116 protein-coding genes, 1 tRNA gene and 2 pseudogenes (2 of these 119 only partly in view) are annotated in these 110,334 nt (G+C 63.3%); 62 read left to right on the forward strand and 57 right to left on the reverse strand.

Annotated elements, in window-relative coordinates; genetic code table 11:
- From arcS to AC6I6L_RS01400, 4 genes are all read right to left on the reverse strand, one after another.
- Positions 1 to 1,163 carry the 5' portion of an archaeosine synthase subunit alpha gene (gene arcS, locus AC6I6L_RS01385; RefSeq protein ID WP_497915925.1) on the reverse strand. It extends 619 nt beyond the left edge of the window, so only the first 1,163 of its 1,782 coding nucleotides appear in the window; it begins with the start codon at positions 1,161 to 1,163; its stop codon lies beyond the left edge, outside the window.
- A gap of 128 nt (positions 1,164 to 1,291) precedes the next feature.
- Positions 1,292 to 1,696 (reverse strand): hypothetical protein, encoded by a 405-nt coding sequence (locus tag AC6I6L_RS01390; protein WP_497915926.1) that lies wholly within the window; start codon positions 1,694 to 1,696, stop codon positions 1,292 to 1,294.
- A 73-nt stretch (positions 1,697 to 1,769) separates the two neighbouring features.
- Complete coding sequence (locus AC6I6L_RS01395; protein WP_497915927.1) at positions 1,770 to 2,129, reverse strand: TRAM domain-containing protein; 360 nt, start codon at positions 2,127 to 2,129, stop codon at positions 1,770 to 1,772.
- 51 nt (positions 2,130 to 2,180) lie between these two features.
- Positions 2,181 to 2,600 (reverse strand): ArsR/SmtB family transcription factor, encoded by a 420-nt coding sequence (locus tag AC6I6L_RS01400; RefSeq protein ID WP_497915928.1) that lies wholly within the window; start codon positions 2,598 to 2,600, stop codon positions 2,181 to 2,183.
- Positions 2,601 to 2,698: 98 nt separating this feature from the next.
- Here AC6I6L_RS01400 and AC6I6L_RS01405 point away from each other — a divergent pair, with 98 nt between their 5' ends.
- Entirely contained in the window at positions 2,699 to 3,322 is a 624-nt protein-coding gene (locus AC6I6L_RS01405) for a DUF7509 family protein (protein ID WP_497915929.1), read from the forward strand.
- 62 nt (positions 3,323 to 3,384) lie between these two features.
- Here AC6I6L_RS01405 and tgtA read toward each other — a convergent pair whose 3' ends face one another.
- From tgtA to AC6I6L_RS01420, 3 genes are all read right to left on the reverse strand, one after another.
- A complete protein-coding gene (gene tgtA, locus AC6I6L_RS01410) occupies positions 3,385 to 4,851 on the reverse strand; it encodes a tRNA guanosine(15) transglycosylase TgtA (RefSeq protein WP_497915930.1) in 1,467 nt (488 codons plus the stop codon).
- An 88-nt stretch (positions 4,852 to 4,939) separates the two neighbouring features.
- Positions 4,940 to 5,710: an SDR family NAD(P)-dependent oxidoreductase gene (locus AC6I6L_RS01415; protein ID WP_497915931.1), complete on the reverse strand. Its 771-nt coding sequence runs from the start codon at positions 5,708 to 5,710 to the stop codon at positions 4,940 to 4,942.
- A 252-nt stretch (positions 5,711 to 5,962) separates the two neighbouring features.
- Positions 5,963 to 6,517, reverse strand: coding sequence for an NUDIX hydrolase (locus AC6I6L_RS01420; RefSeq protein WP_497915932.1), 555 nt, complete (start codon positions 6,515 to 6,517; stop codon positions 5,963 to 5,965).
- 177 nt (positions 6,518 to 6,694) lie between these two features.
- On the opposite strand from AC6I6L_RS01420, the gene AC6I6L_RS01425 reads away from it, so the two are divergent.
- A complete protein-coding gene (locus tag AC6I6L_RS01425; protein ID WP_497915933.1) occupies positions 6,695 to 6,970 on the forward strand; it encodes a PadR family transcriptional regulator in 276 nt (91 codons plus the stop codon).
- 74 nt (positions 6,971 to 7,044) lie between these two features.
- Here the strand turns inward: AC6I6L_RS01425 and AC6I6L_RS01430 are convergent.
- A pseudogene (locus tag AC6I6L_RS01430) lies at positions 7,045 to 7,773 on the reverse strand (profilin-fold protein).
- A gap of 234 nt (positions 7,774 to 8,007) precedes the next feature.
- On the opposite strand from AC6I6L_RS01430, the gene AC6I6L_RS01435 reads away from it, so the two are divergent.
- From AC6I6L_RS01435 to AC6I6L_RS01445, 3 genes are all read left to right on the forward strand, one after another.
- Positions 8,008 to 8,151: a hypothetical protein gene (locus AC6I6L_RS01435; protein WP_497915934.1), complete on the forward strand. Its 144-nt coding sequence runs from the start codon at positions 8,008 to 8,010 to the stop codon at positions 8,149 to 8,151.
- A 155-nt stretch (positions 8,152 to 8,306) separates the two neighbouring features.
- A complete protein-coding gene (locus AC6I6L_RS01440) occupies positions 8,307 to 8,618 on the forward strand; it encodes a hypothetical protein (RefSeq protein ID WP_497915935.1) in 312 nt (103 codons plus the stop codon).
- Positions 8,619 to 9,244: 626 nt separating this feature from the next.
- A complete protein-coding gene (locus AC6I6L_RS01445; RefSeq protein ID WP_497915936.1) occupies positions 9,245 to 10,276 on the forward strand; it encodes a tyrosine-type recombinase/integrase in 1,032 nt (343 codons plus the stop codon).
- A 3-nt stretch (positions 10,277 to 10,279) separates the two neighbouring features.
- On the opposite strand, the gene AC6I6L_RS01450 is transcribed toward AC6I6L_RS01445, so the two are convergent.
- Positions 10,280 to 11,065, reverse strand: a complete 786-nt coding sequence (locus AC6I6L_RS01450; RefSeq protein ID WP_497915937.1) for a hypothetical protein — start codon at positions 11,063 to 11,065, stop codon at positions 10,280 to 10,282.
- Between the two features lie 399 nt (positions 11,066 to 11,464).
- Here AC6I6L_RS01450 and AC6I6L_RS01455 point away from each other — a divergent pair, with 399 nt between their 5' ends.
- Complete coding sequence (locus AC6I6L_RS01455) at positions 11,465 to 12,076, forward strand: transcription initiation factor IIB family protein (protein WP_497915938.1); 612 nt, start codon at positions 11,465 to 11,467, stop codon at positions 12,074 to 12,076.
- Here AC6I6L_RS01455 and AC6I6L_RS01460 read toward each other — a convergent pair.
- On the reverse strand, positions 12,062 to 13,033 hold the full coding sequence (locus tag AC6I6L_RS01460; protein WP_497915939.1) for a hypothetical protein: 972 nt from the start codon (positions 13,031 to 13,033) through the stop codon (positions 12,062 to 12,064). The two genes, AC6I6L_RS01455 and AC6I6L_RS01460, sit on opposite strands and share 15 nt — an antisense overlap.
- A gap of 164 nt (positions 13,034 to 13,197) precedes the next feature.
- On the opposite strand from AC6I6L_RS01460, the gene AC6I6L_RS01465 reads away from it, so the two are divergent.
- From AC6I6L_RS01465 to AC6I6L_RS01475, 3 genes are read left to right on the forward strand one after another with little or no spacing between them, the layout of a single operon-like run.
- Positions 13,198 to 14,478 carry a hypothetical protein gene (locus AC6I6L_RS01465; RefSeq protein WP_497915940.1) on the forward strand — a complete coding sequence of 427 codons (1,281 nt, stop codon included), beginning with the start codon at positions 13,198 to 13,200 and terminating at the stop codon, positions 14,476 to 14,478.
- Positions 14,475 to 16,553 carry a hypothetical protein gene (locus AC6I6L_RS01470; RefSeq protein WP_497915941.1) on the forward strand — a complete coding sequence of 693 codons (2,079 nt, stop codon included), beginning with the start codon at positions 14,475 to 14,477 and terminating at the stop codon, positions 16,551 to 16,553. The genes AC6I6L_RS01465 and AC6I6L_RS01470 overlap by 4 nt, the downstream gene beginning before the upstream one ends.
- Entirely contained in the window at positions 16,546 to 16,995 is a 450-nt protein-coding gene (locus tag AC6I6L_RS01475) for a hypothetical protein (protein WP_497915942.1), read from the forward strand. Before AC6I6L_RS01470 ends, AC6I6L_RS01475 begins: the two co-directional genes overlap by 8 nt.
- Positions 16,996 to 17,187: 192 nt before the next feature.
- Here AC6I6L_RS01475 and AC6I6L_RS01480 read toward each other — a convergent pair.
- The 3 genes from AC6I6L_RS01480 to AC6I6L_RS01490 all read right to left on the reverse strand — a co-directional run bounded on the left by AC6I6L_RS01480 (position 17,188) and on the right by AC6I6L_RS01490 (position 18,764).
- Positions 17,188 to 17,260 (reverse strand) — tRNA-Pro (locus AC6I6L_RS01480).
- 81 nt (positions 17,261 to 17,341) lie between these two features.
- Positions 17,342 to 17,944, reverse strand: a complete 603-nt coding sequence (trmY, locus tag AC6I6L_RS01485) for a tRNA (pseudouridine(54)-N(1))-methyltransferase TrmY (RefSeq protein WP_497915943.1) — start codon at positions 17,942 to 17,944, stop codon at positions 17,342 to 17,344.
- Positions 17,945 to 18,074: 130 nt separating this feature from the next.
- Positions 18,075 to 18,764, reverse strand: a complete 690-nt coding sequence (locus tag AC6I6L_RS01490; RefSeq protein ID WP_497915944.1) for an SHOCT domain-containing protein — start codon at positions 18,762 to 18,764, stop codon at positions 18,075 to 18,077.
- A gap of 191 nt (positions 18,765 to 18,955) precedes the next feature.
- Between AC6I6L_RS01490 and AC6I6L_RS01495 the strand changes: the two genes are divergently transcribed.
- Complete coding sequence (locus AC6I6L_RS01495) at positions 18,956 to 19,138, forward strand: HVO_A0556 family zinc finger protein (protein WP_497915945.1); 183 nt, start codon at positions 18,956 to 18,958, stop codon at positions 19,136 to 19,138.
- Positions 19,139 to 19,181: 43 nt separating this feature from the next.
- Here AC6I6L_RS01495 and AC6I6L_RS01500 read toward each other — a convergent pair.
- From AC6I6L_RS01500 to AC6I6L_RS01510, 3 genes and pseudogenes are all read right to left on the reverse strand, one after another.
- Positions 19,182 to 19,466, reverse strand: a pseudogene (locus AC6I6L_RS01500) (DUF8028 family protein); the annotation flags it as partial.
- Between the two features lie 400 nt (positions 19,467 to 19,866).
- On the reverse strand, positions 19,867 to 20,982 hold the full coding sequence (locus AC6I6L_RS01505) for a S1C family serine protease (RefSeq protein WP_497915946.1): 1,116 nt from the start codon (positions 20,980 to 20,982) through the stop codon (positions 19,867 to 19,869).
- Positions 20,983 to 21,152: 170 nt separating this feature from the next.
- Positions 21,153 to 22,367: a DUF418 domain-containing protein gene (locus AC6I6L_RS01510; protein WP_497915947.1), complete on the reverse strand. Its 1,215-nt coding sequence runs from the start codon at positions 22,365 to 22,367 to the stop codon at positions 21,153 to 21,155.
- Between the two features lie 221 nt (positions 22,368 to 22,588).
- Between AC6I6L_RS01510 and AC6I6L_RS01515 the strand changes: the two genes are divergently transcribed.
- The 4 genes from AC6I6L_RS01515 (at position 22,589) to AC6I6L_RS01530 (ending at position 26,047) form a co-directional block, all read left to right on the forward strand.
- The gene (locus tag AC6I6L_RS01515) at positions 22,589 to 23,965 is read left to right on the forward strand and encodes a tRNA pseudouridine(54/55) synthase Pus10 (protein WP_497916825.1); all 1,377 of its coding nucleotides are present in this window, start codon (positions 22,589 to 22,591) and stop codon (positions 23,963 to 23,965) included.
- Positions 23,966 to 24,100: 135 nt separating this feature from the next.
- Entirely contained in the window at positions 24,101 to 24,769 is a 669-nt protein-coding gene (gene rnhB, locus AC6I6L_RS01520) for a ribonuclease HII (protein WP_497915948.1), read from the forward strand.
- 44 nt (positions 24,770 to 24,813) lie between these two features.
- A complete protein-coding gene (locus AC6I6L_RS01525; protein WP_497915949.1) occupies positions 24,814 to 25,851 on the forward strand; it encodes a sodium:calcium antiporter in 1,038 nt (345 codons plus the stop codon).
- Between the two features lie 88 nt (positions 25,852 to 25,939).
- Entirely contained in the window at positions 25,940 to 26,047 is a 108-nt protein-coding gene (locus tag AC6I6L_RS01530) for a DUF7563 family protein (RefSeq protein WP_497915950.1), read from the forward strand.
- Positions 26,048 to 26,076: 29 nt separating this feature from the next.
- Here the strand turns inward: AC6I6L_RS01530 and AC6I6L_RS01535 are convergent, their stop codons facing one another.
- Positions 26,077 to 27,705: a preprotein translocase subunit SecD gene (locus tag AC6I6L_RS01535; RefSeq protein WP_497915951.1), complete on the reverse strand. Its 1,629-nt coding sequence runs from the start codon at positions 27,703 to 27,705 to the stop codon at positions 26,077 to 26,079.
- A complete protein-coding gene (gene secF / locus AC6I6L_RS01540; RefSeq protein ID WP_497915952.1) occupies positions 27,702 to 28,595 on the reverse strand; it encodes a protein translocase subunit SecF in 894 nt (297 codons plus the stop codon). The genes AC6I6L_RS01535 and secF overlap by 4 nt, the downstream gene beginning before the upstream one ends.
- A gap of 118 nt (positions 28,596 to 28,713) precedes the next feature.
- Here secF and AC6I6L_RS01545 point away from each other — a divergent pair, with 118 nt between their 5' ends.
- On the forward strand, positions 28,714 to 29,160 hold the full coding sequence (locus AC6I6L_RS01545) for a DUF7968 family protein (RefSeq protein WP_497915953.1): 447 nt from the start codon (positions 28,714 to 28,716) through the stop codon (positions 29,158 to 29,160).
- Positions 29,161 to 29,259: 99 nt separating this feature from the next.
- Here the strand turns inward: AC6I6L_RS01545 and AC6I6L_RS01550 are convergent, their stop codons facing one another.
- Positions 29,260 to 29,733: a DUF5812 family protein gene (locus AC6I6L_RS01550; RefSeq protein ID WP_497915954.1), complete on the reverse strand. Its 474-nt coding sequence runs from the start codon at positions 29,731 to 29,733 to the stop codon at positions 29,260 to 29,262.
- 174 nt (positions 29,734 to 29,907) lie between these two features.
- Here AC6I6L_RS01550 and AC6I6L_RS01555 point away from each other — a divergent pair, with 174 nt between their 5' ends.
- From AC6I6L_RS01555 to AC6I6L_RS01570, 4 genes are all read left to right on the forward strand, one after another.
- Positions 29,908 to 30,342, forward strand: coding sequence for a hypothetical protein (locus AC6I6L_RS01555; RefSeq protein WP_497915955.1), 435 nt, complete (start codon positions 29,908 to 29,910; stop codon positions 30,340 to 30,342).
- A gap of 76 nt (positions 30,343 to 30,418) precedes the next feature.
- On the forward strand, positions 30,419 to 31,714 hold the full coding sequence (locus tag AC6I6L_RS01560; protein ID WP_497915956.1) for a phosphoglucose isomerase-related protein: 1,296 nt from the start codon (positions 30,419 to 30,421) through the stop codon (positions 31,712 to 31,714).
- Positions 31,715 to 31,802: 88 nt separating this feature from the next.
- Positions 31,803 to 32,030, forward strand: a complete 228-nt coding sequence (locus AC6I6L_RS01565; protein WP_497915957.1) for a DUF7860 family protein — start codon at positions 31,803 to 31,805, stop codon at positions 32,028 to 32,030.
- Between the two features lie 76 nt (positions 32,031 to 32,106).
- On the forward strand, positions 32,107 to 33,228 hold the full coding sequence (locus AC6I6L_RS01570) for a CPBP family intramembrane glutamic endopeptidase (protein WP_497915958.1): 1,122 nt from the start codon (positions 32,107 to 32,109) through the stop codon (positions 33,226 to 33,228).
- A gap of 126 nt (positions 33,229 to 33,354) precedes the next feature.
- Here AC6I6L_RS01570 and AC6I6L_RS01575 read toward each other — a convergent pair whose 3' ends face one another.
- Positions 33,355 to 33,813: an NOB1 family endonuclease gene (locus AC6I6L_RS01575; protein WP_497915959.1), complete on the reverse strand. Its 459-nt coding sequence runs from the start codon at positions 33,811 to 33,813 to the stop codon at positions 33,355 to 33,357.
- A 4-nt stretch (positions 33,814 to 33,817) separates the two neighbouring features.
- A complete protein-coding gene (locus tag AC6I6L_RS01580) occupies positions 33,818 to 34,063 on the reverse strand; it encodes a PRC-barrel domain-containing protein (protein ID WP_497915960.1) in 246 nt (81 codons plus the stop codon).
- A gap of 316 nt (positions 34,064 to 34,379) precedes the next feature.
- On the opposite strand from AC6I6L_RS01580, the gene infB reads away from it, so the two are divergent.
- Both infB and AC6I6L_RS01590 read left to right on the forward strand, forming a co-directional pair.
- Positions 34,380 to 36,179, forward strand: coding sequence for a translation initiation factor IF-2 (gene infB / locus AC6I6L_RS01585; RefSeq protein WP_497915961.1), 1,800 nt, complete (start codon positions 34,380 to 34,382; stop codon positions 36,177 to 36,179).
- 102 nt (positions 36,180 to 36,281) lie between these two features.
- On the forward strand, positions 36,282 to 36,494 hold the full coding sequence (locus tag AC6I6L_RS01590; RefSeq protein WP_497915962.1) for a hypothetical protein: 213 nt from the start codon (positions 36,282 to 36,284) through the stop codon (positions 36,492 to 36,494).
- 31 nt (positions 36,495 to 36,525) lie between these two features.
- On the opposite strand, the gene AC6I6L_RS01595 is transcribed toward AC6I6L_RS01590, so the two are convergent.
- Both AC6I6L_RS01595 and AC6I6L_RS01600 read right to left on the reverse strand, forming a co-directional pair.
- Complete coding sequence (locus tag AC6I6L_RS01595; RefSeq protein ID WP_497915963.1) at positions 36,526 to 36,906, reverse strand: cyclophilin-like family protein; 381 nt, start codon at positions 36,904 to 36,906, stop codon at positions 36,526 to 36,528.
- A gap of 72 nt (positions 36,907 to 36,978) precedes the next feature.
- Positions 36,979 to 37,893, reverse strand: coding sequence for a PH domain-containing protein (locus tag AC6I6L_RS01600; RefSeq protein ID WP_497915964.1), 915 nt, complete (start codon positions 37,891 to 37,893; stop codon positions 36,979 to 36,981).
- A 166-nt stretch (positions 37,894 to 38,059) separates the two neighbouring features.
- On the opposite strand from AC6I6L_RS01600, the gene AC6I6L_RS01605 reads away from it, so the two are divergent.
- The 4 genes from AC6I6L_RS01605 (at position 38,060) to AC6I6L_RS01620 (ending at position 41,459) form a co-directional block, all read left to right on the forward strand.
- On the forward strand, positions 38,060 to 38,410 hold the full coding sequence (locus AC6I6L_RS01605) for a hypothetical protein (protein ID WP_497916826.1): 351 nt from the start codon (positions 38,060 to 38,062) through the stop codon (positions 38,408 to 38,410).
- Positions 38,411 to 38,539: 129 nt separating this feature from the next.
- Positions 38,540 to 40,219: a glutamine hydrolyzing CTP synthase gene (gene pyrG / locus AC6I6L_RS01610; protein ID WP_497915965.1), complete on the forward strand. Its 1,680-nt coding sequence runs from the start codon at positions 38,540 to 38,542 to the stop codon at positions 40,217 to 40,219.
- Positions 40,219 to 41,136: a glutamine-hydrolyzing GMP synthase gene (gene guaA / locus AC6I6L_RS01615; RefSeq protein WP_497915966.1), complete on the forward strand. Its 918-nt coding sequence runs from the start codon at positions 40,219 to 40,221 to the stop codon at positions 41,134 to 41,136. The genes pyrG and guaA overlap by 1 nt, the downstream gene beginning before the upstream one ends.
- On the forward strand, positions 41,133 to 41,459 hold the full coding sequence (locus tag AC6I6L_RS01620) for a DUF7126 family protein (protein WP_497915967.1): 327 nt from the start codon (positions 41,133 to 41,135) through the stop codon (positions 41,457 to 41,459). Before guaA ends, AC6I6L_RS01620 begins: the two co-directional genes overlap by 4 nt.
- Positions 41,460 to 41,961: 502 nt before the next feature.
- Here the strand turns inward: AC6I6L_RS01620 and AC6I6L_RS01625 are convergent.
- Both AC6I6L_RS01625 and AC6I6L_RS01630 read right to left on the reverse strand, forming a co-directional pair.
- Positions 41,962 to 42,783, reverse strand: coding sequence for a 5-formyltetrahydrofolate cyclo-ligase (locus AC6I6L_RS01625; protein WP_497915968.1), 822 nt, complete (start codon positions 42,781 to 42,783; stop codon positions 41,962 to 41,964).
- Positions 42,783 to 43,403, reverse strand: a complete 621-nt coding sequence (locus tag AC6I6L_RS01630; protein ID WP_497915969.1) for a MogA/MoaB family molybdenum cofactor biosynthesis protein — start codon at positions 43,401 to 43,403, stop codon at positions 42,783 to 42,785. The genes AC6I6L_RS01625 and AC6I6L_RS01630 overlap by 1 nt, the downstream gene beginning before the upstream one ends.
- Positions 43,404 to 43,596: 193 nt before the next feature.
- Here AC6I6L_RS01630 and AC6I6L_RS01635 point away from each other — a divergent pair, with 193 nt between their 5' ends.
- A complete protein-coding gene (locus AC6I6L_RS01635) occupies positions 43,597 to 44,637 on the forward strand; it encodes a zinc-binding dehydrogenase (RefSeq protein WP_497915970.1) in 1,041 nt (346 codons plus the stop codon).
- 97 nt (positions 44,638 to 44,734) lie between these two features.
- Positions 44,735 to 45,070: a DUF7977 family protein gene (locus AC6I6L_RS01640; protein WP_497915971.1), complete on the forward strand. Its 336-nt coding sequence runs from the start codon at positions 44,735 to 44,737 to the stop codon at positions 45,068 to 45,070.
- A 49-nt stretch (positions 45,071 to 45,119) separates the two neighbouring features.
- Here AC6I6L_RS01640 and AC6I6L_RS01645 read toward each other — a convergent pair whose 3' ends face one another.
- The 3 genes from AC6I6L_RS01645 to AC6I6L_RS01655 form a co-directional block, all read right to left on the reverse strand.
- Positions 45,120 to 45,431: a DUF7853 family protein gene (locus AC6I6L_RS01645; RefSeq protein ID WP_497915972.1), complete on the reverse strand. Its 312-nt coding sequence runs from the start codon at positions 45,429 to 45,431 to the stop codon at positions 45,120 to 45,122.
- Between the two features lie 125 nt (positions 45,432 to 45,556).
- A complete protein-coding gene (locus AC6I6L_RS01650; protein ID WP_497915973.1) occupies positions 45,557 to 46,123 on the reverse strand; it encodes an NUDIX hydrolase in 567 nt (188 codons plus the stop codon).
- A 105-nt stretch (positions 46,124 to 46,228) separates the two neighbouring features.
- Positions 46,229 to 47,266 (reverse strand): diacylglycerol/lipid kinase family protein, encoded by a 1,038-nt coding sequence (locus AC6I6L_RS01655; RefSeq protein WP_497915974.1) that lies wholly within the window; start codon positions 47,264 to 47,266, stop codon positions 46,229 to 46,231.
- Positions 47,267 to 47,326: 60 nt separating this feature from the next.
- Here AC6I6L_RS01655 and AC6I6L_RS01660 point away from each other — a divergent pair, with 60 nt between their 5' ends.
- Positions 47,327 to 48,037 carry a CehA/McbA family metallohydrolase gene (locus tag AC6I6L_RS01660; RefSeq protein WP_497915975.1) on the forward strand — a complete coding sequence of 237 codons (711 nt, stop codon included), beginning with the start codon at positions 47,327 to 47,329 and terminating at the stop codon, positions 48,035 to 48,037.
- 36 nt (positions 48,038 to 48,073) lie between these two features.
- Here the strand turns inward: AC6I6L_RS01660 and AC6I6L_RS01665 are convergent, their stop codons facing one another.
- A complete protein-coding gene (locus AC6I6L_RS01665) occupies positions 48,074 to 48,487 on the reverse strand; it encodes an Lrp/AsnC family transcriptional regulator (RefSeq protein ID WP_497915976.1) in 414 nt (137 codons plus the stop codon).
- A gap of 102 nt (positions 48,488 to 48,589) precedes the next feature.
- Between AC6I6L_RS01665 and carA the strand changes: the two genes are divergently transcribed.
- A complete protein-coding gene (gene carA, locus AC6I6L_RS01670) occupies positions 48,590 to 49,666 on the forward strand; it encodes a glutamine-hydrolyzing carbamoyl-phosphate synthase small subunit (protein ID WP_497915977.1) in 1,077 nt (358 codons plus the stop codon).
- 947 nt (positions 49,667 to 50,613) lie between these two features.
- Here the strand turns inward: carA and AC6I6L_RS01675 are convergent.
- Entirely contained in the window at positions 50,614 to 51,378 is a 765-nt protein-coding gene (locus AC6I6L_RS01675; RefSeq protein ID WP_497915978.1) for an IclR family transcriptional regulator, read from the reverse strand.
- A 352-nt stretch (positions 51,379 to 51,730) separates the two neighbouring features.
- On the opposite strand from AC6I6L_RS01675, the gene AC6I6L_RS01680 reads away from it, so the two are divergent.
- The 7 genes from AC6I6L_RS01680 to AC6I6L_RS01710 all read left to right on the forward strand — a co-directional run bounded on the left by AC6I6L_RS01680 (position 51,731) and on the right by AC6I6L_RS01710 (position 59,493).
- The gene (locus tag AC6I6L_RS01680) at positions 51,731 to 53,173 is read left to right on the forward strand and encodes an FAD-dependent oxidoreductase (protein ID WP_497915979.1); all 1,443 of its coding nucleotides are present in this window, start codon (positions 51,731 to 51,733) and stop codon (positions 53,171 to 53,173) included.
- Positions 53,174 to 53,304: 131 nt separating this feature from the next.
- The gene (locus tag AC6I6L_RS01685) at positions 53,305 to 53,976 is read left to right on the forward strand and encodes an isochorismatase family protein (protein WP_497915980.1); all 672 of its coding nucleotides are present in this window, start codon (positions 53,305 to 53,307) and stop codon (positions 53,974 to 53,976) included.
- A complete protein-coding gene (locus AC6I6L_RS01690; protein WP_497915981.1) occupies positions 53,973 to 55,364 on the forward strand; it encodes a dihydroorotase in 1,392 nt (463 codons plus the stop codon). The genes AC6I6L_RS01685 and AC6I6L_RS01690 overlap by 4 nt, the downstream gene beginning before the upstream one ends.
- Before the next feature lie 76 nt (positions 55,365 to 55,440).
- The gene (locus AC6I6L_RS01695) at positions 55,441 to 56,646 is read left to right on the forward strand and encodes a CaiB/BaiF CoA transferase family protein (RefSeq protein WP_497915982.1); all 1,206 of its coding nucleotides are present in this window, start codon (positions 55,441 to 55,443) and stop codon (positions 56,644 to 56,646) included.
- Complete coding sequence (locus AC6I6L_RS01700) at positions 56,646 to 57,641, forward strand: hydroxymethylglutaryl-CoA lyase (RefSeq protein WP_497915983.1); 996 nt, start codon at positions 56,646 to 56,648, stop codon at positions 57,639 to 57,641. The genes AC6I6L_RS01695 and AC6I6L_RS01700 overlap by 1 nt, the downstream gene beginning before the upstream one ends.
- Positions 57,642 to 57,667: 26 nt before the next feature.
- On the forward strand, positions 57,668 to 58,987 hold the full coding sequence (locus AC6I6L_RS01705) for a 3-isopropylmalate dehydratase large subunit (protein WP_497915984.1): 1,320 nt from the start codon (positions 57,668 to 57,670) through the stop codon (positions 58,985 to 58,987).
- Entirely contained in the window at positions 58,984 to 59,493 is a 510-nt protein-coding gene (locus tag AC6I6L_RS01710; protein WP_497915985.1) for a 3-isopropylmalate dehydratase small subunit, read from the forward strand. Before AC6I6L_RS01705 ends, AC6I6L_RS01710 begins: the two co-directional genes overlap by 4 nt.
- A 50-nt stretch (positions 59,494 to 59,543) precedes the next feature.
- Here the strand turns inward: AC6I6L_RS01710 and AC6I6L_RS01715 are convergent, their stop codons facing one another.
- Complete coding sequence (locus AC6I6L_RS01715) at positions 59,544 to 60,422, reverse strand: isocitrate lyase/PEP mutase family protein (protein ID WP_497915986.1); 879 nt, start codon at positions 60,420 to 60,422, stop codon at positions 59,544 to 59,546.
- Between the two features lie 99 nt (positions 60,423 to 60,521).
- Positions 60,522 to 61,892, reverse strand: coding sequence for an MmgE/PrpD family protein (locus tag AC6I6L_RS01720; RefSeq protein ID WP_497915987.1), 1,371 nt, complete (start codon positions 61,890 to 61,892; stop codon positions 60,522 to 60,524).
- Between the two features lie 242 nt (positions 61,893 to 62,134).
- Here AC6I6L_RS01720 and ddfA point away from each other — a divergent pair, with 242 nt between their 5' ends.
- Genes ddfA through AC6I6L_RS01735 form a run of 3 tightly spaced genes read left to right on the forward strand, consistent with a single transcriptional unit; the run spans position 62,135 to position 63,875 of the window.
- A complete protein-coding gene (gene ddfA, locus AC6I6L_RS01725) occupies positions 62,135 to 62,488 on the forward strand; it encodes a DdfA family disk-determining factor (protein WP_497915988.1) in 354 nt (117 codons plus the stop codon).
- A 35-nt stretch (positions 62,489 to 62,523) separates the two neighbouring features.
- A complete protein-coding gene (locus AC6I6L_RS01730; protein WP_497915989.1) occupies positions 62,524 to 62,898 on the forward strand; it encodes a nuclear transport factor 2 family protein in 375 nt (124 codons plus the stop codon).
- Entirely contained in the window at positions 62,895 to 63,875 is a 981-nt protein-coding gene (locus tag AC6I6L_RS01735; protein ID WP_497915990.1) for an LLM class flavin-dependent oxidoreductase, read from the forward strand. Before AC6I6L_RS01730 ends, AC6I6L_RS01735 begins: the two co-directional genes overlap by 4 nt.
- 52 nt (positions 63,876 to 63,927) lie before the next feature.
- Here AC6I6L_RS01735 and AC6I6L_RS01740 read toward each other — a convergent pair whose 3' ends face one another.
- Positions 63,928 to 64,734 (reverse strand): SDR family NAD(P)-dependent oxidoreductase, encoded by an 807-nt coding sequence (locus AC6I6L_RS01740; RefSeq protein WP_497915991.1) that lies wholly within the window; start codon positions 64,732 to 64,734, stop codon positions 63,928 to 63,930.
- A 136-nt stretch (positions 64,735 to 64,870) separates the two neighbouring features.
- On the opposite strand from AC6I6L_RS01740, the gene AC6I6L_RS01745 reads away from it, so the two are divergent.
- The 5 genes from AC6I6L_RS01745 (at position 64,871) to AC6I6L_RS01765 (ending at position 71,322) form a co-directional block, all read left to right on the forward strand.
- The gene (locus AC6I6L_RS01745; RefSeq protein ID WP_497915992.1) at positions 64,871 to 66,490 is read left to right on the forward strand and encodes an ATP-binding cassette domain-containing protein; all 1,620 of its coding nucleotides are present in this window, start codon (positions 64,871 to 64,873) and stop codon (positions 66,488 to 66,490) included.
- Positions 66,491 to 66,616: 126 nt separating this feature from the next.
- Positions 66,617 to 67,885 carry an ABC transporter substrate-binding protein gene (locus AC6I6L_RS01750; protein ID WP_497915993.1) on the forward strand — a complete coding sequence of 423 codons (1,269 nt, stop codon included), beginning with the start codon at positions 66,617 to 66,619 and terminating at the stop codon, positions 67,883 to 67,885.
- 10 nt (positions 67,886 to 67,895) lie between these two features.
- Positions 67,896 to 68,843 (forward strand): branched-chain amino acid ABC transporter permease, encoded by a 948-nt coding sequence (locus tag AC6I6L_RS01755; protein ID WP_497915994.1) that lies wholly within the window; start codon positions 67,896 to 67,898, stop codon positions 68,841 to 68,843.
- Entirely contained in the window at positions 68,840 to 69,985 is a 1,146-nt protein-coding gene (locus AC6I6L_RS01760) for a branched-chain amino acid ABC transporter permease (protein WP_497915995.1), read from the forward strand. The genes AC6I6L_RS01755 and AC6I6L_RS01760 overlap by 4 nt, the downstream gene beginning before the upstream one ends.
- A complete protein-coding gene (locus tag AC6I6L_RS01765; RefSeq protein ID WP_497915996.1) occupies positions 69,982 to 71,322 on the forward strand; it encodes an MmgE/PrpD family protein in 1,341 nt (446 codons plus the stop codon). The genes AC6I6L_RS01760 and AC6I6L_RS01765 overlap by 4 nt, the downstream gene beginning before the upstream one ends.
- A gap of 417 nt (positions 71,323 to 71,739) precedes the next feature.
- Here the strand turns inward: AC6I6L_RS01765 and AC6I6L_RS01770 are convergent, their stop codons facing one another.
- Both AC6I6L_RS01770 and AC6I6L_RS01775 read right to left on the reverse strand, forming a co-directional pair.
- Entirely contained in the window at positions 71,740 to 72,489 is a 750-nt protein-coding gene (locus AC6I6L_RS01770; protein WP_497915997.1) for an SIMPL domain-containing protein, read from the reverse strand.
- 233 nt (positions 72,490 to 72,722) lie between these two features.
- The gene (locus tag AC6I6L_RS01775) at positions 72,723 to 73,535 is read right to left on the reverse strand and encodes a glycerophosphodiester phosphodiesterase (RefSeq protein WP_497915998.1); all 813 of its coding nucleotides are present in this window, start codon (positions 73,533 to 73,535) and stop codon (positions 72,723 to 72,725) included.
- A 166-nt stretch (positions 73,536 to 73,701) separates the two neighbouring features.
- Between AC6I6L_RS01775 and AC6I6L_RS01780 the strand changes: the two genes are divergently transcribed.
- The gene (locus AC6I6L_RS01780) at positions 73,702 to 74,058 is read left to right on the forward strand and encodes a hypothetical protein (RefSeq protein ID WP_497915999.1); all 357 of its coding nucleotides are present in this window, start codon (positions 73,702 to 73,704) and stop codon (positions 74,056 to 74,058) included.
- Positions 74,059 to 74,112: 54 nt separating this feature from the next.
- Here AC6I6L_RS01780 and purH read toward each other — a convergent pair whose 3' ends face one another.
- Entirely contained in the window at positions 74,113 to 75,750 is a 1,638-nt protein-coding gene (gene purH, locus AC6I6L_RS01785) for a bifunctional phosphoribosylaminoimidazolecarboxamide formyltransferase/IMP cyclohydrolase (RefSeq protein ID WP_497916000.1), read from the reverse strand.
- A gap of 167 nt (positions 75,751 to 75,917) precedes the next feature.
- On the opposite strand from purH, the gene purB reads away from it, so the two are divergent.
- Positions 75,918 to 77,306 (forward strand): adenylosuccinate lyase, encoded by a 1,389-nt coding sequence (gene purB, locus AC6I6L_RS01790; protein WP_497916001.1) that lies wholly within the window; start codon positions 75,918 to 75,920, stop codon positions 77,304 to 77,306.
- A gap of 118 nt (positions 77,307 to 77,424) precedes the next feature.
- A complete protein-coding gene (locus AC6I6L_RS01795) occupies positions 77,425 to 78,330 on the forward strand; it encodes a DMT family transporter (protein WP_497916002.1) in 906 nt (301 codons plus the stop codon).
- 44 nt (positions 78,331 to 78,374) lie between these two features.
- Here AC6I6L_RS01795 and AC6I6L_RS01800 read toward each other — a convergent pair whose 3' ends face one another.
- Entirely contained in the window at positions 78,375 to 78,734 is a 360-nt protein-coding gene (locus tag AC6I6L_RS01800; protein WP_497916003.1) for an ATP-binding protein, read from the reverse strand.
- A gap of 154 nt (positions 78,735 to 78,888) precedes the next feature.
- Positions 78,889 to 79,290, reverse strand: coding sequence for a PPOX class F420-dependent oxidoreductase (locus AC6I6L_RS01805; protein ID WP_497916004.1), 402 nt, complete (start codon positions 79,288 to 79,290; stop codon positions 78,889 to 78,891).
- Between the two features lie 281 nt (positions 79,291 to 79,571).
- On the opposite strand from AC6I6L_RS01805, the gene AC6I6L_RS01810 reads away from it, so the two are divergent.
- Together AC6I6L_RS01810 and AC6I6L_RS01815 are read left to right on the forward strand one after the other, a co-directional pair.
- On the forward strand, positions 79,572 to 79,994 hold the full coding sequence (locus tag AC6I6L_RS01810) for an EamA family transporter (protein WP_497916005.1): 423 nt from the start codon (positions 79,572 to 79,574) through the stop codon (positions 79,992 to 79,994).
- The gene (locus AC6I6L_RS01815; RefSeq protein WP_497916827.1) at positions 79,994 to 80,410 is read left to right on the forward strand and encodes an EamA family transporter; all 417 of its coding nucleotides are present in this window, start codon (positions 79,994 to 79,996) and stop codon (positions 80,408 to 80,410) included. Before AC6I6L_RS01810 ends, AC6I6L_RS01815 begins: the two co-directional genes overlap by 1 nt.
- Positions 80,411 to 80,474: 64 nt before the next feature.
- Here AC6I6L_RS01815 and AC6I6L_RS01820 read toward each other — a convergent pair whose 3' ends face one another.
- From AC6I6L_RS01820 to dapA, 8 genes are all read right to left on the reverse strand, one after another.
- A complete protein-coding gene (locus tag AC6I6L_RS01820; RefSeq protein WP_497916006.1) occupies positions 80,475 to 81,278 on the reverse strand; it encodes an alpha/beta fold hydrolase in 804 nt (267 codons plus the stop codon).
- Between the two features lie 208 nt (positions 81,279 to 81,486).
- On the reverse strand, positions 81,487 to 82,725 hold the full coding sequence (locus AC6I6L_RS01825; RefSeq protein WP_497916007.1) for a M20 family metallopeptidase: 1,239 nt from the start codon (positions 82,723 to 82,725) through the stop codon (positions 81,487 to 81,489).
- Positions 82,722 to 83,555: a diaminopimelate epimerase gene (gene dapF, locus AC6I6L_RS01830; protein WP_497916828.1), complete on the reverse strand. Its 834-nt coding sequence runs from the start codon at positions 83,553 to 83,555 to the stop codon at positions 82,722 to 82,724. The genes AC6I6L_RS01825 and dapF overlap by 4 nt, the downstream gene beginning before the upstream one ends.
- Positions 83,556 to 83,562: 7 nt before the next feature.
- Entirely contained in the window at positions 83,563 to 84,927 is a 1,365-nt protein-coding gene (lysA, locus tag AC6I6L_RS01835; protein WP_497916008.1) for a diaminopimelate decarboxylase, read from the reverse strand.
- A gap of 56 nt (positions 84,928 to 84,983) precedes the next feature.
- Positions 84,984 to 86,339 carry a metallophosphoesterase gene (locus AC6I6L_RS01840; protein WP_497916009.1) on the reverse strand — a complete coding sequence of 452 codons (1,356 nt, stop codon included), beginning with the start codon at positions 86,337 to 86,339 and terminating at the stop codon, positions 84,984 to 84,986.
- Between the two features lie 148 nt (positions 86,340 to 86,487).
- Positions 86,488 to 87,324, reverse strand: coding sequence for a 2,3,4,5-tetrahydropyridine-2,6-dicarboxylate N-succinyltransferase (locus AC6I6L_RS01845; protein ID WP_497916010.1), 837 nt, complete (start codon positions 87,322 to 87,324; stop codon positions 86,488 to 86,490).
- Entirely contained in the window at positions 87,321 to 88,088 is a 768-nt protein-coding gene (gene dapB, locus AC6I6L_RS01850) for a 4-hydroxy-tetrahydrodipicolinate reductase (RefSeq protein WP_497916011.1), read from the reverse strand. Before dapB ends, AC6I6L_RS01845 begins: the two co-directional genes overlap by 4 nt.
- Positions 88,085 to 89,008 carry a 4-hydroxy-tetrahydrodipicolinate synthase gene (dapA, locus tag AC6I6L_RS01855; RefSeq protein WP_497916012.1) on the reverse strand — a complete coding sequence of 308 codons (924 nt, stop codon included), beginning with the start codon at positions 89,006 to 89,008 and terminating at the stop codon, positions 88,085 to 88,087. The genes dapB and dapA overlap by 4 nt, the downstream gene beginning before the upstream one ends.
- 370 nt (positions 89,009 to 89,378) lie before the next feature.
- Between dapA and AC6I6L_RS01860 the strand changes: the two genes are divergently transcribed.
- Complete coding sequence (locus tag AC6I6L_RS01860) at positions 89,379 to 90,203, forward strand: M48 family metallopeptidase (protein ID WP_497916013.1); 825 nt, start codon at positions 89,379 to 89,381, stop codon at positions 90,201 to 90,203.
- Positions 90,204 to 90,396: 193 nt separating this feature from the next.
- Entirely contained in the window at positions 90,397 to 90,894 is a 498-nt protein-coding gene (locus AC6I6L_RS01865) for a LabA-like NYN domain-containing protein (RefSeq protein WP_497916014.1), read from the forward strand.
- Positions 90,895 to 90,948: 54 nt separating this feature from the next.
- Here the strand turns inward: AC6I6L_RS01865 and AC6I6L_RS01870 are convergent, their stop codons facing one another.
- On the reverse strand, positions 90,949 to 91,173 hold the full coding sequence (locus AC6I6L_RS01870) for a hypothetical protein (protein ID WP_497916015.1): 225 nt from the start codon (positions 91,171 to 91,173) through the stop codon (positions 90,949 to 90,951).
- A 126-nt stretch (positions 91,174 to 91,299) separates the two neighbouring features.
- Here AC6I6L_RS01870 and AC6I6L_RS01875 point away from each other — a divergent pair, with 126 nt between their 5' ends.
- The 3 genes from AC6I6L_RS01875 to AC6I6L_RS01885 all read left to right on the forward strand — a co-directional run bounded on the left by AC6I6L_RS01875 (position 91,300) and on the right by AC6I6L_RS01885 (position 93,052).
- Positions 91,300 to 91,788 carry a PUA domain-containing protein gene (locus AC6I6L_RS01875; RefSeq protein WP_497916016.1) on the forward strand — a complete coding sequence of 163 codons (489 nt, stop codon included), beginning with the start codon at positions 91,300 to 91,302 and terminating at the stop codon, positions 91,786 to 91,788.
- A 131-nt stretch (positions 91,789 to 91,919) separates the two neighbouring features.
- Entirely contained in the window at positions 91,920 to 92,303 is a 384-nt protein-coding gene (locus AC6I6L_RS01880; RefSeq protein ID WP_497916017.1) for a nascent polypeptide-associated complex protein, read from the forward strand.
- Positions 92,300 to 93,052, forward strand: a complete 753-nt coding sequence (locus AC6I6L_RS01885) for a methyltransferase domain-containing protein (RefSeq protein WP_497916018.1) — start codon at positions 92,300 to 92,302, stop codon at positions 93,050 to 93,052. Before AC6I6L_RS01880 ends, AC6I6L_RS01885 begins: the two co-directional genes overlap by 4 nt.
- 337 nt (positions 93,053 to 93,389) lie before the next feature.
- On the opposite strand, the gene AC6I6L_RS01890 is transcribed toward AC6I6L_RS01885, so the two are convergent.
- The gene (locus tag AC6I6L_RS01890) at positions 93,390 to 93,698 is read right to left on the reverse strand and encodes a transcription factor S (protein ID WP_497916019.1); all 309 of its coding nucleotides are present in this window, start codon (positions 93,696 to 93,698) and stop codon (positions 93,390 to 93,392) included.
- Positions 93,699 to 93,824: 126 nt separating this feature from the next.
- The gene (locus tag AC6I6L_RS01895) at positions 93,825 to 94,082 is read right to left on the reverse strand and encodes a DUF5789 family protein (protein WP_497916020.1); all 258 of its coding nucleotides are present in this window, start codon (positions 94,080 to 94,082) and stop codon (positions 93,825 to 93,827) included.
- Between the two features lie 116 nt (positions 94,083 to 94,198).
- Between AC6I6L_RS01895 and AC6I6L_RS01900 the strand changes: the two genes are divergently transcribed.
- Together AC6I6L_RS01900 and AC6I6L_RS01905 are read left to right on the forward strand one after the other, a co-directional pair.
- Positions 94,199 to 95,488, forward strand: a complete 1,290-nt coding sequence (locus tag AC6I6L_RS01900) for an MFS transporter (RefSeq protein ID WP_497916021.1) — start codon at positions 94,199 to 94,201, stop codon at positions 95,486 to 95,488.
- Between the two features lie 99 nt (positions 95,489 to 95,587).
- Positions 95,588 to 96,091, forward strand: a complete 504-nt coding sequence (locus AC6I6L_RS01905) for a DUF5797 family protein (protein ID WP_497916022.1) — start codon at positions 95,588 to 95,590, stop codon at positions 96,089 to 96,091.
- 121 nt (positions 96,092 to 96,212) lie between these two features.
- Here the strand turns inward: AC6I6L_RS01905 and AC6I6L_RS01910 are convergent, their stop codons facing one another.
- Positions 96,213 to 97,289, reverse strand: a complete 1,077-nt coding sequence (locus tag AC6I6L_RS01910) for a DUF5787 family protein (RefSeq protein ID WP_497916023.1) — start codon at positions 97,287 to 97,289, stop codon at positions 96,213 to 96,215.
- 169 nt (positions 97,290 to 97,458) lie between these two features.
- Between AC6I6L_RS01910 and AC6I6L_RS01915 the strand changes: the two genes are divergently transcribed.
- Positions 97,459 to 97,887 (forward strand): RDD family protein, encoded by a 429-nt coding sequence (locus AC6I6L_RS01915; RefSeq protein ID WP_497916024.1) that lies wholly within the window; start codon positions 97,459 to 97,461, stop codon positions 97,885 to 97,887.
- A gap of 204 nt (positions 97,888 to 98,091) precedes the next feature.
- Here the strand turns inward: AC6I6L_RS01915 and AC6I6L_RS01920 are convergent, their stop codons facing one another.
- Positions 98,092 to 98,535 (reverse strand): bis(5'-nucleosyl)-tetraphosphatase, encoded by a 444-nt coding sequence (locus tag AC6I6L_RS01920; protein WP_497916025.1) that lies wholly within the window; start codon positions 98,533 to 98,535, stop codon positions 98,092 to 98,094.
- Between the two features lie 158 nt (positions 98,536 to 98,693).
- Between AC6I6L_RS01920 and AC6I6L_RS01925 the strand changes: the two genes are divergently transcribed.
- Positions 98,694 to 99,029, forward strand: a complete 336-nt coding sequence (locus AC6I6L_RS01925) for a 30S ribosomal protein S10 (protein WP_497916026.1) — start codon at positions 98,694 to 98,696, stop codon at positions 99,027 to 99,029.
- A gap of 73 nt (positions 99,030 to 99,102) precedes the next feature.
- Entirely contained in the window at positions 99,103 to 100,377 is a 1,275-nt protein-coding gene (locus tag AC6I6L_RS01930) for an amidohydrolase (RefSeq protein ID WP_497916027.1), read from the forward strand.
- A 41-nt stretch (positions 100,378 to 100,418) separates the two neighbouring features.
- On the opposite strand, the gene AC6I6L_RS01935 is transcribed toward AC6I6L_RS01930, so the two are convergent.
- Both AC6I6L_RS01935 and AC6I6L_RS01940 read right to left on the reverse strand, forming a co-directional pair.
- Complete coding sequence (locus AC6I6L_RS01935) at positions 100,419 to 101,306, reverse strand: DUF4397 domain-containing protein (protein ID WP_497916028.1); 888 nt, start codon at positions 101,304 to 101,306, stop codon at positions 100,419 to 100,421.
- Between the two features lie 255 nt (positions 101,307 to 101,561).
- Positions 101,562 to 102,965: a geranylgeranyl reductase family protein gene (locus AC6I6L_RS01940; RefSeq protein ID WP_497916029.1), complete on the reverse strand. Its 1,404-nt coding sequence runs from the start codon at positions 102,963 to 102,965 to the stop codon at positions 101,562 to 101,564.
- Positions 102,966 to 103,142: 177 nt separating this feature from the next.
- On the opposite strand from AC6I6L_RS01940, the gene AC6I6L_RS01945 reads away from it, so the two are divergent.
- Complete coding sequence (locus tag AC6I6L_RS01945) at positions 103,143 to 103,475, forward strand: 2Fe-2S iron-sulfur cluster-binding protein (RefSeq protein ID WP_497916030.1); 333 nt, start codon at positions 103,143 to 103,145, stop codon at positions 103,473 to 103,475.
- A gap of 151 nt (positions 103,476 to 103,626) precedes the next feature.
- Here AC6I6L_RS01945 and AC6I6L_RS01950 read toward each other — a convergent pair whose 3' ends face one another.
- Complete coding sequence (locus AC6I6L_RS01950; protein WP_497916031.1) at positions 103,627 to 104,382, reverse strand: DUF7345 domain-containing protein; 756 nt, start codon at positions 104,380 to 104,382, stop codon at positions 103,627 to 103,629.
- The gene (locus tag AC6I6L_RS01955; RefSeq protein WP_497916032.1) at positions 104,382 to 106,466 is read right to left on the reverse strand and encodes a DUF7096 domain-containing protein; all 2,085 of its coding nucleotides are present in this window, start codon (positions 106,464 to 106,466) and stop codon (positions 104,382 to 104,384) included. Before AC6I6L_RS01955 ends, AC6I6L_RS01950 begins: the two co-directional genes overlap by 1 nt.
- Positions 106,467 to 106,768: 302 nt before the next feature.
- Here AC6I6L_RS01955 and AC6I6L_RS01960 point away from each other — a divergent pair, with 302 nt between their 5' ends.
- Together AC6I6L_RS01960 and AC6I6L_RS01965 are read left to right on the forward strand one after the other, a co-directional pair.
- Positions 106,769 to 107,899, forward strand: coding sequence for a DUF7345 domain-containing protein (locus tag AC6I6L_RS01960; RefSeq protein ID WP_497916033.1), 1,131 nt, complete (start codon positions 106,769 to 106,771; stop codon positions 107,897 to 107,899).
- A gap of 156 nt (positions 107,900 to 108,055) precedes the next feature.
- On the forward strand, positions 108,056 to 108,928 hold the full coding sequence (locus tag AC6I6L_RS01965; protein WP_497916034.1) for an SAM hydrolase/SAM-dependent halogenase family protein: 873 nt from the start codon (positions 108,056 to 108,058) through the stop codon (positions 108,926 to 108,928).
- Between the two features lie 71 nt (positions 108,929 to 108,999).
- Here the strand turns inward: AC6I6L_RS01965 and AC6I6L_RS01970 are convergent, their stop codons facing one another.
- Together AC6I6L_RS01970 and thsA are read right to left on the reverse strand one after the other, a co-directional pair.
- A complete protein-coding gene (locus AC6I6L_RS01970) occupies positions 109,000 to 109,380 on the reverse strand; it encodes a HalOD1 output domain-containing protein (RefSeq protein WP_497916035.1) in 381 nt (126 codons plus the stop codon).
- A 109-nt stretch (positions 109,381 to 109,489) separates the two neighbouring features.
- A protein-coding gene (thsA, locus tag AC6I6L_RS01975) for a thermosome subunit alpha (RefSeq protein WP_497916829.1) crosses the window boundary here: on the reverse strand, positions 109,490 to 110,334 show its 3' portion. The gene runs 700 nt beyond the window's last position; 845 of the gene's 1,545 nt are visible here — the last part of the coding sequence; its start codon lies off the right edge, out of view; its stop codon occupies positions 109,490 to 109,492.

Raw genomic sequence — 110,334 nt, forward strand, 5'->3', positions numbered from 1 at the left:
ATGATTTCGGGGTACTCGTTGCGTTCGAGATAGCGCTGGAGAACCTCGCTGACGAACCCTTTCTCGTCTTCGGACCACCGGCCCGTGACGACGGTGTCGTAGTGCTGGGCCGGGTAGGTCGTCTCGAGTTCCTGCGGGACGACGCCGATCGGACTGGTCATCGAGACGAGGTGGGCGCGCCACTGGACGGCGTCGTGGAACTGGCGGTGGCTCTGGGACTCGCTGTAGGGTTTGGCCGCCGAACACGGCACCAGCACGAGCGGGTTCTTGAACCGGTTCCGGTAGCGCGTCGTGACGCGATCGGCAAAGCGCTGAATCTCGACCCGTCGGAGGGTGTCTTCGGTTGCGGCGTTGATCTGGGCGTCCCGGAGGATGGGCGTTCGTTCTTCGAGGTAGCTCCACTGGGAATCGAGTTCACGTATGGCGGCGGTGAGCCACTGGTCGTGGCGGGCCTGGCCCTCGAGATAGTCCCGGAGGCGGCCGTCCCGAATCCGTCGGCGGACGATGCCGAGTTCGGCGCGAAGGGCGTTGACGTTGTGCTCGGCGCAGTCTTCGCGGGTGAACTCCTCGCGGGGCTGTTGGCAGGCCGGACAGGCACACGGGAGTTCCTCGAGATCTTCGAGAAAGTAGGCCTCGTCGGTCGTCAGATACCGGCCTTCGGTCCCCTTCACGACGGCTGCGGTCTCGTCGAACAGGTCGACGCCGGCGTAGGCGAGCAGAGCGACGTTCCGGGGTGTGGCGACGCCGGAGAACAGGAGAGCGGTGTCGGTCGGAACCGCCTCGCGAACGGATACGACGGTCTCGACGAGCGCTGCGCCGTGGCCCATCACCGACTGGATGTTCGAGAGCGCGTAGGCGTCGGTTCCCTCCTCGCTGGCCCTCTGGCTCGAGACGACGGCGACGCTCGGGTAGTCGACATCCGGATAGTCGACGGCAAACGATTCCTGTACTTCCGGGGCGGTGCCGCCGGGAAACGATCGGTGCGGGAGAACGGTGAGGCTCGACTCGTCGCCGTCGGGAACCTCCCGGTCGGCCGCCCAGAGCGAGCCCGCGTCCTCGAGCAGGTCGTCGACGAGCGCGGGCGTCGTCCGGGGCGACTCGAGGCGGAGTTCACCGACGCGCGCGGCCCCGTCGCGTGCGTGTACCTCGAAGTACTCGGTCATACCGGATATGACTGGGGCGTGCGAAAGAGGCTGTCGATAGTCACTGCGATCGATCTCACGCCGTCGATCGCTGCCGCGACCGCCAACCACGTGACCCGCGCTTGCGAGTCGAGCCGGATGAACGCGGGCTACTCGATACTATCGTCTCCAGACCGCGCCGTTCGCGGCCAGACCGCGACGAGGACGTACAGGAGGCCGAGCAACCGGGTCGCGGGACGGACCCACGGCTTCAGCGCGATCGAGTCGGAGTTTTCGTAGGCGACACCGAGCGCAGCGTCGAGAACCGCGTCCGGACGGAGTAGCGCTGGCAGTCCGACCGTTGCAAAGAGGGGGCGCAGGCCCGGCCAGGCGGTCTCCCAGTTCCAGGCGAGCCAGAGGCCGACCACCCCTTCGGCTCGGGCCATCGGGAGCGTCCAGCGGCGCAGCCGTGCCGTTTCGGGGTTCTCGAACGCGAGTCGCTCGCCGGCGGCGACGATGCGATCGGGAACGGCGATTTCGACGGCGGCGATGAGTACGAGGAACAGTCGTTGCATACCGTCCAGTCCGGCACGCGAACGCAAAATACCGCCGTGTACCTCGAGGATGGCGTCGCCGGTAATCACGCGGTCAGGCTCGATCGAGAAACGTCGCGGTCGCGGAGGTGTGGCCGCGGTTGAACGAGAGTACCTTGACCCGAATTACGTCGGTCTCTGTGAGTCCACCGGGAAGATCCTCGACGAAGAGGACGAATCCCTCGACCTTGCAGACGGCCTGGCGCTCGCCGGAATGGTGGGTGGTGAACTCCTCGATCGCGACCGTTTCGACGTCACCGATCTCGACGGGCGGCACTCGGTTCTGGGCCTCCTTGTGTCGCTCCCAGGATTCCCGTTGGTCTCCGTCGGTATCTCCGAGTGCCCGCTTGAGGACCCACGACGCAAATAAGACGATCGTGAGCGTTCCGAGGACGAGCGACCCTGTTCCGATCATACAGGGAGTGGGTAGCCCTCCCCTCTTTGTTGTTCTGGGTTCGATCGGTGTCTACTCGCTTTCCGAGACCGAACTGTCGTATAGCGCACTGAATTCGCGCTCACCGCGGATCAGTTCGTCGACGCCGCTGGTAAGTGTGACCTCGCCGAAGACGGTTGCCCGGTAATACGTGTACAGCCCGTCTTGCCCTCGCTCCGTACGTTGGCGCTTTTCGATGAGTCCAACGTCGAGAAGCTTGTTGAGATGGTAGTGGAGGGTGCTGTCATCGATATCGATCGCCTCCTCGAGCTCCTTCGGACTCATCGCCTCGCCGTGGACGAGCCGGTAGAGGATTTCGTACCGGGTACGGTGGCCGATAGTGGCGTGCATCTCGAGATACTCGTCGAGACTCAGGACGCTGTCTTCCGGAAGCAAGTCTTCCGGGTCGTCCGGGCTTTTCCCGCCGGTTGCACGCGTTGGGTTCGTGGCCATCGTGTGGTAACAGACGCGTGGAAAACTCTTAGTCGTTGTTGAGCCGAACTTTCTCGAAAACTCCAGTCTTTATAAAACCTTGCTCGAAAAGGGAACCCGTGTCAACGCAGATCACACGAGACCTGATCGCCCACCGACTGGGAAGCGTGACGTACGACCGCTTCCTGCTCTATTTGATGGGACCGTACAAGTCGTTCAATCTCAACTACGTGCTCAGCGAAGAGGAGCGCCGATCGATCGATGTCGACGATCTCCCCGGACCCTTGCGTAGACTCTTCCAGAACGAAGACGATATCAACGCGGCACAGGCGCTCTTGCGACGTATTCAAGGAGAACTCCGGACCGATCCAGGGGTGAACGCATTTTTAGCTCTCGATGTCGACGTGGACACAGATGATGTCGATGCGGTAACCCAGAGCATCGATTATACACGATGCAGTAACGCGACCGCATTCATCGTCCCATTTCTCGGACACAATTTCGGCGTCGGCGAAGAAGCCGGAAGCATCCTCGAAACCCTCGGAGAAACGCACGACGATCGGTTGGTTTTCGTTCACGAAAACGACGTGACGAGTGCGATGATTCGATCAGCGAGAATGCGGTGGGATCTGCGAGTCGAGACGTACGAAACGGAGGCGGAACTCGTTGATACGCTCCGACGATTCGCTGGCGAGATCATGCAGCGTGAACGCCGCGGTGATCTCGACCATCTCGACCGATAGCGGGAGTGACGTTGCTCCCGTATCCATCCGAGAAGGAGATGGTTCGATCCGCATCAACTCTCTCACAACTCACTCAACGCGACGTCATCCGGAACCAGATCGAGCACGCCCGCCGGCCAGCCGCGATGGGCGAGCGTGATCTCGGTGCTGGGATTCGATTCGGCCAGTCGCGCGACGCCGTCGGCTGCGGCTTCGAGCGCCGATCGATCGGCCTTGTCGGGTACTTCGCCCGTGAGCGGGTAGCTCTTCGAGAGCGCGCGGGGGAACGGGCCGAATGGCGGTTTGACGCGCCAGGCGTCGTCGAAGTCGCCGTCTCCGGGGGCGTTCCCCTCCGTGAGCAACAGCGAGTCGGGGACGGAAAGTCGCTCGAGGCGCTGGTGGTGACGGAGCACTTCGGGGCGGCGAGCGCTCTCGTGAGAGGTGTAGAAGAACGATCCTTTCGAGACGGGATCGGTGCGTTCGAGCTGGTCGGCGTGGTCGAGCAGCGTCCGGTACCCCTCCAGCATAGTCGGATGGCTGCGAGCGCGCTCGTCGACCAGTTCGAGGAGGTTGCCGGCACGGATGGCCTGTTTGATCCGGCGGATTTCCGCGAAGGTGACGTGGAGGTTGTGTGCGGCCAGTTCCGACTCGCGCTCGTCGTCGGGAAGCGCTCGAAGCTCGTCGGGGGTGTGTTCGAGACAGACCGGACAGGAGCAGGGGAGATACTCGATGTCCGCGAGGTGGCGCGTGCCGCGGACGGTGAGATACCGATCGTCGCGGGCGTAGAGGGCGTAGGCGGCGGAGTCGAAGAGATCACAGCCCATCGCGACGGCGAGGGCGAACATCATCGGGTGGCCAGCGCCGAAGAGGTGAACCGGCGCGTCCGCGCCGAGGCCGCGCTTGGCCCCGGCGACGACGTCGACCATGTCGTCGTAGCGATACTCGTTCATCAGCGGGACGACCGCACCGACAGGGAAGACGTCGAGGTCGGTTTCGTCGGCGTGGCGGCCGGCCGCTTCCCGAAGGTCTGGGTAGGTCGACCCCTGAACGGGTGCGTTGACCAGCATGTCGCCCGTCTCGACCGTCTCCGCGAGTTCGAGGCGTTCCTGCGTGGTCGCGAGTTCCCGTTCGGCCTGCTCGCGGGAGACGTCCGGCGGCGTCGGAATGTCGACCGGCGTTCCGATGTCCGAGCCGATCGCGTGCTGGAACTCGAGGATTTCCTCCGTAGTGACGTCGATCTCGCCGTATTCCGAGAGCTGGAACGAGCCGGAGTCAGTCATGATCGCGCCGGGAAAATCGAGCAGGTCGTGGAGTCCGTTCTCGAGGGCTTGCTCGCGGACGTCGTCGGTTCCATAGATGATATACGAGTTCGTAATGAGAATCTCGGCGCCGAACTCCGCGGCGAGTCGCCGGGGACTGATCGTATCCAAGTTGGGGTTGATCACCGGCAGGAGAGCGGGTGTTTCGACGGTGAGGCCGGCGCGGGGGACGGTGAGGTGTCCGATCCGCCCGCCGGCATCGGTGTCTTGAACTTCGAAACAGTCGCGCATAGACCGTCAGTTGGCAGGTCTGACGTAAGTCTTGACGGTTTTGATACCGTCGGTGGATTCGGTCGAGTGTGATCGACGAGTCGGTCGCCTACTGCGTCGTCCAGCCGCCGTCGACGGCGAGACACGCCCCCGTGACGAACGAGGCCGCCTCGCTCGCGAGGAAGACGACGGGCGCGGCGATCTCTTCGGGCGTCGCGAACCGGTCGAGGGGGGTTCGCTCCTCGATCGATCGTCGCAGTTCGTCGGACGATCGAACCTCCTCGGTGAGTTCCGTCGCGACGTAACCGGGGGCGATCGCGTTTACCCGAACGTCGGGTGCCCAGTCGATGGCCATGCTTCGCGTGATGCCGACAAGGCCGTGTTTCGCGCCGACGTAGGGGTGCTGGCGCGGCAGCCCGACGACGCCGCCGACGCTCGCGACGTTGACGACGGCTCCGTTGTCGGCGGCTTCGAGGGACGGCGCGGCCAGTTGGGTACACCGGAACGCGCCCCTGAGATTGACGTCGAATACGGTATCGAAGGCGTCGGGTGAGACCGACTCGGGCTTGCCGAGTGCCGATTGCGGGTTGATACCGGCGTTGTTGACGACGATAGTCGGCCCGCCGAGTTCGTCGTGTGTGCGCTCGATCAGTCGCCTGAGATCGTCGTCTTCGGTGACGTCAGTCGGGACGGCGATCGACTCGCCGCCGCGGTCTTCGACGGCTGTGACGGCCGCTTCGACGTCGTCGTCCGTCCGAGAGGCCGGAACCACGTCGGCCCCGGCGGCCGCGAGTTCGGTCGAAATAGCCAATCCGATCCCCCTGGTTCCGCCGGTGACGATCGCGACCTCGCCCGACAGATCGGGGTCCGTCGGGTTCACCTGGACCACCGGTTGACATCGGGTTCGATCGTCCACGCAGCGTATTCGCTCATGGGTTCGTCCGTCTATTTTCCGGTTCCGGCTTGAATGCACTGGTCGCCCTCGCGGCGAGGTTCCATCGGTGAGGGGAGGAATGCGGGGTGTCCGGGGGCCGGGACGCTTTTTTGCTATCCGAATTCTCGTGTCGAGAGGCGATCGCGGACGTCATATCCCAACGCTCGGGAATCCTCGCGCTTCAGCGCGGGGAGGATGTCAACTCTCGTCTTCGAACAGTCGATAGTAGGAGACGGCCAGTACCGCTCGACCGTCGCGAACCTCGTCCGCTCTGACAGCCTCGAGAAGGTCCTCGAACGGCGTCGGTGACACTCGAATACTCTCGTTGTGATCGAGTCGCTGTTCGGCGGTCGGTCGACAGCCGCGAGCGACAAAAAAGTGTAAGACGGCGTTGGCGATCCCGTTTGCCGGCTCGACCGTAACGAGTGACTCGAGTCGATCGGCCTCGTAGCCGGTCTCCTCTAGAAGTTCGCGGCGGGCGGCGGTCTCGAGATCGTCGTCGTCGGGTTCCGTCCCGCCGACGGGAAGGCCGTAATTGATGCGATCGACCGCCTGTCGCCACTCCTCGATACAGACGACGTCGCCGTCGGGCGTGAACGGCAGGATGCAGACGCTCGCCGGTTCCGAGAGGTAATCGAAGTCGGTTTCGGTGCCGCCGGGCAAGCGAACGGACTCGTTAACCACGTCGAAGCCGGGACAGGTGTAGGCTACCCGCCGATCGAGCGTTTCCCAAGCGAGTGAATCGTTCGACATACCGGCCGGTACGGCGGTCGTTGCAAAAAGCGTCGCGTCACGACACCGCCGCCACCGACGCGGAGCGCGGGTGGGACCGAACCCCTTCTACGTGGTGCGTTCTCGCTGCACCGGGATCTGTACCATCTCTATAACAAAGCCACAGATCGGTGAACGTTCGTTTTCAGAGGGTGATCCATGGATCAGTTAACTGGATTCCAGCGAGACTTGCTATACGTGATTGCAGGGAAAGATCGACCGTCCGGCCAGAAGATTCTGGACGATATCAACCACTATATCGACCAGCCGGTCACACACGGCCGGCTGTATCCGAATCTCGACACGCTGGTCGACAAAGAACTCGTCGAAAAAGGCCAACTCGATCGTCGGACGAACTACTACGCGCTGACGCCGAAAGGCCGACGTGAATTACAACAGCGCCAGGAGTGGGTCGACCAGTACGTCGACGTCTAACTTCTGGCGACCACTTCTCTCGCCGCTCGCCTCACCGGTTCCGGAAGTCACGACGCCCGGAGCGAACGCCGCTGTCAGCACTCGTCGAACGAGACCGTCGACAGATCGGCCTCGAGACCGTCGACGTGATCGTTGAACGCGTCGACGAACCCCGGCACGTCAACCGCGAGCCGCCGGATTTCCGAGGCCGAGGCCGGCCCGTACTGTGAGAGCAAATAGGTGCCATCACTCCCCCCGACCCGCAGATAGGAGGCCGCGTCCCCGTCCCATTTTAGCTCCCAGCGCTGACCCGACACCGTCGTCGCGTAGGTCCCGTACTAACCCTCGTAGCGGTGTAACTCGCAGGCCATCGCGTTTGCAACGTCGCGAATCCGCTCGACGGTCCGATCGCGCTCGGCGACCAGTTCCGCCGTCGACTCGATCGCGGGAAACTCCTCCGGTGCCGACTCGAGCACTCCGTCGAACGACCTGATGTGTTCGTTGAACGCGGCGACGAACGCGTCGTAGTCGGCCATCGCGGTTTCGAGGGCCTCGGGTTCGGGCGGCTGTTTGCCCGAGACGACGTAGGTTTCGGCCCCCGATTTCGGGTCGAATCGGAGGTACTGAACGTCGCCCGCCTCGTACTTGAGCGTCCACGTGCCGCCGTCGGTGTCGAACGTCTCCTGTCCGTAATCGCCGCCCTGCAAGACGGCTAACTCCCGTGCCATCTGCCCCGCGTGAGTCCGGACCCGCGCCGCCAGGTCGTCTCGTCGCTGTGCGACGGCCGCCGCGTCTTCGACGTCCGCCTCGAGTCCGTCTGTCATTACTCGAGGGAAGGCCTCGGCGGCAGTAACGGTTTTGGATCACCCGCGACGGCTTCGACGGGACTGGTCGGGGGGACGATCGCGGCTCCTGATGATTCCGGTGACGTGTACGCGTCGGACGATCGTCTGACTGACTTTCATATCCGTCCCCGTTGGCGTCGTTGCTATGCACCGAACCAAGCGATACCGACACACAACTCGTCGCCGGACGCGACGCGAGGTGAGCTTCGACCGATGAGCGTACTGCGACACCCAGGCGAGACCGCCCGCCCCCGGGTCCGGACCGTCGTCCCGTTCGTCGTCGCGATCGCCGTTACGATTGCAGCGCTGTTCGTCTACCTCGGACTCGTCGCCGTCCTGGCCCCAGCACTTCCGTAACGCTCGCCGCCATCGCGGGGTGATACGGATTCGTGTCCATAGGTAGCGCCGATCGGCCAAGACGGGTCGCCGTTCGGCGGTGACTGCTGACACTGATCCGTCTGACGTCGGGCATAAAAGTTGATACTCGATGCCTCGAAAGCGATCGATCGTCAATGCCCGATCGCCCGCCCGCTCCGCCGTCACCGTCCGTGCTCCCCTCCGCCCGCTGTTCTGATGAGGAGTCCCGACTCGTCGCAACGACGCCGCAGCTCGTCGACGCGATCGAGTCCGCACTCGACTGCCGACTCGACGAGAGCGTCTGCGAGGACCTCCTCGTCGAACTCGATCGCCAGGGAATCGTCGAATGGGTGACGGTCACCCGATCGGGGACCGTCGTCTGGGACCTTACGGCGACGCCCGACCTGGTTGCGGAGGCTGTTGGGTCGGCAGTTGCCGATTGGGTCAGTGCGTGGCTGGGTGCGTGAGTCGATTGCGCCGGACTTCCTCCCTTCTCGACACCACCGCAAAGCGGTTCGACAGATCACCCACATCCACCGGGAACGGCCGGATTGGTACCCGAATTCGCCCATTCCTCGAGCGCCTTGGTGGCGATCGCCACGCCGAAACACTCCGGAACCGATCGCTCAGTTCCGGGTACTGCGGGAGGACAGGCTGCTATCTGGTGGGCCGGCGCAGATATCGAACACGGGAAGACGATCGCCCTCGCTTCGCTCGGACGCTGCGACTTCCCTGCTCGAATCTGCTTGGTTCCATTTTCCACGCACCGCAGACTCGTCACTCCGTTCCTCGTATTGCGGTGCGGGAAAAGTGGGCCGGCGCAGGACCCACGCTCCGGACGGTTGCCACGTTCCGGGCTCCTCGCGCCTCACTGCGTTCGGCGCTGCGGTGCCGGGCTTCCGAGCACTGCGGATCCAACGCTCCAATCGGTTTCCCGGTTCCGGGGTGCTCGGGGCGGCAAGCCGCCCCTGCGCTCCCGGGCTTCCAGGGAATGCGAAGGCAATCCTTCGATTCTAATTGCCTCACCGGCAGGCCCACTCCCGAAACGCCCGATCGCTCCGTCCACACAGGATGTAGAGCCGGAGCAATCACTATGCCCGAATCACCGACAGACGACAATCTTGAACCACTGACCCCACAAGAAGCGCTGCAACTCTACGAACAATCACGTCATCAGGAACTCGCAGAACAAACCCTGCAATCCCACCGATACAGAATCACGCGTTTCATCGAATGGTGCGATGAAGAAGCAGGAATCGACGATATGAACGACATTGGCGGGAGAGACATCCAGCGATTCAAAATCTGGCGATCAGAACAAGTCAACACGACAACCCTGAAAAGCAACCTGGATACCCTTAGAGTCTGGATACGTTTCTGTGAAGGGGTGCAGGCAGTCCGAGATGGCGTCTCGGAAAGCATCAACTCCCCATCGCTGAACGGGTCCAAAACAACACAGGACATCGTCAAAGAATCAACAGCCAGTGAAATCCTTGCATACCTGTCGAAATACGAGTACGCATCGGTTGAACACGTCGTGATACGTCTTCTCTGGGAAACTGGATGTCGCGCCGGCACACTCCGAGGCGTCGATCTCGACACCGACGTGCATCTGAGTGCGGAGTACATCGAAGTGAAGCACAGGCCAGAGACCGGGACACCGTTGAAGAACCAGGCCAAAGGAGAGCGAGCGATCGCAATCAGCACCCGGACATGCAACATCCTGCGGGACTACATCGACCAGCACCGGTTTGACCGTATCGATGAGCACAGCCGAGAGGCCCTCATCACAACACGACACGGGCGAATCACAGTGAACACTATCAGGTGCTACGCTTACAGGGTCACTCGGCCGTGCATGTATGGGCGTGATTGCCCGCACGACCGAGATCCGGAATCGTGCGAAGCCGTTGAATCCCGGATGACAGCCAGTAAGTGCCCGGATTCGAGCGGGACACACGCGTTCCGTAGGGGTGCGATTACGCATTATCTCGATAGCGACATCCCAGCGGAAATCGTATCGGATAGGCTAGACGTGCAGAAGCGAACACTGTCCGATGTCTACGATTACCGGTCGGAGCGAGACAAAATGGAACTGCGACGAGAATACTTCGATGATCTGTAGGGCTTAGGCCTGTAACCCGTACCTTTCCGGTCGTTCCTCGATGCAGCGAGAAATCGTCCGGCTTGACGTATTGAGGGCCTTCGCGGCCTGCCTCTTGCTCATCTCTCCCTTGGCAACCAGTTCGAGGCACGCGCAAACCTCTTCGTATCGCGGCCCGGGGACGATGTCGCCGTCACACGCTTCGAAGCCCAGTCCAGGCCGTCCGCCATTGTATTCCAGCCCAGCCCACCGGGCCACATCGGCTATCGTTGCTTCGCGCTGCCTAACAATAGCATCCCGATCCGAGATTGAGAGAGTCCGGACGATTGCATTGAACTCATCACTGCCTGGACTTACACGCCAAATCTCGCTGCCGGTCGGATCTGCCTCGATAAGTCCTATGTCGATCTCATGTGGTACGAGGACCTCTCGGAGTTGGGTGAGTCGGGCCCGGATCTCTCGATCTGTGTTACCGATCGCACGGAATCCGTCGATCATCATAATCTCGCAGTCAGTTTCCGGGTCAGTGATAACTGACTGTAAGTCGTCAATGATGGCGTCGAAATCCGTGCCGAACACGTGGACAACTTGCCGCCCGCTCGTGTCGAAATAAGCGGGTGAGCCTTTGTCCTTGATAGCTGTTGTTACTTCGGGGGATTCTTCGAGACTGATGTGGTGCATGCTCAGATGCGGTGATTCGGGAGCCACGCCGAACTCTGATTCTCCCCATGACAGAACTATCTGAGTGTTTTCCGCGGTCGATGACCCCCCGCGATCGATGTCTGTGAGAGACGCTTGTGTTGTTGCCATGATCTTACGTTATATTGCCTCTGGAGCACTAAATAAGCCCGCTCCAGCGTTAAAGATCGGCTCGACAAAACTCTAAACCGGTGCGTAGATCGGTTCGACAGAACCCGTAGAACACCCGTTCACATCACAACGGGTGGATGAGTGTATCTAAGCGCTTTAGAGCCCCGCGAATCTAACCTAATCGATTCGATACGGTTCCGCGTCCCCCTGAAATCCGGTGATACTACCCACAGCTACTATGAGGTATATATCCTGTAAGGGGCATTCAGCCCCCGCAGAAAGTGCCGCTCACACGCCACTCCGGCTTTTTCTACCAGGCGCAGTATGACCCGGGTCGTTCGGTGGAGATGAGATTAGACCGGGAGTCCGATTTTAAGACCATACATCGGACCATCATGTATGAGCACAGACAACGCCCCAGCCCAGCACCCCACCCCTGAACCCGGACTCCCGGTCACCGAACCGGCGAAAGTGTACGCGATCCTTGATGACCACGCTGACGAACTGGACATTCCAGAAAGTGTGATTCGGATGGCTACCGACCTATTCCGGCGAACATACAATCAAACCAGCTTGGTGGGCCGCGGAACAAAGATCGCCGTCGCCGCGGCAATCAGAGTCGCGTGTCAATGGAATGGGGTTGCCCGGTCACTCTCCGAGATCGCTTCAGTAACAGATGCGGATGAAACACTGATCGCTCGGGAAGCCCGGAAAATCCAACGCATTACCGGTCATCACACCACATCAGTCGAGCCTGCGGCCTACGTCTTTCACTGGGTAGACAAACTCGGACTCGACTATGATACCCGTCGAGATGCCTTTGCGCTTCTTGCGGACATCAATCCTGGAAGAGCGCCGTCAGCGGCCGCAGCCGGTGCGCTATGGGCCGTACTTGCTCCACGGGATGATCGGGACGTAACACAAGAAGAAATCGTCCAGGCGACGTACACGTCCGCCTACACGCTTCGAGAAGTACGGTGTGATATAACAGGAGAGTCAGGTATCGAATAACGACGTTTGCCGGGGCTTCATCTCTTCCAATGCCTGGATACACAGCTCAGATAACTCATCACGCAACTCTTTCATCCGCTCACGCTGCCGGCGGCGAATCCACCCGACTGAATCACCATACTGGTCAACGAGTTCCGGGAGCATCTCTTCAGCTTGTTCCTCACCTTCTTTCGCCTTATCACGGATTTTTCGATGCACTGGGTCATCCTCATCGTACTCTGGGATGGCAATCGCCCACACGCTTTTATGCACGTCTCTCCCACCGAAAAGCCCGCGACTCATCATCTCCGCAATCAACTCCAGCACCATCGGGGAGTTCAAGAACCCAGAGAGGTAGTACGCCTCATCCTCGTCATCAGTTTCGTAACTGTAGCACTTGTGATCGATCGTGAGCGGGATTCGACCAGCGTTATTCCGTTGCAACTCGATTTCTGACCCGTTCACCTTGATGTCATCCAGCTCGTCTGTATCAACAACACACCCGCACACGTACGATCCGCTCGTATTCTGCAGCACACGGTATCGCGGGTTCGGAGACTGTTGTGTAAGTTTTCCTCGGTAATTGAGCCACTCTAATAGAGACTCGTTAGTCGTGTCTTCCTTGTTCGCTTCCCACTGGTCTGACGCAGTACTGATCCACTCAGCGAGAAGTTGATCACCGTTCTGCCTCGCATCCTGCTCGTCAAGCAAGTGGTAGTCATTCCCAGAGATAGACAATGGGAGCACTGATATAGGGAATTCGACGTGGGCGAAGTGTGTTAGTTCACTCCCTGTAACACAGTGAAAGAGATAATCGCGTTCGATTTGCTGGTTCATTTCGACCGAATCCCACGGTTCTTTCGCCCGGTCAGCCGCTCGCTCGGACGTTTTCACGAGCGGTTTCTCTGTGTTGATCCCGAACGTTGGGTGTTTTTCGAAATCAACGAACCACAGCGATCGCAGAAGACGTTCGTGCATGGCGGTTACTGGATGAGTTCCGACAACAGTGGGGCGGTGGGATCGACCTATTCCACGAGGTAGCGAGCACCTGGGAAGCTTGGAAGGCGAAGCAGCCCTGCGCTGACTACTGGGAGCAGCTACAAGCCGGAATCCTCGGGCCACTCCCGCCGATGAAGCATGTTGTGATCGACGAGCTCCACGATGCGTACCCGTTGATGGCCTTGTATTTCGACCGGCTCGTCGAGAACGCAGAGACCGTGATTATCGCGGGCGATCCGGATCAGGTGTGTAATTCCTTTTCCGGGGCTGACCGAGCGATATTCCAGGAACTCCCAGGCCGTGTTGACCGCGACATCCCGACAGTGAAGCTCCCGGAGAGCTACCGGTGCCCGGACGAGCACTTCAGCGCTGCAGCGCGAGTTCTCTCCCGCGAACACCAACCACCGGACTTGACTACAGCTGGATCTGGGAAGATCTACCGGGATAAACCGGATACGACGATGCGATACAACGAGGGCGATGGGTGGCGGCTCCCACCAGCTGCTGAGGAGTCGTCCCCATATCAGTTGTGGCAAGAGTTCGGGACCGATGTGTTGTTCCTCGCCCGCGCCGGGTTCTTCATCGACGCGATCGGTGCACACCTTGACCGCGAAGGCGTCGTATACGAGTCACAACCGGGGAACGCAGGTAACTGGCCAGCACGACTCACCCTGCTCCGATGCCTCAACCTCTGTGCAGGGTACCGGCCACCGCGGCAATCCTCGATCATCAATGACGATTACGACGCCAGTGACACGCGGAACGTCGAAGCAGCGACAAAGACGAAGATCACGTACCTGGACGCGCGCCGGTTCATCGAGCACATCGATGAGTCGTATCTTCAGGGCGATCGTGACGATGCGAAGGAGACACTGGTTGAATACCGGCGGGACAAAGCGACGGTAACACTCGCTGAGTTCCATGCCGACATCGTAACTCGTGAGTTCTGGAGTGTATACGGGCGCGGAAAGGATAGTATCGATGAGCTAGTCCGGCTCACCCCGCGGAAAGGATTCACCGCGAACAGGACGCGGGACATGGTTGCTATGAAGCGTGCCTGGGACCGGTACGATTCGATTGACGATACGACTACTGTGCGTGATCTCGCAGACGGGACACGTCTCCTGACGATCCACGCTGCGAAGGGATCCCAAGCCGTGACAGTCATATTGTACGACGGACTGACGCGACGGAACGCTGACGCTGTCCGTCGTCACAAGGACACTGCGAGGAACGAAGCACGGACGTGGTATGTCGGGCTGACGCGGTCTTCAGACACGTTATTCGTCGTGCGAGATGCTTTCACTCACATTTGGGGCTCTTATCTACCACCGGATCTGGAACCGGTTGCTGCGGTTGAAGCCGCGGAGAACCGGTCTGTGGCTACTGACGGCGGCACAAATAATCGAGGTGATTCCCGATGATAACAAACACCGATAACGCTGACAGTAACAGCAATAGCAACACGAACACTAACGAGGAATCCCTGCCAGACTGGATGGCAGACCGAACCACAGCGCACCGCGCATCCCCGGATGTCGTCGTTGAGACCGCTAACACCAACACATCAGTCGCAGCACACTACGAACAGTGCCGCGACGTGTACGAAGAGTTAGCGGCGATCGGCGACGAGTACGAGACGCTCGCAGTTCCGGATAACACGTCGTGGTACGTGTCGGAGCAGACGGATCCAGGCGCGGAGTACCCGTGGGAAGCACGGCCGCTCTCGCTCCGTGAGACGCCGCGTGCACTCGCCGACACCGAACGTGTGTTGTATGCCGTGACGAGCTACAAACCGCGTGACGCGGTACGTCAGACCGCTGCGCACCGCTACGGTGACGACGGGATCGAATGGGCTTCAGGGAACCCGCTCCCTGGCTACAAGGATTTGGCCGGATTCGGTGCGTTCGTCGACCTGGACTTAGCAGATGACCTGAAAGCCCAGCGTGGTGAGCTCGACGGCGATACCGTTGCCACGATGGAAACAGTGATTGAAGCGTACTGCGACGCCTTCGCTGACCTGTACGGGGGGCACGAGTACGTGTACGCGCTGGATTCGGTCGGTGGATGCTACGTGCTTGGTGCCCCGGCGGCTACCATCCCGATCGCCGAGCACTTCAACGGCGACGAACGCGCGACTGTGATGAAGGCACTGCGGGAGCGGGCGAATGAGTACCTGCAGATCAAGCAGGATGAGATCGAAGCCTCGATCCATGCAGCTGGAGAGATTACGGATCCTGATTGGTGCCAGAACGTAAATCGGCAGTACAAAGCCCCGCTTGCACTGCATAAGGAACACGACGCCGTCGTCACACCCATCGACACGCAGGACGTGAAGTACGAGTACACGCCGCTCACCGATGTTGACGACACCCTGATTGATCGAGCGGAAGACTGGGCAGCCGGATTCACAAGCCTCGACCATGCCGATGAGTCAGTCACCGACCGGCTTGTCCAGCAGTTGTGGCCAGACTACAACGATGAGCACGGTGACTGGCGCACAGCACTCGAAGCGTTTGTCGATGATGAGCAGACCGGTGATGATGTGGACGCTTGTAACAGTAAGGACGCCAATAGTGAGCGCAGTATCCGGGACGATGTACGCATCACACCGGATTTCGACGATGTGAAGCGCGCTGTGGGCGATTTAGATATTGACCGAGTTGCTGAGAAGACGATTGTCCATGCGTGGACGGACAACAAGAACGGGTTCACTGACCGATCTGGATCGGGGAAACGGGCGTTCATCCCAGTGTGGGGAACGACCGCGAGCAGCGGGAACGCGAACTTCATCGTCGAAAGTGAAGGGACGTGGGTTGACTCGTCTGAATCACATCAAGCCGGTCCGGTTGAAATGGCTTTGATAGCAGCCAAAGAAGGGAATTGGCGAGGGAACCGGTACCGGCACGCACGCGGCCGAGACTGGCGGCGCGGCGTCGAAATCCTACGGAACAAAGGCTTCGAGATCCCTGTATACTGTCCGGATGCGGAGACGGCTGATGGCGATCAAATGCCTCTGTGGTCGCTCATCAACGCAGCACGGTCTCTCAGTGTAATCAATGAGGATGACTTGATAGAACGAGAGAGTAATGGCGGTGGAACGTATACCGGTTTCCGCGACGCTAAGACGTACAATCGGGCGCTTGCGGCTGTTGAGGCCGCTGGACTCGTCACGGGCCGGGAGCCTGTCGAGGACGGCGGAGAGTCGGCGTACGAGGCGGTGTTAAACGAGTACGCGGATGACGAGTGGGATCCGTGGACGGAGCCGACAGAGTGCCTCGTTGCATGCTTACGAGCCCGCGGCGACGGTGCAGTCCCAGAGAACGCGGAGCCGCCGCGGATCGCACTGCGTCCGATTCTCAAGATCATTACTGATGATGCCCAGGATGTGAGTGAGTCTGCACTGGAATTAGCCATAGAAACGTACCGTGATTTGGATATTGACGAAGCAATCAATGAGTTCGGTGTCACGGGGATTGGGGGTGATACCGATGAGTGAATCTGTCGGGAAACTCGGAATCGGCAACGGGCGCTGGATGACCGCACATGCGCAGCAGCTTAAAGATGTGATCCCGCTGCCGGGCTGCACGTGGTCGTTCTCGGAGACGGACCTGACGCGATCGCAGTTCAGCCAGCTCCGCCGCCGGAACCTAATTGAGATGGAAGGCGAGCAGGAATGGCGGACTACGGAACGATGCATCCAAGCGATCGGCGACTACGGCCGGATCCCTATGGAAGAGATCGGTGTGGACATCAAGTGCAACCGCCCGAGATGTGTCGCGTGCGTGATGCGGCGAGCAGAACAGCAATCCACCGAGACGACAGGATTCGATGTCGATATTGATGAGACGGAGCAATCGAATCTCGATGCGTGGGGTCCAGCCGAGGATTTGGGGAACTTGTCGATCCCGTCCGGTGACGTGTACGGTGCTGAGTGTTGAGGGTATAGGGCCCGGGACAGGTTTTATCACGAGTGAGACGCATTATGCGTTCGGCTCTAACCAATGTGTGTGACGGCGACGGGGCGCTTTGCGGGTGCAAGTCGAATCACCGGCCGCGAAGGCGTGTTTCCACCCGGAGACCCCACGCTGTCTGGCGTTTTTATTCGACCGGAAAGAGGGGGTAGATTATCATGGGCCGGCGCAGATTCGAACTGCGGTTACGGCCACCCGAAGGCCGAAGGATACCAAGCTACCCCACCGGCCCGCATTCGGAGTGAGCACACGGGATCGTTTAACGCTTGCGAAAGCCGGGATCGGATGCGAGTTACGATCGCCTTTCCGCCCCTCAAAAATCCTCGTAGCCCGCCGTATCCAGGTAGTGGTGGACGATCGTCACTGCCTGATCCGCGTGTACCAGTTCGGCTCCGAGGCGAAGCCGCTGATCGACGCGCGCATCCAACACGTCCGACTCGTCCGCGGTGAAATCCCGGTGATCCGAGAGGACGAACACGGCGTTCGCGAGGTCGTCCGCGTCGACACCGACGATCGGCTCGCCGTCTTCGTGGAGTTGAACGACCGGGGCGTCGGCGGCGACTTCGTCGAGCGTGGCCGCGAACCCGCGGCGGTAGAGTTCGATTCCGGGGCTGGGTTCGGCCGGGAGCGCGCCGATCGCTTCGTCGCGGTGCTCGAGTGCCGTTCGGACCAGTGCGGCCGTACTGCGTTCGTCGGGGTTGAGCCGGCGGAGTTCGCTGCCGTCGAAACTGATGGTCAGCTCGTCCTGGACGACGAGGTGGGTGCGGACATCCTCGCGGATGCCGTGAGAGGTGACGAAGGACGCGGTGATCGATCGACAAAGGGCATCGAGGCGTCCGGCACCGCCGGCGAGGTCGTCGAGAGAGAAGTCGGGCGTCGTGGGGACGTCGTGGGCGATGAGTACGAACTGGCGCATACGGGGACGTTGCCACCGAGTCGGATAGGCGATCCGATTCGGGACCGATCGGCGTTTCGTGGGAGCTTGACCGCCGTCTCGTGAGGACAGTCTGGGCGCACGGAAACGACCGATTACGACGGACGGACGATCACGTGTCTCGGCGTGGGTCGCCGTGAGCCGTCGAGCCGCTGGCTGCGCTCTGTTGGCGTTCTACGGCTTCGATGAGATCGTTCATCCCTCGCTCGAATTCCCGAGTCGACACCGGATCCGACTCGGCTCCGGCGGCGGTCGTGTCGCTGCCGGCGAAGTTCGAACCGGGTTCGGTACCGCTCCGGTCCCGTTCGACAGCCTCGACCACCGCCGCCACCGGATCGTCGATCGACGAGCCGCTGTGTCTCTGTCGGTCGAGGTGCCGGTCGATCCGTCGACGACTCGTTTCGAGCGTTTCCGTCTCGAGGAGGGTTGCCAACTGACTTTCGAAGGCGTCGACGGTAAGCTCGCCGCGGGCGTATCGCTCGCGGAGAATCGCGAGTGCGCGTTCCTTGTCCACGTGCTGGCTCGACCCGACCGACGCAGCCCCGACGGTCGACGTCGAGTCAGCCGTCGACCCGTACCGGAACAGGAATGCGATGAAGACGAGAATCAGCACCGGGACGAGAATCGGAAGGAGCACCGGGACGAGAATCGGAAGAAACACCGAATTCGAGACGAGTGACGAACCCCAGAGCGGCAAGAACACCGACGCGAACGCGATCAGAACGATGACGGTAGTGCCGACAGCGATCCACAGTCCGACGGCCGGTAACGCGGCCGTCTGACCGCTCCCCCTCGAAGCCATGATCCCTCTTGTTCACGAACCTAATCATATTCTTCCCCACATAAACCCCGTTCATCGTATCGACCGCTCGGCTGAGGGCCGAATCGCCGGTTGTGCGATCGCGACCGGGGGACCGTCGCGCCGTCGATCGATTCACGACGCTGCATAGGCAGGGCCAACGATTTCGACGCTGTCGAGTATGCACCGCTTACATGGCGAAATCTCAGCCGTCGCGGTTCGACGGCGACGGAAAACGACTCCTGTCGCTGCTCGCGGGCCGGTCGTGTGCGCACTGCTCGGACGGGACGCTCGAACGCGGCCGCTACAAGGATAATGTCGCGGCGCTCTGTGACGCCTGTGGAACGCCCTGCGTTCAACTCTGGCCCGTTTCGTAGCGGTCTGGGTCGGTCCTCGATCCGGCCCGGCGTCGACACGCCCTCATTCGCGCGTCTGCGACCGCGTTCGAGAGCCGTCGTATTCGTGACCGACGACGAGTGCGAGGACGTGCACGACGAGTAATCCCACGAACAACGAAAATCGGCTCATCGAATCGATTCCGGCGAGGATGACGGGGAGATACGCGATCGGTAGGAGTGTCCCCAGCCAGAAGCCGACCGTGGTGAGAGGGGGATCAGAATTCATGGGACTTCTGTCCCTCGAGGAGTGCGACGGCCGAATCGTCGCGTGCCGGTAGTCAGTTGGGCGAGGCGTTCGGGCTGTTCGACTGCTGCGGGACGATCACGCGCTCGTTCGGTCTCCGCGGTCGCGACGAGTGCGTGATCACCTTCGAATGGCGGTCTGGCGGGGCGGGGGAGGGTGGTGTCGGAATCGGTCGTCATGGCTGGGCAGGTGGCGAGTCAGGGTCTCGATCGCTGGTATTCGATGTCGATGTATTGTTATCGACGTGCTACCCGCCACCGCCGTACTCCCTGTGGTCGGTTCCGGGCAGGTTCGATCCGATCGAGTCGATTACACAGACCGTAACGAGACCTAACCTGTACGCGTCCGCTACGGTTCCCGTGGGACGATCGTACTCGATTCACACGAGGTACGGAGTGCCTTCGGCGGGTCGATCGAGAACGAGATGCGGTCGGAGCCCGCCGCTTTCCCCTCGGACCGGGGACTACTCGACTGACGGGCGCGTACCGAGTCGGAGCGTCGTCGATCGCTCGCTCCCCTCACGCCAGTAGTCGACGGTGATCGTCTCGCCGGGGCTGGTTTCGAGTGCGAGAAACGTCGAGAGGGCGTGACGATCTGGTATCGGTTCGTCGTTCAACGCGAGGACGACATCGCCGCCGACGGGGATGGGCTCGCCGCGACGCCGTCTGACCCCCCGGCTTCCTCGAAGTCCGGCGGCTGCGGCGGCTTCGCCGGGGAACGCGTCGGTGATCATGACGCCCGTCGCTTCGGGCAGGCCGTTTTCTTCGGCCACGAGTCGATCGACCGTCCGAAGCCCGATACCCATATACGAGTGGTCGTAATTGCCGTCGTCGATGAGCGACGGGACGACGCGATCGGTCAAGGCGGCCGAAATGGCGAAGCCGATGTTTTCGCCGCCGGCGGCGTTGACGACGCCGACGACCTCGCCGTCGATACCGACGAGCGGGCCGCCGCTGTTACCCGGATTGACGGCGGCGTCGGTTTGGATGACGTCCGAGAAGGAAAACTCCCGGCCGGGCGGGTTCAGCGTTCGCTGGACCCCGCTGACGACGCCCGTCGACATCGATCCCTCGAGGCCGAGCGGATTTCCGATCGCGGCGACCTGCTGGCCGACGACGGGGCGGGTTCCGGTCAGCGAGAGCGGCGTCGCTGACTCGGGGACGTGATCCGCCTCGAGCACCGCGAGGTCGCTGTAGAAGTCCGTGCCGACGAGTCGCGTCCCCGCCCAGTCGCCGTTGATGTACTGGAGATCGATGTCTTCGGCCCCGGCGACGACGTGTTCGTTGGTGACCACGTAGCCGTCCTCGAAGACGAAGCCGGATCCCTGTCCGCGCCCCTCTTCGCCGGTGATCGGATCGCTGACGCCGAAGGCGCGGATCTGAGTGACCGAGTCGATGGTCGCATCGTACACCTCGGTGTACGTCGAGCCGTCGGCGAGATTCTCCCGATCGATCGCGTTCGAGGAACTGCCCTCGATCGACCTGTCGGCGCGGGGCTCGGTACAGCCGGCGACGGCTCCGGCAAGTCCGGCAGCCGTCGCGGAGAGTACGCCCCGCCGACTCAGTCGCGTCTCGTCCATGTTCGTCGCGTCGGACGCCACCCATATGAACCTCGTGGCGAGTGTCCGGTCAGCCGATTCGAAACCGTAACGCGTCGGGCACCCGTCGACGCACGGTCGATCGTCTCCATTCCGGCACGATCGATCGACTACATCTCGGTTACACCGGCGAGTCGGTACTGCGGTCGGTCTCAGTCGGCGTTTCGATCGATCCGGAGCGGCTGACGCGTCTCGTAGGTGAGGACGCGCCACAGCCACTCCAGCGGGCCGAATCGGAAGTACCGCAGCCAGAGCACCGACAGCGGGATCTGTACCGCCCAGATCGCCACGACGATCCCGAGGGCCTCGAGCCGAGACACCTGCCCGAACAGCCCGAGTCCGTGGCCGTAGAAAATCGACGTGGCGATGACCGTCTGGAGGATGTAGTTGCTGAAGGCGGTTCGACCGACGGCGGCCAGCGCACGGGTCGCGACGCCCTCGGGACGCCACCGACTGTAGAGCATCACCGCACCGAGGTAGGCCCCGGCGAGCGGAAAACTCCCCCAGTAGTTGAACTGCCGCCAGAACAGCGCCGCCCCGACTCCCCACTCGTTCGCCTGGATGTACCAGACGCCGGCGAGAATCACGGCGAGCCCGCTGGTCGCCCCGATCCCGATCAGCCAGCCGTAGAACCGCGGCGATCGATCGTTCGTCAGGACGCCCCACTTGAACAGGGCCATCCCGAGTAGCATGGTCCCGCCCACGCGCCAGGCGGTGTATCCGAACAGCCCGGAGGTCTGTCGCTGAAACGACGCTGGGACTCGGTGTTCGAGCTGTTCTCTCCACCCGCTCCGGTACGTTTCGACTTCGGACTGAAGCGCCGACTCGGCCGGTTGCCACGTGCTCGCGATCGTCGCCGGGTCCACGGTCAATCCCGCCAGAATCTCGACGGTGGAGGGGATCGCCACGAGACACAGCCCGACGAACGTCAGCATCCGCGCGCTGAGGTCGCGAACGAGCACGACGCCGAACGCGCAGATGCCGTAGGCGACGAGAATGTCGCCGTACCACAGCAGATAGGCGTGTGCGAGGCCGAACGCGACGAGCCATCCGGAGCGTCGAACGAACAGCGTCAGCGCGGACCGACCGCCCTGGTCTTTGCGCTCCATGAACAGGACGACGCCGCCGCCGAACAGGATCGTAAACAGCGTGATGAACTTCTGTTGAGCGAAGACGTGTCCGACGAACCACGCCCAGTAGTTTTCGCCGGTAAAATCGCCGTACACCGTCGGATTCGACAGGACCGCCTCGGGCATCGAAAACACCCAGATGTTGATGATCAAGATTCCGAGAAGCGCAAACCCCCGGAGCGCGTCGAGGCCGACGATCCGATCGGACGGCGGCGTTGGCGCGCGCTCGGAGGTCATCGGCTCATTTCGGCCTCGACCGATCCGGTCCTGGCTGCCGGGACGCGGTCTGGGTTCGGGGTCGACGCCTGCGGTTCGATCCTGTTCACAACTCGTTCGTTCGGATGACGATCCGATAACGGTTGTGGAAGGGGTATGTTCGCGCGAGTTTCCCGCTATCGTGGGGACCGTCGGTGGGCCGAAGGGAAAACGTGTTACCCGCGGCCGCCCGAGTGATGGCCATGATTACGGACGACGCCCGCGCGCTGTTGGCGACGGGACCGGTCTGTGACTCCTGTTTCGGCCGCCCGTTTGCCGAGCGGAGTTTCGGGCTGACCAACGCCGAACGCGGTCGATCGCTGCGCACGACGATCGCGCTGGCCGACGACGAGGACTTCGAGCCGACCGACCCCATCGACTGCTGGGTCTGTGAGGGTTACTGCGGGACCTTCGACGCGATTGCCGAGACGATCGTCGACGCCCTCGAGGGGACCGAGTTCCAGACCTATCAGGTCGGGACGCAGGTCCCCCCACTCGTCGAGGAGAACGAGCGACTGCTGCGGGAGGACGCCGGTCTCGATCCCGAAGCGGGCGAGTCGCTCAAACGCGAGATGAACCGCGAGGTAGGTCGCCGCGTCGGCGCGAAAACGGGGGCCGAAGTCAGCTTCGAGCGGCCGGACGTACTCGCCGTCGTCGATCTCGCCGGCTTCGACTCCTTCGAGGTGCTCGACGATGGGGCCGTCACGAGCCACGCGATCGATCTGCAGGTCAACCCGGCGTTCGTCTACGGCCGGTATCGGAAACTCGAGCGAGATATCCCGCAGACGGAGTGGCCCTGCCGGGAGTGTGGCGGCAGCGGCGTCCAGCTGGGCGACGACGGCGAAGAGTCCTGTGACTACTGCGGCGGCTCGGGCTATATGTACGACACGAGCGTCGAGCAGGTCGTTCGCCCGCACGTGGTCGCGGCGATGGACGGCGGCGAGGGCACCTTCCACGGGGCCGGCCGCGAGGACGTCGACGCCCGGATGCTCGAGGGAGGACGGCCGTTCGTCCTCGAAGTCAAACGCCCGCGCAAGCGCGACCCCGATCCGGCCACCCTCGAAGCACAGATCAACGAGGCAGCGGACGGGTCGGTCGAGGTCGAGGGGCTGCGGCTGGCGACCTACGAGATGGTCGAACGCGTCAAGGAACACGACGCGAGCAAACGCTACCGCGCGGACGTCGCGTTCGCGGATCCGATCGACGAAGCGGCCTTCGCGGACGCGCTCGCGGAACTCGACGGTGCGATGCTCCAGCAGGACACCCCACAGCGGGTCGACCACCGCCGGGCGAGTCTCACGCGCGAGCGAACGGTCTACAGTATCGAGGGGGAGCTTCTGGAGCCGACGCGGGCCGAGGTCAGACTCCACGGTGAGGGCGGCCTCTACGTCAAAGAGCTCGTCAGCAGCGACGACGGCCGAACGGTGCCGAGTCTCGCCGGCCTGCTCGAAACCGACGCCGAGGTAACGGCACTCGACGTAACTGGCGTGGAAGGCGAAGACGAGCCCTTCGAGCGGGAGGCGTACTTCCGGGACGACCCGCGCGAGGAGATCGAGGACGCCGTCGAAGCGATCGACTGAGGCGTCACGATACTGAACTGACTGGAAAGTCGCAACTGAGACGCGATCGACGGGGACGCCACCACGTGCAGACGGGCCGACTGGAGTCGACGCCGAGTCACAACGATTTTCGTGTCACCCGTCGACGATCGAGGTATGCCATTCGGCGTCGACGAGGCCGGGAAAGGTCCCGCGATCGGGTCGATGTTCGCCGCGGCGATCTGGGTCGCGGACACGGACGTACTGCCGGACGGGATCGCGGACTCGAAGCGACTGTCGCCGGATCGTCGCGAGGAACTGGCCGAAACCCTCTGGAACGACGATCGTATCAGCGTCGGAGTGGGCGAGATCACGGTAGAGCGGATCGACGACCCGACGACGGACATGAACTCGCTGACGGTAGCCGCCCACGCCGCGGCGATCGAGGGGGCAGTCCCCTCGCTCTCCGGACCCGACGTGGCGGGCGGCGATCCCGCGGGTCTGTGTGACGCCTGCGACACCGACGCCGATCGCTTCGCCCGGCGCGTGACGGAGGCCTGTTCGCGCTCGGTCGAGATCGACGCGAGACACGGGGCCGACGACGACTCGTCGATCGTCGGGGCGGCGAGCATCGTCGCCAAAGTCGAGCGGGACGCTCACGTCGCCCGGCTGTCAGAGGAGTACGGCTCGATCGGGAGCGGCTATCCGAGCGACCCGACGACCCGCGAATTTCTCGAATGCTACGTCGCTGACAACGGGACGTTGCCGCCCGCCGCCCGCAGGTCGTGGTCGACCTGCGAAGACGTTCTCGCGGCGGCCCAGCAGACGGGTCTCGAGCAGTTTTGAGACGCTGACCCGGCCGACATCAGAACGGTACAGGCGGTGGATTGATGCGCCGCTGGACGCGAACGAGAGTCGTGATTGACATCTTCGCGCTTCTGGGGCTAGCGACGATCGCGACCGGGGTCGTCTGGGCGGGGAGTACGTGGCTCGAGGAGAGCGCCAATCAGCTCGCGACCGGGTACGGCGTGCCGGCGGTCGTCCAGGGTGCGATCATCGCCGCCGTCGGCTCGAGTATGCCCGAACTCGTGAGCGTCCTCGTCGCGACGCTGCTCCACGGCGAGTTCGAACTCGGGGTCGGCGCGATCGTCGGCTCCGCGGTGTTCAACCTCCTCGTGATCCCCGGCGTCGCCGTCCTCGCCGCAGATGGAGAGATGCGAACGGGGCGAGCGCTGGCATACAAGGAAGCGCTGTTCTACATGCTGGCGGTCGCCACCCTGTTGCTCACCTTCTCGCTGGCCGTGATCTACAATCCGGTCGAGGGGGCGGGGCTTCAGGGCAACGTTACCCGAACGCTCGCGGCGTTTCCGCTGATCATCTACGGACTCTACGTCTTCACCCAGTTTCTCGACACCGCCGACGACACGACCGCGGCGGACCCGGGAGTCGATCGCCTCCGGGCCTGGATTCGGTTCGGCGTCGGACTGGTGGTCATCGTGATCGGCGTCGAGGGGCTCGTCCGGGCGGCGATCGGTCTCGGTGACGCGTTCGGGAGCCCCGCGTTCCTGTGGGGGATGATCGTCGTCGCTGCCGGTTCGAGCGTTCCGGACGCGTTCGTCAGCGTCTCGGCTGCGCGGGCGGGTCGCTCGTCGGTCAGCCTCGCGAACGTCCTCGGGAGCAACGTGTTCGATCTGCTGGTCGCAGTCCCGGCGGGAATCCTCGTCGCCGGCACCCTGACGATCACGTTCGCTCACGTCGTCCCGATGATGGGGTTCCTGCTGGTCGCGACGATCGTCTTTTTCGCGATCGTGCGCACTGACATGCTTCTCTCCGAACGGGAGGCCTACGTACTGCTCGGCATCTACGGGGTGTTCGTCGTCTGGATCCTCCTCGAGAGCATCGGCGTAACGAGCGTCGTTCCGACCTGACTCCGGTACTCTCGTCACGGTCGGCCGGACGGTGCAAGAGCAGGCTGGCGGCTCTTGATCGCTGGTCGCGTCGCTTGCGGTGATTCCGATGCCGATCTGTACGCGGTGTAAGAGCCAGGTTTCGATCGATTTCGCCCGCGCCCACGGCGACGGCGACGGAACGGTCGACTGGTGTCCGCGGTGTCGAGACGAGTAAATAGAAACCGACCGCAGAACGCGACCGCGCTATTTGTCCGTCAGCAAGTACTCGAGGATGTCGCCGTATGCGGGACGGGTGATGAGTACGCCGACGAGAACGCCGAGGATCGTGATGATGGCGAACCCGCGGAGGTCCCCGAGGCTCAAGACGGCGAGCGGCGACATGGCGATGATCGTCGTCGCCGCGGCGGCACCGATCACCCAGAACGCCTTCCGGAAGCGCGACTCGAAGACCCGACTCGAACTCACGTCACCTTCGTCCATCACCTCGTCAGCGATGATCACGAGGTCGTCGACGCCGGTCCCGACGACGGCGATGAAGCCGGCGACGTGAGAGAGATCCAGCGGCATGCGTATCAGCGCCGCGAAGCCGAGCAAGATCACCACCTCGCTCATCGCCGTGACGATCATCGGGAGCGCGACGCGCCGGTCCCTGTACCGTAGGTAGACCATCCCGCTGACGGTCAACACCGCGAGGACCCCGATGAACAGCGAGTACAGCTTGAACTGGTCGGCCTGTGACGGTGACAGCGAATAGGTTTGCTCGCGATCGAAGTCGAGTGGGGCGCGCAGCGCACCGGCCTGCAGGTTGACCGACAGCGAGTGAGCGTCCTGCTGGGTGGGCACGATCATTCGGAAGGTCGGATCGTTCGCCCAGGTTCCCTGGGCCATGCTCCCCCCGAGGTCCGGGCTCATACTGTGGGCGTCGACGGGTTCGCCGTCGACCTCCGTGACCAGACACCACTGATCCTGCTCCTGGTCGTAGTCGAACTCGCCGGTCTGACGATCGTGCAGGGAACACTGGCCCGCACCTTCCTGCGTAAAGCCGAACTCGTTCATCTGGCGCTGATAGCGATCGGCCGGACTCTCGCCGTCCGTCTCGGCGTCCGACACCGTGACGGGGACGTAATGCTGGCCGCGCTGGTCGTCGAACGAGGCCGATCCAACGTCCGAGAAGTCATCGCGTTCGAGGACGGTATCGTTGACCTGCTGACCGTCCTCCCCGCCGGGGTGGTAGGCGACGACCTCAACGACCCCACGCTCCTGGAGCAGCGCGCGAAGTTCGTCGGGGTCCATGTCGGGGACCTCGGTGACGATGTAGTACTCGCCACCGACGGTCGACTCCTGGAAGACGTTACCGCCCGAGAGCCCGGCTTCGTTGATCTTCAACTCGATCGTCTGGATGATCTCGTCGCGAGTCTGCTGGGTGACGCCGCTTCGGATGTCGCTGGTCTCGTACTCGACACCCGCCTCGTTCAGTGCCGCGGCGAACTCCTCTTCGTCCACCTCGTCGGTGAACACCTCCGCGTGGAACGCGTTGTCGTCCTCGTCGAACACGACGCGGGCATCGGCGGAGTCGATTTCGAGTTCGGTTATCAGCGTACGTTCGACGTCGTTCTGTTCGCCCGGTTCGATATCGATATCCTCGGCGGTCATGCCGATCGGCGGTGCGCTGATCCGCGTCCCGCCGTCGAGTCCGAGACCGTACTCGATATTCGTCAGGGTCTGGTCGACGCTGTCGTCGTCGACGAGCCGATCGTCGTCGGCGATGATCCCGCCGGGAACGAACAGCGCGAGGACCGCCCCTGCGATGAAGGCGACGAGCAAGACGACCCGCCAGTGGGACTTGATCGTCCCGATCGGTCCGGCGCTCATGACCGAATCCCCTCGAATTTGTACCAGCGAAGCAGGCTCAGATTCAGCAGGTACGTGTTCATCAGGTCGGCCGCCAGCCCGACGAAGAGGATGATTCCGATCGACGCCAGCAGTTCGACACCGAACAGCCACGCGGCGACGCCCATGACGAGCATCGCCATCATCGACGTGACGGTCATGGTGATCCCGGTCCGCGTCGCACGGAGGGTCGCCTCGTAGAAGTCACCCCCGCGCCGGAGGATGTGATTGTTCAACAGGATGTCCGAGTCGACCGAGTAGCCGATCAGCATCAATAGTGCGGCGACGGTGCCAAGCGAGAGCTGAATGCCGACGATCGTCATGAATGCCAGCGGAATCACGATATCGGAAAACGCGGAGACGACGATCGCGATCGACGGAACGAACGTTCGGAACAGCAAGAACGCCAGCACGCTCATGCCGAGGAACGCGACGGCGATCCCGAGCAGCGCCGTTTGCTGGGCCTGCTGGCCGAAACTCGCGGAGGTGATCGATTCGGACTGGACGATGGCCGCGTCACCGTCCTGTTGTAAGTTGGTCTCGGCCTGGCTGGACAGGTCCTGCATGGTCTCCTGATCGACGTTCGCGAACTGGACGATATACTGGTTGTCGACGCCCGGTGCCTGCACCGGGCGGACGGTTTCGGGTTGGACGTCGAACGCCGCGGCGATGTCGCCTTCGGATGTGGTCGTCTGAACGGTCAGTTCTGCACCGCCAGCGAAATCCATCCCCAGCGGGACCGGCGTGCCGGTGAGCACGAACGACGCGCTGAGCACGAGCAGTGCAACCGCGAGAACCGCGAGCGGCACCGCCGCGAGCTGGCGGTCGGTGTACCGGGTGTAATTGACCTCCGGTACGTCGAAATACCCCATATACCCGACCACTGGCAGCCATCCGGTGTAAGCCTTCTCAATTTCTGTAGCATCGTCCTGTGAGAATAATATCGGAAGAGACGGCGGTTTGAAACCATTCGAGGCCGTATTCGAGAGTATGGAACCGGAATCAGGACGACACCCCGATCGATTCGCGACGCCGTCCGGGACGACCCGTGACGAGAGCGTCGATCCGCCCTCCGAGACGGCAGCGGCAGCCACCGGCGCAACCGATAGCCAACCTGAAGCCGTTTCGAGTGCCGATCGAGTCGTCGTTTCCTACCCCGCCGATCTCTCCGAATGGGGTCGGTTCCAGGTCGAGAAACCGTCGTTTCGCGCGTTCTTGCGAAAGACCCGCGAGGTGGCCCGAGAGGGTGACGTCTGGGAGGAGTTCGTCGGCGTCGGCTGCTGTGGAAACACGCTGGACGTACCCCTGCGCGTCGAACGGGTTCGCGGCGGGACTCGCATCGACGAGAATACCGAGATCAGCTACGATGTCCGCGAGGCCTGTGGTATCGAGGGAAGTTGGCGGGTCCAGAGCCGTGGCGGCCCGAGTCACGGCTGAGAACCCGTCGGAACTGCAGATCTGGCCCGAAGCCGCGTCTGAGAACCCGTCGGAACTGCAGACCTGACCCGAAGCCGCGTCCGTCGTCCCGGACGAGAATCAATCCGGCAGATAGCGGACGCTTACCACGCCGTCGTCGGCCGATCGACGAATTTCGACACGAACGGCGTCGAGTCGCGCCGCACGCGCGAGCGTCTCCTCGTCCTCCAGTACGTTCCGGGCGGTCGGTTCGACCTCACCGTCCGGGACGCGGAGGACGTGAATCTCGCCGGTGCCCGCCCGCTCTCTCGTGACCAGCTCACCGACGGCGGCGTCGGCTCCGAGTTCTTTTTCCTGGGTCGTCGGCTCCAGGTCGCTGTCGACGAGGTCGATCGACCGACGGTCCTCGATCTCGACGACCTCCCACGTGACCTCCAGTGGCGGTTCGGGAGCGACGGTTCCCTCGAAGACGTCGTGGACGGCGAGGTCGGGGTTCGAGGCGAGAGTGTGTACCTGTGCCGTGTCGACGTCGCGGACGACCGCCGACTCTGCTTCGGCGTGTGTCACGACGAACGTGCCCGTGGTTTCGCTCATGGCCCCGCGTAGACGCCCGGTCGGTTTCGGGGTTTCGGCTTCGAGTCGATCGACGATCGAAGCCCGATCGGTCCGCTGCCGAGATCGAGCCGATCGCCCGTCGGATCGAGAGGTCGACGGGCACGGGTTTGACGAACGTGGGCGATTAATAGGCTAATCTCCCGTTTTCAGCGTATGCACCACGATCGACGCACGCGGTTGCTCGAGTTCTTCGTCATCGGCATCGCGTTCGGTGTCACCGAGGACGTTCTCGCGGTGGTGATCGCGACGGACGCGGAACTCTCGCTCGAAATCGTCGGCGTGGTCGTCGTGATCGCGATTCCGTTCGCCGTTCTCTCGGAGTTGATCGTCGATCATCCGAAATTTCTGCACTTCGATCGACTCTCGTTGCTGATCGGATCGGTAATCGGGAACGGCGATCGATCGCGAACCGAGCGCGTGCCCGGTGAGATTCGGACCGAAACGACGCCGTGGCCCAACCAGGAGTATCACTGTGACATGTGTGGCGCTGCATTCGAAACGGGAGCAGTGCTCACCGAACACCTCGATCGCCGGCACCCCGGCGTCCGAATCGAGTGGTCCGTTCACGCCGACGCGTCGGAACGGTAAGCGCTCACAGCGGTCGACCCACCACCGGCTGTACCATGACGGAATCCCTTTACACTCGGCGGTCGCCTCACCGAATATGAACGTCGATATCGGTAACGCCCTCGATACCGTCGCCTCGCCCGGCATCTCTCGGGACGCCCTCGATCGGCTGGACGAACAGGTCGCCGTCGCACACGATCGCATCGACGACGGGCGCGAGAACGCCGAGCACGGGTACGAAGCGCTCAACCTCCCCTCTCGAACCGACCCCGACGCGATTCGATCGGCCGTCGAACCGGTCGTCGACGCCGACGCGCTGGTGACGATCGGCATCGGCGGGAGTTCCCTCGGCGCGGCGACGATCGTCGACGCGCTGGCGTCCGAGACGGAGACCGTCTTCCTCGACAACGTCGATCCCGAGTGGGTGACGGCCCACCTCGATCGACTCCCGCTCGAGAACACGGCGATCAACGTGGTCTCCCGATCGGGGACGACGGCGGAGACGCTCGCAAACTTCCTCGTCGCTCGCGAGGCCTTCGAGTCCGCGGGCGTCGACTGGACCGAGCGAACGATCGTGACGACGGGCGAGTCCGGCCCGCTTCGCGATCTCTCCGATCGACACGACCTTCCGTCGCTGAAAGTCCCCGACGGCGTTCCCGGTCGATTTTCCGCACTGTCCGCCGTGGGGATGGTCGCCGCCGCGGTCTGTGGACACGACCTCGAGGCGTTGCTCGACGGAGCCGCCGCCGAGGCCGAAACGCTCTCGGGATCGCTCTATGAGTGTCCGGCCTACGCCTACGGCGCGACGACCTACGCCCTCGACGCTCGTGGGGCAGGGATGAACGCGATGATGCCGTACGCGGAATCGCTCGACACCTACTCGGAGTGGTTCGCCCAGCTGTGGGCCGAGAGCCTCGGGAAGGACGACCTCGGCCAGACGCCGCTTCGCGCACTCGGCGTCACGGACCAGCACTCCCAGCTCCAGCTCTATCGGGCCGGACCGCAGGACAAGGTCGTCACGTTCGTCGTACCCACCGATCGCGGCGATCGATCGATCCCGTCCACCGACGTCGACGATCTCGCCTACCTCGGTGACGCGACGCTTTCCGATCTGCTCCAGGCCGAGTTCGAGGCGACCGAGGCGAGCCTTGCCGCGGCGGGCCGACCGAACGTCCGGATCGAGATCGATCGAGTCGACGAGTACGAACTCGGCGGCCTCCTGTACGGCATGGAAGCGGCCTGCGTCCTCGCCGGCGAACTGTACGGCGTCAACACGTTCGAGCAGCCGGCCGTCGAGTGGGCAAAGAAGGCGACCCGCGGACTGCTCGGCGGCGGCGACTTTGCCGAGGCCGAGGCGGTCGCCGAGAAGACGGAACTACGGGTCGAACGGTAGCTCGAGCGCGCCGGACGCACGTCCGGGTCCGCTGGCGATCGATCGAGGCGATCAAAAAGCCCATAACGCACCCGAACGACCCGCCGCTATGGGCCACGGAATGGGGCTCGACTACGGACGGTACGTAAAGGGCGGCCTCGTCCTCGGGTTCGCGATGGTTCTTCTCGGGGCTGCGATCGCGGCGATCGGGCCGATGCTTTTCGGTCCGCTCCCCGAGTGGGAACTGGAACTCGCCGTCGACGTGATGGCGATCGGGGTCGGAACTGGCTTCGTCTCCGTCTTCGGCTTCGGAGTTGCACTCCCGCTGACCGAATGACCGCGGGTCGGTCGATCGTCTGGCCACCACCGACCGGTTGCGGAGGCCCTATGTGGGTCCACGCGAAAGTCGGGGTATGAACGAGACAGCGCGAGTCGACGACGCAGGCACGTACGCCTCCAGGGCGGTGCCTGCCGTCGGGACCGGGCTCGCCGCCGTCACGGTCGCCGCGATGGCGATTCCCGTTCGTCGGGGCGTCGACGATCCGATCGTCTGGGCCGGCACAGCGTTTGCACTGCTCGCTATCGCTGCGTTTCTGGGCAGCCGATACGGACTGTTCGACCGCAGAATCACGGCGGCGGTCGCCGGACTCTCGAGTCTCGCCGTCGTCTTGCTGTCGGGCTACGCCCTGAACCAGGGCGTCTCGGTTCCGACGACAGTTCCGGTGACCGGCTGGTCGGTTTCGCTCCTGTTTACGGCGTTTCTCACGGCGGGTATCGCCACCGGCATCGCCGTGGCCGATTACTTCGGGATCGGCGGGCGGGGACTCAAAGACCGGAGTCTCCGGACGACGTTCCTGCTGATCGTCGGGATCGTTGGGCTGCTCGGCGCACAGATCGCGACACTGGTGATCGCGCTGCCGGCTATGGCGATCACCGGCTCACTGTCACAGCTCCAGCTGGTCGCGCTCAGCCAGTTCGGGATGGCGGTCGGCACGGCGGCCGTCGCGGTGATCTACCTCGGCGTGCGCGAGTACGACTTCTCGTACATCGATCTCAGGGTTCCGTCGCTGCAGGACGCCGCCTGGACCGTCGGCGGAATCGTCATCCTCTTTGGCGCACTCATCGCAATTTCACTGCTGTTCCAGGCGACCGGCGTCGAGAGCGCCGACCACGGTACCACCCAGCAAGCCCAGGAAAACCCCGAAATCATGCTTGTACTGGTGCCGGCGGCAATCTTGATTATCGGTCCGTTCGAGGAACTGCTTTACAGAAACGTCATCCAGAAATCGCTGTACGAAACGTTCTCGCGCTACGGTGCCGTCATCGTCGGCAGCGTAATCTTCGCCGTCGTCCACGTCCTCGCCTACGGTACCGCCGGACCCGGACAGGTAATCGCGAGTCTAGCGGTCATCTTCGGCCTGTCGCTGGTGCTCGGAACGATTTACGAGCGCACCGAAAACCTCCTGGTCCCGTCGCTCGTCCACGGCGTCTACAACGCGATCCTCTTTGCGAACATGTACGTCACGTACGTGTGAAGTACGTCACGTGCGTGTGGACCCGGTCGGACACCCGCCGGCGATCGAGTGCCTGTCGACTGTCGATTCGGACGATCGCTCTCGAAACGAAACAGCTGACTGGAAACGGAGTCTCGTCGAACCCGGTCAGGGCGGGTTTTTTCGAGCGAGCGACGAACCACAGATCGGACAGCGGTCTTTCTGTTCGTCGAACTCTCGACCGCAGCCCTGACACTGGTAGTGCCACTGTCGCTGTTCGTCGATTCCGTCGCGGGCGATCACTTTTACGCTGACGTGTAGCCTCTCGGAGACGTTTTGCATCGCGTAATCGTCGGTCACGAGCGTGGCGTCGAGTTCGAAACTGGCCGCGACGAGGCGAATGTCGGTATCAGAAAGCACATCGAGATCGCCCGACTCTTTTGCGGCGCGTCGAACTTTTTCGGTCGTATCCTCGTTCGGAATGTGAATGTGCATTCCGGAACCCTCCATCGCGTCGTAGCGATAGGCGCTCTCGTCTTCGAGTTCCTCGCGGACGAGTGGGATCGTTGCAGTCTGTTCTGTCGTGTGAAAGTCGTGAATAAAAGCCGAGGAGTCGAGAACGTACATACCGTTAGCGCTGGACGACGATGTAATCTTTGACGGCCTGGACGCGACTGACGGGGACCAGGAAGCGACCGGTGTCGTTACGGTCGAAATCGACGCTTCGAGTCGAGAGCTCTTCGTCCGGCTCGATAACGAGGTCGTGGAGTGCGCCGGACTTTACGTCCATCGTGATATTATAGAGCAATCCGAGTTCGGTTCCGTCGGATCCCATGACCGACTTTCCCGAGAGGTTCTCAGCGAGTATTTCGCTCATGCCCGCCACTACTTACTGGTCGATATTAAAGACCATGGGGTCGTCTGACGGATGGCAACCGATCGTCAGACGGTCAGCAGCGAGTCGGAGCGACCACACTCGTCGGGACCAACCACCCGACACACTGGCGACCGATCGCCGCAGTCGCTCGTAACGCTCGTCGGGTCCGCTCGTTGGGCCCCACCTCCCACGATCGATCGGATAGCCGGCGGCACGCGTCGACGTAACACGGTGCAGCGACCCCGGTTCGGTCGTGACGATGGGTTTAACTACTGCGAAACGGACGATACGACAACGACCTTCTCGGGTGGTCATCATGTCTAATTCGGATACACACGACCCCACATCTCTGCGAACCCCGATCGTCGCCGTCCTCGGGCACGTCGATCACGGGAAGACGAGTCTCCTCGACAAGATCCGCGGTTCGGCGGTTATCGAGGGCGAAGCAGGCGCGATTACCCAGCACATCGGTGCGACGGCTGTCCCGCTGGACATCATCTCCTCGATCGCGGGCGAACTCGTCAATCCCGACGACTTCGACCTGCCGGGACTGCTGTTCATCGACACGCCGGGCCACCACTCGTTTACGACGCTGCGCTCTCGCGGCGGCGCGCTGGCCGACATCGCGATCCTCGTCGTCGACGTCAACGACGGCTTCCAGCCACAGACGCTCGAAGCGCTCGACATCCTCCGCCGATCGCAGACACCGTTTATTGTCGCGGCGAACAAGATCGATACCGTCCCCGGCTGGAACGCAAACGAGGATACGCCGATCAACGCGACCTACGACGCCCAGTCCGATCGCGTCACCTCGCGCCTCGACGAGAGCCTCTACGAGATCATCGGAAACCTCTCGGACGAGGGATTCTCCGCTGACCTCTACTGGCGCGTGCAGAACTTCCAGCGAAACGTCGGCGTCGTTCCCGTCAGCGCGATGACCGGCGAGGGCGTCCCCGACCTGCTCGCGGTCATGATGGGTCTCTCCCAGCGGTACATGAAAGAGGAAATGGAGATCGACGTCGCCGGCCCCGGCGTCGGGACCGTCCTCGAAGTCAAAGAGGAGAAAGGATTCGGAAAGACGATCGATATCGTCCTCTACGACGGGACGATCCGGGCCGACGATACGATCGTCGTCGGCGGCCAGAACGAACCGATCGTCACCGAGGTTCGGGCGCTGTTACAGCCCCGCCCGCTCGCGGAGATTCGGACCGAGAGTCGATTCGAGAAAGTCGACGAGGTCTCTGCCGCAGCAGGTATCAAAGTCGCCGCCCCGGAACTCGGCAACGCGATGGCCGGCGCGCCCGTCCGCGTCGTCCGCGATCGCGATCGCGAGGAGGTCATTCAGGAAGTCCAGGCCGAACTCGCGGACATCGCCGTCGATACGGACGAACAGGGCGTCGTCGTCAAAGCCGACACGCTCGGGAGCCTCGAAGCGATGGCCGACGCCTTAGCAGACGCGGAGGTGCCGATCGTCCGTGCGGAAGTCGGGGACGTCGCGCCGCGTGACATCTCGGTGGCGTCGACGGTCGAAGACCCCAAACAGCAGGTCATTCTCGGCTTCAACGTCGACGTGCTCTCGGACGCACAGCGGCGCGCGGAGATTGACGACGTGGAGCTCTTCACGGACGAGGTCATCTATCAGCTCGTCGAAGAGTACGAAGAGCACGTCGAGGAGATCGAACGCGCACAGCAGGATACGATTCTGGACAACATCGTCCGCCCCGCCCGATTCCGCATTTTGCCGGACCACACGTTTCGCCAGAACGATCCCGCAGTCGTCGGCGTCGAGGTCAACGCCGGGACCATCCAGAACAACGCGACCGTCGTGAAACTCGAGGGCAACGAGTTCGAACGCGTCGGGCAGGTCAAAGGGATTCAAAAGCAAGGCGAGGACGTCGACGAGGCCCGCGCCGGCAACCGTGTCTCCGTTGCGATCGACGGCCCGACGGTCGGCCGCCAGATCGAGGAGGGCGAGGAACTCTGGATCGAACTCCCAGAGAAACACGCGAAAATTCTCGAGCAGGAACTCGCGAGCGAGATTCCCGGCGACGAACTCGAGGCGCTGAACATGTACCTCGACAAGCAGCGCAGCCGCGACCCCTTCTGGGGCAAGTGACGACCGTCAAACGACCGTCAACCCGCAGCAATCGATCTGTTGGTCGCCTTTCGAGGCGCTGAGAGCCGGCGCACTTATAGTATCGAACCGCTTATAAGTCGTATGGTGAAGATGGTCTGGTTCCTCGTCGTGTTTACCGTCACTCTCGCCACCGGGCTGTTTTACGGGCTGGCGATCGGATCGACGGCGCTGTTTTACGGGTTCGCCACCGTACTCGTCGCGTTGACGGGGGCGGGATGGCTCTCGTTGGTCATCTCGCGCGGGCGCGATCGATTCCGATCGAATCGCGAGACGATTCGGCGAAACGGATCGTGAGGCCCGAATTTGCAGTCCAGCAGTGAGACGCTTACCGGCCGTCTGCTGGCTCGAACCGAAGCCGAGCGCCTCCCTCCAGCGTGGTCAGCGGGTCGGTGTCGTCGACCCTCGCGATCGGGGTGACGGGAGCTGCCGCGCGCGGTTCGTCGTCGCGACTCGCCGGCGTCGGTCCCCAGAACAGACACAGTTTCGCGCCGGCCGGCCAGTAGGCGATCGTTCCCTTGGAAACGACCTCGCGTGCGTTCTCCGGCGGTACGTCGAGCGAGACGTCAGTGTAGAGTTCGTCCCCCCAGCGGACCGCGTCGCCGGCGACGGGGAGGGCGGCCTCGAGTGCCGCCCGTGTTTTGGGGGCCTCGTCCGTCCAGGTCGCCTCGAGCGTGCGACCGTCGACTGTCACGAGCAGGTCGGTCATACGCCCAGCCTCGGGCAGAGGTACCTTCAGTTTCAGTGGTCGCGTCGCGTCTCCGGCGCGGTAGCATCCGGCTCAGTTTCTTGCAGGGACGGTCCCACTAATCTCCTGATCGCGGGTGCGAGCGCGCTCGATCGCCTCGCAGACGGCTTCGGGGTCGTCGATCGCCTCCCGATCGCAGCGAATATCGAACCAGCGGCGCTCGAACACGAGTTCGTCGGCGGTCAGGGAGACGCCGGTAATCGTCTCCCAGGGGAGGAGTGTGGTGCCGAGCGATCGTTCGAGGACGAGTCCCGCGTCGTGGGCCCGAAGTTGGCTGGTTCCCCACCGATCGCTCGGGTCGTGGGTCACCCAGTCGGTGGTCGTCGCGAGAAGGAGGTAGACGCCGTAGCCGAGGAGCCAGAGCCCGACGACGCCCGGCTGGGCGTACAGGCTCCCCAGTCCGGCGACGATCATCAGTATCGCGCCGATCGCGGCGTACCGGTCCCAGAACTCGGTGAACCGTCCGACGCGCTGCCAGGCCACCACCGCCACGGGATCGTCGGTCGTGACCGCGGCGACGTACCGATTTCTGGACATTCGCGCGAGGCCGGCGGCGACCGCCACGGTGACGACCGTCAGCGCGATCGCGAGCGTGACGAACCCTGCGGTGTACGCGATCGGGGCGATCGCGGGCGCGAGCAGGATTCCCGCGAAGGCGGCTGCCGGGAGGTACCAGCCGAGTCGTCGCCAGCGGGTTCGACCGAGTCGAACCGGCACGCCGTCGAGTCGATCGGCAAAAATGAAGACGACGAGCAACACGGCGGTCACCGTACTCGGGACCGTCGCAACCGTCGCGGCGGTCGATGCCCCGGCGAGCAGCGCGCCGATCGCGCTCCAGCCGGCGACGATCACGCCGAGGTAGAAGCCGAGTCCGGCTTTGAAGCCGAGGTCGAGACCGTCGGCCGGTGGGTCAGGGTCGGCCGAGACACCGTATTCGTGAGACGACACGCGTACTCGATAGTTGATGCTGTGACACAAAACGGTTCCGGAGATTCGGAGATCGCCCTTCGGGCGGGTCCCACGTGACGCTTCTCGCCCTTTGGTGCCCTTTCGTTATGTGCGGCCGGACATTGCTCGCGTGAGCCTTACGATACTGTTCGTCTTCGGGTGCGGTATGCTCGTCCAGTTGCGCCAGTACAAACACGAGGAGGTCCAGTTCGACGATAACCGGACGACCGGCAAGTCCCAGACGGAAGATACCGTCAATCCGGAGGCCGAGCACTACTTCGGGATGGATATGGACGAGATCGACGCCGAAACGTGGGACACCGTCGAGTACGACGGCGACCCGATTCAGCGTCGATCCGTGACGTTCGACGACATCACTGCGGTGTCGGTTCCGGACGAACCGGCCGACGCGGGGGATCGCGACCTCCCCGGACAGACGATCCAGTTGCGTTCGGGTGGGGACATCGAGACGATCGATCGGGCCGAGATCGTCGAGATTCAGGACGAAAATCCGTAGAGTAGAGCACGTGCGGCCGCCACGGCAGGTTCGAAACTCGACCCGCTACGACACTGTCGAGTGTGCCAGTGGCTCCCGCTGGCGGGTCGGTCCCGAAATCGTTTTCAACCGTTCACGCGGACACTCGGTATGCCGACGGAATCGGACACTCATTATGACCCCTCGCTGGGGAACAAGTTCATCTTCGTCACCGGCGGCGTGATGTCCGGACTGGGTAAGGGCATCACTGCTGCGAGCACCGGCCGTCTGCTCAAAAACGCCGGGTTCGACGTGACTGCAGTGAAGATCGACCCGTATCTCAACGTCGATGCGGGGACGATGAACCCCTACCAGCACGGGGAGGTGTACGTCTTGGAAGACGGTGGTGAGGTCGACCTCGACCTGGGGAACTACGAGCGGTTCCTCGACATCGACATGACCTCGGATCACAACATCACCACGGGGAAGACCTACCAGCACGTCATCGAGAAGGAACGGGCGGGCGACTACCTCGGGAAAACGGTCCAGATCATCCCCCACATCACCGACGATATCAAACGGCGCATTCGGGAAGCCGCGGAGGGAACCGACGTCTGTATCATCGAAGTCGGCGGCACCGTCGGTGACATCGAGGGAATGCCCTACCTCGAAGCGCTGCGCCAGTTCGCCCACGAGGAGCCCGAGGAGAACGTTCTCTTTACCCACGTCACTCTCGTTCCCTACTCGAAAAACGGCGAGCAGAAGACGAAACCGACCCAGCACAGCGTCAAGGAAGTGCGATCGATCGGCCTCCAGCCCGACGTGATCGTCGGGCGCTGTGAGGATCGTCTTGACCCCGAGACCAAAGAGAAGATCGCCCTGTTCTGTGACATCGAAACGGAGGCGGTCTTCTCGAATCCCGATGTCGAGGACGTCTACCACGTCCCGCTGATGGTCGAAGACGAAGGACTCGACCAGTACGTCTTGGAGCACTTCGGGTTGGCCGATGCGGCACTTCCGGAGGGTGAACGCACCAACGACTGGCGCGAGATCGTCACGACTGAAAAAGAGGGCGAGGTGGACGTCGCGCTGGTCGGCAAGTACGACCTCGAAGACGCCTATATGTCGATCCACGAATCGCTCAAGCACGCCGGCTTCGAGGTCGGCGTCGACGTGAACGTTCACTGGGTCTCCGCCGGAGAGATGGCCGACGGACACGAGGGGCAACTCGACGACGTCGACGGCGTCATCGTTCCTGGCGGCTTCGGGATGCGCGGCTCGGAGGGCAAGATCGAGGCCGTCCGCTACGCCCGCGAGAACGACGTTCCGTTCCTCGGACTCTGTCTGGGCTTCCAGATGGCCGTCGTCGAGTACGCCCGACACGTGCTTGGACTCGAGGACGCTCACTCCGCCGAAATGAAAGCGGAGACGCCCCATCCCGTCATCGACATCCTGCCGGAACAGTACGAGGTCGAAGACATGGGCGGCACGATGCGGCTGGGCGAGCACACGACCGTTATCGAACCCGAGACCCTCGCCTACGACCTCTACGACGATACGTCCTGTACGGAACGCCACCGGCACCGCTACGAGGTCAACCCCGAATACTTCGATCGGTTCGAGGACGAACCGATGGTCTTCTCGGGCACCGCTGGCAACCGCATGGAGATTCTCGAACTCGAGGACCATCCCTACTTCCTCGGGACGCAGTTCCACCCCGAGTACACCTCCCGCCCAGGTCAGCCGAGTCCGCCGTTTCTCGGACTGGTCGAGGCCGTCCTCGATCGAGTTGCCGCGGCCGAATCGTCCGACGAACAGACCCACGAGACTGAAACTGAGGTAACCCACTGATGGTCGACACCGACACGTTCGTACCCGACGCAGTTGCAGAGATCGAAGACGAAATCGGCGACGCAAACGCTGTCATCGCCCTCTCGGGCGGCGTCGACTCCTCGGTCGCCGCCGCGTTAGCCTACGAGGCGATCGGCGATCGACTGACGCCGGTCTACGTCGACACCGGCCTGATGCGCAAAGGCGAGACCGACCAGATCCGGGAAACGTTCGACTACATGGAGTCGCTGCGGATCGTCGACGCCAAAGATCGGTTCCTCGACGCACTCGCCGGCGTCACCGATCCCGAGGAGAAACGTCATATTATCGGGGAACAGTTCATCCGCGAGTTCGAGCGGGAGGCGAACGAGGCCGACGCCGACTACCTCGTGCAGGGAACGATCTATCCCGATCGGATCGAGAGCGAGGGGAACATCAAATCCCACCACAACGTCGGGGGTCTCCCGGACGTCGTCGACTTCGAGGGAATCGTCGAACCCGTTCGCGACCTCTACAAGGACGAGGTTCGCGAGGTGGCACGCCACCTCGGACTCGACGAAATCGTCGCTGAGCGGATGCCGTTCCCCGGCCCTGGGCTCGCGGTCCGAGTGATTGGAGAGGTCACCGACGAAAAACTCGACGTTGCCCGCCACGCCTGCCACGTCGTCGAGGACGAACTCGAGGAGTACGAGCCCTGGCAAGCGCTCGCGGCGGTGATCGGCAAGGCGACGGGTGTCAAAGGCGACAACCGCGTCCACGGCTGGGTCGTCTCCGTGCGCTCCGTCGAGTCGCGTGACGGGATGACCGCCCGCGCCCAAGAGATCGACTGGGAGACGCTCCAGCGCATTCAGTCCCGGATCACCGGCCAGAACGACAACGTCGCTCGCGTCGTCTACGACGTGACGCACAAACCACCCGCGACGATCGAGTACGAATGACCATGGATGCGATCGTCGGCGGTCCTGACGAAGACGGAATCGGTGACGCGCTCGAAGCACAGGGCGTCGACGTCGCCCGGGTCAACGGCGTCATCTCGCGGCCGACGCTCGAGGAGGCGGGCATCCTTGAGGCCGACCTGTACGTCCTGACCGACATCGATCAGGCGACTACTATCCCGATCGCCCACGACTTGAACGACGACCTGCAGACGGTTACCTACGCCCGACGGACGATTCCGGAGTTCGTCAAGGGACAGCTCGACCTCGCGATCGATCCGAAGCTCATGGACGCGGCCGTCGTCGCCGAAGAGTTGGCTGCCTAACACCGTTTTTAGCCCGACGTGCTCGGCGGTCGTCGATCAGCGTCCGGTCACAGCACGGAGCTGTTCGACACCCAAATAGTTAATTTAAAACTATTATAAATTCCTACTTTCTCGGTATGAACCGTCTCGACGCCGGTATCGGCTGATTGAACTCGGATTGAATTCGGGGGAATTCGACGTAAGACTCCTATACCGTCGCCCCTGTTCAAGTGCGTCCCGGCGCTATCGGAGAGTGGAGGTCGACGGGCAGACCCCACCGAGGCATTATTCGCCTTTCCCGTGACTTCCAGCAACCCCACCACAGCACCCTTCCCCCACCATTGCCACACCGTTTCCGTCTGGTGACGCAGGTTTCGCTGCACCGGCCTGCGTCGTCTCGGTTCTGGCATCCGGGGTCCCCCACGCCCCGGAACGTTTTCAGTACCCGTGACTGGCTAGTCGGCAACGAATTCGTCGATTCCGGCCGCGAAACGCGACGTTCGTCGATCGGCGCTCTCGTCGATCACTGCGATCGATCGCGAAGCCGTTCTAGCACCGGTATCTCAGCGATTCGCGTCTCGTCGAGTAGCGACCAGTCGACCCCCGTCGGCTGACGCTGCGAGAGTGGCCGGAGCACCCGCTCCGGAGTTACGACGAGTCCCATCGCGACATCGTGATCGCCGATAGCCACCGGATTCTCGATCAATTGTCGTTCGTGAATCGTCGTCGCAATCGGCGTCTCGTCGTCGACCAGATCGAGTTCGCGGAGGACGGCGTACTCGAGATCGCTGTACCCCTCACCTTTACCGATCCGGCCGCCGTCGTCGGTTTCGTGGCTACTGCTGTTCGTCGCCGCGCGCGGTTCCGCGCACACGGCAACGCTGCCGGAGACGATCAGATCGATCGGTTCGACAGCGTCGGGACCGACCTGTGTCCCGTGTTTCGACGACCCGGAGACCGTCGTCGCTTCGTCGTAGTCCGCGAGAACGGCGGGGTCGAGTTTCAGGAAACATCGTTCGTCCGCGAGTCTGGGGACGGCCATGTACACGATTTTGCCGTCGCGCAGGGCGCGTCGGCGGACGGGCAACTGCGGCGCGTCGGGGTTCGCCTTGATCGTCGTCGCCCGTCGCCACTCGGGTTGATCGGCTAGCCGTTCGGCCGCCCGCGTCGCGCCCTCGAAGTTCGGAATTCGGCCGTGCGGCGGGAACGGAAACCGGGCGACGCCGCTGTCCTCGAGGTCGTCCCAGATGCGCTCTCGGATGGCCTCCTTGTCGATCGTCGGCTCGGTTGGCGACTCGCACTGCCGATCGGATTCTGACGTGTCGTCCGTCTTATCCGGACTCATCAGCGGTCACCGTCGGCGTTCGACTGCCGATCGTCCGCCTCCCGCGTGTCGCCGTCTTCGTCAGCGTCCGAGTCAGTGTCCGCAGTCGAGTCGACGTTCGGGTCTTCCCGCGCGAGGGCGACGATCGTGGCTCCCTCCGGGAGGATGATCTCGTCGATCGCGAGTACGGTCGCGTCGGGGTCGCCGGGGAGACAGAACACCGGGACGGTGTCGGCGATTCCTGCGAGGGTCCGCGCCGCGACGACGCGCGAGCCGACCTGTTCGTACGCAAGGTGGGTAAACAGTTCGTCGAAGGCGGTCAGCTCCTTTTCGAGCAGTGGCTCGACTGCTTCGAGCGTAACGTCGTCGGGTTCGATGCTCGTCCCGCCGGCGGTGATCACGATGTTCACGTCGTCCCGATCGATCATCCGCTCGACGATCGACTGTACCCGATCGTACTCGCTGCCGACGTGATCGCGTACCACTACGTCGGCGTCGGCTGATTCGATACGCGTGACGATGGCTTCGCCGGCCTCGTCCGATGCGAGTTCTCGATCGGACGCGACCGTGAGGACGCCGGCAGCGAGCGAGCCGACGTCGTCGGCGTCCGCATCGTCCTCCTCCGGTGGCGTCTTCGTCATACTCCCCGTTGAACAGCCGGGGCTAAAGTAGCCACTGTCCACGACGGGCCGTGAGACGCTGGTTTCGGCGGCGAACGCGAGACGGGCGCGATCGGACAGTTCGCGACAGGCCAACGCTTGCCGCCACACCTCGACCGACCACCAGTGGTTCTCCCACACCAACTATTATGCACGACTCGGTCCTGATCCGAGTATGGACGCTGTCAAGATCACCGGACACGGCGGAACCGACGTCATCGAGTACGGCGAGTATCCCGATCCCGAACTCGATCGCAACGAGGTCCTCGTCGACGTGAAGGCGGGTGCGCTGAATCATCTCGACGTCTGGGTTCGCCGCGGACTCCCGACGCTTGACCTCGAGATGCCCCACGTACCGGGCAGCGACGCGGCCGGCGTCGTCGCGGAAACCGGCCCCGACGTCTCCCGCTTCGAGGCGGGCGATCGCGTCGCGCTCACCGCGGGGGTCCACTGCGGCGAGTGTGAGTTCTGTCGTCACGGCGATCCGACCCTCTGTGTCAACTTTCACCTGATCGGAGAACACGTCACCGGCGTCCACTCGGAGTACGCCGCGATCCCCGAAGATAACCTGATTCCCGTTCCCGACGGCGTCGACTGGGTGACCGCGGGATCGAGCGCGCTCGTGTTCCAGACCGCGTGGCGGATGCTGATCGATCGGGCCGACCTCGAGGCGGGCGAACGGGTGCTGGTACTCGGTGCGAGCGGCGGCGTCGGTCAAGCGGCCGTCCAGATCGCGGCCCACGCGGGCGCGGAGGTGTACGCGACCGGCAGCACCGAGGCGAAATTAGACCACGCTCGCGAATGCGGTGCAGACCACGTGGTCAATTACGAGGACGAGAGCTTCGCGTCCTGGGTTCGCGAGGAAACCGGCGGTCGCGGCGTCGACGTCGTCGTCGACTACATCGGAGCCGGCACCTGGCGCGATTCGATCAAGAGCCTCGCGAAAAACGGCCGACTGGTCACCTGCGGTGGCACCGCGGGCGGGAATCCGGAAACGGATATCCCTCGCATTTTCTGGAACCAGCTTCACATCATCGGCTCGACGATGGGGACGCCGGGGCAGGTCGACGACGTCATGAGCCTGGTCTGGGACGGCACGTTCGAGCCCGCGATCCGGGAGGTGCTGCCGATGAGCGAAACCGCGCGAGCCCACGAGATCATCGAGGGCCGTGAGGGGTTCGGAAAGGTGGCCGTTCGCCCCGATAGCGAACTGTAAGCCGGCGATCGCGCCAGCCAGACGCGACCCGACTCGGGATCGTGCGGACACCGCCGGAACCGTGAGTGCTTTGCCCGTGCGCTCGAAACCACCGATCGTGACCTCGAGCGACGACGGCGGCTACGTCCACGATCCGTCCGCGTTCGACGACGACGGAACGCGCCGCGAGTCGGCGGACGGCCCGGACGCGAACGGGCCCTCCACCGACGGCTGGGTCGACGGGCCGCCCCACCCCGAGACGGCCGATCGAACCTTCGACTGGCGCGGCTGGACGCTCGTCGGCGTCATGGTCTTTGCCTTTCTCGTCGCGCCGACCGCGATCCTTCTCGTGCCGCCGAGTGCCGATGGCTACCGCTTTGCGCTGTTGATCCTTCCGCTCGTACCGGCACTGTTACTGGCGGTGACGGCGGTCTGGGCGACGACGCGACCTTGAGGCGGGTCGACTGCGCTCGAACGCAGAACTCGCGTTAGAAGATAGGTCGTTACTGCTCGATCTCGAATGCGTCCTCGAGTCGGGTGCGGACGGTCGATCCGTGGATGAGATCCTGCTCCGGCGTCTCCTCGCCGTCGAGATAGCTGTCGAGTGCATCGTGGAGGTGTCGCGCCTGATTGGCGGTCAGCGTCTCCGTTCCGCTCTCGATAGTCTCGAACAGTTCGATCGTCCAGTCAGGCGGTCGTTCGTCCTCGTCGATCGCCTCGTCGACGCGGTCCGAAAGAACGTGATGGACGACCCACTGTTCCTCTCGGGACAGCGTGATATCGTGCGTCTCGGTTTCCGGGGGTGTGGAACTCATTTCGTCACACGGACCGATTGTGTCGGCCCTCAGGCGACGCTACGAACGGGGATGTAATAAGCCTTGTTACCGCTTGTCATGGTCCGAGAACCGGTCGACGGTCCGTTTGGGAACTCGCGGCGTCGTTACTCCGACCGAACCTCTCGTCGCATCGCGATCTCGAACCACGGACAGAGTCGAAGCTGACGGTACCACTCCGGGTTCTCGTGCAGGCGCTCGTAGGGAACCCACAGCAGGCCGGCGACCTCCTCCTCGTCGGGGTCGAGTGTGGTATCGGTCAGGGTGAGTTGCAAGACCGCACAGACCTCGTGCTCGACGCCCGCGTTCTCGAAGTAGCGTTTGTACTCGAAGCGATCGGTCAGCCGAAGGTCGTCGTACTGGTCGGGCGTGATCCCAAGTTCCTCCTCGAGTCGCTGTCGGGTTGCTTCCTCCTGGCTCTGTCCTTCGACTGGGTGGGAGGCGACGGTGCCGTCCCAGTAGGTTCCCCAGAGGCGCTTTCCGGGCGCTCGCTGGGCGAGCAGGATGTTGTCGTCCTCGTCGAAGACGAGCGAGGTGAACGCACGATGGCGGATGCCGTCGCCCGTGTGTGCCTCGAGTCGGTTGACGAGTTCGAGTTCGGTATCGTTTTCGTCGACGGCGATAACGTCCTGGGCGGCGTTTTTGTGCGGAAGTTCCTCGTTTTCTGCGCTCATACGTCCATCATTGCAGAGGCTCTTGAAACCAGTATCGTCTCTTGCCGACGATCGATTGCTCCACATTCCGTTTCGGCCGAGCAGTTTCATCCGGAATGCCAGCCGTCACTCGCGTCCGGTTTCGCCATCGGGATCGATCCGATATCCGCTCCCGACTGCGACCCGTAGCTTGCGGGGATGCGTCTCGAGCGAGAGGGTCTCGGCTCCGAGCAGTTCACCGTCGAGGCTGTACTCGGTCGGCTCGGACCGCAAACTCTCGAGTCGCAGCGATGGAACCCGTCTGCGAACCACGTGGGTCTCCTCCCGATCGAAGATGCCGGTCGGTGCGAGGTCCTCGACGAGACCGATCGGTGAGGCATGTTCGATAATGGTGACCTCGAACAGGCCGTCCTCGACGTTGGCCTGTGCACACCGAGCGGTCGTGAACCGCCGACAGTTTCCGACGAGGACGAACGCCGCTTCACCGGTCCAGGTTTCGGTCCGCTCCCGGCTGGCGGTGTGCTCCGATTTCGAGCCCGTCGACCCGGCTTCGATCTTCAGTTCCTCCCCCGACCCCTCGTCAGACCCGCACGCATCCGGTGGTCCGTTCCCGTTTTCGAGCGTCGCCTTGATCGGAAGCGCATCGAACGAAGCGACCGCTTCGAGGGTTCGTCTGACGTACGCGAACACGCCGAGCGCTTTCTTCTCTTCCGGCGTGGTCGCGTCGCTCGCCGCCGCCGTAACGCCGCCGACACACGAGTTGACGAACGCGCGATCGTTCGCCACGCCGAGATCGATCCGTCGACGCCGGCCCGTTTCGATCACCTCGAACGCCTCCTCGATCGTCTCGACGCCGACGTTCGCCGCGAAGTTGTTTCCCGTTCCGGCCGGAACGACGGCGAGCGTCGTCCGATCGAGTGCCTCCGCCTCGACGAGGCCGTTGACGACCTCGTTGACCGTGCCGTCGCCGCCGGCTGCGGCGACGAGCGTCGCACCGTCCGCGCCGGCCTCCCGTGCCAATCGCACCGCATCGCCCTCAGTTTCCGTGACGCGAACCGTAAACCCGTGATCGCGCGCTCGACGGGCGATCCGGTCTGCGTGCTCGCCGTTCCCACTGGTCGGGTTACATATCAGGACGGCCTCCTCGTCATCACTCCGGCCCATACGACTACCAGGTGGCCCGAGACCAAAACCATCAGTTCACGGCGCGTTATATGTCCTCGTATGTTCGCCGTCGATCTCCACGCGCACACGCGATTCTTTCACGGCTACTCTCGACTCGGCGACCGGTTCGATCCGTACGGCGTCTCCTTGCTGGCACGCGCCGTCGATCGCCGGGGACTGGACGGCGTCGCGACTACCAATCACGACTACTACACCCCGTTTCACCGCGACGACGTGACGATCATTCCGGGGATCGAGGTGTCGACGACCCACGGTCACGTCCTCGTCATCGGTCCCGACCCGCCCAGAAAGACGGTCCCGCTCGAATACACCCCTCAGGAGGTCGTCGAACTCGCACACGATCGCGGTTGCGTGGCGATCGTCGCTCACCCGACTCGAAACAGTACCGTTACGGATTTCGAAACTCTCCCGTTCGACGCGATCGAGATCAACGGGAAACACCCGCGGACGGAGACGATCGCTCGCTCGCTGGCTGAGCAACGCGACCTCCCGCTGGTCGGCGGCAGCGACGCGCACTACCCGTTCGAGGCGGGACGGGCGTACACGCTGATCGACGCCGATCGACTCACTCCCGAGTCGGTCGTCGACGCCGTTCGAGACGGCCGCGTCGAACCCCGCGTCGCGAACCAGCCGATCGATCGGTTCTTCCGGCGCGCGTATCACGCACTGTACCGGCGCAAATACCCGAACGGCGTGCTGGCGGAGGTGACGCCCGGTGTCGGCAGCGCGCCCGAAGAGGTCGACCGGTGATTCCGACAGCGATGGTCAGTCGAACGGCAGCGATCGTCAGCCGAGCTGTTCGTCGAGAATCAGCCGGGTTTTCGTGCTCACGACCTCTTCCTGATCGCGGGCCTGGGTGATCAGATCGTTCACTCCGCGCGTGTCCGCGGCGTCGACGACGAGGACGATGTCCTGTTCGCCGGAAACCATCCAGACGAAGTCGACCTCTTCCCACTCGGCCATCCGCTCGGAGACGGCTTTCGTGTCGACGTCGACCGCGACCCCGATTTCGAGCATCGCTTTGACGTTTCCCGTTCGCGTCGAAATCGTAAACCGCTCGATGACGTCGTTGTCCATCATTCGCTCGACGCGGTTGCGGACGGTGCCTTCGCTCGTCCCGACCTCGTCCGCAATCTCCGTGTACGGTGTCCGCGCGTCACGCCGGAGAATATCGAGGATCCGCCGGTCAAGATCGTCCATGGAGATGTGTGGGTACGCCCAACAGGCACTTACCAATTACGAATTTCGTAACTCAGCTTCGAAGACAACACTTATGCCGGTCGAATCAGTACGTAGTTCGTAATGACAGCAGCCTACGTTGCACTGGAAGGCGGCCACGTGATCGAGGGACGTGGTCGTGCTCCGGGAACGGCTCGTGGCGAACTGGTATTCACGACGGCATACTCCGGATACGAAGAAAGTCTGACCGACCCATCCTACGAAGAACAGGTCCTGACGTTCTCGTATCCACTGATCGGCAACTACGGCGTCCGTGAAGAGCGGTTCGAATCCGATCGCGTCCACCCACGCGCCGTGCTCGCACGTGAACTCACCGAGGACGTCGCCGAGTGGCTCGAAAGCGAGGACGTGCCGGCTATCGACCACCTCGACACGCGCGAGGTCGTCATCGACATCCGTGACGGCGGCGCGATGAAGTGTGGAATCGCCGTCGGCGAGGACGTCACCGAAGAGGACGCACTCGCGGAACTCGAGCAGTGTAAAGCGATGAGCGACCACACCGAGATCGGTGCCCAGGTCAGCGTCGACGAAGCAGCCGTCCACGGCGAGGACAACGACGGCGAGACGGTCGCACTCGTCGACTGCGGCGCGAAGGGGTCGATCGTCGACTCGCTGGTCGCCCGCAACGCGACGGTTCACGTTCTCCCACACGACGCCGAGGCAGCTGACGTCAAGGCCGTCGACCCCGACATCCTGTTCATCTCGAACGGTCCCGGCGATCCCGCAAACTACGAGGAAGCGATCGCACTCGTCGAAGCGTTCGTCGAGGACACGCCCGTCGCCGGCATCTGTCTCGGCCAGCAGATCGTCGCCGAGGCACTCGGCGGCACGACCGAAAAGATGACGTTCGGCCACCGCGGCGTCAACCAGCCGGTCCTCGATCTCGAGTCGGGACGGGTCGTGATGACGACTCAGAACCACGGTTACACGGTTGACGAGCCCGGCGAGCACCTCGAAGTGACGCAGGTCAACGTCAACGACGACACGCCGGAGGGAATCGACGGCATCGAGTACGACGTGATCACTCGCCAGTACCACCCCGAAGCGAATCCGGGACCGGAGGACACCCTCGACTTCTTCGACGACGTGCTCGCGATGGCCGATCCGACGGCTCAGCAGGCCGTTCCCGCCGACGACTGATAGGGAGTAGTATCGTCAGTTACCGACGGTCGCGAACCCACCGTAGACGATCGCCGGTATAATCGATCTACCAGCGCAATTGCAAAACGGATCGCGGTTGCGCTGACAACGACGTACACCGGACCGTTCCGTCATTATTTTCGTTAGACGCTCCGCCCTTCTCGAGTGGAAACGCGACCACTGTCGGTTTTCTCTCGTCGTGGGCTGCGTCTTCCAGGGCGTGACTCGATGGTACGTTTGAGAACACTATCAAAAGTGACTATATAGATAAAGCATATGATTTCAATCAGATCTCGCAGGATTTCTCTGTATTTCCCAGATCTCTTTAATACGAGTCCTTCGAGCAATTTACCAGTGATATGCGAATATCGGGGACGCTTCTCTCGATCAATTTCGATCGAATCCCATACGACAGATTCTACTGGTCTTGGCCCTTTTCGACGTATTTCTCTCTTTCTACCCCCTAACTATATATTAGTTTATATGTCGGATGCTTTTTTACTGTATAAATTTGTCTTGTTGGATTTCATGGGTTACGTTATTCGCACCTGAATTCACACATTACGTACGTACGTGTGTAATCTATCCGGTGCGGTGTATTACAACGGTACACGTGTAATTATTTTCACCGCTGATCGCGCTGCACCCGGGCGGTCGATTCGCCGGTTCGATCGACGCGACTAACGCAGTTCGTCGTCGGCCGGTACACTCCCGTTCGCACTGGTTTCGTCGAGTACATCTTGTCGCCGGGGCTCGACTCCGGTTCCTCCCTCGAGCCATCTCTCGTCTCTTTCCAGCCAGATGCGTTCCGGAGTGCCGAACGCGTTGATAACGTCTCTCACACGCTGTTAGCCGAATACGGAGGGATGGTGGTCTTCAATAACAGTTCATGACTGATTGACCGATCGATCGCCGGTCGAACTCGTTCGCTAATGCCGAACAAACTGTTAGCTGTACGTCGTTCGGATCGTGATGACGCGGGCGCTTCGCTGGACCTGTTCCGGAAGGTCGCTCCCGTCGACGGTGTCGTCGATACGCGTCGTCGGTACGGAGACGCTGATCGACCCAAGTATCTCGTCGTCTTCGGTGAGAATGGGTGCACCGATCGCTCGCATTCCTTCGATCCGCTCTTCGAGATTCAGCGCGTATCCCCGCTCGCGAACCGTTTCCAGTTCCGCGAGCAACGCCGATCGGTCCGTGATCGTGTGAGCGGTTCGTTTCGCGAACCCGATGTCGTCGAGGTAGGCATCGAGTTCGTCTTCCGGCAGGTAGGCGAGGTAGCACTTGCCGACAGCGGTCGCGTGCAAGTCGACGGTACTTCCGATGTGAGAATCGGTCTGAACCGCCTGTTCGCCGGCAGTCTGGTAGATGTAGACGCCGCGGTGGCCCTCACCGACCATCACCTGACACCGTTCGCCGGTCGTCTGTGCGAGCTGGTCGGCCTCGGATTTGGCCGCTTCGTAGAGGTTGTACCGCGCTCGCGCGTGATGGCCGAGTTCCAGAAACCGGAGTCCGACGCGATACGTTCCGTTCCCTTTGACGACGTAGCCGAGGGACTCCAGCGTGGTCAGGTGACTGTGAGCCGTACTCTTCGAAATCGAGAGCGCCTCGGCGATGGCGGTGACGCCCGCACCCTCGTTGTCGCGAATATGCTCGAGCACGTCGAAGGCTGTCTTGACGGAGCCCACGTGAGCCGACGCGTTTTCGGTCATGCTCGATGATCGGGCTGGACCCACAAAGTTCTTTCTAGCCGAACGCTGCTTCGGCCATGCCGAACAGATCGGTTCGAACGAACGATTGACAATCGCCCGCTCGGTGATTCGCTGGACGTTTTGAGTGGCCCTTGGGGTATTTGTCGGTCGATCCGCGTGTGGCGTATCGTCGTAACTCGAACGACGGCATTTACCCGTCGACGTTCGCGTTCCGTCATCCCGAACGAGCAGCGTTCTGCGAATGGTTCCGGCAGCGATCCGACAGATTCGTAGCGCCGTCCCTTTCGCCGGCGAGTCGGGTGAGACCCGTGTTAGGATAGGTTTACATAGCGGTAGGACCGAACCACGTGGTATGTCGTCTCCCGAGTTGCACGAGCGGACGATCGATGATTCAACGCCGGAGGTTCTCGACGCCGACGACGTCTCCTTCGACGTCGGAACGGACGTTCTCGTCGCAGGCGGTGGCGGAACGGGACTCGTTGCAGCGCTCGCGGCTGCCGACGGAACCGACGGGACGGTTACGGTCCTCGAAAAATCACACAGGCTCGGCGGAAACACGTCGCTGTCGACGGGCATGATCCCGGCGGCGGGGACTCGGTTTCAGCGCGAGGCGGGTATCGACGAAGAACCGGCGGACATGGCACGAGATATCCTCGAGAAGAACGACCACGAAGCCGATTCCGATCTCGTCCACACGCTCTGTACCGAAAGCACGAACCTGATCCACTGGCTGGTCGACGACTGGGATATCACGTTACAGTTCGTCGACGATTTCACCTATCCGCAACACTCCACTTACCGGATGCACGCGCCGGAGGGCCGCAACGGCGAGAATCTGGTCGAGGAACTGGCCGAACGGATCGAGGCAACTGAAAACATCGAACTGCTCACGCACACGCCGGTGAGAAAACTCGTCGCTGACGGGGATCGCGTAGTCGGCGCGATCGCCGGCGAAACCCACGAGGAAGCGATCGAGGCACGGAAAGTCATACTCGCTACGGACGGGTTCGCCGGGAATCGACGGATGGTCGAACAGAACTGCGGACAGATTTCGGATGCACTGTACTTCGGGTCGGACGGCAATACCGGCGACGGGATCCGCTGGGGGGCCGCCCTCGACGCCGAACTGGCCTGCATGGATTCCTATCAGGGGCACGCGACGGTCGTTCAGGGGACGGGCGCGCTGTCGACCTACGCCGTCATCATGAACGGGGGCTTTCTGGTCAACGAGGCCGGTCAGCGGTTCGGGAACGAGGCCAAAGGATATTCGGCGCTCGCGATCGACGTCGTCGAACAGCCGGACAACGTCGCCTACGAGATCTTCGACGAGCGCATCTTCGAGAAACTCGAGGGCGAGTTCGACGATTTCGACGAGGCCGTCGAACTCGGGTCCTACGTCAGCGCCCCGGACATCGAAACGCTGGCCGAGAACCTCGGCTGCGACCCGGCCGTGACCGCAGAGGCGCTCGAGGCGTACAACGAGGCCGTTCGCGCCGACGAACCGGATTCGGTCGGCCGGGTCGACGGACGGTCCGTGCTCGAACCGCCGTTCTACGGGGCGACGGTCACGGGGTCACTGTTTCACACGCAGGGGGGACTGGTCGTCGACGAACACGGCCGCGTGCTGCAGACCGACGGCGGCGTCGTCGAGAGCCTCTATGCTGGCGGCGGAACCGCCGTCGGCATCAGCGGCCACGGTGCCGGCGGCTACCTGAGCGGGAACGGACTCACGACGGCGCTCGGACTGGGTCGGCTCGCTGGAATGCACGCGGCCGCGACGCTCGAGGGCGAGTAATCTCGGGAATCACGTCAATCACCGACTAGCGAGTCATCTCGGGAACCACGTCAACCACCGACTAGCCAATCACGTCAACTAATGAATATGAGTGCGCAAGTTTATACTCTCTCGATCACACGAATCAATACATGACGAACCGTATCTGGGAGGACCTGCTTTCCGAGCAGGACAAACGCGTCATCGAGAAGGCCGGCTACGACAAGGAGGGTGCCTCGTCGTGGGAGTCACGGGGTGCCGGCGAGAATCCGATGGTCCTCGTCATCGACGTTCAGCAACTGATCGTCGGAGACAACGTCCCGATTCTCGAGGCCGTCGAAGAGTATCGAACGGCGATGGGCGACATCGCCTGGGAGGCCGTCGATCGAATTGCGGATTTCCTCGCCTTCGCTCGCGAGAACGACATTCCCGTCGCCTACACGCGAGTCGTCCCGAGTTCCTACGACGATCCGGACCACGACGATCTGGCGATCGTCGATCCGGTCGCGCCCGAAGCGGGCGAGACGGTCATCGACAAGAGTTACGCGAGTGCGTTCTACGGAACCGACCTGCTCGCGCGGCTGAACCGCAACGACGTCGACACGCTCGTCGTCGTCGGCAACTCGACGAGCGGCTGCGTGCGGGCGACAACGGTCGACGCCCAGCAACACGGTTTCGACGTCGTGCTCCCACAGGAGTGCATCTTCGATCGCATCGAGGCCTCACACAAGATCGGGCTGCTCGACATGTGGATGAAGTACGCGGAAGTGCTCGAAACCGACGAGGTCGAGGAGTACCTGGAAACGATGGGTGAGGACGCGTGAACCACGATCTCGTCGTCACGGGCGGGACGCTCGTCACCGAGAACGGACTGCTCGATGCGGACGTCGCGGCCGACGACGGCACGATCGCGGCGGTCGGAAGCCGCGGCACGCTCGACGGCGATCGCGTCGTCGATGCGGACGGCAACTACGTTCTGCCGGGCGCGATCGACCCGCACACCCACCACGGAATCTACAACTCGCTGGCAGAAGACGCGAACACCGAGAGCCGATCGGACCTCGTCGGCGGCGTCACGACGATCGGGAACTTCTTCCGCCGGCCGGGGGCCTACGAGGAGATCATGGACGACTATTTCGAGGCGGCGGAGACCAACTACCGCCACGATTACTTCTTCTCGCTCGGCTTGCTTTCGTTCGAGCACGTCGCGGAGATTCCCACGATCGTCGAGGACCTCGGGATCACGACGTTCAAGTGGTACATGAACTACAAGTACGCCGCCCCGGACAAGTTCGGCGTCGACTGCGAGATGCGCGACGACTTCGGGAGCGCGTTCATCGAGGCACTCGCGGCCCAGGACGTGCCGACGACGCTCGGGTATCACTCCGAGAACGTCGAGATCACGAACGCGCTCGCGGGCGGCAACCCGTACATCGAAACCGAGGCGGACGAAGACGCCGAAGACGAGGGGTACGAGGTCTTCGTCGAGGAGTTCCCGGACTACGCCGAGACCCAGAGTCTCGTCTCCGGCGCGAGTCTCGCCCGCCAGCACGATTACGACGACAGCTTCTACGCCGTCCACGTCAGCGCCGGACGGACGGCGAACGAACTCGCAACGCTCCAGGAAGCGGGCTACGACGTGACGGGGGAAACCTGTACCCACTACCTCGCGCTGACGACCGAGGAGTGTGACGATCGCATGAAAGTCAACCCGCCGGTTCGCAGCGCCGAGGACCAGGAGACGCTCTGGAAGCGCCTCGCGGACGGGACGATCTCCTGTATCGGCACCGACCACTGTGCGAACACGTCTGAGGAGAAGTTCGGTGAGACGATCCGCGAGAGCAAACTCGGCTTCCCGTCGAGTGCGACGATGCTCCCCTTGATTCTCTCTGAGGGCGTCAACGAGGGCCGGATCAGTCTCGAACGCGCGGTCGAGGTCACGAGTACGAACACCGCGAAGGCCTGGAACCTCTACCCGAAGAAAGGGACGATTCGCGTCGGCAGCGACGCGGACCTCGCCGTCGTCGATCTCGAGGAGACGAAGACGGTGACGCCGGAACTGCTGCAAAGCGTTGCCGACTACTCGATCTACGAGGGCCGCGACGTGACGGGGTGGCCGACCCACACGATCGTCGGCGGCGAGGTCGCCTACGAGGACGGCGAGGTGCTCGCCGAACCCGGATCGGGCACGCACATCGATCGGCCGATTTAACACCGCGAGAATCGTACTAACCGCTATCCACCACAGCTCACAGGATTCAGACGCGATACACAACACACCAGTACATATGTCAACAGCAAACCCAGGCCCGCTCGACGGACTCACCGTCGTCGAAGCGGGATCGATGATCTCCGGCCCGACCGTCGGGCGCTTTCTCGCCGATTTCGGCGCAGACGTAATCAAGATCGAACACCCGGAGTACGGCGACCACATCCGCAACTTCGGCACCCAGAAAGACGGCGTCGGGATGTGGCACAAGTATCTCAGCCGGAACAAACGATCGGTCACGCTCGACGTGTCTGGCGATCGCGGCCAGACGGTCTTTCTCGATCTCATCTCCGAAGCGGACGTGCTGATCGAGAACTTCCGACCCGGTACGCTCGAACGCTGGAATCTCGGCTGGGAGGCGCTCTCGGAAGAGAACCCCGACCTGGTCATGTTGCGGATGTCCGGCTACGGACAGACGGGACCGTATTCCGAGAAACCCGGCTTCGGCACGCTCGCGGAAGCGATGAGCGGCTTCGCCTACGTCAACGGCTTCGAGGATCGAGAACCGCTGCTCCCGCCGACGGGGCTGGCCGACAATATCGCCGCCCTCTACGCGACGTTCTCGGTGATGTTCGCGCTGTACCACCGCGACGTCAACGGCGGCAGCGGACAGGTCGTCGACGTGAGCCTCATCGAGCCGATTTTCAACCTGATCGGGCCGTTCCCGCTTTCCTACGACCAGACGGGCGAGATCGCCCGTCGGTCGGGCAACCGGTCGACGTCCTCGGCACCGCGGAACGTCTACCGGACGGGCGACGATCGCTGGGTCGCCCTCGCCGCCAGCGCCCAGCCGCTCGCAATGCGGACCTTCGACGCGATCGGCCGGCCCGACCTGCAAGACGATCCGCGCTTTGCGGACAACGAGAGCCGCCTCGAGAACGTCGAAGAACTCGATGCGATCGTCCAGGAGTGGATGGCCGAACACAGCCGCGAGGAGATCCTCGAGACCTTCGAGGAACACGACGCGACGATCGCGCCGGTGTACAACGTCGCGGACATCATGGAGGACGAACACTACCGGGCCAGAGACGCCGTCATCAGGGTCGAGGACGACGACCTCGGGGAGGCGGCGGTCCAGAACACGATTCCCAAGTTCAGCGAGACGCCCGGCAGCGTCGACTATCTCGGACCCGCACTGGGCGCACACAACGACGACGTATTCGGGGAGTTTCTCGCCTACGACGACGAGGTGCTCGCGGAACTCGAGACCGAGGGGGTGATCTGATGGACCGAGGGGGTGATCCAATGGAGAGTGGCGGCGCTTCGATGGATCTTCCGGAGTCGGCGACGATCGTCGAGATGCTGCCCCGAGACGGCTTCCAGCGCTACCCCGAGTTCATTCCGACCGACGAGAAAGTCGAACTGATCGACGCGCTCTCGGAAACGGGCGTCGACGAGATCGAGTTTACGTCGTTTACCCACCCCAAGGCCGTGCCGGGTTTGCGCGACGCCGACGAGGTCGCGGGCCGGATCGATCGCCGCGACGGCGTCTGCTACCGGGCGCTGGTCCCAAATACGGTGGGTATGGAGCGCGCGATCGACGCCGAGGTAGACAAGGTGAACGCACTGGTCGTCATCAGCGACACCTATCGCGAGCAAAACCAGGGGATGACCCTCGAGGAAAATCTCGAGGAGATCGAGGCGATCGTCGATCTCGCAGACGGGACCGATATCGAGGTCGAAGCCGGCCTTGGAACGAGTTTCTTCTGTCCGTACGAGGGGGCAATCTCCCAGGACCGAACGCTCTCGGTCGTCGATCGCGTGCTCGAAGCCGGCGTCGACGAGGTGACGCTGGCGACGACGATGGGGATGGCGGATCCTCGGCAGGTGACCAACGCGCTGGAAGCGCTGTACGACCGCCATCCCGACGCGGACGTCGGTCTCCACCTCCACGACACGAACGGGATGAGTCTCGCGAACACGCTCGCGGCGTTACAGTGTGGCGTCTCCCGGTTCGACGCCTCGGTCTGTGGACTCGGCGGCGGGACCATCCTGCCAGGCGACCTCGGTGACGTGGGCAACACGCCGACCGAAGACCTCGTCAACATGCTCCACAATATGGGAATCGAGACGGGCGTCGACGTCGATCGACTCGCGGCCGTCGCCAGGGACGTTGCGGAGCGACTCGACCTGGGCACGCCAAGCCACACACTCATGGGCGGGACGCGCGAACAGGTACTCGAAACGACCGAGAACGCGCCCTCGGACTCGAAAAAGTAGTTACGAACACACTCCGACCACCAGCTATGACAGGAAAAACGATAACCGAAAAGATCCTCTCGGAGGCCTCCGGCGAGGACGTGACCGCCGGCCAGTACGTCGAAGCGACCGTCGACGAGATGATCGCCCACGACGTGACGGGACCGTTAGCGATCGACGCCTTCGAGGAGGTAACCGGCGAGGACGGCGAGCTCGCGTCGGCCGACGACGTCGTCTTTACGCTCGACCACCACGCGCCGGCCGACGGCGTCGACGCTGCGAACAACCACAACACCGTCCGGGAGTTCGCCGCGGCCTACGGCACCCACCAGTACGAGATCAACGATGGAATCTGCCATCAGGTGATGATCGAAGAGGGGTTCGTCGAACCGGGCGATCTGGTCATCGGTGCGGACTCGCACTCGACGACTTACGGCGGTCTCGGCGCGTTCGGAACCGGCGTCGGCTCGACCGACCTCGGGACCGCATTCGCGACCGGCGAACTGTGGTTCCGTGTGCCGGAGACCATCCGCTTCGAGGTCCACGGCGACCTGCCCGACGGCGTCTACGCGAAAGACCTGATCCTGAAATTCATCGGCGACATCGGTTTCGCCGGCGCGACCTACAAGACCGCAGAATACGCCGGATCTGCGGTCCGGGAGCTGCCGATCCACCAGCGACTCGTTCTGGCGAACATGGCGATCGAGATGGGCGGGAAAGCCGGTATCGTCGAACCCGACGATCGCGTCGAGACGTACCTCGACCAGCAGGCGGGACTGGACGTGTCGATCGATCCGGACCTCGCCTCGGACGAGGATGCCACCTACGAGGCCACGCACAGCTACGAGGGAGGGGACCTCGCGCCGCAGGTATCGAAGCCGTCGAATCCCGAAAACGCCGTGGACGTCGACGAGGTGGTCGGTACCGACGTGGACCAGGTGTTCGTCGGGACCTGTACGAACGGCCGCTACGAGGACATCCGCGTCGTCGCGGACGTTCTCGACGGCGAGCAGGTCGCCCCCGGAACCCGGCTGATCGTCGTTCCCGCGTCGAAAGCGGTCTACGAGAAGTGTCTCGAAACCGGCGTGCTCGGCTCGCTCGTCGAAGCCGGCGCGACGTTCCAGAGTGCGGGCTGTGGGGCCTGTGCGGGCTACCACCAGGGCGTTCTCGGTGACGGCGACGTCTGTCTGGCGACGGCAAACCGGAACTTCCCCGGCCGCGAGGGTTCGATGGAGAGCCGCGTCTACCTCGGGAGTCCGGCGACTGCGGGTGCAACCGCACTGTACGGCGAGATCACCGATCCGCGGACGATCGAAACGCCCAGATACGACGATCACGCGACGGCTGACCTGGGGGTGGTCCGATGACCGTCAGTGAACCCGGTCGGACGTGGGTGTTCGGTGACGACATCGACACGGACCAGATCACACCCTCGCGGTTTATCGTCTCGACGGACCCCGACGAACTCGCCGCTCGCGCGTTCAACGACCTCCGTCCGGAGTTCTCGGAGGAAGTCAGCGAGGGAGAGTTCGTCGTTGCCGGCGAGAATTTCGGGGGCGGCTCTTCGCGGGAACACGCACCACTCTCGCTGCTCGGTGCCGGCGTCGACGCCGTCGTCGCCCGGTCGTTCGCACGGATCTTCTTCCGGAACGCGATCAACCTCGGTCTGCCGGTGTTGATCTGCCCCGACGCCGATCGGATCGACGACGGCGACGACATCTCAGTGGATCTCGATGCGGGACTCGTCACGAACCACGAGACGGGCGAGGAGTACGAAGCCGAACCGCTGCCGCCGTTCTTGCAGGATCTCGTCGACGAGGGCGGACTCAAGCCGTACACGAAGCGAAAACTCGGAACCCACGAACAGTCCTGAGACGAATCGGTGTAACGAAGTACAACAGAGACAACAGCCCGTTTTCCGTCCTACGATCGATCGCTGGCGTACCGTCGCTCCAGTTCGCGCCACCGCTCGAGACCGGTAACCTCGTCGCGGGTTTCCCACGTTGCGAGTCGATCGACCAGATCGCGCTCGTCACCTCTCTGGACGAGGTGCTCGTATATCTCCCCAAGCGCCCGCAGCTTCGCTTTCTGTGCGGTCGTCGCGAACAGCATGAGGTCGTAGCCGAGGTCCTCGAGCCGATCGGCCGAGAGCATCGGCGTCTTGCCGCCGTAGGGGAGGTTGGCTATCAACGGGACGGTCAACAACTCAGCCCCGATTCGCTCGAGGTGGGCTTCGCTTTCGGGCGCGTCGACGAACACCGCGTCGGCTCCGGCCTCGGCGTAGGTCCGGGAGCGATCGATCGCCGCGTCGATCCCCTCGACGGCGACGGCGTCGGTGCGGGCGATCACGACGAAATCGTCATCCCCGCGGGAATCACACGCGGCGCGGACCTTCGCGCACATCTCGCCGGTCGAGACCACCTTCTTGTCGTCGAAGTGCCCGCACCGTTTCGGTGCGTCCTGATCTTCGATGTGTACGCCGGCGATCCCGGCCCGTTCGAACTCCTGGACGGTTCGACGAACCGATAGCGCATTCCCGTAGCCGTCGTCCGCATCGGAGATGACGGGCCGGTCAACGGCGCCAGCGATCTGTCGCACGCGATCGACCTGCTCGGTCATCGTGGTGAGGCCGATATCGGGACCGCCGTGAACCGACGAGGCGACGGCGTTGCCGCTGACGTAGAGGACGTCCGCGCCGGCCTGGGCGGCGAGGGCTGCTTCGAGGGCGTCCGAGACGCCGGGTGCGAGAACGATGCCGTCCGACTCGAGGTGGGACCTGAGCGTCTGCGTGGTCGAATCCATACGATCGCTACCGCGAGCGGGGGACAAATCGGTACTGGTCCACGGTCGACGGTGAGTCTCCGTCGACTGGGCGAGTCTCGCTCCGCCGGGTCACTGATCTTATCGCCGGAGTGCGGCTCCGATCTCGCGTGCCTCGTATGCCGCGGGCGATCCGGCGACGGCAACCACTTCGTCGGGGTCGCTCCCCGGTAGTCCGAACGCCAGCAGCGACTTCAGCCGGGCGTCGAACTCGTCGTCGGAAATTGGATCGCGGTAGTCACCTCGCGGATACGCACGCTCCCCGCTCACCGAGCCTCCGTCGCGGAACTCGACGATCACGCGGGCACCCCAGTCCTCGGGAAACGCGGCTTCGAACTCCTCGACTGCGCGAACCTCGACCTTGTCTGCAAGTTCCTGAACACCATCGGTGGCGATCGCCTCGGACGAGAAGTGCTCGAGGGCGACCTCGCCGCTGTGGAGGTGCCTGGCGAGGACGTAGGGAATCGAGAACTTCGCGCCCGTCAGCGTCTCCGGGGACGTGTGTGCCATGTCGGCCGCGTTGGCGTAGGTTTCGACGAGGATGCGATCGACGTCGTCGGGTGCGATTACCCGATCGAGATCCCGGAGAGCGTCGAGGGGGGCATGGGTGTACCGACACGACGGATATGGTTTGAAGTAGTTCTCCGTGATCGCCCAGTGGTCGCCCAGGTCGGCAAACAACGAGTCGAACCCGTCGGGGAGCATCGTCTCGAAGGGGGCGTACACCGTCTGCATGACGTCTCCAGAGCCGGGCATCCCGGCGAGCGCCAGTTGCGCCATCGAAACGCCGACGCCCGCGGAAGCACCCGCGGTCACGTTTCGCGACGGCGGGCCGCTGTCGTAGGGGTCGTCCATCGAAACCACGGCCCGGTTGGCCGCGAGTCGAAACGCCTGCCGGACCGTCGACGGCTCGGGGTCGGTACAGAGCACGGCTGCGACCGCGGGACCGACGGTCGTCCACGTCGAGTGTGGGTCCCGGACGAGCCACGGAACCGCGTCGTTGATCCGGGCTTTCATCGCGAATATCGCCCGTTCGAGCCTGGCGCAGATCTCGTAGGCGCGCACGCAACTCTCGACCAGCATCTCGCCGTCGGCGTCGACGTGCTCGGCCATCGCCAGGCCGCCGGCGACGATACCGGCCCCGACGTGGCCTCCGGTGTTGTGTCCCTCTTCGATCTCCTGGACGATCGCAGCCGTTCCGTTCAACATCGCAGCCTGGACCGGTGCGGTCTGCCGATCGGTGCCGACGATCGTCGCTGCTCCCGGCGGAACGTCCATCTCGTCCCACACCTGGGCATAGGGCTCCGCGGCGCTCCCGGCGACCATCGCCGCCAGCACGTCCGCGACCGTCTTCGCGCCGCGATCGAGAACTGAATCCGGAACCGGCGTGTCGAGCACGTCGAATATCGACGCCTCCCAGTCGCTGACGGGGGTTGGATCGGTCGCCGTCATCGACGCCACCTCGGCGTGATATCGCGGTGTCGATCCGGTGTGGTATCGCGGTGTCGCTCCGGTGTGGTGTGGCAGTAAATCGGCCACGCAGTACTGCGATGGCGGCGGCCAACGGTCGCCGCGGGTCTGCGAGCAGGTCTCATAGACCCTCGTTTCGCTGCCATCGGCATAAATTGCGCTCTTCCGGCGGATCCGCTGCGGCGGTAGTAACGCTTTTGTTACTCGGGGTGGTCCAGACTCTAATGACTGATAGCGACAGAGCAGCGTCCGGTCCGATCGCCGATTCGGCGGCAGTCGATAACGCAGCTCCAGTCGACCTCGAACGGGTCTGGAATCGATCGACGACGGGGCCACCCTCACACGCAATCGTCGACGCGGTCGCGCAACTGGACGGCTCTGACCCGCTCGAACTACCACCCCTGTACGACGCGATCGATCCGGAGGCCCTGGACGCGCTGTTTCCGGCGGATGCGGACGGTGACACCGATTCCGAGTGCGCTGGCGGCGGTGCCGATCGAGTTTCGTTTCACTACTACGGCTACGAAGTCGTGGTGCGTCGATCGGTGATGCGGGTTCGGTCCGTCGACTGCGAATAAGGTTATAGCGTCGGGCGCGTAACTGACGGACGCGTATGACAGGGACACCACGGGAGGTAGTCGAGGAGTTTTTCGATCGAATGGCGGACGAGGACGCCCGCGACACTGTCGAAGAGTTGTTTACCCCAGACGCCGTGATCACCCTTCCCGGCGCTCGGTTCGAGGGTGTGGACGCGGCGGCCGAAATGCTCGCGTGGCTCGACCCCCGTTACGAGTGGGCACAAAAGGAGTTCGACGAGTGGATCGAGACCGATAATCACGTCGTCAGCCTGGGAACGCTCTACGGGGTCGACAACGACGGAGACCGGTTCGAGGACGTTCGCTACGTCGACGTCTATCGAATCGAGGACGGAACCATCGCTCGCGTCGACATCTACAACGATCTCGCCGCGGAGGGGGTCGTCGCGTGACCGATCGAACCGGCGTCCTGTTTGCGACTCGTGACGACCTCGAACTCGTTCGGCTGGCCGAACAACTCGGCTTCGAGAGCGTCTGGGCCGCGGAGGGACAGGGGAAGACGGCCTTCGGCAAACTCGAACGCTGGGCGACCGAAACCGACGAGATCGGACTCGCGACCGGTATCGTCAACGTGTTTTCGCGGACGCCGGCGGCGACGGCACAGGCGATCGCGACCCTCGATTCCCACTCGAACGGCCGGGCTATCCTCGGTTTCGGCGTCGCCCACCCCGGCGTCGTCGAATTGTTCCACGGAAGCGAGTTCGATCGCCCGATCGCCCGGCTGGCCGAGTATATCCGGCTCGTCAGACGGTATCTCGAGGGCGATCCCTCCTCGTTCGACGGCGAGTTTTTCACGCCACAGCGGACGTCGTTCTGGGACACCTTCGAACCGGTCAGAAGCGACGTACCGATCTATAACGCCGCGCTCGGTCCAACGAACGTCCGGCTGACCGGCGAACTGGCCGACGGCTGGTTGCCGAATCTCTATCCGCGTGCGCAGTTCGATCGGGCCTGTGAGTGGCTCGATACCGGTCTCGACCGGGCCGACCGGACTCGCGCGGACATCGACGTTGCGATGTACGTTCTCGTCTCGGTCGACGACGACCCCGAAACGGCTCGACGCGCCGCTGCGGGCCACGTCGCGACGTACTTCAGGGACATTCCGGGCTACTACGATCGGGTCGCCGCCGAGGCCGGCTTCGAGGAGATGATCGATCGAATCAGGAACGCGGAGACGACGACCGACGCGGCCGACGCCGTCGACGACGCGTTTCTCGACCGGGTCGCCGTCGTCGGTGACGAGCCGAGCGTGCGGGCACAACTCGATGACTTGCGAGGGGCGGGTGTCGACCTGCCGATCGTTCGGGCACCGATCGGTGCCGATCGTGAAGACGCAGAGCGGCTCTTGCGGGCGACGTGCCCGCAGTAATTGCCGGAGAATCACAGCTTGCTCGACCGAGGGCCGAAAGACGACGGCCCGCTCAACCGAGTGCCGCCTGTCCGCCGTCGATCAGGATCGTCTCGCCGCTGATGAACGCGGCGTGTTCGCTCGCCAGAAACGCGATGAGGGCGGCGACGTCTTCGGGATCGCCGAGGCGATCGATCGCCGTCTTCGCCCGGAACGCATCCTCGTTTCCGGCGTCGGCGTACGGTTGCGTCATCTCCGTTCGGATGAATCCGGGATTGACGGCGTTGACGCGGACGCCCTCCGGACCCAGCTCTGCGGCGAGCGTTCGTGTCATCGCGTCGAGACCGCCTTTGGACGCGCTGTAGGCGGCTCGGTCCGGGTAGCCGACCTGGCTCAGCATCGAGGAGACGGTCACGATCGCGCCGCTAGAGGTACACAGCGCAGGTTTTGCGGCTCTGATGGCGTTGTACGCGCCGGTGAGATTCGTCTCGAGCACGTCGTGCCACTGTGCCGGCGTCAGGTCGTCGATCGATTCGCGGGCGACGATCCCGGCGTTGTTGACGAGGACGTCGACGCCGTCGCGGGTCTCGGCTTCGGTGACGAGTTCCTCGAGATCGGCTGGTTCGGTGACGTCGGCGGCGATAGCGTGAACGTCGCCCGAGAGTTCGCCGGCGGCCTCGAGCAGGTCGGTACACGGCCGTACGTCGCCCGCAACGACCGTGGCACCCCGTTCGGCCAGGGTCAGGGCACACGCGCGACCGATCCCCCGACTCGCCCCCGTGACGATCGCCGTTTTCTCGTCGAACCACTGTTCGATCATTTGCTCCCCCGTCGCTCGTCGCCGTCGATCGCCTGTCGACTCCGTTGCATCGAGTGTCATCTCGGCTCGGTCGGAGTTTATACGTTTCGGGGGTTACGATCTCGTCTCACCGGTTCCGGCCCGCTCTGGCCGATTCTGGCGGGTTTCGGTCGAACCGCTGGGAAACCCTTATGCTGATCTGGTCTGATATACGGCTGTGAGCGACTACATACTCGAGACGACGGACCTAACCAAAACGTTCGGCGAGTTACTCGCCAACGACGGGATCTCACTCGGTGTGGAGCGAGGCGAAGTACACGGAATTATCGGTCCGAACGGGAGTGGAAAGTCGACGTTTTTCAACACCGTCACCGGATTCTACGACGCAGACGGCGGGCAGGTATTCTTCGAGGGGACCGACATCACGGAGATGGGACCGGACAAAATCGCCCGGAACGGTCTCGGACGCACGTTCCAGATCGCCTCCCCGTTTACCGACCTCACCGTCCGTGAGAACCTCCTGAGCGTCTACACGGAGGGACTGGGTTCGGGACTCCGCATCAGCGACGAAAAGCGTTCCCGCGCCCAGGAAATCCTCGAGCAACTCGAGATCGAACACATCGCCGAGCACGAAGCCAGCGACATCAGCGGCGGCCAGCAACAGCTGCTCGAACTCGGGCGCATCCTCATGCTCGATCCGACGTGTATCATGCTCGACGAGCCGACCGCAGGCGTCAACCCGGCCCTCCAAGAGCGGATTCTGGATCACCTCCGCGAACTGAACGAGGGGGGCCAGACGTTCGTCATCATCGAACACGATATGAGCGTCATCTCGGGGCTGACCGATCGCGTCAGCGTCCTGAACCAGGGCAAGATCGTGATGCAGGGCGACTTCGAGAGCGTCACGAGCGACGAGCGAGTCAGGGAGGCGTACCTCGGCGAGGAGACGGACCCCGATGCGGGACTCGCTGACACGCTCGATCGAAACACGCGATCGTCGGCCGAAACCGTCGCGACGGACGGCGCTCACGGCGAAAGCGCCACCGAAGCGGGCGGGACTGCTGCTGCGAGCGGCAGTGGATCGGCCGCACAGTTGTCTCGGATGACTGCCGACACGCCGGCGACGGCACAGCGACTGGTCGCAGCGGACATCGTTACCGGCTACGGCAACCACACGGTTATCGACGACGTCTCGGTCGAGAGCCACGACGGGGTGACGTGCATTTTTGGCCCGAACGGGAGCGGGAAATCGACGCTCCTCAAGGCGCTCGTCGGTGCGGTCCCGGTCTGGTCCGGCTCGATCAACTACGGCGAGACCGATATCACGGAATCGAACGCGTACCAGAACCTCGATCACGGTATCGTCATGCTTCCCCAGGATGGCGGCATCTTCGGCAGTCTGAGTGTCCGGGAGAACCTGTTGCTCGGCGGCTACCGGGTCGACGATCGATCGGTCCGTCGGGAACGATTCGACACCGTCCTCGAGGCGTTTCCGGCGCTCGAGGACAAACTCGACACCGACGGACGCTCCCTCTCGGGCGGCCAGCAGATGATGCTGAGTTTCGGCCGTGCGATGATGACCGGCTCCGATCTCTTCTTGCTCGACGAACCCAGCGCCGGCCTCGCGCCGTCGCTCGTCGACGACGTGTTCCAGATGACCGAAACGCTCGTCGAGCAGGGCGTACAGGTAATTCTCGTCGAACAGAACGTCAGAGAGGCGCTCACGATCGCAGATTACGTCTATATCCTCGCTCAGGGACAGTTGCAGTTCGGCGGCGAAGCGAACGAACTGCGCGACGAGGACGATCTGGTGGAACTCTATCTCGGTCTCGACTAGTCGTCCAGATTACCCGCACCGCCGTTCGCCTTCTATCTGAACGGAATATGCTTGGTGTATTACTGCGGTGATTATTTGGGTTAGACCGTACAAATCTATAAATAGTTTGCCTTCTGATAGGGGTGTATGGCGACAGATAGTAGTCGAAATTTCAGGCGGTCGTTTCTCAAGTACATTGGTGCAGCGGGAACTGTTGGACTTGCAGGCTGTGTTGGTGAAGATCCCAGCGGCAATGGCGGGGGGAATGGAAACGGCAGCGGAAACGGAAACGGCGGAAGCTCCGACACTGTGGTGATCGGATCGAATCACCCGCTGAGCGGTGACCTCGGTGGAACGGGGACGCGAATGGACAACGCCGTCCAGCTCGCGGCGATGATCAAAAACGAAAACGGCGGCATCGAGTCGATGGACGGCGCAGAAATCGAGGTCGTCAGCGGCGACAATCAGGGCGCACAGGAACTCGGTGGCGAAATTTCGGACGAACTCATCGACGAGGGAGCGGACGTCCTCACGGGTTGTTTCTCCTCGCCGGTCACGAGCGCCGCGACCGTCGCGGCCGAACGCCAGGGCGTTCCGTTCGTGATCTCGGTGTCGGTCGCTGACGACATTCTTCAGGCGTCCGAAATGGAGTACGTCTACCGGCCACAGCCACGCGCGCGACAGATGGCCGTCGACCACGCGGATCTGATGCCACAGGCGATACGAGATGCCGGCCAGACTGTCGACACCGCGGGCATCTATTACATCGATATCGACTTCGGACAGTCCGTGCGCGACGCGCTTCGCGACGAACTTCCCGCAAACGACATCGAGATCGTCGAAGAAGTCGGGATCGGCTTCGGTGAAACGGCGGACACGCAGGTAACCCAGCTACAGTCCGCCGACCCGGACGTCGTGATCGCGATCTCCTACGAGGGCGAAACCGTCGAACTCGTCCGTGCGATGGACGACCAGAACTACCAGCCGCCGTTTTTCGCCGGCTGTTCGAACGAGGCACTCAACGATCGAAGCGCCCTCCAGGAGATGGGCGACACGGCGGAGGGGGCGCTCGCGACGAACTTCGCGCTCAACCCGATCGACGACCGTGCCGAAGAGGTTCGCGAGCGCTTCGAAGACGAGTTCGACCAGTCGTTCGACGCGAACGTCGCGATGACGTACGCAGCGACGGAAGTGATCATCGCCGGGATCGAAGAAGCCGGCTCCAGCGACTCCGAAGCGATCAACGACGCGCTTTCGGGAATCGAAGTGACCGATCACATCGCCGCCATGCCGCCGATCACGTTCGACGACGCCGGCGAGAACGAAAACGCCCTCGCGCCGCTGTTTCAGGTGCAGGATCTCGAGGACCGGGTCGTCGCTCCCGACGAGTTTGCCGAAAGCGACGTCGATCTCTAAGTATCACTAAATGCTCCCAACGCTCGCCACTGGATACGACATTCCGTTGACCCCGCTGCAGCAACTCGAGACGGCGGTGACACCCATGTTCATCGATCCGTTGATCGCCTTGCAACTGGTCGCGTTCGCGATCCTGCTCGGCGGTATCTACGGACTCGTCGCGCTGGGGTTGACGATGATTTTCGGCGTGATGGACGTCATTAATTTCGCCCACGGGGCGTTGATGGTCGTCGGGATGTACACCGTCTGGTGGCTCACGAACGAGGCCGGACTCAACCCGTTCTTGACGATTCCTGTTGCGGTCGTCGTGCTGTTCGTTCTCGGACTCGCGATCCACCACGTGACGATCGCACCGATCATCGAGGCACCCCAGGAGAACCAGTTGATCGTCACGTTCGGCGTGCTGTTGATCCTCGTCAGTGGGATCGAAATCGCCTTTTCGGCGGACCCGCAGAGTCTCGACATCGATCTCGGCTCGATCGGCGTGGCCGGGATCTTTCTTCCGGAAGGACAGTTGTACGCGCTGTTGGTTGCGATCGTCGCCGTCGCTGTCTCGTGGGCGTTCTTGCAGTACACCCAGATCGGCCGGGCGATCAGGGGAACGGCGGACAACAGGGACGCGGCCCAGTACGTCGGGATCAACGTCCCGCGGATCGATTACCTGACGTTCGGACTGGGTGCTGCACTCGCCGGACTGGCCGGTGCGGTCATCCCGCTGTTCCAGCAGATCAATCCGAGCCTCGGTGATGCGTACCTCATTAACGCGTTCGTCATCGTCGTTCTCGGTGGGCTTGGGTCGTTCCCCGGCGCGTTGCTCGGCGGGATGCTCATCGGTTTCGTCCACGTGTTCGGACAGTTCTTCCTGCCGGGATCGGGATACCAGATCGCGATCTTCCTGATCTTCATTCTGGTGCTCCTGTTCCGACCCGAGGGACTGCTTGGAGGTGGTCACGCATGAGCAACGCAGACAAGGGGGCTACCACGGGATCCCGCGCAGTAGCGGGCCGAATCGATCGCGCTCGACGCCGGTACCGGGCGTTTCGCAGCCACTGGTACTCGACCCCCGTGCTCCTCACGGCGATCTTCGCCGGGTTACTCGTCCTGCCGTTTACGCTGAACCTGTACGCGTTCGGGTTCAGTCTCGGGACCTGGGTGAGCGTCCACATGCTCATCATCACGCTCGTCTGGGCGACGACCGGGCAGGCCTGGAACATGATGTCCGGCTACACGGGGCAGTTCTCGTTCGGACACGCGGCGTTCTTCGGACTCGGCGCGTACGGGACGATCATGCTCCTGAGCGTCGCCGGTGTGAACCCGTGGATCGGCATGATCGTCGGCGCAATCGTCGCCGGAGTGTACGGACTCCTCATCGGCGTCCTCTGTTTCCGGTACGATCTCGAAGGCCACTACTTCGCGCTGGCGACGCTTGCGTTCGCGGAACTGCTCCGGTTTACGTTCAACACCGTGCCACAACTCGGCGGGGCCAGCGGGTACTTCAAACCGTTGCCACGAGCGTACGCCGACGGCTTCGGTCTCCTGGCGTTCCAGTTCGAGACCGCGCTCCCGTACTACTACGTCATCCTCGGGTTCCTGATCGTCGTTACCGCCGTCTCACTCGCGATCAAACAGTCGCGCCTCGGCCTGTATCTGTTTGCGATCCGTGAAAACGAAAACGCGGCCGCGGCGGCCGGGATCCCGACCTACCGGTATAAACTTCTGGGGACGACGGTGAGTGCCTTTTTCACCGCGTGGGCCGGGGCCTTCTGGGCGATGTACTTCGATACGATTCGCCCCGAAACCGTCTACGAAATCCTGATCAACGTCGAGGTGTTGCTTCCGGCGATCGTCGGGGGCATCGGGACCGTACTCGGGCCGATCATCGGGGCGTTCATCGTTATCCCGACGAGCGAAATCGCCCGCCAATTCGTGGATCTCCCCGGCTTCGATCGCATCGTCTACGGCGTTCTCCTGATCGGTATCGTCCTCTACAGCCCGAAGGGCGTCGTCTCGTGGCCCGGACGGTTCTTCGAATTGCTCGAGCGCAAGGGCCTGTACGAAAGTACGCTCACCGAAGACGCCGAAGCGGACGAGCACGAATGACTGACGCGGCGTCGCTTTCGTCGTTCGTCGCGGGCCTCTCACACGAGGACCTCCCCGACGCAGTTCGCGATCGTGCCGGCCTGATCGTCACTGATACGATCGGCGCGATCGTCGGCGGTTCGACGACCGAGCCAGTTCGGACGCTACGGGGGCAGTACGCCGATCGCAACGGCGGTACCGCCTCGGCGTTCGGAACCGACATCCGCCTTCTGCCCGAGCGGGCGGCGATGGTAAACGGAACTGCTGGAACGGTACTCGAACTCGACGAGGGTCACAAGCGGGCGGCCGGACACCCGGCGACACACGTGCTGCCGGCCGTACTGGCCGTTGCCGAGGCGGATGACGGAACCGTCGACGATGCAATCGCGGCGTTCGTCGCCGGCTACGAGACGGCCGTTCGCGTCGCGCGGGCGTGTCAGCCGCTTGCCGACGGCTACCATCCTCACGGCGTCTGGGGCGTCGTCGGTGCCGCTGCCGGCGTCGCAAACTACGAGGGACTGGACCGCGAGACGACGACCCACGCGCTCGCGATCGCAGCGAATCACGCACAGCACACCCGATTCGAGGCCGCATTCGAGGGTGCGACCGTTCGGGACACGTACACCGGCATGGTCGCGCCGGACGCGATCGCTGCCGTCGACCAGGCTCAGGCCGGCTTCACCGGCATCGAGGACGGCATCCGCGTCCACCTCGGTTCCATCGCCGCCGACCCCATCGATGAGATTCCGACCGCGGATCTCGGTGATCGGTGGGAGATCCTGTCGGGCTATTTCAAAATCCATGCGGCCTGCCGGTACACGCATCCCGTTCTCGACGCGATCGACGACCTCTCGAGCGACCGATCGATCGATCCCGACGCAATCGCGGCGGTGACGGTCGAAACCTATCCCGCCGCGGCGACGCTGACCGGTCCGGAGCCGAACACGAGGCTGGCCGCGAAGTTCTCGATTCCGTTCGCCGTCGCGACCCGACTGGTCCACGGCCACTCCGAAAAGTCGGCGTTCGAGCCGACGGCGTTTCGGCAACCGGTGTACGACCTTGCAACTCGGGTGTCGGTCGAGTCGACCGCGGAGTTTGCCGACCCTGTCCCCGACAGTCGAGGGGCGCGCGTTACCATCGATCTCGGAGAATCCACGCTGTCGACGACGGTCCGACACGCTCGCGGTGGCGCACAGCGCCCGTTCGACGAGACACAGATTCGAGCGAAATTCCACTCGCTCGTCGACCCCGTTCTCGGTAACTCGGCCGCTGAGGACGCGTGGTCGACGCTCCGAACGCTCTCGGCGACCGACGTTCGATCGCTGTGTCGCTCCGTCGATCCCAGTTCGACGAACTGAGGTCACGATCGGGGATGGCTTCTCATCGGAGTCGAATCGATTTCTCGCCATCCGCCATGGTCTGGACTCGGTAATTATATGGTGGCTAGTATGTATCCATAACCGAGTAGACCGCCGAGATACCTGAACATGGGTGCAAGACTGTCATCAGTGACAGGGTATCTGGGCGTCGTAACGAACCATGGTACTGGTTATTGTACAGGATATGGCGAGTATTGGGGACGAACATCGACTTTTTACGATTATGTGCGGTCAATTTTCCTATTAATGCTCGACTACCGCCGTCCCCGTTGAACCCTCTCCATATATTGATGGATATGGAATATTTTCCCCTTATTATCGAGTATTTTATACATTTCTATTCGCATATGTCTGCCTGTTCGAACGGCCGCCGATCGCACCCGCTCCGGTTCGGTTCTACTCGTCGGCGGCGAACGAGTAGACGACCGTCACGCTCGCGCGGACGCTTACCGGATCTGTATCAAACGTCGTCTCGGGTGCGCCGGCATCGTCGGATTCTGCGACCTCGTCAGCTGCGTATCGAACCGTCCCGTAGCTGACATCGTTGGTCGTTACCGATTTCGTCCCCGTGAGTTTGACGCCGCGGTTTTCTGCGACGTGTTCCGCTTCGCTGTCGGCGTTCGAAAGCGCCTCGTCGAGCGCGTCGTTGCGAAGTCCCTCGCGCGTCGTCTCCTTCAGTGTGAAGTTCACGCGGCCGATGTCGTCCGCACCGGCGTCGACCGCTCCGTCGACGACCTCGCCGACGCGGTCTACGTCGTCGATCGTGAGGTGGAACGATCGCGACCCGCGGAATCGATTCCCGTCTCGGTCGGGGTGGATGCGGTAGCGCCCTTCCTCGACGTTTTCATCGGGAATGCCGAGCTCGTCGAACGCGTCGCGAAGCGGGCCGGATCTCGTCGCCAGTTCGTCACGAACCGCGTCGGCGGTGTCGCCACGGGCTTCGATCCCGACGCTCACCGTCGCCTGGTCGGGTTCCGTCTCGACTGCACCATCGGCGCTCACGGTGATTTCGCGCCCGTTTTCCGCGACTCGCGTGACCGGTTCACGGTCGTCGGGGTCGTCGCTGCTGAGTACGCTGCCAGTACATCCTGCGACCATCGCCGCGAGGCCGATACCAGATGCCGCCATGAACTGTCGTCGATCCATACCGATCCGATCGACCGGCACTGAAAAAACACCTCGTCAAGTTCAAAACCGCCTTTGAGCTTTCGATCGGCGCGATCCACCGTGGTGTATCGAACTCGTCACGCGTCGAACCGTTACGCAGCGAACGCCGCGGGCCCTTATCTCGATCTGTCCTCGCTGGCCGAAACGGCCGATCGAACACTACACGACGCGTTCGGCGTTCTCGCCCGCCGGTTCAGGCGGCGACCCGTCGGTCAGGTCTCCTCCAGAATCTCCAGTGCGTAGTCGGGACGGTTCGTCACGAGGACATCGAGATCGTGCTCGAGAACGTCACGAACCGTGTCTTTGGTGTCGACCAGTTTCCAGATGCCGGCGGTGAGTCCGCTGGCTCGCGCCTCGCTGACGAACGTCGACACGCCGTGGGGTGCGTAGTGACTGAGCGCCACGTCGGCCCCGGCCGATCGGGCGTCGTCTGCGAGCCACGACGTCGGCACCGACCCGATCAGTCCGGTCGGGACGCCGGCTTCCTGTGCCGGTTTGAGCGCCTCGACTTCGAACGAGATGATCGAGACGCGATCGAGAAGTCCGTACTCGGCAACCGTCTCGAGGACCGCCTCGGTGTAGCCACTCGATTTCAGTTCGAGATAGATCGACACGTCGGCGGACGCGACCGTCTCGAGTCCGTCCTCGAGCCTGATGAGCGGCTCCCCGTCGATCGTCGCCCCGCGGATCTCCTCCCAGGGCGTATTTTCGATCCAGCCGTGGCTGTCCGAATCCCAATCGAGAGTGGGATCGTGAAACAACACGAATTCCCCGTCGCTCGTCCGTCGAATGTCGAGTTCCACGCCGTCGACGCCCACGTCGAGCGCACGGCGGATCGCAGCCGCCGTGTTCGGTGGTGCCAGCCCCTCAGCACCTCGATGACCGACGATCGCCGGCCGACCCTCCGGGGCGGAGCCGGAGCCGATCAGCGGTGAGAGCCCCCAGACCGTTACTCCGGAGAGTCCCGCTCCCATCCCTGTCAGTACGCGTCGTCGGGTGAGTTCGGGACGGGATGGAAGCGACATATTCGAGGAAACACGCTGCAACCACATCAATTTTCTTACAATCGACCGCGGCGGCTCGCCGGCCGGTGTAGCCACAGAGTCACTCCGGCGGGACGATCGTCACGGCCACGGACCGCCACCTGGTGCGATCCACAATCGCTTTACTGGCAACCGCCCATGAACGTGTGTGAGTCGACTCGAACGCGCCCTCGCCTGGGTGCGGACCCATCCAGTTGGCACTGTCTTCCTCTTTCTCGTAGCCGTGCCGGCGGTTCTAGCGGCGTTTTCTTTCCGGCAACCGTTCGGGCTTCCCGCCGTGTTTCTCTCCGAACTCGAACTGCTGTTCTGGCTGCTCGTCTACGTTCCGATCGACGGTATCAGACGATTCCTCTTGGATCCGATCGGTCTCGGCGTGCTCTTCGTGATTCCCGGTCTGGAACAGGCAACAGTGTTCACTATTTTGCTCGGATTCTACTACGCCCTCAGTGTCACACTCGTCCGGATCGCCGCCGCGGTTCGGGTCCAGTACCGAACGAGGCGCTGACGAAACCGGAAGATCACCGCACCTTCCGAGCTTCAGACTCGACTTCACTACCGTTCAATCGTGTCTGAAACTCCGCTGCCCCGTAAACGCCATCGCAATCCCGTGTTCGTCCGCAGCCGCGATCACGTCGTCGTCGTTGACCGAGCCGCCGGGCTGGACGACCGCCGCGATACCCGCTTCGGCAGCCTCCTCGATCCCGTCCGGGAACGGGAAGAAGGCGTCAGAGGCCATCACCGCGCCCTCGGCGTCCTTGCCCTCGGCGTGCTCGTCTGCTTTCATCGCGGCCAGTCGGACCGCGTCGACGCGGGAAACCTGTCCCATACCAATGCCGACCGTCTCGGTCCCTTTCGTAAAGAGGATCCCGTTCGATTTCACGTGTTTCAGCGTTTGCCAGGCGAACACCATCGACTCGAGTTCCCCCTCGGTCGGCTCGCGCTCGGTGACGACCTCGAGATCCTCGATCGAGATGGACTGCAGATCGCGCTCCTGGACGAGTCGGCCGCCCACGATCGGTTTCTCGGTGAACCGGTCCGTTCGCTCACCCAGTGCACCGACGTCGAGCACCCGAAGGTTATCCTTCTCGAAGAGCACGTCGAGCGCGTCGTCGGTGTAACCCGGCGCGACGACGACCTCCTTGAACGAGTCGACGATTTTCTCGGCGGTCGCGGCGTCACACTCCCGGTTCACCGCGACGATCCCGCCGAACGCGCTCATCGGGTCAGTCGAGAGCGCCTTCTCGTAGGCCGCTGCGATCGAATCGGCGGTCGCACAGCCCGCCGGGTTGGTGTGTTTGATGACGGCTGCAGCGGGTTCGTCGAACTCCTTGATCAGGTTGAGCGCGCCGTCGGCGTCGTTGTAGTTGTTGTACGACAGCGCCTTCGCACCCTCGTTCAACTGGTCGGCGTGGACGACGCTCGCCTCGTCGCAGGTGTAGTCGGCGTAGACGGCCGCGTCCTGGTGCGGGTTCTCCCCGTATCGGAGGGTATCGGCCCGATCGTCGGAGACGAATCGTCGCGCGGGCAGGCCATCGTGGTCGTCGGTGTCCGTACTCGCAACGTCCGTCTCGACGGTAACCTCGCCAGCGTCGAGGTCCACGTCGATCGCCTCTTCGCTAACCCACTTGACCGCACGCGGGTACGCCCGGAACTCGCCCTCGTAGAGGACGCGCTCTTTCAGGGTCTCCGCGTCGTCGCCCTCGTAGACGGGAATCGGTTCCTGAGTGACGATCGGTCCGGCGTCGATCTCGCTTTCGACGATCGCGCCGTCCTCGTCGGTCGCGTCGGTAACGACGTGGACCGTACAACCCGTGACGGAGACGTCCGCCTCGAGTGCGTCGCCCCAGGCGTCCGTGCCGGGGAAGGACGGCAGCAGCGACGGATGAACGTTCAGCGTGGTCGGCTGGGCATCGAGGAACGTTTCGGAGAGGATACGCATGTAGCCGTCCAGACAGACCAGGTCGAAGTCGTAGTCCGCGAGCGCCTCGTTGACCGCCGCTTCGTGCTCGCGCCGGCTCTTGTCGTCTGCGAGCGGGACGACTTCAGTCGGGATTCCGCGCTCGGCTGCGGACTTGAGCACCGGCGCGTCCTCGCTATTCGTGAGCACGACGGCGAGTTCGGCCCCGCCCGGCGCGCGATCGGCGATGTTCAACAGGTTCCGTCCTCGGTTGCCGGCCATCCCGGCGATTCGTGTCATGAGCGGATGGCCGGCCGCGAGCGGCAAAGTGGTTGCGGTCTCGACCACCGAAGTATACACGTTTACGTATATTTATGGAGCTATACTCGACCGCTCTCGCGGAAATATACACACTCGTGGCTCCGGCTATCGATACGCTTTTGCGCCGCGCTCGAACAAATCCGATAATGACCGACATCGATTCCCTCTACGCCGTCTCGCCGCTCGACGGCCGCTACGCGAGCCGGACCGCACCGCTATCGCCGTACGCCAGCGAGGCCGCGCTCATGCGCGCTCGCGTTCGCGTCGAAGTCGAGTACCTGATCGCCCTCGCGGATCTCGACGCGACGCCGCTCGTACTCGACATCGACGAGCGGGAGCGACTCCGCGGCCTGTACAACCACTTCGCGGAAGAAGACGCCCAGCTGATCAAGAAACTCGAGACCGAGGGCCACGCGGGCTTTTCGGCGACGAATCACGACGTGAAGGCCGTGGAGTACTTCATCCGCCACCGGCTTCCGGAGGGCAGCGACGCCTCGCCGTGGATTCACTTCGGGCTGACCAGCGAAGACGTGAACAACCTCGCCCACCGGCTGCTGGTCCGCGACGCCGTCGACGAAGTGCTCTTGCCGGAACTGTATGCGGTGCAGAATACCCTCGCCGACATGGCCCGTGAGTACCGCGACCTGCCGATGCTCGCGCGCACCCACGGCCAGCCCGCGACGCCGACGACATTCGGCAAGGAGATGGCCGTCTACGCCGCCCGCCTCGGCCGTGCAACCGGACGTATCCGGACGGCGACCGACGCGCTGTCGGGCAAACTCGGCGGCGCGTCCGGCACGTACGCGGCCCACGTCGCGGCCTACCCCGACGTCGACTGGCCGGCGTTTGCCGAGGCGTTCGTCACTGAACTCGGTCTCGGGTTCGAGTCGCTCACCACGCAGGTCAACCCCTGTGACGACCTCGCGGCGCTGTTCGACGCGTTCCGCGGCGCGAACAGCGTTCTCCTCGATCTCGACCTGGACGTGTGGCTCTACGTCTCCGATCGCTACCTCGGACAGGAGTCGGTCGATGGCGAAACCGGCTCGTCGACGATGCCCCACAAGGTCAACCCGATCGACTTCGAGAACAGCGAGGGGAACCTCTCGAAGGCGAATTCGGATCTGACCTTCCTCGCGGACTATATTACGACCTCGCGACTCCAGCGGGATCTCTCGGATTCGACGGTCAAACGCAACATCGGGGCCGCCTTCGCCCACTGCCTGATCGGCTACGGGAAGACGGCGGCCGGCCTCTCGAAGGTCGTCCCGACCGAGCAAGTTATGCGCGAGGAACTGGCCGACACCCCCGAAATTATCGGTGAGGCCGTCCAGACGATCCTTCGGCGTGAAGGGCAGGAAGACGCCTACGAGCGCGTCAAAGCCGTCACCCGCGGCCAGGACGTCACGATCGAGGACTTCCGGGCGATGTTCGACGAACTCGACGTCGACGAAGATGTTCGTAAAGAACTCCACGCGCTCACTCCCGAGGGGTATACGGGCGTCGCAAGCGAGCTGGTCGACGATCTCGGACAGTAACGGCCCCAGCACAGTAATGGCTCCAGTCCGCGCCACGACGACCGACAGGTCGTGGTAGCGATCGACACACCGGAGTCTTTGTAACCCGGTGTCCGAAACGGTGAGGACACGATCGCTGATGAGCGACGCTTCCTCCCGTCTCCTCGATGCCCCACTGGGGTTCCTCGACACCGAGCACATCGGCATTCTACTTGTCCTGATTTCGGGGATCGGGTTCGGGACGCTGGGTATCTTCGGGGTCTACGCCCAGCGGGCGGGTCTCTCGATCCCGACGGTGCTCGCCGCTCGGTTCCTGCTTGCCACCGTCATCGTCTGGGGGGTTCTCGCCTGGCGCGGGCGACTTCCGATTCTCCGCGGGCGAACACTGGCGATCGCGATCGCACTCGGTGGGGTCGGCTATACGGCCCAGAGCGGGCTCTACTTTCTCGGACTGGAGTTTATGACCGCCGGCCTGGTCGCGATCGTCCTCTACACCTACCCCGCGTTCGTCGTGATCCTCGCGGTCGTCGTCATCGGCGAGCGGATCAGTCGGCCTATGCTGGTGGCACTCTGTCTGGCTTTCGGGGGGATCGTCTTCGTCACCGGTGCGAGTCCAGCCGGGGCGTCGGTCGTCGGTGTCGGTCTCGTCCTCGGGAGTGCACTCTCCTATGCCTGCTACATCACCGGGTCGCGGGCGGTGCTCGCGAGGGTCGACCCGATCGTCCTCACGGCGTACGTCCTGCCCGCTGCGGGACTCTCTTATACGATTATCGGGACCGCAACCGGACAGCTGGCGGTTCCGACGGCACCCGCGGCGTGGACGGTATTGCTCTCGATCGCCATCTTCGCGACCGCCGTTCCGGTCGTGACGTTTTTTGCTGGACTGCGGTATATCGGTGCCAGCCGAGCGAGCATCATCAGCACGGTCGAACCCCCCGTGACGGTCGCCCTCGGCGCGTTGCTCTTTGCCGAACCGGTCGCTGTGACGACCGTTATCGGCGGTATCCTGATCCTCGCCGGCGTGATCGTTCTCGAACGCGAGTGATGACGCTACACGGGTGAGACAACTGTATTACGGGTGCGTACTCGTTACTCGACGAACTCGACGCTAACGAACTCGAATCGGGCCCCGCCGGCATCGCTCTCGACCAGTGCTAGCTCCCAGTCGTGTGCATGAGCGATCTGTTCGACGATACGCAATCCGAGTCCGGTCCCGCCATCGGATGCTGAATAGCCGCTTTCGAAGATCTTCTGGCGGTCCGTTTCTGAGACTCCCGGTCCGTCGTCAGCGATGTAAATCTGTTCGACCGAGGGACTTTCGTATCGGATGATCTCGTTCTCATCGAGAACGGTAAGGAGGTTCGTCGAATGCAGTGGGATCAGTTCGAGCAGGTTGCCCTCTCCAAGATCGGTCGGTGACGGCGGTCCCTCCTCCGTTCCGTTCGCCATACGCTCATATCCGGCCGGTGGACTATGATCTCTTCGGCAGGCTGATACTGTCTCGCATTCGCCGCGATCTGAACTGATTCGCCTGTAAGATGATCGGGTGACCCTCGTCACGGAATGGTGTTCGAAGTCGATCCGTAGCTGGTACCTGCGTCGGCTACGCCTCGAACGCACTCACGTTCTCCGGCCTGATGGAGATGATGACCCGCTCCGTTTCGATCGGATTCGGATATTCGTCGTCGCCCAGATACCGCTCGGCCAGTTCGTCGATGTGCTCGCGGGCACCCTCGGTCGTGAGTTCGTCGACCTCACCTGTCACCGAAAGCATCCGGTACGGATTGTCCGGATCGACCATACTCACCGCGACTCGCGGATCGTTTCGCACGTTCTTTTCTTTCCGCCGATCGCGTTCGGTGTTGACGAGAAGTCGATCGGCGTCGGCGTCGTAGTCGATCCACACCGGCGTCACGTGGGGCGATCCGTTCGGTAGGAGCGTCGAAACGTGTGCGAACGTCTCCTTCTCGAACAGGTCCTGAAACTCGTCCGGGATCGAGACCATACCCCTCGTTCGAGACACCGATACTAAGTCGCGCCCCCTTTGATCGCAACGATCGGTGCCACTGGAAGTTCGCACACGTCGACCGCACAACTGCGCTGTGACCGGCGCGCGATCAGTCTCGATCGGTACTGGAAAGTCGGCGGCTAAGACGGACCGAACCGGCGATCGCGCTCCACTGCACCGCGAACGGTTTCGGCGGCGATCGCTCTCCACGCGACGACGAACCGAGTTCCGGTGTCGATGGCTATAAATCGACCGACGGCCGCCTCTCGAGTAAACCGATGGAGTACCTGCTCTGGGTCGGACTCGCAGTTATCGCGTACGGATTGATGCCGCCACTGACGAGTGTCGTCACGTCCGCCGTCCCGCCGGCGATCGCGCTCTTTCTCTCGACGGCCGTCTTCCTGTTGCTGACGCTCGGCGTGATCGTCGCCACCGGTACCGCAGACCCGGCGTACGCGACGACACCCGCGGCGGGCTACGTCTACGCCGCCGGGCTTTTGCTCGCGGTGGGGATCCTCGCGTACTACTCTGCGCTCGAGGTTGGCCCGGTGAGCGTCGTCGTCCCAATCTACGGGATGTTCATCGTCGGGAGTTCCGCGATCGGAATCGCATTTTTGGGCGAAGAACTGACCGCGACGCGGGCCGCCGGCATCGCCGTTGCCGTGCTCGCGATCTACCTCGCCGCGAGTGGTGATCGATGATCCGTCGCTACCTCGCGCTGTCGGTCGTCGCCTGTCTCACCTACAGCCTCGTCGCGCCCCTGGTCTCGGTCGCCATGCTCGAGATGCCGAGTACGACGGCCGTCTTCCTCTCGAACTCGGTCATGCTCGTTGCCGTCGGGACCGTCATCGCCGTCCGCGGTCTGGCGGTCAGGCCGTACATTCGCCACCGGTACAACCTCCACGTCGTCGCGATGGGGGTCCTGTTGTCGGTCGGCCTGCTGAGCTACTACCGGGCGCTCGAACTCGGCCCCGTCAGCGTCGTCGTCCCGATCTTCGGCCTGTTCATCGTGATCAGTTCGTTCGTCGGCATTTTGGTTTTCGAGGAGGCCGTCACCCCTCGCAAGGTGGCCGCGATCGGCTTGAGCGTGGTCGCGATCGTGCTGATGGCGATTTGAGACGGTCTCCCCATCAGGAGGTGTGTGAGCGCCCGGCCCCTTCCACACGACGCGAAATCACAGGTTACGGAAGCGAGTCGACGAACTGGCCTATGACCCGAGTCAATCGCTCGGGTTCTTCGAGTGACAGGGTGTGACCGCTGTCCTCGAAGCTCTCGAAACGCCCGTCGGGGACGAGATCCGCGACGTGACGGACCGATTCGACGGAGCCTCGTTTCTCGTCCGCACCGGCACACACCAGCACCGGTACGTCGATCTCCGGGAGCACGTCCCGGTAATCGCGCGTAAGCGCGTCGAAGAGGATCGCGCTCTTGATCGGCGCGGGGACCCGCGAGAGTTCATCGAACACGAGCGTTCTCGTCGCTTCCGCCGGTGGGTTTTTGAACGCTTGCTGAATAAGGCGCTCGATGAGACTCGATCGATCTCGCTGGACCAGCGCGAGGGTTGCGTCGAGACCCGCCAGATCGGTGAGACCGTACTCGTAATCGTCCCACTGGAATCGAGAGGCCTCCATGTCGATATCCACCAGCCCGCAAAGCCCCTCGGTACCGAACTGGTCGACGTACTCCCAGGAGACGAGCGCGCCCATCGACCACCCGACCAGAACGACGTCCGATAGCTGGCGCTGGCTCACGAAGGCGTGCAGATCGCGGGCGTACTGTGCGACGGTGTGCCCGATCTCCGTCTTTGCCGATCGGCCGTGGCCCCTGAAGTCGAGGGCGACCGTTCGATACTCGTCCGAGAGGGTGGTCAACTGGGGATCGAAGAACCGGTGGCTCGCCATCACGCCGTGCAGGAAGACGATCGGTGGCCCGTCTCCGCGATCGACGTAGTAGAGATCCGCCCCGTTACACTGGCTGTAGGGCATAACGGTGAACGTACGCGCTTCTCGTTGATAAATCGCTATTCCCTCGCTCGGGCCGACTGATCGTCGCTCGCACGATCAGTTCGGCTTCGTTGATCGAGACCGAGAGGTCCTCGTTCGAGAGCGGGTCCGTATCGACCATTCAGCCTCATCGATGGTTACTAGAGAGCAAACCGATCGAAAACTCGTCGCATACCCCTCGGAGAACGAATCACTCGACCAGCGCGGCGATCGTCTCCTCGAGCGCCGCCGCCGCGGCCTCGACGGCGTCGACCCGGACGTACTCGCGGGGCGCGTGGGCGACGGCCCCCTCGTCGTCGGCCAACACGCCCGGCCCGAAGACGACCGTCGGCGCGTCGGCCGCAAAGTACGAGGCTTCGGTCGCGGCGGTAAACGGTCGCACCGCACCGCCGGCGGCGTCCGCGAGCAGGTCGACCACGGGGGCATCGGGGTCGGTATCCCAGGCCTCGAGAAACGGCGTCGGCCGATCGGTAAACCGGAATTCGATGCCGACGTCTCCGGGGACGGCCGCTTGCAGGTGGTCAGTCAGCGCCGCGTGGAACCCCTCGGCCGTTTCGGGAGGGACGCTCCGGCGATCGATCGTCAGCGCGCAGTCGGCGGGGACCTGGTTGGTCGCCTCGCCGCCCTCGACGACGGTCGGTGTGAGCGTCGCCCCGCCGAGTTGCGGGTGGGCGGGCGGCGCGTCGTCGCGATCGTCGAACGTGCGAATTGCTTCGAGTACGCCCTCGAGTGCGGCGATCGCGTTCGTCCCCGACTGCGGTTCGGCGGCGTGGGCGTTCGCCCCGGTGAGGTGTACCGTCCCCTGGAAGCGCCCCTTCGCGGCCGTACAGACATCGAGGTCGGTTGGTTCGCCCACGATCACGGCGTCGGCGTCCCTGGTAATCGATTCCGCTCCCGAAACCAGCGCGTACGCGCCGGTCGAGAGCACCTCCTCGTCCGGGGTGATCGCGAGGGTCACGCGACCACGGGAGGGATCGATCGCGAAAAAGGCCGACAGCAACGCGGCGAGCGGACCCTTCGCGTCACAGGAGCCACGGCCGCGGATTACGTCGTTGCGACCGTCGCCGGCCCCACCCATATCGCTGGTTTCGTCGCTCTCGCTGCCGCTGGTTTCGTCGCTCTCGCTGCTGCTTCGTTCCTCGTCCCCGTCCTCGCTCTCGTTGCGACTGAAGGGGACGTGCGGCGACACCGTGTCGATATGCGTGTTTAAAACGACGTACGTCTCGGCGTCTGTGGGACCGCGTCGTGCGATCACGTTCCCGGCGTCATCGACCTCCGGCGTGACGCCGAGGGTCTCGAGCGTTTCACAGAGAAACTCCCGCATCGGGCCGATGTCCTCGTTCGAGGGATGCTGGACGGCGGTCTCGAGAAACGCGATTGGGTCGAACTCCCTCGCTCGCACCGGACTCGTGGTATCGCTCCCGGTCACGGCTCGACTGGTGGCTTGATGGACACCTTGCCGTCGAACTCGTGTTCGACGGGGCCGGCGAGCATCGGCCGTCCGCGCTCGTTGAAGCTCACACGCAGATCGCCGCCCGGCGGCCGAACGGTTACCGGGTCGGCGTCGGTGCGTCCGAGTCGACGCGCGACGACGGCGATCGCCACCGCGCCGGTGCCACACGACTTCGTTTCGCCTTCGACGCCGCGCTCGAAGGTTCGCTGGTGGAAGCCGCCTTCGCCGTCGGGACTGGCGATCGTGACGTTCGTGCCGAGCGGGAATATCTCGGCGTGACGAACGGGCGGTGCAACCGTTTCGAGATCAATCTCGTCGACATCGTCGACAAAGGCGACGGCGTGGGGAACGCCGGTGTTGACCATCGTCACTTCGAGACCCTCGATCTCTTCTTCGAAAACCTGCTCGTCGGCGTCGACGGGAATCTTCTCGGGATCGAACGTGAGGTCGGTCATCTCGACGGCGACGTCTTCGTCTGTTCGATCGGCTCGGAGCGTTCCCGCCTGCGTGTCTATCATCACGCTGTCCGTATCCAGCCGGTCCATCGCCCAGTCGGCGGCACAGCGTGCACCGTTGCCACACATCGGAGCCGTCGAACCGTCCGGCTGGACGAGCGTCATCACGACGCGGGGTGGCCGAAATCCGTCTTCGAGCGCGAGAAAGAGAACGCCGTCGGCACCGACGCCGTCGTCCCGATCGCACTCGCGTTTGGCGAGTGAACTCCGATCGGGGACGGTGTACTCGTCAGCGCTAATAATCACAAAGTCGTTGCCGGTGCCGTGGTACTTCTGGTAAGGAACGGTCATCATACTGTTATGCCTGCTCGTGGCTGGTGTCGTGGTCCGGCTCGCGGGTCCTCTCGCGGTCGGTGCCGGTACGGGTCGTCTCCAGTCGCTCCTGACGGGTAACGTCGTCGATCGTCTCCCGGCGGCGGGCGAGTCGGACGCCACCGCCGTCGAGGACCACCGAGGCGGGGCGTGGCCGGCTGTTGTACTGGCTGGCCATCTCGTAGCCGTACGCACCGGCGTTGCCGATCGCGAGCACGTCGCCGCGTTCGCTTTTGGGGAGGTCACGGTCAGTACAGAACACGTCGCCGCTCTCGCAGATCGGCCCGCTGATCGTCTGCGGAAGCGTTCCCCGCGGCGGCGCGCCCGTCGACTCGGCCAGGGCCGTCTCGGCGGTTAGATTCCGAATCGGGTGATAGGAGCCGTACATCGCGGGCCGGACGAGGGTCGTCATCCCGGCGTCGACGCCGACGACGGTCGTCTCGCGGGCGTCTTTGACTGTGTTGACGTCGGTCAGAAGCACGCCCGCGTCGGCGACGAAGTAGCGACCGGGCTCGATCGCCAGCGTCGCGTCGATTTCTCCGATCGCGTCGCGGGTCGCTTCGGCGACGGCGGCGAGATCGAGCGGCTCCTCGTCTTCGCGGTAGGGAACGCCGAAGCCGCCGCCGACGTCGACGAACTCGAGTCCGTCGTGGCCGGCCGATCGAAGCGCCTCGTTCGCTTCGCGGGCGAGGTCGCCCATCACCGTGACGAACTCTCGGTGGGTCTCGAGCTGGTCGCCCGAGACGCCCGAGCCGACGTGGGCGTGGATGCCGACCACGTCGAAGCCGCGAGCGGCGGCGTCAGTCAGCACCTCGACGGCGCGTTCGACCGGGACGCCGAACTTCGGCTCTGCGCCGGTCTGGACCTTCTCGTGGTGTCCCGCCCCGACGCCGGGATTGACCCGGAGACAGAGCCGACCGTCGTAGCCCCGACCGGCGAGGCGATCGATCGTGTCCTCGGCCCCCGCGGTGATCGTCAGGTCGGGGTGGTCCGCCCAGAGCTCGACGGCCCGATCGAGGTCGCCGCCCGGCGGGTTGACCGCGGTGTAGTGGACGTCTGCTCCGGGTGCGCCGGCCTCGAGCGCCCGCACGAGTTCGCCTGCAGAGGCGCACTCGAGCCCCGCACCGGCCTCGTGGAGCGTCTCGAGAAGCGTCTCGAGGGCGTTCGCCTTCACCGCGTACATGATCTCGGCGTCCGGAAACGCCCGTCGGAGTCGGCGGTAGTTCTCTCGAACGCGATCGAGATCGAGGACGTACAGCGGTGAGCCGTACTCCGCCACGAGCGTCTGCAGTTTCGTGGGGTCCCACTCCTCGAGCCGACGAACCGCCGGCGACTCCTCGATCGCAGTCATTATCACTCGTAACTCGCCGCGAGAAGTCAAGGCTTTGGGTTTGCCGTCGGTGTTCGTCACTCGGTCAGCCGTTGCTCGGTCGGTTGCGGGTCGGACACCGGAACCTCGTCCTCGATGACCGTTCCGTCGGGTAACTCGAGGTCGGGTTCGCGGCCGACGGTGAACAGTCGCTCGGTGAGGGTGAGCTCTTCGCCCTTCGGACTCGGTTTCTCGATCGCTTCGTAGTCGACGGCGATCCCGCCAGCCTCGGCATCGGCGGTTATGCGGACCGTACACAGCTGGTAGGACGGGTAGAACACCGGCGGGAGAATCCCTGTAATCCCGTCGCGTCGATGCAGTCTCTTGAGCCACGTTCCGGTGTTGACGGCGACGCCGCCGTCGACCTCCTGCAGTCGCGGGCGGTGCGTGTGGCCGTAACAGAAGACCGCCGTCTCAGGCTCCTCCTCGAATACCTCCCGCGCCGCGTCGGCGTAGGGCGTCTCGGCGTCGACGGTGAGTTCCGTCTCGAAGACGCCAAAGCGGCTGATCGTCTTCCTGACGTCTCGACGGATGAAATACAGCGGGACGCCGATCACCAGCACCAGCCCCGTAACCGTGATGTTGACCGCGAGCAGGAACCAGATCGCCGTCCCGGCCGCGCCGAACTGCTGCAGAAAGCTGACGGCCATATCCGCCGGCGTCGACCAGACGCCCGCGAAATCGAGTCCGGCCAGAAGGACGAGAATTATACTGATGTTGAACAGCAAGAGAAACGGCACCAGCGCGTACCGGAGCAGCGGGTTCATTTCCCGATAGAAATACTTCGAGAGGAGCCACACCGGCATCCGTTCGGTCGGCGTCACCGCCTGGACGTCTTTGAGCCAGTTGTACCGCCCGCGATCGGACAACTGGCCCGCGCGGCTGGTGACGAGCGTGTTGTAGAAGTATCCAAGCGGGGTCGCGTACGGGTTTCCCCAGTCTTCGATCCGGTTGTTCGGATCTTGCTGGTGGCCGTGCTCGAAGTGAATGGTCCGGTTACCGACGGGACGGGTAATCGACTCCTCCTGGACGAGATCGACGTTGTACTCCGCGAACCGATCGACGTACTCGCCGTACGCCGCCAGCTCGTGGTCGTGATTGCCCGGCACCAGCGTAATCTGGACGTTCTCGCCGGTCGCCCGTAGCTGTGCGAACAGGTCCGGATAGGTCGCCTCGAGTGCGTCGAATTTCTCGATCCCCTCGATCGTGGTAAACTCCCAGAGCCCGAACGCGTCGCCGTTGATGATCAACTCGGCGGGTTCGTCAGTCGACTCCAGACGCTCCAAGAACTCGAGTAACTCGTCGAGAAACTCGACCTCCTCGAGTTGCTCGTCGCCCCCGATGTGGAGATCACTGATGACGTAATAGACCCGATCGTCCGCGGTCGCTCCCATTGCCCCGGCCTCTCACCCGAACGGTAAAATCCTTTTCGTGTCGATCTCGCTCAACAGTGGGTCCTGAAATTTCACGTCCCGTATGGCCACTCGGTCCGGCGGTGGCGAACCCCGAACCCAAACCTCGAATCCGGATCCCGAATCTCGGTTACTCCCGCAACGCGTCCTCGCGTTCGGTCGCCTCGAGGGTCTCCGTCTCGAGGTCGGTCGCGACGACCGCGGGCTTGTACGCGCCGCCCTCGAAGAGGTCGTGGTCGCTGATCGAAGACTCGACGAAACGGGTGAACGCCCGGCGATCGGCGGGCAGTTCGCCGTAGATAACCTCCTCTTCGACGAGGTCGTAGACGGGGATGCGCGGCGTCAGAAGCGTGTTCTCGCCGACGACGCTGTTCTCGCCGACGACGAACCCCGAGGTGACGCGACAGCCGGCACCGAGGGAAACGTTGTCCTCGACGATCACCGGCGATCCCTCGACGGGTTCGAGCACGCCGCCGATCAGCGTGTTCGCGCCGAGTTTGACGTTCGCGCCGATCTGTGCACAGGAGCCGACCGTGTCACAGGAGTCGACCAGCGTCCCGTCACCGACGTGTGCGCCGATGTTGACGAACGCCGGACTCATCAGAATGCAGTCCGAGCCGACGTGTGCACCCTGTCGGACGACGGTGCCGTCAGGCGTGTTGCGGCTGCCGCGGTCGCCGTAGTCGCTCGAATCGGCCAGCGGGAGGACGTCGTTGTACGTGACGCCGCCGTGTTCGTACTGGCCGATCGATCGCAGGCCGAAGTTGAGCAGGATGCCCTGCTTGACCCAGGCGTTTGCCTCCCATTCGCCATCCCGCTTCTCGGCGGCGCGAATCTCGCCGGACTCGAGGGCGTCGAGGAACGCCTCCAGCGTCGCGTACTCGTCCTCGCCGGCGGAATCGGCGTCGATCGCGCCGTCGTCGTACTGCGTCCACAACTGCTCGATTTCGCTCTGTAGTGCGCTCATTGGTCGATTACGTCCGCAAAGTCGTAGTCACCTGTCTTCTGTCCAGCGATCCAGACCGCCGCGTCGACGGCACCGGCGGCGAAAACGCCGCGGTCTTCTGCACGGTGCGTGAGCCGCACCTCCTCGTGATTGCCCGCGAGGATGATCTCGTGTTCGCCAGTGATGTTTCCCGCACGGAGCGCATGGACGCCGATTTCGCCGTCCTCGCGCGGGTCTTCGCCCTCGCGGCCGTGGGTCCGACCAACAAACTCGCCGTTCGCTTCGATCTCGTCGAGCAGCCGATTCGCGGTGCCACTCGGGGCGTCGCGTTTCGCATTGTGATGCGTCTCGACGAGTTCGATGTCGTACCCAGGCAGGTTCTGCACCGCCTCGCCGACGACGTTGAGGAGTGCCTGCACGCCACGCGCGAAGTTCGGCGCGTGAAGAACGGGAATCTCGTCGCTCAGCGCTGCGAGCGTCGCCTCCTGGTCCTCGGTGAATCCGGTGGTCCCCGTGACGAACGCGACGCCTACGTCTGCACAGTCTTCCGCGTACTCGATCGCCGATTCCGGGCCCGTGAAGTCGATCACGACCGTGGGTTCGCGATCGACGACCAGCGAATCGAACTCGTCGGCCGACTCGACGGCGACGCCGTCGACGGTTTCCCCGTCCGGCTCTCGGTTGACGGCGAAAACGATCTCGCACTCGGCGTGTTCGGACGCCGCGGCGATGACTTCTCGGCCCATCCGCCCCGTCGCGCCGGTGACGCCGAGTCGCACCGTCATCGATCGGCCTCCGCACTCGCGACGGCCGTCGACTGGCTTCCGAGGTCCGCGAGGACGGCTTCGAGTTCGTCGTGGTACTCGTCAGCGAGCCGCGAAAGGGGAGCGCGCATGCGGGCGGGACCGTAGCCCCGGATCTGCATCGCTTCCTTGACCGGGATCGGATTGGTCTCGATGAACAGCGTACGGAAGAGCGGGCCGAGTTCGTGATGGAGTTTCCGGGCGCGTCCGTAGTCGCCTTCCAGGGCTGCGCCGACCATCGCGACGGTCCGCTCGGGTTCGATGTTCGCCGCGACGCTGATCGTTCCGGTCCCGCCGACCGAGATGGTCGGGAGGGTGAGCGCATCGTCTCCCGAAAGGACGGCAAAGTCCTCGTCCGTCGTTCGTTCGGCAATTTCACCGATCTGGCCGAGATCACCGCTTGCCGCCTTGTAGCCCGTGATGTTCGGATGGCTGGCGAGTTCGACGGCAGTGTCGGGTTCGATGTTCCGCCCGGTCCGCGAGGGGACGTTGTAGACGATCTGTGGCAGGTCAACGGCGTCTGCGATCGTTCGATAGTGTTCGATTAGCCCGCGCTGTTCGGGCTTGTTGTAGTACGGCGAGATGAGGAGGAGGCCGTCCGCGCCCGCGGCGGCGGCGCGTTCGGAGAGCTCCAGCGCCTCGCGGGTGTTGTTCGAGCCGGAACCCGCGATGACGGGCACGTCGTCGACGGCGTCGATGACGGCCTCGACGACCTGGACGTGTTCGTCGTGGGTCAGGGTCGCGGATTCGCCCGTCGAGCCGACGGGGACGAGCCCGTCGACGCCCGCCGTCTCGAGGCGCTGGGCGTCGGTCTGTAGCGTTTCGAAGTCGATCCGTTCGTTCTCGTCGAAGGGCGTACACATCGCCGGGAAGACGCCCGTCAGGTCGATAGGTGAACTCATGGTGTGATCGTGGTCGTGGTGGGTCGTGCTGGTCGTGAGGGGTCGGTCGACAGTGGATGGTGTCTGTCAGCGGTCGAGTAGTAGTTGTTGATCGATCGCGCGTAGCCGAACCGCGCCCGAGACGGGGGTGTCACTCCCGCAGCGAGCGCACTCACACGCGTTTACGTTTCGGAAAACGAGGGGCGACGCCGCTCACGAGACGATCGACGGCGCGGTGAGCGACGCGGCGCATACGAACGGTATCGATCCGAACGCTCTTATCCGTTGCGTCTTCGATCGGTCGAAACGGCCGGCGACGGCAGCGATCGTGTGAGGCTGTAACGCGAAATTCCGCGAAATTTATCCCTGACGGGGACTGTTCATTCGGTATATGACTGACTTTGGCCTGAAAGTGCGAATGGCGGTCGTCGGCTCGATCCTGTTCGCGTTCTACATGCTCGTCGGCGCGTTCGGGCTGGCGATGTTCGGATTCGGCGCGTGGCCGATAGTCTTGCTCGGCCTGTTGGCCCTCCCGTTCATTCAGTACAAGATCGGGGTCTGGTCGGCAACCAGAAAGGCAGAGGAGATGCCCGAGGAGGGACAGTACGCGGACATCCATCGGATGACAGAATCCCTGAGCCGGGATATGGGCATCAAAAAGCCCAAACTGATGGTTATGGACATGGGCGTCCCCAACGCCTTTGCGACCGGCCGGAAAGGAAAGGGCGTCGTCTGCGTCTCGACGGAACTCATCCGACTCTTAGAGCGCGACGAACTCGAGGGGGTAGTCGCCCACGAACTCGCCCACATCAAAAACCGCGACGTCGTCGCGATGGTCGTCGGCAGTTCGATCGCGATGATGGTCGGCTGGGTCGCCTACATGGTTTACATCATGAGCAGCGAGCGCGGTCTCGGCGGGATCATCGTCGGGATGGTTCTCTCGAACATTGCACAGATGCTCGTGATGGTCTTCGTCCTCGCCATCTCGCGGTACCGCGAGTTCGTCGCCGACGACGACGCGCGCCAGTACATCGGCAGCGGCGACCCGCTCGCCCGCGCACTCGAGAAGATCTCTCGCGGCTCCGAGGGCCGCGAATCGGCGGTCGACGACAGCGTGAGCGCGTTGTGTATCTTCAACTCGAACGAGAGCTTCCTGGCGAAGCTGTTCGCGACGCACCCGCCGACGGAGAAGCGAATCGAAAAACTCCGCAGCTGAGTCCGAACGAACGGTCGTTTTCTCGGAAGCAACCCGTTCCATCGGGCGAAACCTCGTTCTGACGGGACCGCCGTTTTTAGCCGGCGGGTTTCCACGATGAGGGGGCCACGGACCGGCAGTGTGGTCCGTGGGTCCCACAGGCCGGTCCAACTCGAGGGAAGCCGTTTTTACAGTCGCCCGTCAGGGCTAGTGTATGACCGAGATTCACCCGGGCCAGCGCGTGGCCGTCCTCGTCGACGCCCAGAACCTCTACCATACGGCTCAGAGCATCTACAGCCGGAACATCGACTACTCGTCGTTGCTCGAAAAGGCGGTTCAGGATCGTCAGCTTACGCGCGCGATCGCCTACGTTATTCGAGCGGACTCTCCCGAGGAGGAGAGTTTTTTCGATGCGCTCGTCGATATCGGCTTCGAGACGAAGATCAAGGACATCAAGACGTTCGCGGACGGCACGAAAAAGGCCGACTGGGACGTCGGAATGAGCCTCGACGCGGTGACGCTCGCAAACCACGTCGATACGATCGTGCTCTGTACCGGCGACGGGGATTTCTCGCGGCTCTGTTCGCACCTGCGTCACGAGGGCGTTCGCGTCGAAGTGATGGCCTTCGAGTCCTCGACGGCGGACGAACTGATCGACGAAGCCGAGTCGTTTCTCGACCTCGGCGAACGTCACGAGACGTTCCTTCTCTGAGAGATAGTGGTACTGGAGGCGAACCGATCGCACCGCAGTTTCTGACCTCGACAGTTAAATATCTCCACCGCGCTGGTTCGACAGTACGGTATTTCTTCGCACACCCACGAGGAGGGTACTTGCCGTGACGAGAAGCGCTACCCCCGTCAGTGCGTACACGAACACGTGCGAATCGAACACCGACGGCCCAGCGACCGTCACTCCGCTCACCGCGAGGAGGGCCAGCCCGAGGGTGATCTGCGTGAGGTCCATCTCAACAGCAGCGTATTTCTTCGTCATATATAACAGTCGTGATGATCGTTTCGATATGCGTACTGTAAGCAGTTGACACACACCTCGGTAGCTCCCCGGAACGATCGCCGCGCAGTCGAAGGGCTTTCACGGATCCGGATCGAACCGGGGGCGATGACCGATCCAGGCGACGGCAACGCTGGTCTCCCCCAGCTTCGGACGATCGCGGACTACCAGTTTGGCGCGGGCGCAGGCGACGCGTTGTTTCCCGCCGCGGAGTCGGTACGAATCAAGCGAACCTCCTCGGGTCGGCCCCAGCAGGTCCACGGCGAGGACGGACGGATCGTTTCGTTCGGGGTCGACGGACGGTTCACGCTCGGTCTCGACGGTGGTCGTCGCCTCCACGCTGTACTCGAGTATCCGGCCTATCGCGTCGTCGTCGACGACGAGAGCGAGCCCTTCGTCCGGGACGAAAAAAACGTCTTCACGAAGTTCGTCCTCGACGTCGATCCGGAGATTCGCCCCGGTGACGAGGTGCTGGTGGTCCACGACCGCGGCGAACTGATCGCGGTCGGCACCGCTGAACTGGACGCCGGCGCGATCGAAGACTTCGAGACGGGAATGGCCGTCCACGTCCGCGAGGGTGCAGACGCCGAGTGCTGAACGCTGCCGGGCGCTGCTGGCGGTTTGGGGTGGTAGATCAACCCGAACGGGCATTTTCTGTCCCCCGACGTGGATCGAGCAAGCGACGGGAGACCGCAGGGTAAAAGGTCGCTGGTGACAACGTTGCAGGTATGTTTGGAGGCGGCGGCGGACTCAACCCGCGCAAGATGGAACAGATGATGGAACAGATGGGCATCGACGTCGAGGATATCGACGCCGAGGAAGTAATCATCCGCACCGAGGAGTACGATCTCGTTTTCGGTGACGCCGAGGTGACCAAGATGGACGCTCGCGGCCAGGAGACCTACCAGATTATCGGCTCGCCAGAACAGGTCGAGTCGGGGACAGCAGGTGCCGCCGGCGACGCAGCCGCTGATGGGGACGCCGGCGCGTCGATTCCGGACGACGACGTCGAACTCGTCGCCACGCGAACCGGCGTCAGCGAGGACGAGGCCCGCGAGGCCCTCGAAGCGGTCGACGGCGACCTCGCCGCCGCGGTCGAATCACTCGAGTGACGGCCGACGATCGCGCGAGCCAGCCGGTGGTGCTGGTTCGTGAGGACCGTGAGTACCTCGTCGAACCCGGCACGGAGAAAGGGACCGACCTCGGCGTTCTCGAGATACCCGAGGCCGTCGAACCCGGCCAGACGATCGAAACGCATCTCGGCAACGAGTTTCGGGTCCGACGGCTCCGCGGCCCGGACCTGTTTCACCACTTCGAGCGGACGGGTGCGCCGATGGTGCCCCGCGATGTCGGGCTGGTGATCGGCGAGACCGGCGTCTCTCGGGGCGATCGAATCCTCGATACCGGAACGGGCACGGGCGTCCTCGCGGCGTCGATGGCTCGGGCGGGCGCGTCGGTCGTTACCTACGAGCAAAACCCCGAGTTCGCCGACGTCGCCCGCGAAAACATGGCGTTGGGTGGCGTCACGGACGACGTCGAGGTCCGAACCGGCGATCTCACCGACGAACTCGCGAAGCTCGACTCGTCGTCGTTCGACGTCGTAACGCTCGATACGGCCGATGCAGCCTCGATCGTTGCCCACGTCCCGGACCTGCTCGTCGAGGGCGGGTTCCTCGCCGTCTATAGCCCGTTTATCGAGTCGACTCGCGAGGTCGTCCGGACGGCTCGCGAGGCGGGGCTGGCGAACGTTAGAACTCGCGAGACGATCCAGCGGGAGATGGACTTCGACGATCGCGGCTCCCGTCCGTCGACGGCTCCCGTCGGTCACACGGGCTATTTGACGATCGCTCGGAACGAGTAGTCGGAGTTCCTGTTCACTCGGTCCAAATATTGTTGGCAGTGCTCATTTGGGGATCCCAGCCCAAACCGAAGGTGCCGTTCGAGAACGGCTCGCTGCCCCCTGCACGCAGCTATCCCACAACCGTGAACCCGGCTTGTCAGCGTCCCCACTGACAGCGGTCACACGGACCGCTGTCTACACCCGGATCGTTGCTGGCCGTCACCGCCGCGCCACCGGGTCTCGATGCACCCCCATCGACTTCGGTGGTTTTCTCCCCCCGGCAGATCGATCGGGCCACCCCGTTCGTCCCCACCACGTTCCGTCTCGGTCGCTGTTCTCGGCCAGTCCCAGATTTGGATCAGTTATCGTCTTCGCGCCACTTGTACTCACACTCGCTGCAGATGAAAAAGCGCGTCTCGGACTCGTCTGCGGACCGAATCTGTTGCATGTACCAGTAGGCGCGACCGTGGCCACACTCGGGACAGAGCGCGTCGGTTTCGGGCAGTGACGTTTCCTCGGAGGATTCGATGATTTCACCGACCTCCTGGCTGTCGGTTACGGTGTACTCGGCGGTGTCACCTTTCGGTTTCGTAAAGCCACAGCTACCACAGTGCCACTCGCCGTCTTCGGCTTTCATCATCGAACCGCAGTCGTCGCAGAATTCCATCGTTGTCCAGGATACGTCGGTCGAGAGACTTAAGCGGCCCGTTTACCCGGTATCCGCCGTCGCGACCGTCTTTCGAGGGGGATTGGGGTTTTCTCCGGCGTTTCGGCGTCTTTCCCCACGACTGTACTAGCCCTCGCCTTCGGACTGGTAGGGCTCGCCGACGGCTTCGCGAGGCAAGACGTTGTGGAGTTCGGACTCGAGGGCGTCAGCCGACTCGAACCGATCGGTGGGACTCCGAGCGATGAGTTCGCCCAGGTTTCGTTCTCCGTCGGCCAGTAAGAGCGTGACGTCGTCCAGTTCGGATCCGGCTTCGTCCGGTGTGACAGGATACTCGAGCGACTCGAACGCGGTGTCAACCTCGTTGAGCTTTACCTCGCGTGGCATAGGACGAGCAACGATGGCTACCGGCTTGTAGCTCACGTCCGTTCGGATAGACAGTCACGCGCGCGAATATTTCGATTCGAAACGATAATCCGGATGGCTCTCGGAGCTTGCGGGTGATGCGCGAGACCGTTCGTCGGATCGTCGCGGGGTTTGCCGTCGACCGACGGGTGCTCGCACTCGCGTTTGCACGGATGGCCGACGGAATCGGGAACTCGTTTCTGATCATCGTCATTCCGCTGTACGTCGCGAGTGACATCGTCGGCGGGACGACGTTCGGTCTCGGTGAATCGATGGTTATCGGCGTGATTCTCTCGATTTTCGGCTTTCTCAACAGCTCGTTTCAACCGCTGACGGGACGGCTGTCCGACCGGGCGGGCCGCCGAAAAACGTTCATTCTCGTCGGTCTCGGCGGCCTCGCGATGACGAATTTCGCCTACACGTTCGCGGAGTCGTACATCCAGTTGCTCCTGGTCCGGGGTCTCCAGGGTGTCAGCGTCGCGTTTATTATCCCGGCGTCGGTTGCGCTGGTCAACGAACTCTCGACGACGGACGATCGGGGCGGGAGCATGGGCGTGTACAACACGTTCCGGCTGATCGGGTTCGGCGCGGGACCCGTCGTGGCCGGCGCGGTCGTCAACGCGGGACCGTACACGCTGCCGGGAATGGCGACGATTTCGGGGTTCAACGCGGCGTTTTACGTCGCCGCAATCACGGCCATAATTAGCTACCTGCTGGTGACGATTCTCATTACCGATCCCGAGTCGACCCAGGCGAACGCCGGTGCGGACCTCTCGATTGACGTCTTCAACCGATCCGGGACCACGCTGTTCGATCCGATTTTCACACTCGGAGTCGTCTCGCTGTTTATGGCGACGGCGATCGCGCTCTTTGCGACGCTCCAGCCCCAGGTCAACACTCGCTTAGGTCAGGGATCGACCTGGTTCGGTCTCCAGTTCGCCGCGTTCATCCTGGCTCAGGTCGTGCTTCAGACGCCGATCGGGCGGGCCTGTGATATCTACGGCCGGCGACCGTTCGTCCTCGGAGGGGTGATCCTGCTGATCCCGACGACGCTCGCCCAGGGGTTCGTCTGGACCTCCGAAACCATGTTCCTCGCGCGCCTCCTGCAGGGGATCGCGGGTGCGATGGTGTTCGCGCCGGCACTCGCGCTCGCAGGCGATTTAGCGGGCGAGGGTGAATCCGGCTCGAAGCTGTCGGTGCTGACGATGGCCTTCGGCTTCGGGATCGCGATCGGCCCGCTCTCATCGGGAGCGCTGGTCGGGTTTGGCTTCGAGGTCCCGTTCGTCTTCGGCACCGTCCTCGCCGTCCTCGGCGCGATCATGGTCTATACGCAGATCGAGGAAACGCTCGAAGCGACCGCGCCGGTGCCGGTGATCGGTGACGACTGACCGGTACTGTGGCTGGCGTCGAGTGGACGCCCGCAACGCCCTCCGGAACCCGTCACCGTGACGCAACGCAAAAGTAGCGGATGCGCATACGATTCGACGATGACGCTTTCGGAGGAGGCCAAAGATCGGCTGGCGGACGTGGTGGAACTCCAGCCGACGAAGAACGCGGAGCTACAGGAACGGTGGGGAATGGAAAGCGGCAGCGAGGTCCACGGCTATCTCGAGGACGAACTCGGCGACTATTACTTCCGGGACGACAACAGTCTGATCCGGGCCACGGCCGAGGCCGCCGACCTCGTCGACGTCGAACCCGGCGTCGAAAGCGATCCCGATGAAGACGGGACACCCTCTCGCATTCGCGTGCCCGAACTCCACGCACAGATCGTCGACGTACTTGCCGAACCCGGCGAGGACCCCCAGAGCGTGGTGTCGGTCCTGCACGCCCTCCGGGAGGCCTACGACGTCGATCCTGGGGCCGAGGAGGTTCGTTCGGGACTCCAGAGTCTCCGTCGCAAGGGTGTCGTCGAGATCGAGTACCGGACCGTCCCAACGTTCCGACTGGCAGTGGCACGCGAGGACCTCGAGGTCAGCGTCTCCGGGTGAGCGATCGCGCCGGGTTGTCGGCTTATCTCTCGGCCGCTGCTGGCCGATCCGGCGCTCGTTGCTCCGGGCGCTGCCGGCCGGCCTGCTTGCCGTCCCAGCCGCTGCTGGCCGTCATACGCACTTACTGTCCGGGCCGCCGTCGTCGCCGTCGATCGTCGAGTAACTGCTGGCAGCGTTTTCCCGGCCCGCCCTCGATCGGCCAGCCGCGGGTCCGCCAGACTGGGGGTTCGGGTTCGAAGTCGGGACAGGAGCCAGCACATTCCGCCGCCGTCGGTATCCGCCCCTTCGCGGTACAGTGGGGAACGAACTGATTGCCCGGCCGCGCACGCAACTCGAAGTGTCGACAGTCCGGGCGCATGGTGTCGACGAACGATCGCCAGCCGCGCTCGTAGGCCCGTTCTGCGATCGACAGCCGTTTTGCGGCCTTCGTCTCCGCATCGACGTACTCGAAGCGGGCGGCTGAACTGTCTCGCTCACCGCCGTCGGGTCGTTCGGTGATTCGAGTCCCCGGCTCGTCGACGGACAGCGATCGCGGGTGCCACACCACCTCAGCCAACAGCGAGTCCGGATCGAGCGCGAGTACGCCCGCCTCGACGGGCAGATCCTCGAAGAGGATCGGTTCGATACGTTCGTCGGTCCGCCGGGTCGCGACCCAGACCTCGTCGGCCAGCCCCATCGCGACGTCGTACTCGAGTTGGGGTCCGAGTACACGGGCCGCGCTCCGATCGAGGTCGGGTTTGTTCTCGATCGCGACGATTCGATCGACCCAGTTTGGATAGGCCCATTTGCGGCGGATCTGAATGCGATTCCCGTTGCGCCGCGTCTCGACGACCCCGCGGTCGTCCGCGCGGTGGATCGCTTCGCGGACGTATCGCCACGGATACCCCGGGTGGGGGAGGGCGTCGCGGTAGTAGGCCCACTCCGCGGGGGCGTTCCGAACGACGTGCAGGAGGTCGCTATCGAGTCGGTCGGGACCGAACCGGGCGCGTCGTGCGAGTCCATCGGGGTCACACTCGAGGACGATCGTATCCCACCGTCGGCGTTTCGTACCGAGCTGGCGCGCGACGACGAACGGTGCGCCGTCACCGCGCTCGTCGGCCGATGTCCCGTCGCTCCGATCCTCGCTCGGCGGCCACGCTCGCTCGACCCACCGACAGCACCGGAGTTCGAAGGCGAACTCGGAGGTGTTCCGGTCCACAGACGCGATTGGGTGGGAGCGATACAAACGCTATTCGATCGAGCGGCCGGTTGGGGTTACGGGTCGGCGCGTCGGTGGAGGGGTCAGTGGCGGGTCGGAATCCGAATCGATCGTCCCGGATCTCTCGAAGAGCACAACGTTCTTGTATCAACTCGAGAGTCTTTCCTCCATGGAAAAACATCCAGCACCGGAACTCGGAACGAACGGTGATGTCGTTGGGAAGCGCCTTCTGGCGTTCGTCCTCGATGGTCTCATTTTATCTGTGCTTTCTACACCGATCGTCGCGGTCGGTGCCCTCCTGGGGGATATTACGCTCGCACTCGCGGCGCTCGTCGTTATGGCGGGGAGCCTCGTCTACGTCTTCTTGCTCGAGGGACTGTACGGCTATACGCCCGGCAAGTACGCGCTCGGGCTGGTCGTCGTCAAATCCGACGGCTCGAACTGTACGATCGGTGCGTCGGTCCTGCGAAACCTGCTGTTGATCGTCGATCAACTCCCGTTCGCCTACATCCTCGGCATCGCGTTGATACTCATCACGGACGAAAACCAGCGCGTCGGAGACTTCGTCGCGGACACGATCGTCGTCGAGCAGCACTGACGACGGCGCATTCTTTTGCTGATTCGGTCGTTCGTGGCCACCGCAGCCAACTCCGGTGTCGGTATCACTTCCGTGGCGGTATCGCTCGTCGATCGACCCGAATAACGAGGATTTCGCTATCGTTGCGCCTGGTGACCGACTCGAACCATCGTCGATCCGCTGGTGGGACTGTGGGTGGCTCTCGACCGCTCCCCGGCCGGATCGCTACTCTTCGTCTTCTTGCTCTGCCTCGAGTTCGTCGATGTACTCGTGTGCTTGCTCCAGGATTTCGCGTGGCCCGTCCTGCGTGACGGTGTTGACCGCCTGTTCGTAGTCGCGCCACTGGAGGTCACGATGTTCGTTCGAGAGTTCCGCACTCGCCTCGAACGACCTCGCAATGAAGAGGTGAACGGTTTTGTGGATGGTCTTCCCGTTCGCCTCGAAGACGTAGTCGTAGTCTTCGCGAAAGCCGTCGATGAGTCTGAACTGTTCGATACCTGCCTCTTCCGTTACTTCGCGGATCGCCGTCTGTTGTAGCTCTTCATCTCCTTCGACACCGCCCTTGGGAAACTCCCAGTCGCCTGGGCGGCTCTTGAGTAGAAGATACTCGCGCCGGCCCCGCGTATCGCGGAAGAGGATTGCGCCTGCGCTCGTAGCTTCGACTGCCATTATCTGAAATAACGGGTGCGACGTTAAGAGAATATCGGACTGTTCGTCCTAGAAAAACGTCTCTCACCGTTCGACCGGGGACGTCTCTCTGCACCCGATCGAGGCGAATCTCAGCAGGTTTTTACGCGCTGGCCGTAGACGAATGGACAACACCAGCCATGACTTTCGTCACCCGTCTTACGCTCCAGAGCGGCGATAGAGCCGCGCTCGATGCGATCGTCGACGACATCAAATCGACCGCCGAACGGAAAGGTGCCGCGTTAAAGGGGCCGCACTCTCACCCGCCGGAGACACTCTCGGTACCCCAGCACGCGCGACTCCACGGCGACGACGAGCGTCGGTTCTCCTCGTGGGAGTACACCGTCTTCACGCGGGAACTCGAGATTCACGGGCACGACAACCTCGCCCGGAACGTCGCTGAGCAGAACTTCCCCGACTCGGTCCACATCGAAGCCGAAGTCGAGCAGATCCGCGGCGTCGGTCGCGGGAACTGAACTACCCTCTCCACTGCGCATCGGTCGAACAGCCAGTCGTCACGTCTTTGCTCTCGCTCGCCTATGGGTAGTTATGACCGAGAACGATCTCGTTTCGCTGCGCCGTGATCTCCACCGAAAACCCGAACCGGCCTGGTGTGAGTTCTACACCACCGCGCGGATCGTCGCAGAACTCGAGTCTCGCCTCGATCTGGACGAACTCCACGTCGGCCCGGACGCGATCGCGGCCGACCACCGAATGGGCGTCCCCGAAGACGCCGACCTGGCCGCCTGGCTCGATCGCGCACGGGAGGCGGGTGCGGACGAAGATCTTCTCACTTCCCTCGAGGGCGGCTACACGGGTGCCGTCGCGGTGCTCGAACGCGGCGAGGGGCCGACCGTCGGCCTTCGGGTCGACATCGACGCCCTGCCGCGCGAGGAGAGCGACGACCCGGACCACGTCCCTGCCGCCGAAGGTTTCCGCTCCGAACACGAGGGAGCGATGCACGCCTGCGGTCACGACGCCCACGCGACGATCGGGATCGGCGTCCTCGAACGGATCGCGGACAGTGACTTTTCCGGGACGCTGAAGGTGTTCTTCCAGCCCGCAGAGGAGGTCATCGGCGGCGGCAAATCCATGGCTAAAAGCGAGCACATCGCGGACGTCGATTACCTGTTAGCCCTCCACGTTGGCCTCGACCACCCCACGGGCGAGGTCGTCGCCGGAATCGACGGCTTCCTCGCGGTCCGCCATCTCGACGTGACGTTCACCGGCGAGTCGGCCCACGCGGGCGGCCACCCCGAACAGGGCCGCAACGCCGTCCAGGCGATGGCGACCGCCGTCCAGAATCTCTACGGCATCCCTCGCCACAATGACGGCGCGACCAGAGTCAACGCGGGCGTCGTCGAAGGCGGCAGCGCGCCGAACGTCATCCCCGAAGACGCCCTGATCCGGGCCGAAGTCCGAGGTGAGACGACCGATCTGATGGAGTACATGCACGACAGGGCCGAACGGGTTCTCCGGAGCGCCGCCGAGATGCACGACTGCGAACTCGAGATCGAGATCGGAGCCGAGGCCCCGAGCGCCCGGAGCGACGGGGAACTTGTCTCGATCGTCGCCGACGTTGCGGGATCGGTCACGGGCGTCGACTCCGTCCTCGAACGCGATCGGCTCGGCGGCAGCGAGGACGCGACCTTCCTGATTCGGGAAGTCCAGCAAAACGGCGGGCTGGCCTGCTACGTCGGCGTCGGAACCGACCACCCCGGCGGCCACCACACCGCGACGTTCGACGTCGACGAGGCCACGATCGATCACGGCATCGATACGCTCGCGGGAGCGATCGAACGGATCAGTCGCGATCGACCGTAAAACGAATTTTTGGACCGTCCGCCGATCGGACTGGTCGGTGGTTAGTAGTCGCCGTCGTCTTCGTCATCTCCGTCGTGCTCGTCGTGGTCGCCGCCCTCGGCGTCGACTACGACTTCGAGGTCGAACGGCTCGTCCGCGGGTGCGGCTCCGGGTTCGAGGTAGCCGACCGCGAACGCCGAGTAAACGGTGCCCGCTTCCGGACTCACGTCGAACGTCGCAACGACGTCGCCGTCGTTGTTCTCGGTTGCGGGTCGCACTTCGAGGGTGTAGTCGTCGGGTGCGACTTCGACCGCTGCGGCGTCGCCGAATGCGGCGTCTTCGACGAGGACGACCTCGCCGTCGCCGGCCGTCACGTCGACCGCGGGGGCGTCCGGGGAGGCGTGGACGAGTCGGACGCGAGCGTCTTCACCCGGATCGCTCAGGTCGTCTTCGAACACCGCCGGCTCGAAGGGCTGATTCTCCTCGGCGAGTTCGCCGATCGCCGCGACGGTGTAGTCGCCGTCGCCGATTTCGAGTTCCTCGTCGAAGACGACGGTATCGGGGTCGCCGGCCGCCGTGATCATCACCTCGTACGCGCCGGGTTCGAGTTCGAGGTACTCGCTGACGTTCCGGTAGGGGACATCCTCGAGTACCGGATCGCCGCCGACGTAGACGTCGACGTTCGGCGCATCCGGCGAGAGGTGGGCGACGCGGACCCCCGCAGCGTCGTCCATCTCCTCATCGTGTTCGTCATCGTCCATCTCTTCGTCCATCCCGTCGTCATCCATCTCGTCGCCGTTCCCGTCGTCGCTGCCGTTTCCGTCGTCGCCGCCGTTATCGCCGTTCATCTCGTCGCCGTCGTCGTCACCGCCGAGACAGCCCGCGAGCGCGATCGCACCGGTTCCACCCACAATCGTTAACACACGCCGCCTGGTCTGGTCTTGAGACATCGGATGTTAGTTCGGTGTCACGACGGATTACGAGATATCCTAACAGCGTAGGGAGTTATTTTTGTCTGAGGATCGATTCACGAATGTTTATAATTTGGTAGCACGAAACGGCTCCCTCCCGTATCCAACGACGACGCGCCGACCGTCTCTCCGAAATCACTCAGTCGAAACGAGTACTGTACGCGTCGGTGACTCTGGTGGCGAGGATGCGTGTCCGACACACCGCGGCGCTCCTGCGGTGCAACCGTTCGTCGCTCAGTATTTGGGGTCGGCGCCGGTCGTTTCGTAGACGGATTCCATCAGTTCGTCGCGGCGGTTCTGCCAGCTCGCGAGCGCACCGGGGTGGGAGGGGTAGTTCTCGTAGTGGTCGAGGAGGTCGTCGGCGCAGCGTTTCGTCTGGTAGAGGTTCCAGATGGTGCCCCAGTGGCCGCGGCTCTTGAGCAGGGCCTCGAGTTTGAGCTTCAGTCCAATGTCGGTACTGCCCGAATAGAGCGCCTCAGCGAGTTTGTCCCCGGGCATCGCGGCGAGCAGCCCCATCAGGTCGTCGACGTCGACGGCCGTCGAGAGGATGTTGTAGACGTCGAGTGCGGCGTAGCGCGCGCCGAAGTGGTCCATCACGCGCTCGTTGTACTGCCAGAGCGTGGCCTCGCCGTAGTCGCCCGTCTCGAGGGCCTCGATCGCCTGCTCGGCCGCGTAGGTGGCGGCGTAGGCTGCGCCGGCGATCCCGCCTCCCGTGGTGGGGTTGACGTGACCTGCGGCGTCGCCGATCGCCATGTAGCCGGGGTGGACCGCCGAGTCGTAGGGGCGGCGCGTCGGGAGGGCGGCACCGAGTTTGTCCTCCACCTCGGCACCGGCGAACTCGGGTCGATTTCGCAGGTCCCGTTTGAGGTCGTCGACGAGTTGCATCGGCTCCTCGGTCATCTGGAAGCCGAGTCCGGCGTTGATCTCCGTCTCGGTGCGGGGGAAGTACCAGAGGTAGCCCGCTGCCCGTTCGGTCGGCTTGAACACTAGCGCGTCCGACCACTCGACAGGGTCTTCCACGTGGACGATCTCGCGGTAGGCCGAACAGAAGTGGGTGTAGTTGACGTTCGTATCGAACGTGGATTCGGAGAAGTCGACGTTGTCCTGAAGAACCGAGAGCGAACCGGCTGCGTCGATGACGATCTCGGCTTCGTACGTGTGAGGCGTGCCCTTCCGCACCGCTTCGACGCCGGTCACTCGGCCGTCGTCGGCCTGCGTAACGTTCTGGACGACGGTGTCGTAGTGGAACTCGGCTCCGGCATCATTTGCTCCCTCGATGATCAGTTTTCCGTACTTCCAGCGATCGATGACCGCCAGTTCGCCGGGAACCGGAATTTCGAGGACGGTGTCTTCCTGTGGGATCTCGAAGCGCCCGTGATCGACGCCCGTGTTGGTGAAGGCGGGTTCGAGCTGTGACTTTGGAATCGCCTCGGGGAACGCGTCGGCACCCTTCAGCGCGTCACCACAGGCGATGTGGCCCGCCTCGTCCTCGGTCTTTCGCTCGAGGACGATGACGTCGTACCCCTCGCGTGCGATCGCCGCTGCGGCGTAACATCCTGCAGTCCCGGCCCCGACCACGACGGCGTCGGGCGAGTGCCGTTCGGGCGTCGCGGTGGCGGACTGCTCCTGCGTACTCATATCAGCAGTGTGCACACCGAGGTAAGAAAACGTTTTATGTGCGGCCCGTCCTCGCCGCTGGGCCCTCCGACAGACGCGAAAGGTGGTCGAACTGCACGGCGGGGTGGCTATTACGTCGAACCAAAGCCAACAGAAATCTAATAAAGAGTTTTGGTGGGGTCCTTCGTAGCCGCCTGTATGACCGAGTACACGATCGAATTCGTCGGGACGGGGGAGACGATCACCTGTACGGACAAGCAGACGATTCTCGCCCGCTGTCTCGAGGAGGGCATCGCCCAGGAGTACTCCTGTCGGGTCGGGATGTGTCTGGCCTGTTCTGCTGAAATCCTCGAAGGCGAGGTCGTCCAGCCGGCCGCCCGAGGACTGACCGAGGAGGAAGCCGAAAAGTACGCCCTCACCTGTATGGCCCGGCCGCAGTCGGACCTGAAACTCGATCGCGGCACGTACCCGCCGAGCATCGAAGGCGACGTCGAGACCGGCGTGAGCGACGTGGCCCCGGCGGACGACTGAGCCGCGCGAACGCCGCTCGCTCTCTACAGAGAGACAGCAAGAGAGCCTCGGGGTCGTTCGGAAGACTGTGTCTTCCGTGATGACGGGAATCTTCGATTCTCGAACCACTCGACCCCGAGGTACTTCACAGTAAGTGTTGGTCGGGAGGCGGTCACGCGCGAAGTCGGTTTCGCTCGGCGTATCCGATCGCTGCGAGCACCCCGATCACGAGAAACGGTGCCAGCGGAAATGGAACCGAATCCGATTCGGAGCCACCCGTCCCGTCGACTGCCCCCTCGTCTTCAGTAAACGTCGCACTGAAGCCCGTCAGATCGGTACTCGCTTCCCAGTTCACCGTCCCGTTCGTTCGCGTCGCGGGGTCGTGAGTCGTCTCAACCATCGTGTAGCCGTCCGGGACAGTCACCAGGAACGATCGATCGGGCTGAAACCCGCTGGCGAACGGCTCGCTCACGATCAGCTGGTCGCCGTCGGTCGCTCCGAGAGCCGTCCACTGTGCGGACAGTCGGATAACGCCGACATCGTCGCCCGGTCGAACGTCTGCCTCGACGGACGAGATCGCCATCTCACGATCGCTCTCCGCTGCGGTCCGGCCGGCGATTTTCGAGAGTCGATCGTCGAACCGGGCCGTTAGTTCCGAGGGATCCTCCCGCAGCTGCTCGAAGGCCCCCCGATCGCCGTCCTCGGCGAGGTCGTAGCGGATCACCAGCGAAACCGTCGCATCGCCGTTCGGTTCGAGATCGACAACGAACGCGGATTCGGTCGGTACGTCGTCCGATTGTGTAGTGGTCACCAACGGCGCGTTCGTCGTCGCTGCCGTCCCTGCGACACCGATCGCAGTGGCACCGATCGTAACGGCGACGAGCGCAGCGACGACGACTGCGGTACGGTGCACTCCGCTGCCGACCATTATTCGCTGTCCTCCGAGTCATCGTCGTCCGCGTCGTCATCCTCCTCGTCGTCGTTTTCGTCCGTTCCATCGCCATCCGCGTCGTCGCTGTCGTCTCCGTCGCTGTCTTCGCCATCGTCATCCTCCGTTTCAGCGTCTGACTGTTCGCGTTCGTCCTCGAAGTCGAACTCCAGTTCACCCTCGGCGTCGTCGCGCTCGACTTCGATTTCGCTCTCGTCCGCCTCTGCCAGCGTTATCGACAGCTGTCCGTGACGATCGGTCGTTCCCGCCCGTTCGTCGTCGACTGTCACCGTCGCACCCTCAACCGGTGTGCCGCGTCGTGTTACTTCGATCGTCACGGTCGCACCCGGTGCGGGCTCTCCGGAGACGACGCGAACGGAGAGCTCCTCGTCCTCAACGTCATCTTCGTCATCGGCATCGTCGTCATCCCCAGCCTCATTGTCACCCTCGGAATCGTCGTCATCCCCAGCCTCATCGTCACGCTCGGAATCGTCGTCATCCCCAGCCTCATCGTCACCCTCGGAATCGTCCTCCTCTCGTTCGTCGAAATCGATATCCTCTATCTCCATCGCACCGTTCTCATCGATTTCGAATTCCAGTTCGATCGCGAACTGGCCCTTGATCACCGTTACCTCCAACTCGTCGGTCGCGGTCGTGCGGAAGGTCACGATTCCGTCGTCGCCCGTCGTTCCGACCCGATCGTCGTCCGCGTAGACGGAAGCGTCGGCAACGCCGGCCCCGTCGTAGGACACCGTCACCGTCACGACGTCGTCGTCGACCGACCCCGACACGTCGAGTCGATCACGAATCTCTCGGGCGTCTCGTTCGTCGGGGTCTTCGCTCCGGAGCTGGAGCTCCAGTTCGCCCTCGCGATCGCCGGATTCGGCTTCGATATCCACCTCGTCGTCGTCGGGGAGCGCGACGGTGAGCTGGCCGTTCTCGTCAGTCGTTCCAACGCGCTGGTCGTCGAATTCGACGACTGCACCCGACACCGCCTCACCGGCGGCCGTGACGTGCAACGTAACCGTCGCACCCGGTGTCGTGTCGCCGTCGACGATCGAGATCGACAGCGGCGTTTCGTCGTCATCGTCATCCTCCTCGCGCGGTTCTCGTTCCTCTTCGAGTTCGAACACCTCGCCGGTCTCGCCGTCGACACTCACCTCGGCCTCGCCGGTGTGCGTCGGACCGTGGAAGCTGAACTCGAACTCGTAGTAGCCGTCATCGTCGTCGCGATCGACCGATCGAAGCGTCCACTCGCCGTCGCGGTCCGACGCTAACGCCGCCTGTGCGGTCCGGAGTGCGTCGGCCTGGGTGACGACGAACGTTCCGTTGCCCGGTTGGTCCTGCTCGAACCCGCGCGTTCGTTCACCATCGTCGCTTTCGACTTCGATCGAGACGCCGTCAGCAGTATCGATGCTGAACGTGCCCTCGCTCGTTCCGGTGTACTGTCCGAGCAGTGCCGCCGCGCTCGATCCGGTCATCGATCGCAACTGGCTTCGGTTGTCGGCGTTCGACGATCGATCGTAGCCGACCGCCTGTAGTTCGAGCGTCGAGACGGTCTCCGCGCGCTGCTCGACGCGATCGAACGCGTTCGTGAGCGTCGTCGCCTTCCCGCTTAGAACCGCCATCCGCTGAGCGAACTGTTCCTCCGAGAGCGAGCCGTTATCGTACGCCGCACGTGCTGCGTTTCGTTCCTCGACGACCTCGCTAGTGCGCTCCCGAATCGTCTCCGCACGGTCTGCAAGGAGCAGGGCCCGCTCACGGTCGTTTGCTGACTCGAACGCGAGTTCGACGGCGGATTCCTCGACCGCACCGGTAACTTCGTCGTCAGTCACCTCGATAACGGTCGCCAACTGCTGGCCCGTGCTCGCTTGCGTACCGTTCGACTGATTCGACTGGTTCGATTGCGCGCTCGCCCGCACGTGATTCGACTCGCTATCAACAGAGTCGGTGTCAACGGAGTTCGACTGGGCGTGATCCACGCCCGTCTCCATCGGTGCTGTGCCCGCCAGTGCGGTGGCTGGCATCGACCCCACGATCAGGCTCAGTACCACCAACGCAGTGAGCAGTTGTCTCGCTCTCATCAACCCATTCGAATACCGGACACTCAATATACCTGTCAGACTGTGGCGGCGATTCCCGCCGATTTCGATTCGATTCCGGACCGTTCACGACTGTTCGAGACCGTTGCGCGCCGTTGCACATAAAAAAGCACTCGAAAACACGCCTCGCGACGATGGGCGTCTCGCCTCGCGAAAAGCAATCGCCTATGTCACACATTGAAGATCGAATCGTCGGTAGTCCCACTCCGAAATAGTCCAGCGGTGAAACACTACTGATCGAACCGAGCGATAGTCGTTTAACCCTGAACGACCAACCCGCGACAATGCGAGTGTGCGTCGCATGGGTTGGATTGGTGCTTTTTTTCTGTCTCACCGGCGTGATCGCAGCCGGCGCGGTCGCTACCGGCACGGTCGCAGACCAGGCTAGCGACCAGTCGTATCTCGCCCAGGAGCAACCGGAGCCGGATAATACGGTTACGCGAATCGACCTCACGGCGGACGGCGCGGCGGTGTGGACGATTCGATTCCGAACGCGCCTCGAAACGGACGACGAAATCACGGAGTACCAGCAGTTCCAGGAGTCGTTTGCCGAAAACGAGAGTCGGTATCTCGACCCGTTCGAAGAACGGATGACCGGCGTCGTCGACGCTGCAAACGCCACCCACGATCGCGAGATGCGTGCGACCGAGTTTACCGCCCGAACCAGCATTCAGGAGGTCCCACGGCGCTGGGGCATCGTCACGTTCCAGTTCCGCTGGGACGGAATCGCTGTCCTCGACGGCGATCGAGTGATCCTCGGCGATGTCTTCGATGGCGGATTCTATATCGGTGACGACGATGTCCTCGAAATCGCCAGTCCCGAGGGGTACGACATCGATGCGTCTGAGCCGACTCCGGACGAGATCAGTGACGGTGTCGTCCAGTGGAACGGCCGAGAGGATTTCCCGAACCACCGGCCGCGAGTCGTCGTCGAGCCAGTCGAGGGATCCGCCAGCGAAACCGAGACGACCGGAAGCGACACGGTCGATCGATCGACCGGGTCGATCGCCATCATCGTGGGGGTTCTCCTCGGGATCGGTCTTCTCGCCGGGGTCGTCGCGTACCGACGCGGGTGGGGTCCGGCCGGTACAACCGGGACCGACGGCCGGTCGAGCGCGGCCGAAAACAATTCGGATACGACGTCACCCGAAGCCACAGGGGACGGTGACTCGGACGACCATCGCTCGAACGGTCCCGCCACGGACTCGAGCTACGAGATCGTTACCAACGAAGACAAAGTGAAAGCAGTCCTCCGAGAACACGACGGTCAGCTGAAGCAGTCCGACATCGTCGATTCGCTCGAATGGTCGAAATCGAAGACTTCGAGAGTGCTCTCGGAGATGGCCCAAGAAGAAACGATAACGAAGTTCAGACTCGGGCGCGAGAACGTGATCCAGTTGGACGATACCGAGTGAGCCGCCGGGATCGCAGCACAACGGTCTGATACGAACCCTGAATTGACTGACTCCAATCATGAGGGGAAATCAACCGGCTGTAACCTGCGTCGATCGGGACTCTCGATACGCTTGCGAGACGCATTGATTTTCAGCGATCGGCTGCTATACCCTCGTATGATCACGCTCTCATCGGATTTCGGCTCGCCGTACCCGGCGGCGATGAAAGGCGTCCTCCTGGGGCGATCGGACGCGCGCCTCGTCGACGTCGCCCACGACCTCCCCAGACAGGACGTTCGTGCGGCCGCGTTCTGGCTTCGCGAGACGCTGCCGTATTTCCCGCCGGCGACGCACCTTGTCGTCGTCGACCCCGGCGTCGGCACCGATCGGGCGGCGATCGTCATTCGCGCAGGCGGCCACCTCCTCGTCGGACCCGACAACGGCGTGCTCCGCCCCGTCGCGAGACGACTCACCGGAAACGGGCGACTAGAGACGTATGTGATCGACGAGCGCCGCCTCGACCCCGTCGAACCGGCAGGCGCGACAGCGGCCGACATCAAGTTCACCGGCGAGAGGGCGAGCAACGGAAAAGCAACCGACTGCGACGGGCCAGCGAGCAACACGTTCCACGGCCGAGACGTCTTCGCCCCCGCAGCCGCCGCGGTCCACGAACTGCCAGGAACGGATCTGTCGAACCTCGAATTCCTGACGCAGACCGAGGCTGCGGTCGATCTCGAACTGCCGGCCGCAACCCTGGAAAGCGATCGCGCGACGGGCGAGGTGCTGGTCGTCGACGACTTCGGCAACGCGATCACGAACGTTCCCGGCGCGTACCTCGACGGACGCGACGCGATCGTCGCAAACGGCGATCGCGTCCCCGTTGGCGCGACGTTCGCCGCCGTCCCGCCGGGCGATCGACTCGCGACGGTCGGCAGCCACGGTTACGTGGAACTCGACGTTAATCACGGCCGCGGCGACGAGGCGTTCGGACTCGATCCCGGCGACGAGGTCGTCCTCGAACCGGCCGGTAGGGCGTCAAGCGGTCACTGACGGTCGTCGGTCGATCGCCGCTCACGCGTCGGTCGACGGTTTCGGCTGGTCCCGGATCGAGTGGTCGCGTCTCAGTCGATCGCCGTCCGACTGGGCGCTCGACAGCACCGTTCTGGTTCGATGATGATCTCACCGTTGGCGCGGACGGTTACGGCACAGTTCGAGAACGTAAACGTCAGCGAGCCGGTCCCGATCCGTGGCTCGTCGCCGCGCCAGTGGACGAAAATTCGATTGAGTGCGTCTGGGTCGACACACTCCGAGAGCGCGTCGAGATCGTCCGGTTCCACGCCGAGAACCGACGAGACGGCCATGAGCAACGCCGTGCTCACCGGCTCGTAATCGGCACCATCACACCAGGTGTGATAGGTCCCCTCGCGGTCATCGTAGTAGACCGTTGGTCCGATGGAGTCACCGACCGGTTTCAATCGATCCATCGAATTACTCTCGGACATGATAGTTCAAGATACCACATGTTAACACTTAACGATAGTGGCCGTCCGATCGTAAAACTACCAGCAGACGTGTCTGGACGCGAAAAATATCTGAATCGGCCGGGCGACGTTACTCGGCGGCGATGACGTCGTCGATGCGGACGATCATCGTCGCGGCCTCGGTCGCGCTCTCGACCGCTTCGCGTTTGACGTCCGCGGGGTCGACGACGCCGTACTCGAAGGGATCAGCGATCGTCACTTCCTCACCGTTGGTGATCAGCCCCGCGCGGCCCTCGGACTCGTGGGCGGCACGGAGGTCGACCAGCGCGTCGATCGGGTCCTGTCCAGTGTTGCCGGCGAGCGTGCGCGGAACGACGTCGAGTGCATCCGCGAAGGCGTTGACGGCCAGCTGTTTGCGTCCCTCGATCCCGGCGGCTTCGGCGCGGACGCGGTCTGCGATCGCGATCTCGGTTGCTCCGGCACCGGGAACGACCTCGCCGGATTCGAGTGCGGTTGCGACGACGTCGAGTGCGTCGTTGATCGCACGCTCGAGTTCGTCGACGACGTGTTCGGTGCCGCCGCGGACGAAGACCGTCACGGCTTCGGCGGCCGCGCCGCCTTCGACGAAGACGAGGTCGTCGTCGCCGTAGGTCTCCGCGCGGATGCGGTCGGCAGCGCCGAAGTCGGCTTCCTCGAGGTCGTCGAGGGCACCGACGCGGCGGGCTCCGGTGGCGGAGACGATCTTCTTGGCGTCGGAGCTTCCGACGTTCTCGAAGACGAGGATGCCCTCGTTCGCGAGGTACGTGCTGACGCGGTCGTCGACGTCGTCGGTCGTGAAGACGACGTCAGCGCCGCTTTCGGCGACGGTTTCGGCGTAACCCCGAACTTCGCTCTCCTCGGCGTCGATCGCGGTGTTGAGCTGATCGATCGAGTCGATGGCGTACTCGGCGTCGATCTCGCCGGTTCGGACGCCGA

The sequence above is a fragment of the Halosolutus sp. DAT137 genome (genome assembly GCF_059736405.1).

Bases quoted from the DNA above. Each gene is read 5' to 3' on its own strand.
- tgtA (WP_497915930.1), bottom strand. From the start codon at position 4,851: ATGCGCGACTGTTTCGAAGTTCAAGACACCGATGCCGGCGGGCGGATC.
- AC6I6L_RS01665 (WP_497915976.1), bottom strand. From the start codon at position 48,487: ATGGACGATCTTGACCGGCGGATCCTCGATATTCTCCGGCGTGACGCG.
- AC6I6L_RS01900 (WP_497916021.1), top strand. From the start codon at position 94,199: ATGCGCGAGACCGTTCGTCGGATCGTCGCGGGGTTTGCCGTCGACCGA.
- AC6I6L_RS01710 (WP_497915985.1), top strand. From the start codon at position 58,984: ATGACCGTCAGTGAACCCGGTCGGACGTGGGTGTTCGGTGACGACATC.
- AC6I6L_RS01505 (WP_497915946.1), bottom strand. From the start codon at position 20,982: ATGGACGAGACGCGACTGAGTCGGCGGGGCGTACTCTCCGCGACGGCT.
- purH (WP_497916000.1), bottom strand. From the start codon at position 75,750: ATGACACGAATCGCCGGGATGGCCGGCAACCGAGGACGGAACCTGTTG.
- AC6I6L_RS01530 (WP_497915950.1), top strand. From the start codon at position 25,940: ATGCCGATCTGTACGCGGTGTAAGAGCCAGGTTTCGATCGATTTCGCC.
- AC6I6L_RS01570 (WP_497915958.1), top strand. From the start codon at position 32,107: ATGAACGAGACAGCGCGAGTCGACGACGCAGGCACGTACGCCTCCAGG.
- dapA (WP_497916012.1), bottom strand. From the start codon at position 89,008: ATGAGTTCACCTATCGACCTGACGGGCGTCTTCCCGGCGATGTGTACG.
- AC6I6L_RS01920 (WP_497916025.1), bottom strand. From the start codon at position 98,535: ATGGCAGTCGAAGCTACGAGCGCAGGCGCAATCCTCTTCCGCGATACG.
- AC6I6L_RS01440 (WP_497915935.1), top strand. From the start codon at position 8,307: ATGCCCGATCGCCCGCCCGCTCCGCCGTCACCGTCCGTGCTCCCCTCC.
- AC6I6L_RS01950 (WP_497916031.1), bottom strand. From the start codon at position 104,382: ATGGTCGGCAGCGGAGTGCACCGTACCGCAGTCGTCGTCGCTGCGCTC.
- infB (WP_497915961.1), top strand. From the start codon at position 34,380: ATGTCTAATTCGGATACACACGACCCCACATCTCTGCGAACCCCGATC.
- AC6I6L_RS01560 (WP_497915956.1), top strand. From the start codon at position 30,419: ATGAACGTCGATATCGGTAACGCCCTCGATACCGTCGCCTCGCCCGGC.
- AC6I6L_RS01575 (WP_497915959.1), bottom strand. From the start codon at position 33,813: ATGTACGTTCTCGACTCCTCGGCTTTTATTCACGACTTTCACACGACA.
- AC6I6L_RS01470 (WP_497915941.1), top strand. From the start codon at position 14,475: ATGATAACAAACACCGATAACGCTGACAGTAACAGCAATAGCAACACG.
- AC6I6L_RS01495 (WP_497915945.1), top strand. From the start codon at position 18,956: ATGGCGAAATCTCAGCCGTCGCGGTTCGACGGCGACGGAAAACGACTC.
- AC6I6L_RS01845 (WP_497916010.1), bottom strand. From the start codon at position 87,324: ATGAGCGCACTACAGAGCGAAATCGAGCAGTTGTGGACGCAGTACGAC.
- AC6I6L_RS01620 (WP_497915967.1), top strand. From the start codon at position 41,133: ATGACCATGGATGCGATCGTCGGCGGTCCTGACGAAGACGGAATCGGT.
- AC6I6L_RS01545 (WP_497915953.1), top strand. From the start codon at position 28,714: ATGGAACCGGAATCAGGACGACACCCCGATCGATTCGCGACGCCGTCC.
- AC6I6L_RS01775 (WP_497915998.1), bottom strand. From the start codon at position 73,535: ATGTCGCTTCCATCCCGTCCCGAACTCACCCGACGACGCGTACTGACA.
- AC6I6L_RS01870 (WP_497916015.1), bottom strand. From the start codon at position 91,173: ATGACGAAGAAATACGCTGCTGTTGAGATGGACCTCACGCAGATCACC.
- AC6I6L_RS01740 (WP_497915991.1), bottom strand. From the start codon at position 64,734: ATGACACTCGATGCAACGGAGTCGACAGGCGATCGACGGCGACGAGCG.
- AC6I6L_RS01425 (WP_497915933.1), top strand. From the start codon at position 6,695: ATGGATCAGTTAACTGGATTCCAGCGAGACTTGCTATACGTGATTGCA.
- AC6I6L_RS01565 (WP_497915957.1), top strand. From the start codon at position 31,803: ATGGGCCACGGAATGGGGCTCGACTACGGACGGTACGTAAAGGGCGGC.
- pyrG (WP_497915965.1), top strand. From the start codon at position 38,540: ATGCCGACGGAATCGGACACTCATTATGACCCCTCGCTGGGGAACAAG.
- AC6I6L_RS01435 (WP_497915934.1), top strand. From the start codon at position 8,008: ATGAGCGTACTGCGACACCCAGGCGAGACCGCCCGCCCCCGGGTCCGG.
- AC6I6L_RS01865 (WP_497916014.1), top strand. From the start codon at position 90,397: ATGACCGAGATTCACCCGGGCCAGCGCGTGGCCGTCCTCGTCGACGCC.
- AC6I6L_RS01955 (WP_497916032.1), bottom strand. From the start codon at position 106,466: ATGAGAGCGAGACAACTGCTCACTGCGTTGGTGGTACTGAGCCTGATC.
- AC6I6L_RS01525 (WP_497915949.1), top strand. From the start codon at position 24,814: ATGCGCCGCTGGACGCGAACGAGAGTCGTGATTGACATCTTCGCGCTT.
- AC6I6L_RS01625 (WP_497915968.1), bottom strand. From the start codon at position 42,783: ATGAGTCCGGATAAGACGGACGACACGTCAGAATCCGATCGGCAGTGC.
- AC6I6L_RS01800 (WP_497916003.1), bottom strand. From the start codon at position 78,734: ATGGCGAACGGAACGGAGGAGGGACCGCCGTCACCGACCGATCTTGGA.
- secF (WP_497915952.1), bottom strand. From the start codon at position 28,595: ATGGGGTATTTCGACGTACCGGAGGTCAATTACACCCGGTACACCGAC.
- AC6I6L_RS01935 (WP_497916028.1), bottom strand. From the start codon at position 101,306: ATGTCTCAAGACCAGACCAGGCGGCGTGTGTTAACGATTGTGGGTGGA.
- AC6I6L_RS01795 (WP_497916002.1), top strand. From the start codon at position 77,425: ATGAGCGACGCTTCCTCCCGTCTCCTCGATGCCCCACTGGGGTTCCTC.
- dapB (WP_497916011.1), bottom strand. From the start codon at position 88,088: ATGACGGTGCGACTCGGCGTCACCGGCGCGACGGGGCGGATGGGCCGA.
- AC6I6L_RS01755 (WP_497915994.1), top strand. From the start codon at position 67,896: ATGCTCCCAACGCTCGCCACTGGATACGACATTCCGTTGACCCCGCTG.
- AC6I6L_RS01875 (WP_497916016.1), top strand. From the start codon at position 91,300: ATGACCGATCCAGGCGACGGCAACGCTGGTCTCCCCCAGCTTCGGACG.
- AC6I6L_RS01420 (WP_497915932.1), bottom strand. From the start codon at position 6,517: ATGTCGAACGATTCACTCGCTTGGGAAACGCTCGATCGGCGGGTAGCC.
- AC6I6L_RS01765 (WP_497915996.1), top strand. From the start codon at position 69,982: ATGACTGACGCGGCGTCGCTTTCGTCGTTCGTCGCGGGCCTCTCACAC.
- AC6I6L_RS01810 (WP_497916005.1), top strand. From the start codon at position 79,572: ATGGAGTACCTGCTCTGGGTCGGACTCGCAGTTATCGCGTACGGATTG.
- AC6I6L_RS01635 (WP_497915970.1), top strand. From the start codon at position 43,597: ATGGACGCTGTCAAGATCACCGGACACGGCGGAACCGACGTCATCGAG.
- AC6I6L_RS01535 (WP_497915951.1), bottom strand. From the start codon at position 27,705: ATGAGCGCCGGACCGATCGGGACGATCAAGTCCCACTGGCGGGTCGTC.
- ddfA (WP_497915988.1), top strand. From the start codon at position 62,135: ATGACTGATAGCGACAGAGCAGCGTCCGGTCCGATCGCCGATTCGGCG.
- AC6I6L_RS01685 (WP_497915980.1), top strand. From the start codon at position 53,305: ATGACGAACCGTATCTGGGAGGACCTGCTTTCCGAGCAGGACAAACGC.
- AC6I6L_RS01515 (WP_497916825.1), top strand. From the start codon at position 22,589: ATGATTACGGACGACGCCCGCGCGCTGTTGGCGACGGGACCGGTCTGT.
- AC6I6L_RS01555 (WP_497915955.1), top strand. From the start codon at position 29,908: ATGCACCACGATCGACGCACGCGGTTGCTCGAGTTCTTCGTCATCGGC.
- AC6I6L_RS01880 (WP_497916017.1), top strand. From the start codon at position 91,920: ATGTTTGGAGGCGGCGGCGGACTCAACCCGCGCAAGATGGAACAGATG.
- AC6I6L_RS01915 (WP_497916024.1), top strand. From the start codon at position 97,459: ATGGAAAAACATCCAGCACCGGAACTCGGAACGAACGGTGATGTCGTT.
- AC6I6L_RS01450 (WP_497915937.1), bottom strand. From the start codon at position 11,065: ATGGCAACAACACAAGCGTCTCTCACAGACATCGATCGCGGGGGGTCA.
- AC6I6L_RS01700 (WP_497915983.1), top strand. From the start codon at position 56,646: ATGGACCGAGGGGGTGATCCAATGGAGAGTGGCGGCGCTTCGATGGAT.
- AC6I6L_RS01660 (WP_497915975.1), top strand. From the start codon at position 47,327: ATGTTCGCCGTCGATCTCCACGCGCACACGCGATTCTTTCACGGCTAC.
- AC6I6L_RS01605 (WP_497916826.1), top strand. From the start codon at position 38,060: ATGCTCGTCCAGTTGCGCCAGTACAAACACGAGGAGGTCCAGTTCGAC.
- AC6I6L_RS01720 (WP_497915987.1), bottom strand. From the start codon at position 61,892: ATGACGGCGACCGATCCAACCCCCGTCAGCGACTGGGAGGCGTCGATA.
- AC6I6L_RS01770 (WP_497915997.1), bottom strand. From the start codon at position 72,489: ATGGATCGACGACAGTTCATGGCGGCATCTGGTATCGGCCTCGCGGCG.
- AC6I6L_RS01580 (WP_497915960.1), bottom strand. From the start codon at position 34,063: ATGAGCGAAATACTCGCTGAGAACCTCTCGGGAAAGTCGGTCATGGGA.
- AC6I6L_RS01705 (WP_497915984.1), top strand. From the start codon at position 57,668: ATGACAGGAAAAACGATAACCGAAAAGATCCTCTCGGAGGCCTCCGGC.
- AC6I6L_RS01960 (WP_497916033.1), top strand. From the start codon at position 106,769: ATGCGAGTGTGCGTCGCATGGGTTGGATTGGTGCTTTTTTTCTGTCTC.
- AC6I6L_RS01595 (WP_497915963.1), bottom strand. From the start codon at position 36,906: ATGACCGACCTGCTCGTGACAGTCGACGGTCGCACGCTCGAGGCGACC.
- AC6I6L_RS01645 (WP_497915972.1), bottom strand. From the start codon at position 45,431: ATGAGTTCCACACCCCCGGAAACCGAGACGCACGATATCACGCTGTCC.
- AC6I6L_RS01455 (WP_497915938.1), top strand. From the start codon at position 11,465: ATGAGCACAGACAACGCCCCAGCCCAGCACCCCACCCCTGAACCCGGA.
- AC6I6L_RS01650 (WP_497915973.1), bottom strand. From the start codon at position 46,123: ATGAGCGCAGAAAACGAGGAACTTCCGCACAAAAACGCCGCCCAGGAC.
- AC6I6L_RS01445 (WP_497915936.1), top strand. From the start codon at position 9,245: ATGCCCGAATCACCGACAGACGACAATCTTGAACCACTGACCCCACAA.
- trmY (WP_497915943.1), bottom strand. From the start codon at position 17,944: ATGCGCCAGTTCGTACTCATCGCCCACGACGTCCCCACGACGCCCGAC.
- AC6I6L_RS01460 (WP_497915939.1), bottom strand. From the start codon at position 13,033: ATGCACGAACGTCTTCTGCGATCGCTGTGGTTCGTTGATTTCGAAAAA.
- AC6I6L_RS01630 (WP_497915969.1), bottom strand. From the start codon at position 43,403: ATGACGAAGACGCCACCGGAGGAGGACGATGCGGACGCCGACGACGTC.
- AC6I6L_RS01965 (WP_497916034.1), top strand. From the start codon at position 108,056: ATGATCACGCTCTCATCGGATTTCGGCTCGCCGTACCCGGCGGCGATG.
- AC6I6L_RS01695 (WP_497915982.1), top strand. From the start codon at position 55,441: ATGTCAACAGCAAACCCAGGCCCGCTCGACGGACTCACCGTCGTCGAA.
- AC6I6L_RS01475 (WP_497915942.1), top strand. From the start codon at position 16,546: ATGAGTGAATCTGTCGGGAAACTCGGAATCGGCAACGGGCGCTGGATG.
- AC6I6L_RS01715 (WP_497915986.1), bottom strand. From the start codon at position 60,422: ATGGATTCGACCACGCAGACGCTCAGGTCCCACCTCGAGTCGGACGGC.
- AC6I6L_RS01860 (WP_497916013.1), top strand. From the start codon at position 89,379: ATGACTGACTTTGGCCTGAAAGTGCGAATGGCGGTCGTCGGCTCGATC.
- AC6I6L_RS01905 (WP_497916022.1), top strand. From the start codon at position 95,588: ATGACGCTTTCGGAGGAGGCCAAAGATCGGCTGGCGGACGTGGTGGAA.
- AC6I6L_RS01510 (WP_497915947.1), bottom strand. From the start codon at position 22,367: ATGACCTCCGAGCGCGCGCCAACGCCGCCGTCCGATCGGATCGTCGGC.
- AC6I6L_RS01890 (WP_497916019.1), bottom strand. From the start codon at position 93,698: ATGGAATTCTGCGACGACTGCGGTTCGATGATGAAAGCCGAAGACGGC.
- AC6I6L_RS01895 (WP_497916020.1), bottom strand. From the start codon at position 94,082: ATGCCACGCGAGGTAAAGCTCAACGAGGTTGACACCGCGTTCGAGTCG.
- AC6I6L_RS01820 (WP_497916006.1), bottom strand. From the start codon at position 81,278: ATGCCCTACAGCCAGTGTAACGGGGCGGATCTCTACTACGTCGATCGC.
- AC6I6L_RS01590 (WP_497915962.1), top strand. From the start codon at position 36,282: ATGGTGAAGATGGTCTGGTTCCTCGTCGTGTTTACCGTCACTCTCGCC.
- AC6I6L_RS01680 (WP_497915979.1), top strand. From the start codon at position 51,731: ATGTCGTCTCCCGAGTTGCACGAGCGGACGATCGATGATTCAACGCCG.
- AC6I6L_RS01395 (WP_497915927.1), bottom strand. From the start codon at position 2,129: ATGATCGGAACAGGGTCGCTCGTCCTCGGAACGCTCACGATCGTCTTA.
- AC6I6L_RS01400 (WP_497915928.1), bottom strand. From the start codon at position 2,600: ATGGCCACGAACCCAACGCGTGCAACCGGCGGGAAAAGCCCGGACGAC.
- AC6I6L_RS01840 (WP_497916009.1), bottom strand. From the start codon at position 86,339: ATGGGAGCGACCGCGGACGATCGGGTCTATTACGTCATCAGTGATCTC.
- AC6I6L_RS01945 (WP_497916030.1), top strand. From the start codon at position 103,143: ATGACCGAGTACACGATCGAATTCGTCGGGACGGGGGAGACGATCACC.
- guaA (WP_497915966.1), top strand. From the start codon at position 40,219: ATGGTCGACACCGACACGTTCGTACCCGACGCAGTTGCAGAGATCGAA.
- AC6I6L_RS01655 (WP_497915974.1), bottom strand. From the start codon at position 47,266: ATGGGCCGGAGTGATGACGAGGAGGCCGTCCTGATATGTAACCCGACC.
- dapF (WP_497916828.1), bottom strand. From the start codon at position 83,555: ATGACCGTTCCTTACCAGAAGTACCACGGCACCGGCAACGACTTTGTG.
- AC6I6L_RS01390 (WP_497915926.1), bottom strand. From the start codon at position 1,696: ATGCAACGACTGTTCCTCGTACTCATCGCCGCCGTCGAAATCGCCGTT.
- AC6I6L_RS01805 (WP_497916004.1), bottom strand. From the start codon at position 79,290: ATGGTCTCGATCCCGGACGAGTTTCAGGACCTGTTCGAGAAGGAGACG.
- AC6I6L_RS01550 (WP_497915954.1), bottom strand. From the start codon at position 29,733: ATGAGCGAAACCACGGGCACGTTCGTCGTGACACACGCCGAAGCAGAG.
- purB (WP_497916001.1), top strand. From the start codon at position 75,918: ATGACCGACATCGATTCCCTCTACGCCGTCTCGCCGCTCGACGGCCGC.
- AC6I6L_RS01730 (WP_497915989.1), top strand. From the start codon at position 62,524: ATGACAGGGACACCACGGGAGGTAGTCGAGGAGTTTTTCGATCGAATG.
- AC6I6L_RS01490 (WP_497915944.1), bottom strand. From the start codon at position 18,764: ATGGCTTCGAGGGGGAGCGGTCAGACGGCCGCGTTACCGGCCGTCGGA.
- AC6I6L_RS01675 (WP_497915978.1), bottom strand. From the start codon at position 51,378: ATGACCGAAAACGCGTCGGCTCACGTGGGCTCCGTCAAGACAGCCTTC.
- AC6I6L_RS01925 (WP_497916026.1), top strand. From the start codon at position 98,694: ATGACTTTCGTCACCCGTCTTACGCTCCAGAGCGGCGATAGAGCCGCG.
- AC6I6L_RS01930 (WP_497916027.1), top strand. From the start codon at position 99,103: ATGACCGAGAACGATCTCGTTTCGCTGCGCCGTGATCTCCACCGAAAA.
- carA (WP_497915977.1), top strand. From the start codon at position 48,590: ATGACAGCAGCCTACGTTGCACTGGAAGGCGGCCACGTGATCGAGGGA.
- lysA (WP_497916008.1), bottom strand. From the start codon at position 84,927: ATGACTGCGATCGAGGAGTCGCCGGCGGTTCGTCGGCTCGAGGAGTGG.
- AC6I6L_RS01940 (WP_497916029.1), bottom strand. From the start codon at position 102,965: ATGAGTACGCAGGAGCAGTCCGCCACCGCGACGCCCGAACGGCACTCG.
- AC6I6L_RS01760 (WP_497915995.1), top strand. From the start codon at position 68,840: ATGAGCAACGCAGACAAGGGGGCTACCACGGGATCCCGCGCAGTAGCG.
- rnhB (WP_497915948.1), top strand. From the start codon at position 24,101: ATGCCATTCGGCGTCGACGAGGCCGGGAAAGGTCCCGCGATCGGGTCG.
- AC6I6L_RS01970 (WP_497916035.1), bottom strand. From the start codon at position 109,380: ATGTCCGAGAGTAATTCGATGGATCGATTGAAACCGGTCGGTGACTCC.
- AC6I6L_RS01750 (WP_497915993.1), top strand. From the start codon at position 66,617: ATGGCGACAGATAGTAGTCGAAATTTCAGGCGGTCGTTTCTCAAGTAC.